The following is a 115343-nucleotide window of genomic DNA, read 5'->3' on the forward strand; positions in this document are numbered from 1 at the left end:
TATTATGAATTTCTAGTTAGCACCTATTAAGACTTCAAAATTAAAAAATATTTTTAAAACAAGTCAATCAACAAGTGCCCACACAGATTGTCTGATATATTGTTAAAGAGCAAAAAAGAACGACGCACTGGTTTTTCTTAAGATTCACAACAGCGCGTCGTTGTGTGGGGCGTATTATAGGCATTTCAGATGCCTTTGCAAGATCTTTTTGTAAAAAAATGTAAATTTTTTATTAGTTGAAGATCTTTTAATCAAATCGTCTAAAAAAACACTATTTTTATGGTGTTTTATTCTACGAATTCAGACTTTCTGCAAATGCCTTTACTTTTCCCCAATCGGTATATTCAATTTCTTTGGTCGAATCTGTTTCACCACCTGTAATTTTCATAATTAATTGGATCATGACACGATCAATCCATTTATAACGAGGATATAGCAACGCACCTGCAAACACGCCTACTTTTGCCGGAGTCCATTTTATGCGTTGAAGGAACTTACGAACATAAACATTTCCCTCTGGCGTATCTTTTCCTTCTTTTCTCGCGGTTAAACCTACACCAAAAAAGACCGCACTTTTTGCATTCAACAATTCGTGATGGCGTTCTACAAAACGATATACCTGTTTATTAAAGTGACCATAACGAACAGATGCCCCAATAATCACATGATCAAAAACTTGAAGATCCTGTTCCTCCATTAACGGTGAAACCACCACTTCTCCTTCAAGATACTGAGCCATAAATTCAGCAATCTTTTTAGTTTGTCCATCACGGCTTGAATATAAAATTAATGTTTTCATTATGCCTTCCAAAACGCTGGTGTGAAGAGCGCCAATAATGTGAAAATTTCTAAACGACCGCATACCATCGCAATGGTGAGTATCCATTTAGCACTATCTGGCATCGCCGTCATATTACTGCTTACTGAACCTAATCCTGGTCCAAGGTTATTAATACTTGCCAACACTGCATTAAATGCATCAAAAGGTTCGACACCACAGGCAATCACACTTAATAAACAAATAGTGAATACCAATAGATACGCAGAGAAAAAGGCCCAAATACTTCCAATCACACGTTCATCAAGGACATTTTGACCCCATTTAATTGGATACACTAAATTTGGGTGTACAAATCGTTTCAGTTCTCTTGCACCTTGAAGATATAGCACTAAAATCCGCGCAACACGCAAACCGCCACCGACTGAGCCTGCACAGCCCCCAATAAAAGAAGCAATAATTAATAGCATCGGCACAAAAGAAGGCCACTCAGCAAAATTCGATGTGGAGTAGCCTGTTGTGGTTGAAATCGATACAGCTTGGAATACGACTTGCTCAAAATCTTGCCATGAGGAATCAAAATATTGATGGCTTATCATCACCAATGTACAAACCACGATAAGCAAAATTTGAATACTCATAAAGAAGCGGAATTCTGGATCTTTTGTATAAATCTTCAAAATATTTTCTCGTCCTAAGGTCGAAAATGCTCTGAAGTGCAATGCGAAGTTACAAGCCGAAATCCACAGGAAAATGACGGTGATAAAATTAATCGCCGAACTATTAAAATAGCCGATACTGGCATCATGAGTAGAAAAACCACCAATAGATACTGTTGAAAAACTATGCGTAATCGCATCGAACGGTGTCATGCCCGCTAGCCAATAAGCCAAAGCACAAGACATGGTTAGAAAGAAATAAACAAACCACAGTGCTTTTGCCGTTTCTGCTATCCGAGGTTGAATTTTCTGATCTTTCATTGGACCTGACATTTCTGCACGGTATAACTGCATTCCGCCAATACCTAATAAAGGAATAATCGCAATCGCAAGTACGATGATCCCCATCCCGCCTAACCATTGTAGGAATTGACGATAAAACAGAATGGCTTTCGGTAAATTATCTAATCCTGTCATGACGGTGGCACCCGTGGTTGTTAGCCCGGAAAACGCCTCAAACACGGCGGAAGCCACTGTTAAATGAGGTGAATCAAATAATAGCAATGGCAAGGTTGCTAAACCGCCCAAAACGAACCAAAATGCCACCACAATTAAGAAACCATCACGAGATCGCAATTCTTGTTTGTGGTGATGACAAGGCCACCAAAGCAACATGCCCACGGTTAAGCTCAATGCAAAAGCTTGCATAAAGGCTTTACCGCCGCCATCGCCATAAATAAGCGCCACAAAGGCTGGAATCAGCATCGTGCCGGAAAAGCACATAATTAAAATGCCGATAATCCGAATAATGGATAAAATATGCACAATATCTCGCTTAATTCATTTCTTCTAATTTCAACGTTCCTGCCGAACGCTCAATTAATGCTTGTTCAAAAGGTTTAATTTGATCTTCACTAATGCCTAACTGCAATGTAATCTGCACTTGAAAATCTTGCTGATAAATTTCAATTTGATGTTGTTCGCATAAAATTTGGATCCAATTTAATTGTGCATAATCACAATGAACTTGGAATAACTGACGTTCTACTTTTCGTTCAGTTTCTAATAATTTTAAAGCTTGCTGAACACCATTTCCATAAGCACGAACTAAACCGCCAGTGCCTAATAAAATGCCGCCATAATAACGAACAACAACGGCACTGATTTCACCAACTTGGCTACCTTGCAAAGCCGATAGCATCGGTTTCCCTGCCGTGCCAGCTGGTTCACCGTCATCGGAAAAGCCTAATTGTTGAGAATCCGTTGGCTTGCCTGCCACTGTTGCCCAACAATGATGGCGGGCATTAGGGTGCTGCGCTTTAATTTCTGCCCAAAAAGCTTTGGCTTGTTCAAGTCCTTCCGTATGTTGCAAATACGTGATAAATCGACTTTTCTTAATTTCTTCTTCAAAAACGACCGCACTTTTGGGGATAAGGTATTCAGCCATGGAATCATTATTCAAGTAAATTTGTTGCGTAGTTTATCATTGATAGCGGATTTATCGAAATTTCCCCATAATTATTGTATGATGTAGCTCAATTTCAATAAAATTAATAAAAAACCATGACTGAAATTACTGTCGATAAAACCCTTGATACCGTTGGTTTACGTTGTCCTGAACCTGTGATGCTCGTGAGAAAAAACATTCGCCACATGAATGAAGGTGAAGTATTGCTTATTTTAGCGGACGATCCTGCCACGACTCGCGATATTCCCAGCTTCTGCCAATTTATGGAACATACCCTTTTAGCGAGTGAAACCCAAGACACACCTTTCAAATACTGGGTGAAAAAAGGTCAATAAAAATGCGGTCAATACTGACCGCACTTTTGTTATTCTGCCGTATTACTCGAAACAGGGTAATACTGTTTCTGAAGAAATTCAGGCTTCAATAACGCAGAGGCATTCCACCACTCAATCACCAGCTCCTGTGGTCCTTCTGCATAAGACGCAATTTCATACACGTTATATACAAAATGAATTCCATCATGATCTAAATAGAAATTATCGGTCACCTCAAAAGCATCTTTTGATGTAAATGCTTCCTCATCTTTTACCTCGCCATATCGAGTGTAACGTTCCCAAAACAACTCTTTTAATTTAGCTTGCTGGTTTGGTTTAAAAACATCATCAAATGAAAGTAGTTTTTTCGTTTCTAAATCAACATTAAGATAATGGTAGCCACCAACTCCATGAGCGCCACCACTGTAGCTGTAATAATTTATTAAAAATACAGCAAGCTTACCTCTTTGGTGACTAAATGCTAAATCTAAGGTTTCATCAATCCCCATTATTGGAGATTCCAACATTTCTTTTTTAGCTTCATCATATGCTTTTTGGTAATCCTCAATAAGCTGCTCGCGGCTTCTTGGTTTACCATCAGCATTTTTTGAAATTTGCGCTAAAAGTAGTGTATCTAACCACTCAATATTCGTTTTTAGTGTAGAAATACTGTAATGAAGTTTACCTTCAGTAGGGACATATTCATCTTCTTTGGCCGATTTAGGGTATTTGATGGTTTCCTCTTTATCAAAAATCACATCATCTTGAGCAATAATTGCCGGAATAACCTTCTCAGCCTTCTCTTTTTCAGCTTTTAATTGCGTATTTTCTGCCGTCAGTTGCGCAATTGTCTGTGTTTGTTGCTCAATCGTTGCTTTCGCTTCTTTATCTTCGCAACCTGTTACCGTAAAAAGTGCGGTTAAAATTAAGGCTGAAATGAATGTCTTTTTCATGTATTACCTATAAATCAAATGTGTCTTTATCACGTAGAATATGATCATTGCCTTTGCGGCGTAAAAAGCCGGTACGATCAAAATATTCCATCAGTTGCACTGTCAGTTTTCGACCAAAATTAAGCTTATCACGTAATTCATTTACGGCAACTTTACCTTCTTCGCCTGCCATTTCCTTAATTAAGCGAGCATAAGCATAAATGCTCTCTGTCAGGAAAAAACGATCTTTTACGATTGGCGTGAGATAGCCTAACTTACCCGCTTTATACATAAAATTACGCATTACACTTTCATCTTGCGCCAATGCCGTTGCCATATCACGCACCCAAATGGCTTGTCCATGCGCCTTTTCAAATTCTGCTAACACCGCTTTCCATAATGTTTGCTCTTCAGCTGAAAATTGGATTTTGTGTGAAGGCAAATGTAACCAACCACGAGTTTGCTGCAATTGGCCTTCATCAAGCATTTCTTCAATAAAATGATAAATCAGATTTTCTGGTTGGTTTAAAGTCGCAATACGGTATAAACGGGCTTTACTCAAACCAAGCTGATCATTATGTTGCTCATGATAGGTAGCAAGTGCGGTCAAAATTTGCTGCGTTTTTTCACGTTGATAATCACGATTAAAACACCAATTTTGGAAACGAATATCACCGTTTTCAGCCAACGCTTCTGCCAGTTGATTTTCAGTTAGCTGCTCACTCCACATTAGCGCTTGAGCTGAAACCGCCTCTTTTTGTAGGGTTAATCCGATGCGTTGTGTGGCGGTTTGAGCCTGATTAAGTTTAGCCAAGAACGCTAAACGAGCCTCTGTACGCTTATAACGTTTTGGTGAATGAATTTCGAGTACCTTGGCGCCACCAATTAATACTTTTGCATCACCACTACGTAAAATTAATTTATCCCCGAAAGCCAAAAATAATGGTTGTTCTAAAATAACTTCCGCCAAAGTGCGGTCATTTTTCATTGCATTTTTGCTTTCAAGCAAGGTAAGCTTACCTGTTGTGCGACTTGCAGCATGATAAATGTGCACAGGCTGACTATCTTTCAAATTCACTTCAGGCATAATTTCAATGGTAATACGATCAGTTGGATCAAGTGGTTCTGAGGCTAGCAACCAATCGCCACGCTGCATTGGAATACGATCTAAATCAGCGTTTAAATTGAGCGCTAAGCGTTGACCAGCCAAGCCTTTCTCACTCGGTGTATTTTGAGCATGGATATTTTTAACACGAACCTTTTGTCCTGTTGAAAGGAAAAGTTCATCATCAATAGATACTGAGCCTGCAAATGCTGTGCCTGTTACTACTGTCCCAGCCCCTTTCACACTAAAGACACGGTCGATAGCATAACGAAACGGTTTATTTATTTCGGCTAATTCCAGTAAATTGGCTAAATAATCACGTAACGCATCAATTCCTAAGCCTGTTTGTGCCGATGTAATAAAATAATGAGATTCAGCTAAGAATGGATAATCTGTCTGAATTTGTGTTTTTAGTGCCTCGATTTGCTCATTTGTTGCTCGGTCAGCCTTGGTAATCACTACCATGATTTCAGTAAATTGAAGCTGATGCAAAATCGCTAAGTGTTCTTTAGTTTGTGCGGCAATCCCTTCATCGGCTGCAACAATAAGCATGGCATAATGCACACCACCAAGCCCGGCCAACATGTTGGCGAGAAACTTTTCATGGCCAGGTACATCAATAAACCCAAGCACTTTCTCTTTTAAAGGCAAATAGGCATAGCCTAAATCAATGGTCATGCCACGTTTTTTTTCTTCCGGCAAATGGGCGGTATTCGTACCTGTCAGTGCTTTTAAAAGGGCTGTTTTACCATGATCGACGTGCCCTGATGTTACTATGATCATAATTTTTCCACCGTATCTAATAATGCCTTAAAGTCAGCCACGCTACGTAAATCTAACCAAATCTTTCCTTTCTCAACACGAGCGATAATTGGTTGTTCTAACGCTTTGAATATTGTTAAAAGTGCGGTCAATTTTGCCTCTGTTTTTTCAGCTATCGTTACCGCAATAGAAGGAATCGTCGCCATCGGTTGAGAGCCACTCCCAATCTGAGCAAAGCTTTCTTCAATTTCAACGTTGTAATCTTTTAAACGATTTGCTAAACAGGCTTTAAGTTGTTCGGCTTTTTCTTTTAATACATCTATTGACTGGGTGAGCAAATGCAAAGTTGGCAATGTATCAGTAAGTTTTTCAGGTTGGAGATAAAGGCGTAATGTTGCCTCAAGCCCGGCTAAAATCACTTTATCGCAACGCAATACGCGCTTTAATGGGTGAGCTTGTAACTGAGCAATCCACTCTTTTTTACCGACGATAATACCTGCTTGTGTTCCACCCAATAATTTATCGCCGGAGAATGACACTAAGTTTACGCCCTGTCCGACTTTTTCTTGTACCGTTGGCTCATTCGGTAAATGATATTGGCTTAAATCAATCAATGCCCCACTCCCCAGATCCGTAATCACTGGAATATCAAATTCTCGTCCTAGCTCAACCAACTCTTGTTCTGAAACCGAAGCGGTAAATCCACTAATATGATAATTACTGCAATGTACCTTCATTAAGAAAGCGGTGTTTTCGTTGATTGCTTGACGATAATCTTTTAAATGTGTGCGGTTGGTTGTCCCAACCTCAACAAGTTTACAGCTTGCTTGAGCCATAATGTCTGGAATGCGAAATGCTCCGCCAATTTCAATTAATTCCCCGCGAGAAATAATCACTTCTTTATCTTTTGCAAAGGTTGCTAACATCAAGAGTACGGCTGCCGCATTATTATTCACAATACATGCTGCTTCTGCACCTGTGAGTTGTGCAAGTAGTTCACTAATATAATTATCCCGATGACTACGTTTGCCTTCTTCCAAATCATATTCCAGTGCAACATTACCTTTCATCGCATGAAGTGCCGCTTGTTGTGCACTTTCAGCCCATAATGCTCGCCCTAAATTTGTATGTAATACCGTGCCCGTTAAATTATGAACTGATTTAATTTGTACATGATTTTGTTGAGTCAATCGTTCTTGTAAATAATGCAATGTACTTAGGTGATCGGCAAAAAAGTGCGGTAAATTTTGATGCTGTTTAATAAACTCGCGCCCTTCAGACAATAATTGGCGCAATTCACGCACGACAGCTGAATGACCAAATTCAGTTAAAAGCATTTCACCTTCTGGTGTTTTTAAAAATTTATCTACCGAAGGAAGTTGTTGAAAAAGTGCGGTCATTTTTAATTCCTATTTCAAAATGGCGTTGAATTGCGAACTAATTTACGCTAAAGTAACCGCAATTTCAATAACGGAAGGTCGTCATCTCCGGTGAGGTGGCAGGACTTCAAATCCTGTTGGGGACGCCAGCGTTCCCGGGTGGGTTCAACTCCCATGACCTTCCGCCACTCTTTTCTTCCAAAGAATATTTCTCTCTCTCTAACATTCACATGTTTAATTTGAACTTTCATTATAATTTCACTGAATTTTAGGCAAATAAAAAGGCGTATCTTTCGATACGCCTTCTTAATCTAACTTGTTACAGTTAATACATCAATTATTTGATGATTTTCGCAACAACGCCAGCACCTACTGTACGGCCACCTTCACGGATTGCGAAACGTAAACCTTGGTCCATCGCGATTGGGTGGATTAAGCTTACTGTCATTTTGATGTTATCACCAGGCATTACCATTTCCACGCCTTCTGGTAATTCGATTGTACCAGTTACGTCAGTTGTACGGAAATAGAATTGTGGACGGTAACCTTTGAAGAATGGAGTGTGACGACCACCTTCATCTTTTGATAATACGTAAACTTCTGATTCGAAATCAGTGTGTGGAGTGATTGAACCTGGTTTCGCTAATACTTGACCACGTTCGATTTCTTCACGTTTTGTACCACGTAATAATGCACCGATGTTTTCACCTGCACGACCTTCGTCAAGTAATTTACGGAACATTTCAACACCAGTTACTGTTGTTTTCGCTGTTGGTTTGATACCAACGATTTCAACTTCATCACCAGTACGGATGATACCACGCTCAACACGACCTGTTACTACTGTACCACGACCTGAAATTGAGAATACGTCTTCGATTGGAAGAAGGAACGGTTGGTCAATCGCACGCTCTGGTTCAGGAATGTAAGTATCTAAGTGGTTTGCTAACTCAAGAATTTTTTCTTCCCATTCTGCAACGCCGTTTAATGCTTGTAATGCAGAACCACGTACGATTGGTGTATCGTCACCTGGGAAATCATATTGAGAAAGAAGTTCACGAACTTCCATTTCTACTAATTCTAATAACTCTTCGTCATCTACCATGTCGCATTTGTTTAAGAATACGATGATGTAAGGTACACCTACTTGGCGACCTAATAAGATGTGCTCACGAGTTTGTGGCATAGGACCATCTGTTGCTGCTACTACTAAGATAGCACCGTCCATTTGCGCCGCACCGGTAATCATGTTTTTAACATAGTCCGCGTGTCCTGGGCAGTCAACGTGTGCGTAGTGACGAGTTGGAGTATCGTATTCAACGTGTGAGGTGTTGATGGTGATACCACGCGCTTTTTCTTCTGGCGCGTTATCGATTTGGTCGAATGCACGAGCTGCACCACCGTAGTGTTTTGCTAATACGGTTGTGATTGCTGCTGTTAAAGTTGTTTTACCGTGGTCAACGTGGCCGATTGTACCCACGTTTACGTGCGGTTTTGTACGTTCAAATTTTTCTTTAGACATTTGTTTAGTTTCCTAGAAAATGCTCTATAAGCCATTCGACTTATAGAGCGGATTGTTACAAAAAATTATTTTTTACGCGCTTCAATTACTGCAGCAGCAACACTTGTTGGCGCTTCAGCATATTTTAACGGTTCCATTGAGTATGATGCACGACCTTGAGTTTGTGAACGTAAGTCTGTTGCATAACCGAACATTTCAGAAAGTGGAACTTCTGCATCAATTTTAACAACGAATTCGTTCGCTTCTTGACCGTTAACCATAGCACGACGACGGCTTAAGTCACCGATTACATCACCCACATATTCAGGTGGAGTTTCTACTTCAACTTTCATGATTGGCTCAAGTAGAACTGGGTTTGCTTTAGCGAACGCTGCTTTAAATGCTAGAGAAGCCGCTAATTTAAACGCTAATTCTGATGAGTCAACATCATGGTATGAACCGAAGTGTAAACGTACACCAATATCTACTACCGGATAACCCGCTAATGGACCAGATTTAAGCTGTTCTTGGATACCTTTATCAACTGCAGGAATGTATTCACCAGGGATTACACCACCTTTGATTTCGTTTACAAATTCGTAACCAGGACCTTCTGGATCTAATGGGTATAAGTCAATTACAACATGACCATATTGACCGCGACCACCAGATTGTTTTGCGTGTTTACCTTCCACATCGTTAACACGAGTGCGGATAGTTTCACGGTAAGATACTTGTGGTTTACCGATATTAGCTTCCACTTTGAACTCACGTTTCATACGGTCAACGATGATGTCTAAGTGTAACTCACCCATACCAGAAATAATGGTTTCGCCAGATTCTTCATCAGTGTGAACACGGAATGAAGGGTCTTCTTGAGCAAGACGACCTAATGCAAGACCCATTTTTTCTTGGTCAGCTTTAGTTTTAGGTTCTACTGCTACAGAGATTACCGGCTCTGGGAATTCCATACGCTCAAGGATGATTGGTGCATCGATAGCACATAATGTATCACCCGTAGTTACATCTTTTAAGCCGATTGCTGCAGCGATATCGCCCGCACGAACTTCTTTGATTTCTTCACGTTTGTTAGCGTGCATCTGTACGATACGACCAAAACGTTCACGTTTTTGACGTACAGAGTTTAATACTGTATCACCAGAGTTAATTACACCTGAGTACACACGGAAGAAGGTTAAGTTACCTACGAATGGGTCAGTTGCAATTTTGAATGCTAATGAAGAGAACGGCTCATCATCGCTTGCGTGACGTTCACCTTCAGTTTCATCTGGGTTGATACCTTTGATTGCTGGAATATCAGTTGGTGCTGGTAAGTATTCAACAACTGCATCAAGCATTGCTTGAACACCTTTGTTTTTGAATGCAGAACCACAAGTTACCAAGATGATTTCGTTTGCTAATACGCGTTGACGAAGACCTGCTTTGATTTCTTCTTCGCTTAACTCTTCACCACCAAGATATTTTTCCATTAATTCTTCAGTTGCTTCAGCTGCTGCATCAACAAGGTTTTGACGCCATTCTTCACACGCTGCTTGCATATCTGCTGGAATATCTTCATAAGTGAAGGTCATACCTTGGTCAGCTTCGTTCCAGTTGATCGCTTTCATTTTGATCAAATCAACAACACCAGTGAAACTTTCTTCTGCACCGATTGGAAGTTGAAGAGGAACAGCATTCGCACCTAAACGAGTTTTAAGTTGTTCAACAACACGTAAGAAGTTAGCACCAGTACGGTCCATTTTGTTTACGAACGCAATACGTGGAACTTGATATTTGTTAGCTTGACGCCATACAGTTTCAGACTGAGGTTGAACACCACCAACCGCACAGTAAACCATTACCGCACCATCAAGAACACGCATAGAACGTTCTACTTCAACAGTAAAGTCTACGTGTCCCGGAGTATCGATAACGTTGATACGGTGTTGTGGGAACTGTTGTGACATACCAGACCAGAATGCGGTAGTTGCTGCAGAGGTAATGGTAATACCACGCTCTTGTTCTTGTTCCATCCAGTCCATTGTTGCTGCACCATCGTGTACTTCACCAATTTTGTGACTTACACCAGTGTAGAATAAGATACGTTCAGTGGTAGTAGTTTTACCAGCATCAATGTGCGCACTAATACCGATATTACGATATCTTTCAATAGGGGTTGTACGAGCCATTATTATAACCTTGTTAAGTTTAATATCTGTTTATATAAGGGTAAGGCTTCATCGAGGATGAAGCCCTTAAATTTTAAAAGCGTATTACCAACGGAAGTGAGCAAATGCTTTATTAGCTTCAGCCATACGGTGAACGTCTTCACGTTTTTTCACAGCTGCACCTTTGTTATCTGATGCATCAGATAATTCATTTGCAAGACGTAAAGCCATTGATTTATCACCGCGTTTACGTGCAGCTTCAACGATCCAACGCATACCTAATGCGTTACGACGAACTGGACGTACTTCAACTGGCACTTGGTAAGTAGAACCACCAACACGACGAGATTTAACCTCAACGGTTGGGCGAACGTTTTCAAGTGCAATTTCAAATGCTTCTAAAGGTTCTTTACCTGTGCGTTCTGCAAGTTTGTCTAACGCACCGTAAACGATGGTTTCAGCAACGGATTTTTTACCGTCTACCATTAATACATTAATAAATTTTGCAAGTAACTCTGAACCGAACTTCGGATCTGGAAGAATCTTGCGTGGTTCAACACTACGACGACGTGGCATTGCGAATTTCTCCGTATATTTAATCTTCAGGATATCCAAAACTCTATAAAAATTAACCGCACTTTAAAGTGAGCTAATGTGATACTGGAGTTTCTGATTTAAATTTTTACTAATTTAGACGTTTGGCCTTACTTAACGGAGTTCCATTAAGCTTTAGGACGTTTAACGCCGTATTTAGAACGACCTTGTTTACGATCTTTAACGCCTGCACAGTCTAATGCGCCGCGTACAGTGTGGTAACGAACACCTGGTAAGTCTTTAACACGACCACCACGGATAAGCACAACACTGTGCTCTTGAAGGTTGTGACCTTCGCCGCCGATGTAAGAAGTTACTTCAAAGCCATTAGTTAAACGAATACGACATACTTTACGTAATGCTGAGTTCGGTTTTTTAGGTGTAGTTGTGTATACACGAGTGCACACACCACGTTTCTGCGGGCAAGCCTCTAATGCAGGAACGTTACTTTTTACAACCTTTTTCACACGCGGTTTGCGTACTAGCTGGTTGATAGTTGCCATTAAAAAAGCTCCAGTTTAAATGTTATTCATAATAGAATGTTTGTTACAAAATCTATCTCTCCATCCAATAGACAGAAGAAATAGACGCTAAATTCTAAAGAGTTCCCTTGGGAATGTCAAGTATCGCATTCTTTGTACTTGACACCCATCCCCTATAACTGACAGTCTAGAAAAAGACTTTCCTTCTTTTCATAAATGATCTTTACTTTTGGTGGTGGCTTATCATTTTCATCAATAACTAGAAAATCTGCCAAATCTATTAATTGGTTACTATTTACTTATTTTTTAGATGCCGCTGAGCTACTAAAGTATTCCCATAGTTTATTCGCATCCGTACTAATTTTTTCAAAACCAACTGGTAGTTCATAAGTTTGAGTTTGTGGATTAAATAAAATTACTACCTTACCTTTCTTGTTACCTATGCTCTTTATATCCCATTCTTCTGACCCACTCTGAGCCTTATCATTAAGCTGATATTTCACAAGCTTATAATTCAATTCAATCGGATAAAATGCCTCTGTTGGCTTTAGGCTTGAATTGATTTTAGGCTCGCATTCAACACCAAGAGGCCCAAAACGCCACTCTTCATAATGACACCCAGCCACCATTTTCATTTTATTATCTACTAGATAAACCCAACTAATATCACCTTTCTCACCGCCACTCCCACCATCACGGCTGTTTAATTGAAAACCCAGTGTATCCTTTCCTAGCTTAACGACCGCTGCCTTACCAAGAAACTCTATATTTTTATTTTTAAATAATGGTTGTTGATCAAAGTTTTCTGAATTTATATATTCCTGATTTTCTAAAACCCATTTATCTAATGACTTTTTGAAAATGTATAAATACAGTTCCTCATTATACCCTGCAGTTCCATAATTCAGTGCAAAATAACGCTTTTCTCCTTCACTGGTTTGAATATCTTTTAAATCATAATCAATAAAAAAACTATCATCTTCCCAAGATTTACTCCATTTATCGTATACAGCTCTCGGATAAACTTTTTTGAGAATATGTTTGCCAAATTCTTCATTACTTAAATTAGTCGAAATTTGATTAAATTGACTACTCGAACTGGTGGAATTTGCTATAGATGCTTGTACTTCAGTACAAGTTAGGAAACAGCTAAACATAGAGATAAATAGTATTTTTTTCATAATAGAATCCTTATAATTATTGATCTAAGTGTAGTGAATTCTGACTTAGCTTAAGAGATCTTCTACAATTATATGATTTTAAAATAATTTATTCCATCCCATCTTTACATTTCATACATTATCTTCAAGATATTTAATTCATTTAGTTTTACCTCTCTTTTCCAAATCAATTGCCTGCCTGAAGCCAGGGTTTTATAATTTCAAGCAGAATTATTTTGTTGGCAATCATTATGTTACGTTCATTCATTTTTCATTTACGTTATTTCTATCACAAAAAACTTCGACAAACGCATCGTATCTCTCATAAAACACTCGAATTCGTATGTTTACTGATTGGTGCGACATTTGTTGCCCTTTTTTCCTTTGGATTTGCCAAGCTAGCCGATATCGGACTTGAATTTAATGCCTATTGGTCTGCCAAATACCCTCTCGCTGTTTGGATTGTTTTACCGCTTGGTCTTGCTTTTCTCACCTGGTTTACCGCTAAATACACGCCTTATGTTGGTGGTAGCGGTATTCCACAAGTGATTGCCTCCATTAATCTTCCTTACAATGGCTATAAAACGAAACTGGTTAAATTTCGCCAAACCATTTGGAAAATTCCGCTTACTTTTTTTGCAATGGTTATCGGTGCGTCTGTTGGGCGTGAAGGTCCTTCTGTTCAAGTCGGTGCTGCTGTTATGCTGAGTTGGGGAAATTTCTGTCGTAAATATAACTTTGCTTTCCGTGGATTAAGTACGAATGAACTCGTCGCAACCGGTGCGGCAGGTGGTCTTGCTGCCGCATTTAATGCCCCTTTGGCTGGGGTGATTTTTGCCATTGAAGAATTGGGTCGAGGCGTGATGTTACGCTGGGAACGCCGCGTATTACTTGGGGTATTAGCAGCGGGTTTTATTTTGGTAGCGATTCAAGGCAATAGCCCTTACTTTCCAGCCTATAAAGGCGCGACCACTATTCCTTATTTATATCTTTGGCTTGCCATTTGTGGTGTCGTCTGTGGTGTACTAGGCGGTATATTTGGGCGACTCCTTGCAAAAGGATTAGCAGGACTGTCTCCACTCAAATGGCGTGATTGGATCCGCAAACATCCCATTTACGTTGCCTTATTACTCGGTTTAGTACTTGCCGCGATGGGAACCTACAGCGAAGGGCAAACTTATGGAACAGGTTATAATGTGGTCGCAAGAGCATTGGAAGGACAACTTGTTTCGCCTGAAGTGGGGATACTAAAACTCTTCGCAACAGTTACGACGTATTGGAATGGTATCGCGGGCGGAATCTTTACGCCATCCCTCACTACCGGTGCAGGTATCGGCACCATGTTATGGGAAATCAGCAATGGCATGGTTGATCAACGTTTCCTCGTCATTTTATGTATGGCGGCCTTTTTAGCCGGTGGAACACAATCCCCTGTAACAGCAAGCGTAGTAGTGATGGAAATGACGGGGGCTCAACCTGTGCTGATTTGGCTCTTGATTTCCAGTATCATTGCCTCCATAATTTCGCGCCAATTTAGTCCAAAACCTTTTTACCACTTTGCGGCTGGACGTTTCCGTCAACGAATGCAGGAACAACAAGCAGAAGATCTGCGCCGTAACGAGATTCAAGAGAAATAATATATGTCAGAAAACCAACCGCACTTTTATCGTGGACGCTTTTCCGTTGCGCCAATGTTAGATTGGACGACACGCCATTGCCGCTATTTTCATCGTCAATTTAGTAAAAATGCGTTGCTTTATACCGAAATGGTTACGGCTCCTGCCATTATTCATGCCAAATACGATCATTTAGATTTTGATTTGCAAGAAAACACGGTTGCCCTACAACTCGGCGGAAGCGATCCCGCACAGCTTAAACATTGTGCTAAATTAGCCGAAGAAAGAGGCTATCATGAAATTAATCTGAATGTGGGCTGTCCTTCCGATCGCGTGCAAAATGGCATGTTTGGTGCGTGTTTGATGGCAAAAGCAGATTTAGTAGCTGAATGTATTGCTGAAATGCGAAATGTCGTGAATATTCCTGTCACTGTGAAAACGCGTATTGGCATTGATGATTTGGATAGCTATGAATTTCTCTGCGACTTTATCGAAAAAGTCCATCATGCAGGCTGCCAAGAATTTATTGTTCATGCCCGAAAAGCCTGGCTTTCAGGATTAAGCCCAAAAGAGAATCGAGAAATTCCCCCTTTGGATTATGATCGTGTTTATCAATTGAAGAAAGACTTCCCACAATTAACCATTGCTATTAATGGCGGCATTAAAACCATCGAAGAAATGAAACATCATTTACAATTTGTTGATGGCGTGATGGTTGGGCGTGAGGCCTATCAGAATCCGTCGTTATTGGGCTATGTTGATCAAATGCTTTTTGATGCTAATGCGGATATCGTCACACCAAGACAAGCGGTGGAAGCCATGTTCCCTTATATTGAAAAACAACTGAGCCAAGGCGTTTATTTAAATCATATCGTTCGACATATGCTCGGTGCATTCCAAAACTGCAAAGGGGCAAGACAATGGCGACGCTATCTAAGTGAAAATGCCTTTAAACAAGGCGCGGGCATTGAAGTGGTTGAAACGGCATTAAGCTTTGTGGAAACCCATTAAATCTATAAAATGTAAAGTGCGGTCAGAATTTAACAGATTTTCTGACCGCACTTTTTTTTCTGAGTATTTAATTAGCAATGATGTTTTTGACGATACGCCACTAAATCTTCAATTGTTAACACTACATAACCAAATTTTTTCGCAAATTCGATAATTTCTGGTGCGCGAGCCATAGTGCCATCATCATTCATAATTTCACAAATCACCCCTGCCGGTTTAAAACCACTTAAACGCGCTAAATCAACTGAGGCTTCAGTATGACCGCGACGCGTTAAAACACCACCTTCTGCCGCACGTAATGGGAAAACATGTCCTGGACGGTGAAGATCTGTCGGTTTCGCCTGATCTGCAATTGCCGCTTTGATTGTGGTAACACGATCTTGTGCCGATACACCTGTTGACACACCTTCTGCCGCTTCAATCGTCACAGTAAACGCGGTTTTATTCACGCTATTGTTATGCTCAACCATTGGTGGCAAATCAAGCTGTTTGCATTGTTCATCGGTGATACATAAACACACAATACCGCTGCCATAACGGATAAGTTTTGCCATTTGTTCTGGCGTAATGGTTTCTGCAGGGAAAATTAAATCGCCTTCATTTTCGCGATCTTCATCATCCAATACTAATACGCCATTGCCTTGTTTGAATGCGTTCAATGCGTTAATTACCCGTTCTTCACCGGTCGCACCAAATGCAGATAAAATTGACTGATTCATCGTAATTTCCTTTGTTGTTACGTTAAAATTAACCAGAATCAGGGCTGAGAAATGCAAATAAATAGGACGGAATTGGGAACCCAATCCGTTTTATTCTCTTTCATCCAGACTATACTGTCGGCTTTGGAATTTCACCAAATCTGCTAACCTTAAAAGTACAACGCGAAACAATTTTGTAAAAACTTAATCAAAATTGACCGCACTTTTAAGTGCTCGTGGGCTGTCACCACCGGTAGGGAATTTCACCCTGCCCTGAGAATGCAGGCTGTAGTATAACGCAAAATGTCGCGGTAAAAAATCATTCAATGAAAAATGTTTTTATTTGCACAAAGATTGCATAAAATAGGGCTACACTGTCACTATGCGGTGGCGATTTAGCGAAGGATACATTATGTCGAACAAACACGATAAAAAAATGGGTGTGATTTTTGGAAAATTCTACCCTGTTCACACCGGCCATATTAATATGATTTATGAAGCATTCAGTAAAGTGGATGAGCTTCACGTGATTGTCTGTAGCGATACCGAACGCGATTTAAAGCTGTTTTATGATAGTAAAATGAAGCGTATGCCGACGGTACAAGATCGTCTTCGCTGGATGCAGCAAATCTTTAAATATCAAAAAAATCAAATTTTCATTCATCATTTAGTTGAGGATGGCATTCCAAGTTATCCGAATGGTTGGCAAGCTTGGAGTGAAGCGGTAAAAAATCTCTTTGAAGAAAAACAATTTACCCCGACGATGGTTTTTAGTAGTGAACCACAAGACAAAGCACCATACGAAAAATACTTGGGTCTCGAAGTTTCTTTAGTGGATCCTGACCGATCTTTCTTTAACGTATCTGCAACGAAAATTCGTACTACTCCTTTCCAATATTGGAAATTCATTCCGAAAGAAGTCCGTCCGTTCTTTGCGAAAACCATTGCCATTTTGGGTGGCGAAAGTAGCGGTAAAAGCGTGTTAGTCAGCAAACTAGCTGCCGTATTTAACACCACTTCCGCCTGGGAATATGGTCGTGAATATGTCTTCGAAAAATTAGGTGGCGATGAGCAAGCCATGCAATATTCTGACTATCCACAAATGGCATTAGGTCATCAACGCTATATTGATTATGCGGTGCGTCATGCCCATAAAGTAGCGATTATTGATACCGATTTTATTACCACGCAGGCTTTTTGTATTCAATACGAAGGCAAAGCGCATCCTTTCCTCGATTCCATGATCAAAGAATACCCATTTGATGTAACAATCTTATTGAAAAACAACACAAAATGGGTGGATGATGGCTTACGTAGTCTAGGCAGCCAAAAACAACGTCAACAATTCCAACAGTTATTGAAGAAATTGTTAGATAAATACAAAGTGCCTTACATTGAAATTGAATCGCCAAGTTATTTGGATCGTTATAACCAGGTCAAATCTGTTGTGGAAAAAGTGTTAAATGATGAAGAACTTGAAGGTTTACCACATACTAAACGCATATTAACCACCGAGAAATAAAATGCTTTTATTCGCAGGCGATCCACACGGAAGTTATGAACATCTTTATCCTTTCGTGCAAGAAAATGATAACGTTGCCCTGATTATTTTGGGCGACTTGCAACTTTCTTCGCCTGATGAATTAGATAAACTCGCACAACATTGTGATATTTGGTTTATTCACGGCAACCACGATAGCAAAACCGTCGCCGCATTTGATTCGATTTGGGGCACTCATTGGAAATCGCGTAATTTGCATAATCGTGTTATTGAAATTCAAGGACAACGCATTGCAGGCTTAGGAGGAGTATTCCGTGGGCAAATCTGGATGCCACCCAATAAGCCAATGTATTTTGATCCCATCCACTATTGCCAATATAGTCCACAAGAAAAAATTTGGCGTGGCGGTGTACCATTGCGTCATCGCACGTCTATTTTCCCTTCTGATATCGAAGCCATTGAAAATGAACAAGCCGATATTTTAATTTGCCATGAAGCACCTAAACCCCATCCCATGGGATTTCGTGTGATTAATCAACTCGCAGAAAAATTAGGGGTAAGACACGTTTTCCATGGTCATCACCACGATAATGTCGAGTACAAGACAAATTTCCCTTATAAAATCACGAATGTCGGTTTTAGAAGTGTTACTGATGCACACGGAAATTATTTATTAAAAATGATTGATGATAGAGAAAAATAACTGAGTTAGTTGTTAATTGTTTTTAATAAAAAGAAAAGTTTGAAGAGAGAAGATGGCGCACCCGAAAGGATTCGAACCTTTGACCGCTCGGTTCGTAGCCGAGTACTCTATCCAGCTGAGCTACGGGTGCGTAGTGATGTTTTATTATTCGTAACCATTTTAACTGATAGAGCCGATTTAAAATGGCGCACCCGAGAGGATTCGAACCTCTGACCGCTCGGTTCGTAGCCGAGTACTCTATCCAGCTGAGCTACGGGTGCAGAATAAATAAAACTAACAACAAATGGCGGTGAGAGAGGGATTCGAACCCTCGATGGAGTTTTTGACCCCATACTCCCTTAGCAGGGGAGCGCCTTCAGCCTACTCGGCCATCTCACCACATTCGGTGTGTGGGCGGTATAATACGTTTTTTTGAAAATATGTCAAATCATTTTTTGAAAAAGCGATGTTGGTTGCTTGATTTATCTACATTTTGCATAAATAAAGTGCGGTTGAAAAAACAAATATATTTCTCACCGCACTTTAATTTTTATCATCTCTAGCCTTTTAAAATTGCCCGCAGACGATCAAGCTGACTAGACGTTTGTTGTTGCTTCTGCTCTGCCGTTAATTTTGGCTTATCTTTTTCCCATTGCACATCATCTTGTGGCAACTCAGCCAAGAAACGACTAGGTTCTGGGCGAATTAACTCGCCAAACTGACGCCGTTCACGACAAAGAGAAAAAGTCAGCGTTTGTTGTGCTCGCGTAATGCCCACATAAGCTAGACGGCGTTCTTCTTCCACATTGTCTTCATCAATACTGGTTTGATGCGGCAAAATCCCCTCTTCCATACCAATTAAATACACATGGGGAAACTCTAAACCTTTAGAGGCATGCAGCGTCATCAATTGCACTTGATCGCTCTCGTCATCGTCTTCGCCACGTTCCATCATGTCGCGCAAGGTTAAACGAGTGACCACTTGATTTAAATTCATTGGTTCATTCACTTCATCGCCTTTGAGCATATCCTCTACCCAGCTAAATAAGGTTGCCACGTTTTTACTTTGCATTTCGGCAGCTTTCGGGCTGGTGGCATACTCATACAAATATTCTTCGTAATGCAATGAAGAAAGTAAAGAACGCACAGCCGTTTCAGGATCGGAACGTAAACTTTGATCGTTTAACTCCACAATCCAACGACCAAATTTTTGCAAAGCATCATAGGCTTTCGGTGTAACACGTTGCATGAGTTCAAACTCAAAAATCGCCTCAAATAAGCTGATATGTTTTTCCTGTGCCAACTCGCCTAGTTTTTGCAATGTTGCGGTACCAATTTCCCTTCTCGGTGTATTCACAATACGCAAGAAAGCCGCATCATCGTCTTGATTTACCACTAAACGCAGGTAAGCCATCATGTCCTTAATTTCAGCACGAGAGAAAAAAGACGTGCCACCAGAAATTTTGTACGGAATGCGGTTTTGCATCAGCACTTTTTCCAATAGACGAGATTGATGATTACCGCGATATAAAATCGCATAATCCTTAAATTTGGTTTTACGGCTAAAACGATGAGCAATTAATTCTGCCACAATCCGTTCGGCTTCATGCTCTTCATTTTTCGCTTCAATGACTTGCAGTTTTTCACCTTCGCCCAAGTTAGAAAACAGTTTTTTATCGAACACGTGCTCGTTGTTATCAATTAAAATGTTAGCACAATGCAAAATACGATGAGTGGAACGGTAATTTTGTTCTAATTTGATGACTTGCAAACGCGGAAAATCATCACGTAAGCGCACCATATTTTGCGGTCGAGCACCTCGCCAAGAATAAATGGATTGGTCGTCATCTCCTACCACCGTAAAGCAAGCTCTCTCACCAACGAGTAGTTTGATGAGTTCATATTGGCTAGTATTGGTATCTTGATATTCATCCACCAACAAATAACGGATTTTCTCCTGCCATTTTGACCGCACTTCTTCGTTCTGTTTGAAAAGCAAGGTCGGTAACATAATCAAATCATCAAAATCCAACGCATTATAAGCACGAATTTGCGCCGCATAACGCTCATAACATTTAGCAAAGGTTTGATATTTAGCATCTTTCGCTAAGGCATAAGCCTGTTTTGGCGAAACCAAATCATTCTTCCAATTGGAAATAACGGAAATTAATTCACGCAGTAAGTCTTTATCTTCCTGCAGCATATCTGCCGTCAGCTCTTTGAGTAAGGCAAGTTGATCGTGCTCATCAAACAAGGTCATATTGGATTTAAAGCCTAACGCTTTATATTCCCGTTTGATAATGTCGAAACCTAAGGTATGGAAAGTGGAAACAATCAATCCTTTGGATTTTTCTTTACCAATCGAATGGGCTACACGCTCTTTCATTTCACGAGCGGCTTTGTTGGTAAAAGTTACGGCGGCGATCTGTTTAGGTAAATAACCGCAATGTTCAATCAAATGAGCAATCTTATTGATGATCACGCGAGTTTTGCCTGAGCCTGCGCCAGCTAGCACCAAACAAGGTCCGCTGACATATTCGACAGCCTGTTGTTGTTGAGGATTGAGTTTCATATCTTAATGCAAATTAATTTGACCACGCATAAGGCAATAATGCGGTATCTAATAAAAATGACAGTGGCAAATCTAAAATAGGTAAGCCCCATTTTTGTGCCATCTCTAAATCATAAGCCGCACCCGCGTAAGGCGTGTATTTCTCCGATGGGTCAATTAATTTCACCACCGTACCACAACCCGTTAACACTAAAAATGCGGTTAAAATTAGAAGTGTTTTTTTCATTCACGACGTGCTTGTAAAGCTAAATAGACGGCTTCCGGCACCAGTTCTTTTACATTGCCATGATGCAAATAAATTTCTCGTACAATCGTGGAAGACACAAACGCCCATTTTTCTGTTGGGGGGAAGAACAAACTATCCACACCATCAGTTAATAAACGGTTTAACGCGGCCAGTTGTAATTCATATTCGAAGTCAGTCGTTGTACGCACGCCACGAATAATGGCGGTAATCTTTTTCGTTTTGATTTCATTCGCGAGTAAATCAGAGAAGCCAAATACTTCCACATTGGACAAATGAGCGACCGATTGACGCACGAGCTCAACGCGTTCTTCCAATGAGAACAATGGCTTTTTGCTCGGACTATTCGCCACCGCGACAAAAACTTTCGGAAAAATGACCGCACTTCGCGCAATGATATCTAAATGCCCGTTGGTAATCGGGTCGAACGTGCCGGGGTAAATTACGCTTGTCATTTATGGTTCTCCGAAATATTGGTTAAATAAGGATGAAGCAAATCTAAAAGTCGCTGTAATGCACCACGATTTTCAATTAACACCTCATAGCCTGCATTGCCTAAACGATGACGCGCTTCTTTTGAATTCAATAACTTATCAATAATATCTGCCAATGCTTTTTCTGTTGAGTTGATTTGCAATACACCTTGTACTTCTAGCAACGAAGTAAAGACTTCAGGGAAATTGAAAGTATACTTTCCGCTCACAACGGGTAATTTAAAGGCTAGAGGCTCTAGAGGATTATGTCCCCCATGTTTGACCAAACTTCCACCGACAAATGCAATATCAGAAATACCATACATCAACATCAATTCACCCATGGTATCGCCTAGAATCACTTGAGTATTATCTGAAGGAATCTCACCCGTTGAACGGCGGATAAAGTTAAAGTGGGCTTTTTCAATTAAATCAGCCACAGGATTAAAACGCTCAGGATGACGAGGTACAAGCAATAACAGCAAGTTTGGATGTTTTTTCAGTAGCAAATGATGCGCTTGTAAAATAAGCTCTTCTTCCCCTTCATGGGTACTCGCCGCAATCCAAATCTGACGATCTTTCGCCCAGCTTTCATGAAGTGTTGCAATGTCTTTGAGTAATTCGTCACTGACCACAAGATCATATTTAATATTGCCGGTTAATTGAAGGCGTTCTTTTTCATAACCTAACTCTAAATAACGCTTTCCGCTAATACTATCTTGCGGTGCAATCAAGCTGATTTGAGAAAACATTCGTTGTAGATGTTGTTTAACTTTGCCATAACGTCTCGCTGAACGCGCAGAAAGACGAGCATTCGCCACAATGAAAGGAATATTTCGATGAGCCAAACAATCAATCAAATTTGGCCAAAGCTCCGTTTCAATCACGATGAATACTTTAGGTTGAATAAAATCAATAAAACGATTGATGACACAAGGTAAATCGTAAGGCAAATAACAATGCGTCACACTTTCCCCGAATGCGGCTTTTACGCGTTCAGAGCCTGTTGGTGTAACCGTTGTAAACGTGATTGGTAAATGTGGATATTCCTTCTGAATACGTTTTACTAGCGGTGTGGCTGCAATCACTTCACCGACTGATGCAGCATGAATGACGATCCCATCTTGCACGGGCTTAGCAAGAGTCGCATAAATACCATATCGCTCGCCTAAACGCTTACGATAATTCGGCGCCTTGAGACTTCGTAGCAACATGAAGAACAAGACAAAAGGCTGAATCAGATACATCAGGCAGGTATAAAAAAAACGCCACATAAAATAAATTCGGTTATACTTACAAAAATTTCGGCTAGTATAGCAAAAAAAGGATCAAAATATGCCAACAATTAGCGTTGCCATGATTGTCAAAAATGAAGCGGCAGATCTCGCTCAATGTCTCGATACGGTAAAAGATTGGGTAGATGAAATCATTATCGTCGATTCAGGCAGTACTGATAATACCCAAGAAATCGCAGAACAATATGGTGCAAAATTTTATTCGCATCCTGATTGGCCAGGCTTTGGCAAACAACGCCAACGTGCACAACAATATGTCACCTGTGATTATGTTTTATGGTTAGATGCCGATGAACGCGTCACTCCGAAACTTCGTGAATCCATTCAACAAGCAGTTCAACAAGATACGCCAAATACGGTTTATGATATTCCTCGTGTGAGTGAAGTGTTTGGGCGTGAGATTCGTCATTCTGGTTGGTATCCGGATTATGTGGTGCGTTTATATCGCACAAATTATGCGGGATATAACGATTCTCTGGTACATGAAAAAGTAGTTTATCCTGAAAACACGAAAGTACAGAAATTAACTGGCGATCTAGAGCATTTCACCTATAAAAGCATCCATCACTATTTGGTGAAATCTGCAGGCTACGCCAAAGCTTGGGCAGACCAACGCCAAACCAAAGGGAAAAAAGCGACGTTATGGCAAGGTATTAGCCATGCGATTGGTTGCTTTGTCAAAATGTACATTTTAAAAGCCGGTTTCTTAGATGGGAAACAAGGTTTTCTGCTTGCAGTACTTTCTGCCCACTCCACCTTTGTGAAATATGCTGATTTGTGGGAACGCAATCAACATTAATCAAAAACAAAAAGTGCGGTTAATTTTAATCGCACTTTTTTTATCTCTTTTAGGACAAGAAAATTAGTTTTTCGCTGCTGCCGCTGCTTTCACGATTACTGCAAACGCAGGCGCTTTAAGTGAAGCTCCGCCCACTAACGCACCATCGATATCTGGTTGAGTGAATAATTCTGCTGCGTTAGCATCATTTACTGAACCACCGTATTGAATGATCACTTGATCTGCTACAGCTTGTGATTTTGCTGCGATGTGGCCACGGATAAATGCGTGAACAGCTTGAGCTTGTGCTGGAGTTGCTGATTTCCCCGTGCCGATTGCCCAAATTGGTTCATAAGCAATCACGGCACCATTAAATGCTTCTACACCTAATGCGTTGATCACTGCATCAATTTGACGCGCACATACTTCTTCCGTTTTGCCAGCTTCGTTTTCAGCTTCAGTTTCACCGATACATAATACTGGCACTAAACCTGCTTCTTTTAATGCACCAAATTTTTTCGCTACGAATTCGTCGCTTTCTTTATGGTAAGTACGACGCTCAGAGTGACCGATAATGATGTATTTTGCACCAAAATCTTTTAACATTTCAGTTGAAATATCGCCGGTGAAAGCACCTTTAACATTCACATCAACGTTTTGTGCACCTAAAGCAATTTGGCTGCCTGCAAGTGCCGCTTCAGCTGTACCTAAGTACATAACAGGTGGGGCAATTGCCACATCACAACCTGTTACACCTTGTAATTCAGCTTTTAATCCTTCGATTAATTCTTTGGTAAAGGCTTTGGAACCGTTTAATTTCCAGTTACCCATCACTAAAGGACGACGTGCCATTTTTTGTTTCTCCATATTGAATAAATAAAAAGTATGTTTACTATACCAAACTTTGAACAGATTTCTTTGTGCAAAATCACATTTTGAAAATTTTTTTGGGGAAATGATGATTATTTTGTGCTAAAAAGCTACAATCTACTGTACGGAACCGATAAAAAATAACCAATTTTATAAATAAACGGAAAATAGGTCTGGTAACAATGAAAATTTTCAAAGCCGAACAATGGAATATAGAAGTGCTTGCTCCACTCTTTGAAGCCTATCGACTTGCCAACGGAATGAGTGAAAATCCTGACCGCACTTTAACCTTTCTAACAAATCGTATGCGTTTTAATGAAAGCATGTTTTTTATTGCTGTAAACGAAAATGCACAAGCGATTGGCTTTGTTCAACTTTATCCTCGCTTATCTTCTTTACAACTACAACGCTATTGGCAATTAACTGATATTTTTGTCAAAGAAGATAAACATCAAGCCGAGATTTATGCAGCGCTTATTTCTAAAGCAAAAGAGTTTGTCCGTTATACACAATCTAACCGTTTAGTAGCGGAATTAAGCCAAGCTCAACAGAGTATTTTAGAACGCGAAGGATTTAAGCTAAACACGAAAAAAAGTTTGTTTGAATTAACTCTCTAATGCATACGCTCCTCAATCAATATTGGGATTACTTGCGAATTGAACGCCAAGTAAGCCCACATACCCTCACTAATTATCAACATCAACTGGATGCCATTTTAGCGATTCTCGCTGAAAAAGGTATTCAGCACTGGCAGCAAGTAAATCCAAGCGTGGTTCGCCTTATTTTGGCGGAAAGCCGTAAGCAAGGTTTAAAAGAAAAGAGCTTGGCATTACGTTTATCAGCTCTTCGTCAGTTTTTCAGCTATCTTGTGCAACAAGGGCAAATGAAAGTGAATCCGGCAACGGGTATTTCAGCGCCGAAACAAGGCAAACATTTACCAAAAAATATTGATGCTGAACAGGTCCAAAAATTGCTTTCAAATGACAGCAAAGATCCGATTGATTTGCGTGATCGCGCCATGATGGAATTGATGTATAGCTCGGGGCTTCGCTTATCTGAATTGCAAGGCTTAAACCTCAATAGCATTAACACTCGAGTACGAGAAGTCAGAGTGATTGGTAAAGGGAACAAAGAACGTATTGTGCCTTTTGGACGCTATGCTTCTCATGCAATTCAGCAATGGTTGAAAGTACGCCCTTTATTTAATCCAAAGGATGACGCCCTTTTTGTGAGCCAACAGGGAAATCGCCTTACTCATCGCTCTATTCAAAAACGAATGGAAACCTGGGGCATCCGACAAGGATTAAACAGCCATCTCAATCCGCATAAACTGCGTCACTCTTTTGCTACTCACATGCTGGAAGCGAGTTCAGATTTGCGTGCTGTTCAAGAGCTTTTAGGACACAGCAATTTGTCCACCACGCAAATTTATACGCATTTAAATTTCCAACATCTTGCTGAAGTGTATGATCAAGCCCATCCTCGAGCAAAACGAAAAAAATAAACAAAGTGCGGTCAAAAATCGTCGTCTTTTTAACCGTACTTCTAAACAAAAAGGCTACCTTTTGGTAGCCTTTATTCATTCAACTATAAGCTAAATGCTTGAATATAAGGAAGTTTACCTTTCTTCAGCATGTCTTCAATACCGCTTTGGTGATCATTTTCACCTAAACCACGTAATTCGAAGGTGACACCAACACTGTTGTCATAAACCACTTGATCGTTACGTTGATTTTGGCGACTCGTCACATAACGTCTTGCGCCAACGCCTAAAGACCAACAGCACGAGTTATATTGCACGCCCACATATTGCTCAACCGGTTTTTTCAATGCAATATCTTGATAGTATTTTCCAACAAGCGCCCAGTTATCCGACACTTCCCATGCAGCCACAACACCAACCTGTTTAATGTCTTGTTGATAACGGTTTGCGGAAGCACCCAAGTTTTGGTTGATGTACTCTTTGCTCGCATAACGATAATTTAACTGAATCAGATTATTCTTCATCGGGTTAAATTCCAAACTACTATTCGCCAATGAGGCTTTATCTAGCAATGTATCGTATTGGTAGCTACCGCGCCAATTCCATTTATCGTTAATTTTCCAGTTAGACTCCAAGGCCCAAGAAGAAGAGGATTTTGGCGTACGATTATTTGGATTATCATCAATTTTTGATGCCGTTAAATAATAAATTTGTCCTGCTGAGAAATTGAAACGCTCATCGGCATTTCTATCATAAAAACGAGTTGTTCCCCCAACTGTCACTTGGTTTGCTGATGAAATACGGTCTAAACCACTATAACGACGATCTCGGAACAAAGAATAATAATCTTGTTGAACTAGCGCAGAATCATAACCAAAACCAAGGTAATTATTTACACGTTTTGAACCAATATTACTTTGATCTTTGTATGGTCGATACAGATATTGAACATGAGGTTCAAGCGTTTGTGTATAACCATCAAATAAAGTTTTATTACTCGCTAAAACCGTTTGTAAATCTACTTTTAATTGTGGCAATACACGATTTACCGATTTTTGTACGTCTTCTGCTGCAGAAGATGAACCTTTTTTCTGGTTATAATGGGTCGCGTAAAGTTTAGTCTCAATATTCAAGCTACCATATTTATTTGACATTGCTGTAGACAAGCTTGGTTCAACATGAAAACGCCATGCTTTTGGCATCAAAGCACTATCATTATCAAAGCGTACTGCTTGCGAAAATAATTTAAAATCTACCCAACCGTTCGCCAAATCATTTTTGTAATAATTGAAGTCAATTTGTGGCATCGCACGATAAGGCCCGATATCGACTTCATCAAAAATCTGGAACTGACGTGCGGAAATGGCGATATTATAGTTAGGTTGATAATATGCAATACGAGCATACTGGTTCGCATAACCATCAGTACTGTTACCATAATCTGAATCAAAATCAGTAAAATAACGTTTATCACTTACCTTAGTATAATCAACATTTAAACGCCAATTTTCAAGAAAAGAGGAATTATGGTTCCAATAGAATAAATGACGCTTACGGTTATCACTGATGTATTCATCGTAGCGATCACGTCCTAAATATTCGCCAGCAAGTTTACCTTCACCAACGGGTGTTAAATAACGAAACTCACCATTTAATTGCCAACCACGACGAGACATATATTTTGGTGCAAATGTGGCATCGTAATTTGGTGCAATATTCCAATAAATTGGTTGTTTATACCAATAGCCATCACGGCTAGAATGACCAACTGTTGGCATTAATAAACCTGAACGACGGCGATCACCAATCGGTAATTGCAGATAAGGGGTATAGAATACTGGCACACCTAATACTTTAAAACGTGCATGCCAAAATTCAGCATATTCTTCTTTAATGTGCTGACGAATCTCAGAGGCGTCTACCGCCCAAGCATTATCATCGGGTAAACAAGAGGTAAATGTCGCATTTTTCATTAAACGGTAATTATCACCTAACTCAATTTCTTGTGCTTTACCGCGGCCTTGACGTCCTACAAGTTGGTAGTCTGCATCGGTTACGTTACCGTTTTTGCTATCTAAATTAAAACTCGCATCATTACCTAATAGATTAATTTGATTATCTTTGTAATCAAATCCGCCTCGCAAATAAGCCCATCGTTGAGTTTGGTTGCCCTCACCTGTTTGTTTGACTTCAACTGAATTCCCTACCAAATGGCGGTTTCCTTGTTTCAAATCCACATTGCCTTGATAAATCGCCTGAGTTGGCTGATTAATCTCTGCTTTATCTGCTTCAATATAAACCGGTAAATTATTAACATCACCTTTCACGACTTCCCCAGTAAAGTGAGGCACGCCGAGTAAGCATTGAGCATGCAGATCGGCCAAACTTTGTTGACTATAAAATGCGGTCAGAATTGAGATTGAAATTAAGGTATATTTTTTATTCATAATTCAGTTCTTATTCAGATGAAACTAGGGGGATTATACTGGAATATCATTTACAACAACAGCCATTTATATGGTCGTTAACTAACCCCATAGATTGCATAAAGGCATAACATGTGGTTTCCCCAACAAAGACAAAACCACGTTTCTTCAACGCTTTTGACATTGCTTTTGAGATTTCAGTTCTAGCGGGCACCACAGAAATATCGGGGACATCATTAATAATCGGTTGATGATTCACAAACGACCACACAAAATCACTGAAATTTTCACCGCACTTTTCCATGGCTAGATAGGCTTTGGCATTTTTCACAATGGCTTCCAGTTTTGCCCGATGGCGAATAAGCCCGGTATTTTCCATGCAACGATCAATATCCTGTTCGGTCATTTGCTCGATTTTGGCTGGGTCAAATTGATGGAAGGCTGCTCGATAGGCTTCGCGTTTTTTCAATACGGTGATCCAGGAAAGCCCCGCTTGTTGCCCTTCTAAACAAATTTTTTCAAATAGCTTTTGGCTATCAAATTGTGGCTTGCCCCATTCCTTGTCATGGTAGTCGATATAAATTGGAAGTTCACCCACCCAAGGGCATCTTGTACTCATGCCATATCCTTTTTGAGTTGTTCATAGATTGCGACAAAATCGGGCATTACCCCACGCCATAAACAAAATGAATGGGCGGCTTGCGCCACCAACATACCAAAACCATCGCTGACATTATTCAGACCTAAGGATTTACAGTAGGCAATAAAAGGCGTATCGCTGCCTTTGGCATATTGCATGTCATAACAGGCGTGGACCTCTGATAAGATTGAGGCATCAACAGCGGCGGTATGTCCGCTTAATCCAGCCGAAGTTGCATTGATCACTAAATCGTAGGTTTGCGCGGGAATCGCACCCATCGCGACAGCTTCAATTGTGCCGTAAGGCTTGAACTTATCTGCCAGTTGTTGTGCTTTTTCTAGGGTGCGGTTAGCCAAGACAATCTGCTGCTGTGCTTCCAATAAAGGCAGTAATACTCCTTTGGTTGCTCCGCCAGCACCTAAAATTAAAATGCGTTGTTGTGGCTGAATCCAACCTAAGCGTTGTAAATCTGTCACTAAACCAATGCCATCGGTATTGTCCGCATAAAGTTTGCCGTTAGATAATTTTTTTAGTGTATTACAGGCTTCTGCCAGTTTCGCCCGTTCGCTATGTTCGTCAGCGAGCGCATAGGCGCGTTCTTTAAATGGTGCAGTGATATTGCAACCTTGTGCTCCTTCAGAAAAAAAGGCCTGCAATTGCTGCTCAAAATCCTCAAGATCACCTAATTTGGCAACATATTCCATCGTTTGCTGGGTTAGCTTGGCAAATAAGCGATGAATCAACGGGGATTTACTTTGGGCAATCGGATTGCCCCAAACGGCATAGTGCTGCATATCTTATCCTTGTCTGAATAGTTGGTTTGTGAGCAAATCGCGAATTTCCGATGGATTTTGTGCTTGGCCGACTGCTTCATCAAGCACGGGAAAATCTGCCCCAAATTGGGAACGCACAGCATCTGCGTTGCGGCAAGGTGATAAACCAGTTAAATTCGCACTGGTCGAGGTGAGGGCAAAGCCTGTTTTTTCGCATAAGGCTTTGACGGCAGGATGAGTACATAAACGCACCGCAATGCTATTAAATTGCCCCGTCAGAAAATGTGGGACTTCTGCCTTTGCCGGCACCACCCAGGTGATTGGATGTTCATATTGTGCCTGTAAGCGTGCAAGCTGTTCGTCAGACAAATGGGAAAAATCAACAAAAGGCTGCAAAAAATGCAAGCTCGGCGCGACTAAAATAAGGCCTTTTTCAATCGGACGTTGTTTTAAATCAAGCAATTTTCTGACCGCACTTTCACTTAGTGGATTACAGCCCAAACCGAATACCGCCTCAGTAGGATAGGCAACGACTTCGTCTTGCATTAAACGGGTGGCAATTTGTTGTACATTCATTTTTCGTTCTCAAAAATATGTCGACAGCCTTTATTCGCACACTGCCACACTTGCTGTTCGGCATTTTCACTTTTTAATAGCGCAAGTGGAAAATGGCATTGTGGACAAGGCATGGCATAGGGTTTTGCCGGCAAGGAAAATTTACAATGGGGAAAGTTATCGCAACCATAAAAGATTTTCCCTTGTCGTCCGCGACGGGCAACCAAATGTCCTTTATGGCATTCCGGGCAGTCTATAGATTGTTCTTCATCCTGTTGCTCATGCACCACAAAATCACAATCGGGATAATGACTACAACCGATGAACATGCCAAAGGCACCTTGTTTGAGTTGGAGTGGATTGCCACATTGCGGGCAGGTCTCATCAAGCTCTTTCAACACCTTATGTTCCACCTTATGCAAGGGGCGCAAATAATCACAGGCGGGATATGCGGTACAACCTAAAAACAGTCCCTTTTTACCCTGTTTCATTTGCAGAGGCGCGCCGCATTGTGGGCAATATTCTTCGTGTTTTGTGTGTTGGAAAAGACTTTGACTCATACGCTGTCCCTATGCTTGTAGCATTACTTCCAATTCTTCTTGGACCGCTAACCAATCCATTTCGACTTCTTCCAATGCTTTCTTCACCTCTACTTGCAGTGCCAAAAGTGCGGTCAATTTTTCTTTATTTTCTGCACTGTATAGTTCGGAATCTGCCAATTGGTTTTCAATCTCCGCAAGTTTGGAGGCATGCTTATTCATTTTTTCCTCCAATTGAGAGATTTGTTTACGAAGAGGTGCAGTTTGTTGGCGAAGTTCGGCCTCACGACGTTTTTGTTCCTTGCGATTTTGCATGGAATTTTCATTGTCGTCATTTTTCTCCGAGGATTTATTTTCTGGTGCACTGTTTTGTTCGTTAAGCCATTTTTGATAATCCTCTAAGTCGCCTTTGAATTCTTCCACTTTTTTATCGTGTACCAAATAGAATTCTTCCACGGTATTACGTAGTAAGTGACGATCATGGGAAACCACCACCAAAGAGCCCTCATAATCCACCAGCGCTTCGGTCAATGCCTGACGCATATCCAAATCCAAATGGTTAGTTGGTTCATCGAGCAGCAATAAGTTTGGTCGTTGCCAAACAATCAGTGCAAGCACCAAACGAGCTTTTTCTCCACCGGAAAAGGCTTTCACCTCTTGGTTAACTTTGTCACCATGGAACGCAAAACTCCCAAGATAATCCCGTACCTGTTGCTCCGTTTGCTCTGGTGCGAGTTTCTGCATGTGCCAGAGAGCGGATTCGTCTGCACGTAGCGTATCAAGCTGATGTTGCGCAAAATAGCCAAGTTGCACGCCTTTAGCTAATTGTACTGTACCAGAAAGGGCGGTGAGCTCACCGGCTAACAATTTGATTAAGGTTGATTTTCCTGCACCATTTTTCCCGAGCAAACCAATGCGTGAACCCGGTACTAAATTCAGCTTAATTTTACTTAAAATTTCTACCACACTTTCGCCGCTGCCATAACCTGCGCTCGCCTGCTCAATCATCACTAAAGGATTCGGCAAGGATAGTGGTGGACGGAATTCAAAAGTAAAAGGATTATCCACATAAGCCGGTGCAATCAGTTCCATGCGCTCTAAGGCTTTCATACGGCTTTGTGCTTGTTTAGCTTTGGTCGCTTTGGCTTTAAAGCGGTCGATATATTTTTGTAAATGAGAGATTTTTTGTTGTTGCTGACGATACATCGCTGTTTGTTGTGCTAATTTGGTTGCCCGCTGCACTTCAAAGGAAGAATAATCGCCCGTGTATTCATTGAGCTTCTGATTTTCGATATGGAGGATTTTTGTCACAATCGGATCGAGAAAATCACGGTCGTGGGAAATTAATACCAAGGTGCCTTGATATTGCACTAACCAACGTTCTAACCAAATAACCGCATCCAAATCCAAATGGTTGGTCGGCTCATCCAGCAATAATAAATCCGATGGACAAAGCAATGCTTGCGCCAAATTCAAGCGCATACGCCAACCACCAGAGAAGGATTTCACCGGTTGAGCGATTTCTTCTTGGTTAAAACCTAAACCATGCAATAAGGAAGCTGCGCGAGATTGAATTGTCCAAGCATCCAAGGTTTCTAATTGCCCGTGAATGCGCGCAATCGCATGGCCATCATTACGTTCATTGGCTTCATTAAGTTCCTGCTGCAAACGGCAATATTCGCGATCCCCTTGAATCACATAATCAATGGCGGGAATATCCAATGCTGGCGTTTCTTGATTCACCCAAGATACCCGCCAGTTGGATGGGTAAGTGACTTCGCCGCCCTCTGGCGTTAATTCTTTTTTTAATAGGGCAAAAAGAGACGACTTACCGCAACCATTCTTCCCCACCAAGCCGACTTTTTGTTTCGGATTGATGGTTGCCGTGGCATTTTCGAGCAATTCGGTTTGCCCGCGCTTTAGGGAAATATTATTAAATACAATCATTTTTTCGAATACATCTGAATTTGTGCCTATTTTGCAATATTTTTCCTTTTATCGGAACTGTCTATTCCAATTTTATCGATGTTTCTGCCAGAAAAAAACGTGTATAATGACGCTCAACAAATCAATCATGAGGAAATAAAATGAAGCTCTCTATTCTCAATCTCGCCCCTGTCCGAGAAGGACAAACTTATTTGCAAGCCGTTGAGTCTATGGTAAGTCTTGCAAAACATGCTGAGAACATTGGCATTGAACGCTATTGGATTGCTGAGCATCATAATATGAAAAATTTGGTGAGTTCAGCGACTGCACTTTTAATTCAACATACGCTAGCCAACACGAAAACTTTGCGCGTGGGATCGGGTGGAGTGATGTTACCGAATCATTCGCCGTATGTAGTCGCTGAGCAATATGGCACACTGGAGACGCTTTATCCAAACCGTGTTGAACTCGGTTTAGGCCGTGCACCAGGAACTGATATGCAAACGGCTGCAGCACTTCGTCGTGGACGAAACAGTCTGGATTTCCCTGCGGAAATTGCAGAACTTCGCGGTTACTTTAAAGATTCCAACCCTGTTTCGGCTTATCCTTCCGCTGGCTTGAATATACCGTTTTACATTTTAGGATCTAGCACCGAAAGTGCGTATCTTGCGGCAGAGCTTGGCTTGCCTTATGCCTTTGCTTCACACTTTGCGCCACGCATGATGGAAATGGCGGTGGAGATTTACCGCAAAAACTTCAAACCTTCTACCTATCTTGCTGAACCTTATGTCATCTTAGGTGTGAACGCGATTGTTGCTGAAACCGATAAAGAAGCGAAACAACTGGCGACAACACAAACACTATTTTTCTTAAGTATAGTGACTAATGCGCAACAAAATTTACAACCGCCTATGGCTTCAGAAGAAGATGTTTGGAAAACTCAAATGCACGCCCAAAAGAAACCACACTTTGGCCCAGTCGATTTCGAGGAAATCCCGATTTACAACCAAGAGCGTGCAGTAGTGGAACAAATGACTGCTTGTTCGCTTATCGGTAGTCCTGAAAGCGTGGATTTTCAACTCAAGCAATTACGTGAACGGGTACATTTTGATGAAATTATGGCAGTGAGCTATATTTTTGATGAACAAAAGCAAGCCCAATCTTACACGATGTTGAAAGCGATTGTGGATAAACAATAGCGAGACAAAAAGAAAAGTGCGGTGAATTTCACCGCACTTTAAATCAAAAAATATTAATAAGCCGTTTCTATTGGTAAACCGGCTTTCTCCCAGCCATCAAACCCACCAATGACGCTAAATACATTTTCATAGCCTTGCTCAACAAGGAAAGTTGCCACGTTTCGGCTGCTCACGCCATGATAACAACTCACGATAATCGGGGAGTCAAAGTCCACCTGTTCTTCAAATTGTAAAAAGCTTTGGTTGGTTAAATGAAAAGCCCCTTTCGCATGAGAATAGGTGAAACGTTGTGGATCCCGAATGTCTGCAAGCATGGCACCATTTTGCACCATTTCCCACGCTTGCTCTGGGCTAATTTCTTTAAACGACATGATTTTTTCCCTTTGCGCGTTGTTTATACACGCCATCAAAAATAATCAGGCTCATCGCCAATACTAAACAAATGAATAACGGATAGCTGTCCGTATCCATTTCCTCTCCAATTAAAAATGAAATAATCACCATCAAAATGGTTTCAACATAACCTAAAAGGCCAAGCAAATTCATCGGCAGCATATTGCTAGCAATAACATAAGCAATCAATGCTGAACCACTAATGAGCCCCAGCAATACCAATAATCCCCAAATATTAGGATTCAATTCCTGCACGGTGGCAAAATCGGTTTGAAGGGCAAAGTAAATGCTAACTGGCAATAATGCGATCATTTCTAAGCAAAAAGCACCGAGATCGGTATTTTTCAGGGCTTTTCGTATCGAGAAGTAAGTGGTATACCCCACACAGATAACAATAGCTTCCCAAGATAATTCGCCTTTCAAAACGATGTTAGAAATCACCCCTACTGCCGCAATTAATACGGCAATGAATTTCAATGTTGAAATCCTTTCTTTAAAAATGAGTCGCCCCGCAGCCACCATCACAATTGGTAACAATAAATAACCGAAAGAGACACTTAAGGAGCTACCATTATTGGGTGCCCACAAAAAGAGCCACATTTGATAACCCATTAATGCACCACAAATAATATAGGAAAGAGCAAATAGCGGTTGTTTTTTGATGCGTTTTAAATGCTCTGCCAATACCTGTTTTTGTTTAAACATGATGACGGAAAGGGCAACGAAAGGGAATGTAAATAGCATTCGGTAGCCGAAAATATCCGTGCCACTGAGCGGTTTCAGTAGCGTGGAAAAATAATACATATAGCCAAATAAAAGCGAGGCTAAAAGTGAAATAAGTATGCCTCTTAACATAATAAATCCTTAGGTTAATTCTGCTTATTATTTTAGTCTAACATCTCCCAAAATGCACGAATTAGGGGATTCGCTAAATTTCTTTTTTGCACACAAACGCCTAAATCAAATGCCTCGACTGGATTGTCTAAATTTAAACGAGACACGTCTTTTGACATCGGGTTATTATCAATCACCACATCAGGCAACATCGCTAATCCAAAACCGAGCGCTACCATTGGTACGATACCTTCGTGCCCCGCTACTGTGGCATAAATTTTTGGATGTTTAATGTGTTTGCTACGTAACCATTGTTCAATACGCTGCCGCGCCATTCCATCCAATGGCAAAATAAAAGGCATTTGCTGCCAATTGATGGGCTCTTCTTGCAATAATTGTGTGGCTAAACAAGCGACTCGAGGGGCAATTAATGAAAGGGAAATATCATCAATCTTATAAAACTCTAATCCTGTCGGCAGATTATTCGGTTTTCCCGCCAAAGCAAGATCCACCTGTTCCGATTGAATGAATTGCACCGCAGAAGCGGGGTCACCAGTAGTCAATTGAATTTCAACCTTTGGATAATGAGAACGAAATTTGGCTAACACCTGCGGCAAGTGGCTATATGAAGCCGTTACCGAACAAAATAAGCGTAACTCTCCGCTTAATTCCGCTGAATTATCCCGCAATTGGCGCTTAAACTGTTGCCAGTTTTGCCATTCTGCTTTCGCAAATTGCAGAAATCTCTCACCTTGTTCGGTTAAACGAACTTGGCGATTATCACGAATAAATAAAGATTGTTCTAATTCCTCTTCCATTCGTTGAATCTGGCGTGAAAGCGTAGACGGCGACATATGATTTTGCGTAGCGGTTTTAGCAAAATTTTGTGTGTCCGCAAGATGAAGAAATATTTGAAGGTCTTGAAAGTTCATATGTATCACTAAAATGCAAATATCGTTGCAAAAAATGCAACACTAAGTGTCAATAATATCACTTTACGCAATAATTAAAAATCTTATAATCCATGACACAACAAAAAACTATATTCAAACACAACCTCATACAAACATTAATCAACATCATATTAAGGATGAAAAATGGCTAACTATTTCAACACATTAAATTTACGCGAAAAATTAGATCAATTAGGTCGTTGTCGTTTTATGGATCGCAGCGAATTTGCTGACGGTTGCAACTACTTAAAAGGCAAAAAAATCGTTATCGTAGGTTGTGGTGCGCAAGGTTTAAACCAAGGTTTAAATATGCGTGACTCTGGCTTAGACATTTCTTATGCATTACGCCCTGAAGCGATTGCGGAAAAACGTGCTTCATTCCAACGTGCAACTGAAAATGGTTTTAAAGTGGGCACTTACCAAGAGTTAATCCCAACTGCAGACTTAGTGATTAACTTAACGCCAGACAAACAACACTCTAAAGTGGTGGCTGATGTGATGCCATTAATGAAAAAAGATTCTGCATTCGGTTACTCACACGGTTTCAACATCGTTGAAGTGGGTGAGCAAATCCGTGAAGACATCACTGTAGTCATGACTGCACCAAAATGTCCAGGTACTGAAGTACGTGAAGAATACAAACGTGGTTTCGGTGTACCAACATTAATCGCGGTTCACCCTGCAAATGACCCTCGTGGCGAAGGTATGGCAATTGCAAAAGCATGGGCAGCTGCAACCGGTGGTGACCGTGCAGGCGTATTAGAATCTTCGTTCGTCGCAGAAGTAAAATCTGACTTAATGGGTGAACAAACCATTCTTTGCGGTATGTTACAAGCAGGTTCAATCGTATGTTACGATAAACTTGTTGCTGACGGTAAAGATCCAGCATACGCAGGCAAACTTATCCAATACGGTTGGGAAACTATTACTGAAGCCTTAAAACAAGGCGGTATCACATTAATGATGGATCGCTTATCAAACAGCGCAAAATTACGTGCATTTGAACTTGCTGAACAAATCAAAGAAAGTCTTGGTTTCTTATATTACAAACACATGGATGACATCATCAGCGGTCACTTCTCAGCAACTATGATGGCTGACTGGGCAAATGGCGACAAAGATTTATTAGCATGGCGTGAAGCAACTGGCAAAACTGCCTTTGAAAACGCACCAAAAGCAGACGGCATCAAAATTTCTGAACAAGAATACTTTGATAACGGCGTATTAATGGTAGCAATGGTGAAAGCGGGTGTTGAATTAGCCTTTGATGCAATGGTAGCAAGCGGTATCTATGAAGAGTCAGCTTACTATGAATCACTTCACGAATTACCGTTAATCGCTAACACTATCGCGCGTAAACGTTTATACGAAATGAACGTGGTAATTTCTGATACTGCAGAATACGGTAACTACTTATTCTCTAACGTAGCGACCCCTATTCTTGCTAAAGAAATTATTCCAACCTTACAAAAAGGTGACTTAGGCGAGCCAACACCAGCGGTCGCTATCGACAACATCACCTTACGCGATGTAAACGATGCAATCCGTAACCACCCGGTTGAATTAATCGGTCAAGAGTTACGTGGCTACATGACAGATATGAAACGTATCGCTGTTGCAGGTTAATCATTAAATCGGTAAAATTCAAGCCAGCTTATTCAATAAGTTGGCTTTTTTATAATCCAAAGGAATTCATATGAAAAACAATAAAATTTTTAACCGCACTTTTAAAGTGAGTTTGGTGGCTATGGCGTTAGGATTAGTTAATTCGGCATGGGCCATTGATTATAAACTATATGAAGGTACCGTATATAAGAATCCGGAAAGAACTGACTCTGAAGTAAAAAATATGAATTTTAATTCAGATTATGGATATGATTTAACAAATAAAAAGAATCTTGCAACTGTATCTTTTCGAATGAAAAATGGTTTAAATAATAAGGATTATCCAACAGAATCACTAATTTTCCTTTATCCTCAATTTTCTAAGGGGCCTAGTTCATTAGAAATCAAACCTAATAGCACTTTCACATTATCGAAGGCTTTTCCTGAAAGTTCTGTTTTTGAATTGAGAGATGCAAATCTCAAATTCCACACCGGTAATATCAATTTATTTAAGGGGCTTTCAACAGTTAATGAAGAGGGCGAGTCAGTTTCAGGAAATTCAGCATTTGAACTTCAAAGTAATAGCACCATTGATATTGATTCAGTGAGTATTGTTAGTTTAGCTGAAGAGAGCATCGGGTACCAACTATTTGATAAATCTACAGCAAATATTACTAACTCCTCTATTTTTCTAGGGGGAGATAACAGCACTGCTGTAGATGCCGAAAACTCAGCATTAAATATCAAAAATTTAAATATCACGCTACAGCCAGCAGGTAGCGATAAATCAACTACTATTGCATACATATCTGAGAATACTACATTAAATATTGAGGACAGCTTGCTCACAATTGAAGCGAAAGGTCAAAGTAAAGGTTTAGGTTTTGTACTTGATGGTGGTATGACCAACATTACAAATTCCAACATTGAAAATAACACTGGAGATGTTGTTATTTTTACTAATAAACAAGATTCTCGAGATACAACAAATAATTACAGCTCAACAACAGTTAATCTAAAAAATACTAAAATCCCCGATGCAAAAGTATTGGTTGGATTAAACATGCCCGATCTAGCTGATACGGACTTATCTGAAGGAGAGAAAACTAGCTCACCTAGATTTGTGTTAAATGCAGATAACTCACAGTTAAATGGTGCAGTAAAGCAATATGACGGTACAAATAAAACGCCTGTTACATTAAATCTAACTAACAATACTACATGGGATTTAGTGGATAATTCAGAAGTAACAGACTTGCATTTAAATAACTCAGCGGTTTCTTTAACTAATACAAACGCTCCTTATGCAACATTAACTATCACGGGTAATCTCACTGGCTCAGGTATCTTCAACCTCAACACCAATATCGCTGAAAACAAAAGCGATAAAATCGTTGTTAAAGGTACTGCCGAAGGTAATCATAAAATTGGGGTAACTAACCAAGGTGCAAACGTTGCTAACGGCAAAGTGACACTTGTAGAAACCAATGGTGGTAATGCGGCGTTTAGCTTAACTAACCCGAATAATCGTGTAGATTTAGGGGCTTACCAATATTTTCTAACCAAAGAGGGAAATAATTGGGTATTAGCTAACTCTAAAAATGTAGTTACTCCAACTCCACCTGTTGCACCAGTTACACCAAGCAAACCAGTAGTGACCCCAAGCAAACCTGCGGTAACGCCTAGCACTCCAGTAGTAACCCCAAGTAATCCAGTAGTACCACCTGCAGTTCTACCAAGCACACCATTACTTTCAGACTTAGCGAATGCACAAGTTTCTCTTCGCCAAGCACAATTGCTTTTAGTGGAAGATGATTTAAATGGCATTCATCAACGTCTAGGTGAAGTGAAAAACGGTGAAAAAGGTAATGTATGGGTTCGTAATGTGAATTCTCGCCAAAAATTAGCCGCACTTTCGACAGGTGAGAGTGAAACTTCTGGCTTTAAACAAAACGTACATAGCTTACAAGTGGGCGCTGATGCTGCTGTAACAGATAACCTCCGTGTTGGTGGATTTGTTGGTCGTAGCCAAGCTAACGTTGATTTCAATGGTTATTACGGTGATGGCAAAGTAAGAGGCAACAGCGTGGGCTTATATGCAGCTTACCTTGCAGATAACGGTATTTATGTAGATAACATCGTGAAATACAGCCGTTTACACGCTAACTCAAATTACACTGAAAAACGCCATTACAACGCTTATACTATTTCGAGTGAATTAGGCAAACGCTTTAGCCTTGTGAACGATTGGACAATTACCCCGCAAGCACAATTAGCGTGGACACATATTTCATCACAAGAGAATGAAGATAGCTTATCTTCTGTGTATTCTCGAATTGGTTTACGTGTAGCCAAAGGCTTTGCATTAAGTAATGGTTGGAATTTACAACCTTATGCAGAAGTCAATGCGATTACTAGCAAAAACCGTAGCAGCAAAATTCATTACACAAACAGCGCACTTGATGTTGCAAGCAGCCGCGGACGTTTTGAAAGTGCGGTCGGCTTAAATGCTGGATTTGCAAATCATCGTTTTGGTTTAGAAGTAAGCCGTGCTGACGGTAAAAACTTCGATAAACCTTATGCAATTCAAGCAGTTTATCGCTATCAGTGGTAATATAAGAGGGCGGGTTAAAATCCGCCCTTTTTTTCTTTTTTACTCAATAAATAATATGTCAAAACCTTTCCCTTCTCACTCATTTACAACCAAACGAACGGCAAAATCCACTCGTTCATTTAAGCCTAAAGCGAAGCCACTTACATTAGAACAAACAATCGTTGTTTTATTTAACAAACCTTTTGATGTGCTGACACAATTCACCGATGAAAATGGCCGAGCTACATTAAAAGATTTTATTACCATTCCTAATGTGTATGCGGCAGGACGATTGGATCGTGATAGCGAAGGGTTACTGATTTTAACGAATAATGGTGAAGTGCAACATCGTTTGGCTGATCCTAAGTTTAAAACAGAAAAAACGTATTTTGTGCAAGTGGAAGGCATTCCTGAAGAGGCTGACTTAGACAAGTTTCGTCAAGGCGTTGAATTGAAAGATGGGATGACGAAGCCAGCAAAAGTGCGGTTGATTTCAGAACCAGATTTTCTTTGGCCTCGCAAGCCACCTATTCGTGAACGTCAAAGTATTCCAACGAGCTGGTTAGAAATTAAAATTAGTGAAGGGCGTAATCGACAAGTACGTAGAATGACGGCACATATCGGCTTTCCGACATTGCGTCTCATCCGTTATCAAATGAGCCATTTAACACTTGATGGATTGGGTAATGGTGAATATCGCTGTTTGAATGAAGAAGAAATGCGTGCGTTATTCAAACAACTTCATTTGAACAACGCACATTAAGATTAGAAACGTTGAGCGGGTTGTGCGTTTTCAACTTGCACGAAGAAACCTTTATCATTCAAGATAATGCTGTAATCCGTAACATATTTAACGCCGTTGGTTTCCACTATCGCATTACAGCTGCGAATGCCTTGTTGTGGATAAGATTGCGTTTCACGGGCTTGCGTGATTTGTTTCACTGTCATTTGGGTGTTAGTCGCAGCACCTTGTTTTTTGAAGGCATCAGATAATACCGCAAAAACTTTTGAATCATTACATCTTGGTACGACGACGGATTTTGTCACCATACTCGCTGTTTTTTGTGCGACAGCATCGACTTTCTTTTCAGTCACTTTTTCAACAGCTTTTGGTTCCGCTTTCTTCACTTCGGTTTTAACCGCAGGTGTTTTTTTAGCAATCGCTTTTTCAGGTTTAGCTGATTCTTTAACTGCACTTTGCTTGCTTTTCGCTACCGTCTTTTTGTCTTTTACTGCAGTTTGCTTAGTTTTTTCTACTGGCTTTTTGCTTTTTGTTGGCTCTTCTTTAGCAGCTTTATTTGTCGTTTTATTTTTTATTTTTTCTTTTTTCGTTACCGCTTTTTTCGCTTCGACAATTTTAGCTGGCTTTTTCGCTTCTGCTTTTTTTGCATCGGCTTGCTTTTTCGCTGTTTTAGCTACGACTTTAGGTGTAGTGGCTTTCTTGGCTTCCACTTTTTTAACTGCCGTTTTCACTGACTTGGTTTGAGTTGATTTTGCCGTATGATTTGGCGATGCTGCAAAGGCCAAAACAGGTAACAAGGCAAAAATCACCGCGAGTAATTTTTTCATCCGTTATTCTCCTTAAACAAAAAGTGCGGTCAAAATTAACCGCACTTTGAAATCATTTATAAATTAAAGATAGTAGTGTTCTACGTAGTTTAATTTATCGTCAAGTTTTAACACTAACGGTTGACCGGTTGGGATTTCAAAATCCATGATTTCCGCATCAGAAATACCGATGATGTGTTTTGCTAATGCACGAAGTGAGTTGCCGTGCGCAACCACTAAAACACGTTTACCAGAAAGCATTGCTGGTGCAATTTGATCTTCCCAGAATGGTAATGCACGTTCTAAGGTTAATTTTAAGTTTTCTGCGTTTGGTACAACATCAGATGGGATGTTTGCATAACGACGGTCGTTATGTGCAGAGTTTGGATCTTTCGGGTCTAAATCTGGAGGAGAAATGTCATAAGAACGACGCCAGATATGAACTTGTTCGTCACCGTATTGTTCTGCGGTTGCTTTTTTATCTAAGCCTTGTAATGCACCGTAGTGACGCTCATTTAAACGCCAGTTTTTCACTTGAGGAATCCATAATTGGTGAGATTCTTCTAACACGATGTTACAGGTTTTGATTGCACGAGTTAAAACAGAAGTGAAGGCAATATCAAATTCATAGCCTTTCTCGAACAATTTTTTACCCGCTGCTTTTGCTTCTTCTACGCCGCGCTCGGTTAAATTCACATCACGCCAACCGGTGAATAAATTTTTTGCGTTCCACTCACTGAAACCGTGACGAATGAATACTAATTCCATAAGGATCTCCTAAGTATTAATAAAAAATGAATGGCTCTGTTATAGCAAAAAATCGTTATGTTTAAAAGTAAAAAGGCGGCATTTACTGATCTTTCGCAAAAAAACGTCTGTAAACTTTTAGCCACTTAAAAATAATGCTAGTATTTAAGCTTTATTCGTCTCTTAATTTCTCTCAAGTTTAGATGTATGCAGCAAAGCAATTGTAGAAAAAAAATCTTATCAAAACTGACCGCACTTTTTGCTTGTGGTCTGCTTGGCTTTTCATCTTTCGCGCAAGGCAACGATCTCAACCAGATTCAAAAACAAATTAAACAACAAGAATCGAAGATCGCCGAGCAAAAACGCGCACAAGCTAAACTCCAAGCCAGTCTTAAAGATCAAGAAAGCAAAATTAATAGCGTTGTCGGTGAATTACGTGAAACAGAATTAAGCTTAAAAGAAATTCGCAAGCAAATGGCGGAAACCGAAAAGCAAATCAAACAATTAGAAAAGCAAGAGCGTGTGCAAAAAGCGAAGCTCGCAAAGCAAGTAGATGCCATCTATCGTTCAGGTGTAAATCCTTCTACCTTGGAAAGAATGCTTTCAGAAGATGCCCAAAAAGCGGAACGCATGAAAGTGTATTATCAGCACTTAAATCAAGTTCGCATTGATATGATTAACAATCTGAAAGCGACACAAGAGAGTTTAGCGAAACAGCGCGAGGCGATTTCAGGGCAACAAAAAAATCATCGCGATCAACTTTCTACACAAAAGAAACAGCAGCAAGAATTACAAAAAGCACAGCAAGAACGCCAATCTACGTTAAATGAACTCAACAAAAACTTAACGAAAGATCAGAATAAGCTGGAAACGTTGAAAGCGAATGAAAATGCCCTTCGCCAAGAAATTCAACGTGCAGAACAAGCCGCTCGCCAACAAGAACAACGTGAGCGTGAAGCCCTTGCGCAGAAAAAACAAGCAGAAGAAAAACGGACCTCAAAACCTTATCAACCAACCGATCAAGAGCGTAAGTTGATTAATAGTACCAGTGGTTTAGGTACGGCAGCTCGTCAATACAGTCGTCCTGTTTCCGGTCCGACATTGCATTCCTTTGGCTCAATCCAAGCAGGCGAAGTGCGCTGGAAAGGTATGGTTATTGGCGCACCAACGGGTACAGCGGTAAAAGCCATTGCAAGTGGTCGTGTCATTCTAGCGGGTCATCTTAATGGCTATGGTTATATGGTGATTGTGAAGCACGGTGACAGCGACTTGAGTTTGTATGGTTTCAACCAAGCGGTATTTGTGAAACAAGGTCAGCTCGTGTCTGCAGGACAAACCATCGCACAAGTGGGTAATACGGGTGAGCTCTCAAAACCGGCGCTTTACTTTGGAATTAGCCGTAAAGGAGTGCCTGTGAATCCGGCTGGGTGGATTAAATAATGGCAAGGTTCTTTCAAAGTGCGGTCAAAAATACGATTATTTTTTCAACCGCACTTTTCTCTGCATTTACTTTTGCACAAGGCAAGTTAGCCATTGTGATTGATGACATTGGCTATCATCCGAAAGAAGATGCAGAAATTTTAGCGATGCCAAAAGAAATCTCTGTCGCCATCATTCCTGCTGCACCCTATGCCAAAATTCGCAATCAGCAAGCGAAAGCGCAAAATCACGATATTCTTATTCATATGCCGATGCAACCGGTCAGCAATATTAAAATTGAGGAAGGTGGTTTGACTTTAGGCTTGTCCGAAGCGCAAGTGAATGAGCGAGTAAAAAAAGCTAAATCTATTGTGCCAAACGCTATAGGAATGAATAATCATATGGGCAGTGCAGCCACGGCCGATGCCACATTAATGACTTATTTAATGACCGCACTTCGCGAGCAGCATTTATTTTTTTTAGATAGCCGTACTATCGGAAAATCAGTTGCGGGAAAAATAGCAAAAGAACAAGGCATACGTGTATTAGATCGCCATGTGTTTTTAGATGACAGTGATAATTTGGCGGATGTTCAACGCCAATTTCAAAATGCAATCCAATATGCACGTAAACATGGCACGGCTATTGCTATTGGACACCCTCGTCCAAATACCGTAGCCGTATTAAAATCGGGAATAAAAAATTTACCCGATGATATTCAATTGGTGGGTATGGGAAGCTTGTGGCGAAATGAAAAAATCTTGCCACCTAAACCATTTATCTTAATTTTTAATGATATTCCTGCGCCAACTTCAGTTGCACCGTTTGAGCCAATCCCTTTATTACGGGGCGTGCCGAGGTAACAAAAAGAGCGGTTAAAAAAACCGCTCTTTTTTATCGTTTGAAATTTGCCTATCGACCATTTCGTTCAAAGAACAAGACAGTTGCGGCAACGCGTGAGTGAACGTTAAGTTTACGAAGTAAGTTACGAATGTGCACTTTAACCGTTTCTTCAGAAATGAAAAGTTGGCCCGCAATTTGTTTATTAGATAAACCTGTTGCGATTAAACGTAATACATCCATTTCACGATCGGTGAGTGAATCCATTGGATCAACAGTATGTTTGCGTTCTAAAAGAAGATTTTTAATCGAATCACTTAAAATCACTTCACCTTGTGCAATACGTTTAATTTGCTCAAGTAGCACATCTGGCTCAGTATCTTTCAATAAATAGCCATCAGCACCCGCATCGATGAGAGTGAAAATATCATTTTTCGCATCAGACACGGTTAAGATCAAAATTCGCGCATCAACACCTTCTGCACGCAAGCCTTTAAGAGTATCTAAACCTGAAAGACCTTTCATATTAAGATCTAAAATGATTAAATCGGGCGATTCTTGAATCGCAATGGAAATGCCTTCTGTACCGCTTCCTACATCAGCGACAACTTCAAAATTCTCTTCTAATTCAACTAATTGTTTGATACCACGACGCATTAATGGATGATCGTCGATAATTAATACTTTTAACTTTTCTTGCATAATTTTCTCCAAGAGATAAGCGGACACCATTCTATTACCTGAAGGCAAAACATCCACTGCCTTAGATTACTTCTCAATAGATTTTTGACCGAGGGATTCTATCGGGATTTTGCCCATCTTCCAATGCATATTTGCAGATAAACTTGATTTATCTCAAACAATGCTTGTTTTGATGTCGCTATTCGCAAGTCCTTTTGCTTTTAAATTTGAACGGCATAATACGCATGCCGCTTTCAGTTGAGTGCAATTGATAAAATTGCGGGTAATTAAAATTCCGTTGCACCATTTTATATGGATTTTCACAATCATTTGAGCCAAGCGATTGATAAATACGATTTATTTCGCGTACTTTATCATCTTTCGAACCTTCACATTGACGATAAATTTCGAGACGGTTCTTCTCATCTAACAAATAGACGTTAAAGCTATTATCGGCATTATCTTCAAAGAAGAATTGTAAAAAACCTTCACTGGCAAACAAATCAATTTCAGGTGGATACCGACGTGCTTCTGGGATAATCTCTTTCTCTTCCAACTGGGTTGGTAAAACGTCTTCAAAATTGTCCGCACTTTCTTTTCCGCCTTCAATAGGTTGCAAGCTGATCCCTTTTTCTTCAAAAAAGAATTGCCAGTTTTTCCCCGCTACCCGCAGACGAGAATGAGTTGTTGGGCGGCTATCCCCTAATTGAATACTGATACAACGATTTACAAGTACGCTCACTAAGTTTCGCAATGTGCGGTTGTAGTGTTTACTGTAACAGAAAACCTGTATAGAACGAGGCTGATTCACACCTTGATCAATTTTATTAGAAAGCACTTTTAAGGCAAGCAAAATCGCATTCTGCCCTTCAAAATGTAAGGTTCGAATTTCATTCCACACATTACGGTAAGTGAAATCAATGCTTCCTACCAAACTCTGTTCTAACTGACCAAAACTGAATAAATCACTTGGCGAAATATTTGATTTAAGCTCTTCGACTTGCGCTGTTGGGTCATTCACCAAATTCACCGCAATAAACAAATCACGGATTTCGCACTGCGAAGAAAGTGCCTCATTTGTCGGAACTTGGCTATTTGTATGCGGAAAAAATAACCGCAAATCAGCCACAAAATTACGTAAAGTAAGTTGGTCGATATTTTGGCTAATTAAGTGCAAATGGGTTTCAGCCGTCAACAAGCGATTAAAATAAGCCCACGCAACCACTTTATTTAAACTTTCGCCGTATTCAATCACACGTTCTTTCGAGAACATAATGTGGTGTGGCGGCTGATTTACCATATACCAACCATCTTTAAAGCGCTTATTGCCGTGAACTTCGATGAACGTGAGGTGTTCTTCTGTTAAGTTATAGGAAATTTGTGAGTTTAGTAACGTAATTTTACCCGGTAATTCTTCAAAGGCAGTATAAAGTTTGCGAGAAAGTACCGTAATATCTTGTGGAATCACACTAGAATTAATTTTATGTTTGCGTGCAAAATCCACCAGATTTCGATAACTCATCATCAAGAAATTCACCAAATTATTGTGACTTTCTTTCACCCGTTTGATTTTCCAATTTGGGCGCTGATCCAACTCTTCAATGCGCTCTTTTGACCAGCCCCATTCTTGAGCCATCATTTTCATATAAGAAATACGCCAGTTTGATGCGTGATATAACGCAAAGTCTTCTGTGGCTTTCACATAAAAACAAGAACGTACGAAATCAAGACGCTTAAATTCTGAATGTGCGGTCAAATATTGACTAATTCTCTCTAAAATCGCGATATAAGGGTCAAAATGATGTGCAGCGGTACTACGACCGGAAAGTAAATCTTCTTTAAATTGACGAGCAATTAAATGGGTATTTGGATATTCTTGGGCATAGGTTTCCAACAACAAGATTTTCATCACCGATTTATAAGGTGAATCAATACCTTTATAAAGTTGCCATAAGCTTGCACCAAAATATTCACTGGCTGAGAATTGCCCTAATCCACCGAAATCCACCCAATCATTTAAATTAAGCTCACCAGCCGCGACTAAACGAGCAACTTCGGCCTCATATTGTTTTTCATCTTCCACCCACAAGTGGAGCCACAATAATGGCTTGCCAGCAAGACGTACAGCGGAGCGATAAAATTCTTCCAACAGCAACATATATTGAGCTGAACCACTGTTTTCTTTAGTTAGTGGATCGGAATAACGTTCGTTACGGAAACGTTGTTGTGTCATCAAATAGAAATGCATTTCCACATGATATGTGGATGCCCATTGGCTAATTTTCTTCGTTTTTTCCGCTAAGCGCTGCTGTTCTTGTTCAGATAAATCATCTTGATGGCAGATCCAAATATCCAAATCCGAAGCTGAGTTTTGGCTAATAGAGCCAAAACTGCCCATCACATAAATACCTAAGATCGGTGAAAAAACAGCAGCAGAATTGACCGCACTTTGCACGTCTTCAATGAGCTCAGGATGTTCTTTTGAGAGAAAATTTTGCTGATAATTGGAAAGGATAAAATCGGCAATGCCTGCCGGGGCATCTTCCACATAACCCGGCAGAGTTGGATGATTAAGATGCAACAACAGCGGCACCAAAGAGACGATGTGTCGGAATGCATCACCTGAGCCCAATAATGCTCGATCAAAACGACGCTTGTCTAATGTTTCAATACATTTTCGGGCTTGAGTGAAATCGTATTTCAAGGCTTCCTACCTATGACCAAATAATTGACGTTAATGTACCACTTACCTAGTCGGAAATCAAAAATTTAAATGATCTGACTTTTTGCCCTAAAAATGGTAGCATAGAACATATTTCTATTTAAAATCAGCGGTATTTATGGCAGCACTTAAAACCTTAAAAATTGCGACCCGTCAAAGCCCTTTAGCACTTTGGCAGGCAAATTTTGTGAAAGATCAATTAGAAAAATTTCACCCGACACTTTCTGTTGAATTAGTTCCGATGGTGACAAAAGGTGATGTAATCTTAGATTCCCCTCTGGCTAAAATTGGTGGAAAAGGCTTATTTGTTAAAGAGTTAGAAAACGCTTTACTTGAAAAACGTGCTGATATTGCCGTCCATTCAATGAAAGATGTGCCGATGGAATTTCCAGAAGGTTTAGGATTAAGTGTGATCTGTAAACGTGAGGATCCACGCGATGCTTTCGTGTCTAATACATACTGTTCATTAGATGAATTGCCACAAGGTGCTATTGTTGGAACATCAAGCTTGCGTCGTCAATGCCAATTAAAACAATTACGCCCTGATCTTGATATCCGCTCCTTACGTGGCAATGTAGGAACCCGATTAAGTAAATTAGACAATGGCGAATACGATGCCATTATTTTAGCCTCAGCTGGCTTAATTCGTTTAGGGCTAGCGAAACGTATTGCCTCATTTATTGAAGTAGAACAGTCGTTACCGGCTGCCGGACAAGGCGCGGTAGGCATTGAGTGCCGTGTTGATGATGAAGAAGTAAAAGCATTACTTGCTCCACTTTCAGATGCCACCACGACGACTTGTGTTTTGGCTGAGCGTGCAATGAATACTCGCTTACAAGGTGGCTGCCAAGTGCCAATCGGTGGCTATGCCATTGAGCAAAATGGCGAAATTTTCTTGCGTGCACTCGTCGGCGAAACTGATGGCTCTGCGATTATTCGCGCGGAAGGTAAAAGTGCGGTTGAAAATGCCGAAGCATTAGGCGTGACCATTGCTGAACAACTTCTAGCACAAGGCGCAGATAAGATTCTGGCGAAGATTTACTCAGCATAGGTAATCACCATGGCCGTACTAGTCACTCGCCCCGATGAACGAGGAAAAAACCTAGTTGACCAGCTGAATCAAGCCGGTATGGTTGCCTTGCATTTGCCTTTGCTTTCTATTGAGGCAGGTGCTGAGTTGACACAATTACCGACAAAACTTAATCAGCTAAAAAGTGGTGATTATGTGTTTTTGGTTTCAAAAAGTGCGGTCGATTTTGCGGATAAAACCCTGAAAGATATTGGCTTTAGCTGGCGTCAAGATTTACAATACTTTACAGTTGGACATAGAACGGCACAGCATTTTTCCTGTCAAACTGAATGTACTGTTCGTTATCCAATAACGTCGGAAAATACTGAAGGTGTATTAAATTTACCGCAAATGGCAGAATTAACAGATAAAAACTTGTTAATTTTACGTGGAAACGGTGGACGAGAATTACTGCGTGAACAGGCTACACTACGCGGTGCAACTGTTGAGACAGTCGAATGTTACCAACGCACGCCGATTAGTTATAATAACGAAGAGCAAACCAGTATTTGTATTCGTTCTGGTGTGCAAACCCTTGTGGTCACAAGCCTTGAAATTTTGCAGGCATTAATCGAATTTGTGCCTGAAAATGAACAAAATTGGCTAAAAAATTGCTGTTTAGTCACGGTAAGTCAACGCATTGCGGATGTCGCAGCACAACAAGGTTGGCATAATGTGGTGGTTTCCGCCGGTGCGGACAATCAAAGTTTACTTAATACCTTACTTAATAAAGTAACTCCCCTTTCTCACTAAGGAAAAAATATGGCGAAAGAGAAATTAACCCCTGAAACGACAGATGAAATCCAAGAAACAGATGCAGTGGAAATTCAAACTGAAGATCGCGAGCCTGTTGCGCCACGTACACAAACCGTTGTGAAGAAAAGTGGTACTGGATTAAGTTTATTGGCTATTCTCATTGCACTTGGCGTGGGTGGTGCAGGTTATTATTTTGGCCAACAAAAAGTGGATGAATTCCAACAAAAATTGACCGCACTTGAAGCTCAAATCAATAATAAAACGGTGGTTTCAGCACCTGCTCAAGAAGTAAAATTTGATACTACACAGCTTGCTCAATTAGAGTCTGCGAATAAAGCAACGCAAAACAAAATTGCGCAAGTAGAAGAGCTAATCAATGCCAAATCACATGAGTTAGTTGGCTTACAATCACAAATCAATAAAGTGAGCGCTCAAGCTAATGCTCAACAACCTACTGATTGGTTATTCTCAGAAGCGGATTTCTTGCTCAACAATGCATTACGCAAATTAGTGTTAGATAATGATGTGGACACAGCAGTTTCACTCTTAAAACTCGCTGATGAAACCCTTGCTAAAGTGAATAACTCACAATCTGCAGCTATTCGTAGTGCTATCAATCAAGATCTGAAACAACTTCTCTCCGTAGCTGGCGTGGATCAAAATTCGGTCATGCAAAAATTATCGCAATTAGCTAATACGGTTGATGAGTTACCTGTGTTAGATGTGAATTTCGGTGATGATCAAAATGCAACAAAATTATCAGATTCTCTGTCTGACTGGGCAGAAAATGCAGAAAAAAGTGCGACCTCATTCTTGAATCACTTTATCCGTATTTCGCCGAAACATGGTGCGGATCGCAAAGAATTATTAGCGCCAAACCAAGATATCTATTTGCGTGAAAACATTCGTTTACGCTTACAATTAGCGATTATGGCAGTGCCTCGTCAGCAAAATGAGCTTTATAAACAATCTTTAGAAGCCGTTGCATCTTGGATTCGTAGCTATTTTGATACCAATGCTGAAGTGACTCAAAGTTTCTTAAAATCAGTGGATGAATTATCTGAAGTATCCATCTATGTGGATGTGCCAAGCCAATTACAAAGCTTAAGCATGCTTGATAAGTACTTAAATCGTACACCTTTAGATGTGCAGAAAGTGGAAATTGAAGCAGAAAAAGCGGTTGATAATTCACCAAGAAAAGAAGAAGTAAAACCAGCACCTGAAGCGAAAGCGGAAGAGCCAAAAGCTGAAGAAAAACCCGCTGAAGCACCAGCACAACCGGCAACTGAACCCCAACAATAAGGATAGATAATGTTTAGAGTTCTCTTTTTAATGATCGCCTTACTTGCCGGATTGATTGCAGGGCCTTACCTCTCCGGTCAGCAAGGTTATGTCAGAGTTGAAACGGCAAACACCATATATGAAATGTCACTCACCACATTAGTGATTCTCTTTGTAGTCACGCTTGCTGTGATTTATTCGTTAGAGTGGTTGGTGACCCGTTTCTTCCGTTTAAGTAGCAATACCTATAACTGGTTTTCTCTCCGTAAACGTGTGAAAGCACAACGTCAAACCCTTGAAGGCTTGATGAAAATGAATGAAGGCGATTATGCCAAAGCAGAAAAACTGATTGGTAAAAATGCGAAACATTCTGCAGAGCCAGTATTAAATCTGATTAAAGCGGCTGAAGCTGCACAGCAACGCGGTGATGAATTCAGCGCAAACCGTTATTTAATTGAAGCGACTGAACTTGCAGGTTCAGATAACCTGGTCGTCGAAATTGCTCGCACCCGTATTTTATTACAACAAAATAAATTACCGGCAGCGCGTAGTTCCGTCGATAGTTTGCTTGAAATGTCAGATCGCAACAAAGAAGTATTGAAACTTGCTGCTGAAATTTATAGCCGTTCCAAAGCTTATCAAGCTTTAGATGAAATCTTAGATTTAATCGAAGGTTCTGGCTTATTCTCAGCAGAAGAATTTAAAGCGCTTCAACAAGAAACAGAAAATGGCTTGTTAGATGAAAAAATGAATGAAGAAGGTGTTGAGGGCTTACTGGCATGGTGGGATGCTCAACCGCGTCGTCGTCGCAATGACTTAGAGTTAAAAACAGCTTTAATTCAGCGTTTAATTGATTGCAACGATCATGAATCGGCTTATGAATTTACGCTTGAAATCATGAAAAAATTGGGTGATAACACCCCAATTAGTCCTGAGCTTTGCACGCAAATTACTCGTTTACAGGCAGAAGATAACAGCAAACTGCTTAAGTTAGTGGAAAAACGTGCAAAACGTGCCGATGAAAGCCAACGTTGTTGTCTCAATCGTGCATTAGGCTACCTTTATGTGCGTAACAATGATTTTGCTAAAGCCGCAGAAGCATTTAAAGAAGTCACAGCTTGCCCAACTCAGCTTCAACCAAATGATGTCATGATGGCATCTTATGTGTTCGAACAAGCTGGCGACAAAGAAGCTGCGGAAAAAATTCGTCAGGACAGTTTAAAATCAGCCATGTCAATTCAAGACAAACCCGCTGAAACACAAACTGAAGTAAAAACAGACGAAGAACCAACCGCACTTATCGCAAAACGTGATTAAAATAAACAAAGACGGGGCTGAATAAAGCCCCGTCTTTTTTTATTATTTAACACTCACCGATCTCATTTAAAACACATCTCTTATTACATTTCATTATAAATAATGCATTTCCATTCTTTTCTCACCGTTTCAAAATTTTTTACTATATCGTCACGCAAACGATTAAATTATAAAAAATGAATTGGGATTATATTTTAAGTGTCACCCCACGTTTTATTCATGCCACGCTGATGACCCTTCATCTCGCCTTTTGGGGCATTTTATTGTCGCTGGTGATTGGTGTGATTTGTGCGGTGATTACCACCTACAAAGTCAAATCATTAACTTGGCTAGTAAAAGGCTATATCGAGCTTTCTCGTAATACGCCTTTATTAATTCAAGTGTTTTTTCTCTATTTTGGGCTTTCTAAAATTGGTCTGAAATTAGATGGGTTTACTTGCGGTATTATCGGCCTAGCATTTTTAGGTGGAAGCTATATGGCAGAAGCTATTCGTGGCGGTCTGGAAGCGGTATCAAAAGGGCAAATTGAGTCAGCCTTAAGTATTGGTCTAACCCCTTTTCAAGCTTTTCGCTATGTGATTTTTCCACAAGCCTTTGCGATTGCAACACCTGCAATCGGCGCAAATTGCTTATTCTTAATGAAAGAAACCTCGGTGATCAGTGCTGTCGCAGTTGCAGAACTCATGTTTGTCGCAAAAGAAGTCATCGGGCTCGATTACAAAACTAATGAAGCCTTATTTTTATTAGTGGTGTTTTATTTGATCATTCTATTACCGATGTCTCTGTTCATCAGTTATTTAGAACGCCGTACTCGGAGAGCAAAATATGGGGCTTGAGTTATTATTCCAAGGCAGCAACATTGAACGCTTGCTCAACGGTTTATGGGTGACGGCTGAAATTGCGTTTGTTTCCGTCTTCTTCGCCTGTATTTTAGGTGTGATTTTTGGCGTAATCATGACGAGCAAAAATCCCATGATCAAAGCCATTTGCCGCTTTTATTTAGAATTTGTACGCATCATTCCATTATTAGCGTTACTTTTTCTCGCTTATTTCGGTTTGGCAAAATGGTTTGATATTCACTTAGATGGCATCTCTGTATGTATTTTGGTGTTTATTTTCTGGGGAACGGCAGAAATGGGCGATTTAGTGCGTGGTGCATTGACTTCCATTGAAAAACATCAAGTGGAATCAGCCTACGCTTTAGGCTTAACGCCGTTTCAAACCTTTGTGTATATTTTACTTCCGCAAAGTTTAAAACGTGTGACACCAAGTGCCATTAACCTCTTTACCCGCATGGTAAAAACCAGTTCCTTGGCAATGTTAATCGGTGTAGTCGAAGTAATTAAAGTCGGTCAACAAATTATTGAGCATTCATTATTTAGTAATCAATCGGCGGCGCTTTGGATTTATGGTGTCATTTTCGGTTTATATTTTGTGATTTGTTACCCGCTATCCTTATTTTCCCGTTATTTAGAAACCCGTTGGGAAAGTTAATTTTTATTAGGAAAACACATGGCGTTATTAGAAATTAAAAACCTCGTCAAAAATTACGGTGATGTAGAAGCACTCAAAGGCATTAATCTTTCTATAGAGAAAGGCGAAGTTGTCGTGATTTTAGGTCCGTCAGGTTGTGGTAAAAGTACTTTTTTACGCTGCCTAAATGGACTAGAAGAAATAAAGAGCGGTCAGATTTTGCTGCAAAATGCAGGAGAGTTAGGTAAAGACATTCCTTGGGTCAAAGCGCGTCAACGCATTGGGATGGTATTCCAAAGTTATGAACTCTTCGCTCATTTATCAGTGATTGACAATATTTTACTCGGCCCTTTAAAAGTACAAAAACGCGATCGTGCAGAAGCTGAAAAACAAGCCGATGAGTTACTTAAACGCGTAGGTTTATATGACCGAAAAAATGCCTATCCACGTGAACTATCCGGTGGACAAAAACAGCGAATTGCCATTGTACGTTCACTTTGCATGAACCCTGAAATTATTCTGTTCGATGAAGTGACCGCAGCCCTTGACCCTGAAATGGTACGTGAAGTACTTGATGTGATCTTAGGTCTTGCCAAAGATGGCATGACGATGCTCATCGTTACCCATGAAATGAATTTTGCCCGTCAAGTGGCTAATCGCATCGTGTTTATGGATAAAGGGCAAATTATTGAACAAGCAAAACCGGAAGATTTCTTCACGAATCCAACCACGGATCGTGCGAAAACATTCTTAAATATCTTAAATTATGAACCGAGAGGGACAAACTATGAAGAAAACATTTAAAACATTGACCGCACTTTTCGCTACTGCCACCTTAGCATTTGGCTTAACCGCATGTAATGATAAAGAACCCGCTAAAGACGGGGCAAAAACAGTTTCAAGCCTTGAGCAAATACAAAAAGATGGCAAAGTGCGCATTGGTGTATTTAGCGATAAACCACCATTTGGTTATGTAGATGCGCAAGGCAAAAGCCAAGGCTTTGATGTTGAAATTGGTAAAGCGATCGGTAAAGATTTATTAGGTGATGAAAACAAAGTGGAATTTGTTTTAGTGGATGCCGCAAACCGTGCTGAATACTTACTTTCTAAGAAAGTTGATATTATTCTCGCCAACTTTACTGTAACCCCAGCACGTAAAGAAGTGGTAGATTTTGCGAATCCATACATGAAAGTAGCACTCGGTGTCGTCTCAAAAGATGGTTCTGTGATTACTGACCTTGAACAATTAAAAGGCAAAACTTTAATCGTAGATAAAGGTACTACTGCTGATATTTTCTTCACCAAAAACTATCCAGATGTGAAGTTATTAAAATTCGAACAAAATACAGAAACCTTTGAAGCCTTACGTGATGGTCGTGGTGATGCATTATCTAATGACAATACCTTCTTATTCGCTTGGGCAAAACAAAATCCAGGTTATACCGTAGGCGTAAAAAACTTTGGTGATCAAGATGTTATTGCACCAGCTGTTCGCAAAGATGCACCTGAATTGTTAAATTGGTTAAACAACGAAATCCAAACCTTAGGCAAAGATGGTCGTTTAAAACAAGCTTACGAAAAAACCTTATTGCCAGTTTATGGTGATACTGTCAGCGAAAGCGATATCGTGGTTGAATATAAATAATTCTCCCACATTCACTTCTCCTTTAGTCCAACTCAAGGAGAAGTGAAAACTTACTAAGTTTTGACCGCACTTCCAATTTTAAATGCGAAATATGTTTTTTCTAGATATATGCCTATTTTACCCTTCAACAGCATTTCTTGTATTATCACTTTATAACATCTAAATTTGATAATGATTCTTATTTATGGCAATATTCTGATGTTTTATTCAGACAGGAGTTTATATGCAAAAAAAATCAACAATTCGTTTAATTTTGGCCGTTCTATTACTGACTTTTGGTATCACTACTCAAGCAGAAATAAAAACAATCAAAGATGTATTAGGACGAGAAGTTAACGTTGATGTGCCCGTAAAAAATGCCGTGTTAGGCTTTTACTATCCTGATTACATTGCTGTTACGGGTGTTGAAAATTTTAAATATGTTAAAGGTATCTCACGTGAATTTTGGGAAAAATTTAATCCAGGAAGTTGGGCATTGTTTTCTGAAAAAATGCCTGAACTCAAAAATATTGCTGATATTGGTAATGTAAATACAGGAACTTTCTCAACCGAAAAAACCTTGGCATTAAAACCTGATGTATTGATTCTTGCAGAATGGCAATATCAAACTATTGGTTCCGAACTACCAAAGTTAGAACAAGCTGGCGTTCCAATTATTGTTGTCGATTTTAATGCTCAAAGTGTAGAACGACACACCCAAAGCGCAAAGATTTTTGGGCAACTTGCAGGTACCGAAGAACGAGCAAATAAAATTGCAGATGAATATGCTCAAGGCATTACTGATATTCAAAAACGTGTAAAAGAGGCTAACCTACCTAAACCTAAAATCTATGTAGAATTTGGCAATAAAGGTCCTAGTGAATATAGCTTTACCTTTGGTAAAAATATGTGGGGTGCTATTGCTGAAACTGTTGGCGGGGATAACGTAAGCGCGCCTTTTGTCGAAAATTGGGGACCAATTAATCCAGAACAACTTCTTGCCGCACAACCTGAAGTGATTATGATTTCTGGCACAGAAATGGGGCATGAAACTAACGATGAAATGATGGCGATGGGAATAAACATCAATGAACAGGATGCACAAAAACGCCTAAAAGGTTTCTTAACCCGTGCAGGGTGGCAAGATTTACCTGCAGTTAAAAACCACCGTGTTTACGGTATTTATCATACGGCTTCTCGCTCACTAAGTGATCTAGCAGCCGCTCAATTTATGGCAAAAGCACTTTACCCAAAACTTTTTGAAGACATAGACCCACAAAAAACCTTTATGGATTTCCATAAAAACTATTTGCCTATCATACCTAGTGGTACGTTTTTTATTAAATTGAAAGATTAAACAATTCATAAGGTGAGCGATGCTCACCTTTTTTATATTCTCACTGCCTTTCATAAGTGAAAACTCCTTTATTTTTGACCGCTCTTTGGAAGATGCGGTGTAAATCTCGCCTTTAATGGCATTCTTTCCTGAATACGTTCCCGATTAATCTGTAACGCCGCCTCTGTGGCTTCATAGTCCAACCATAAACTTGGATCATCGGGTAACGTTTCATTCCAAATATACTGCACGTTAAAGCCTCGCGCTTTACATTCCGTATGTAATGCATCATACCGTTTCTTTAAAAATGCCAATTTATTAAAGAAAAAACGCACATGCCCTTCCCCTAATTTATATTCTGCAGGCTGTCCTTTTAAGTGATATTTACCTTTTGCTACGGCATTAGGAATACGGGTTAATTCACGATGTTCAGCTAAAAGATGCTGATCACAAAGCTCCTCAGGCGGAACAAGATTAATTCGAGTCATAAACGATACCAAAGAAAAAGAAACATAGTACGGGGCATGAATGTATTTGTCTATCTCATAATAAATACGACTCAAAAGATGAATTCTTTTTCTTTGATTTTCACATACATCAATCCTTGCTAAACTGATTAAAAATATCGCTATTGAAGGAATCTCTTATGTCTGTCAAAACATTTGAAAAATTGACCGCACTTTTAGATAAGCATCAAGCACGCTATCGCGTGGTTGAACACCCCACCGCAGGAAAATCAGAGGAAGTGGCTAAAATCCGTGGCACAGAATTAGGACAAGGGGCAAAAGCCTTGGTATGCAAAGTAAAAGGGAATGGCGTAAAACAAGCGGTATTGGTTATATTGCCGGCCGATCAACAATCTGATTTAAGTAAAGTAGCGGCCTATTTGGGCGGCACTAAAGCTTCCCTTGCCAGCCCTGCAGAAGTAGACACCCTAACTGACTGTGTATTTGGTGCAATTCCGCCTTTTAGCTTTCATCCTGATTTATTATTAATTGCTGATCCTAGCTTACTTTCTCGTTATGATGAATTGGCATTTAATGCAGGTACGTTAGAACGCTCCATTATTCTTAACACGCAAGATTATGCCTCAATCGTTCAGCCCACATTAGTGGATGTAATAAAAACCGAATAGGGAAAAGATTGGTTGTCTTTCATTTGATTGATACAATACTTCCGTTTTTCTATTAACTGGACATCTCATGAAAAAATATCTTAAAGCATTTATTCTTTTACCGTTGATTATTCAAATTATCGGCACTATTGGTCTAATGTTCGCAAACAATGATGCCGATGGATTTCAGTCTTCAGCGGTTACCGTCTTTATCGTGGCTGCGGTACCGACTTTTCTCATTACACTTTGGGCAGCATTTCACCGTTATGCGAGTTATCACGTAAAAGCTATCGCATTAATTTCGGTACTAATTGGATTTTGTTATACCGTCGTAGCGGGAATCGTTTATGCAACGCTAGTAAATAACATGGGATTTGGCGAATGGTTACGTGCTGGAGGATTAGAAATTACCTGCTTAATGGCTGCAGGTTTGGCGCTTTATTCTGTTATGGTATTACCGCTATTGTTACCGAAAGAACGCCCGCTATAAGGCGATTTGAGGCGAATATTGAGCAGTTAAATCCACCAAATCTGCTAATGAAATTGACCGCACTTTATTGTTTGGCAAAAGTGCGGTTAAATTTCGGGCTAAAACATCCTGTTCCAACACAAAACATTGCCCTTTGCATTGAGTAAACATTTCTCCGTACTTTACCGCTAGCAACACACCGTCTTGCCATAAAACCACCGCATCATTTTCCGTGATGTCAGTCAAATAACGTTGAAGGTCTGTCTCAGAATAATGAGCTTGGGAAAAGGTATAAAACATAATATTCCTTAAAACGTAAACACTTTTTCTGCTTGGCTAAGTTTATTAATCAGCGAAGTGCGGTCAATTTTTTCAGCAGAAATAATGAGTTGTTCTGTTTGCAAATTGTATTGGTCGAGCGAATCGGCGCAGACAAAGCGCTGTTCAATATCGTATAAATCTAATAATTTAAAGGTGCGGATAAAATCTTTTTGTAACAATAACTCAGGATTTTGCCCATCGAGTAAATTCAACACACCATCATCAATAAAAAAGACACCTATTTCCTCTTTATCACAAAATGCTGTCGCAGCAAGCAAAGCATCTAAACCTTCACGAGAAATCGCGTTTCCATGCGGTGCAGTGCGAAATAAGAATGCCAGCTTCATAATGTCACCACCCGATCTGCTTTTAATGCCATAGCCATAAACTCGCCTAAGCCTGTAATATCAAAACCTTCTGCCAGATTCGTTTTATCAGTCTCTTTTGCTGTAAGCGCATCCACTACGCCACGACGTTGTGAAGCGGCTACACATAAATGCAAAGGAATATGATGTTGCGCTGAAAAGGCTTGCCAAGCTTGCGTCAGATTAAACTCATCATTGGCAGGATAAACCAAGCCATTGCCATTACTCACACCGTCTTGGAAAAAGAAAATTTGGCTAATGGCATGCCCTTTTTCAAGTAAAGCCTGGGCAAATTGATAGGCAAGAAAAGCCCCTTGTTTTCCATAAACAGGACTTTTCACGGCGAGAACATAGTTCATTACTCTTGCTCTTGTTTGATTTGACGAATATACAAATACACGGTGTGGCGAGAAATCGCGAGGCGATCAGCCACTAAATTGATAGCATCTTTAATATCAAAAATGCCTTTTTCGTAAAGTGAAATCACAATCTGACGGTTCTTATTATTGTTTGAGACTGAGCGATCTGCATTCACTTCTTCAATGGTTTTTTCTACCGTTTGAGCCACCAATTCTTCCACTGAACTTGCAAAATTGACGGAAGAGGTTTCATTTTGTTCCTGCGTTGGCATAAAGGCCTGCATAAATTGAGAAACCGGCACATCCAAATTAATATTGATACAAAGTAAACCAATAATACGTTGCTTACTATTTCGAATGGCGATAGTCACAGACTTCATCAATACATTGCCTTTCGCACGCGTAAAATAAGGCTTAGACACACTTTCACTTTGCATATTACGCAAAGATTTCAAGGCTAAATCCGTAATTGGTGAACCCACTTGGCGATTAGTATTATGCCCGTTGGCGATACAAATGGCGGAATGTTCAATGTCTTCCAAAGAGTGTAAGACGATTTCACAATGTTTGCCAATCAACGCACTCACGCCATCAACTACTGCTTTATAGGAAATCAGAATAGTACGATCTTCATCGGTGAAAGGTTGTCTATCGGTTAGTATCATTTTTCAAATCTGGTAGGGAAAATGACCGCACTTTGGACAAAGTGCGGTTAAATTAAGGATTATTTTTTAGGGTTAACGTCTAATACTTCAACGTCGAAGTAAAGTGTTGCATCAGGTGGAATGGCATCGCCTGCACCTTGTTTGCCATAAGCTAATTCAGGTGGAATCACTAATTCGATTTTACCGCCTTTCTTCACTAACTGAAGGCCTTCAGTCCAACCTTTGATCACTTGGTTTAATTTAAACTCAACCGGTTGACCACGTTCAACAGAGCTATCAAATACTTTACCATCTGGTAATTTACCGGTGTAATGTACTTTCACAGTATCCGTTGCTTTAATCGCATCACCTTTACCTGCTTCAGTGATTTTGTAAAGTAAGCCATCTTTAGTGCTTTTCACGCCGTCTTTTTTCGCAAATTCAGCGCGGTATTTATCGCCTTCTTCTTTTGCAGCTTTCGCTTGTTGTTCTACTTTTGCTTTCGCTGCAGACACTAATTGCTCTTGAATACCATCTAAGGTTTGTTGAATTTTTTCGTCTTTACGAACATCAACTTTACCTTCTAATGCATCTTTTAAGCCATCTAAAATACGCGCATTGTCGTATTGAATCACTTCTTTTTGAGCATCCACTAAATCTTTTACTTGGTTACCCATTAATGCACCTACAGCATAAGACGCATCACTTGCGCTTGGCGCTGCTTTATCTTCTGCAAAAACAGAACCTGAAACAACCGCACTTACCATAAGCGCAGCAAGAGAAAGCTTTTGAATTTTCAACATTTTGCTTGATCCTTTATAATAGAAACGGAATAGCGAATAGGTTAAATCGGATTGACCAAATTCACAACATTTTTTTAAAAATTAGAGAAATTTTATGCAAAATCAACAAATTTTAGAAGATCGCATTGCTGAACTTGAAATGAAAATTGCGTTTCAAGAACAACTTTTAGACGAGCTAAACCAAGCATTAGTTCAACAACAGTTTGATATGGATAAAATTCAACTTCAACTCCGCTATCTCGCCGGCAAATTAAAAGATATGCAACCTTCTAATATTGCCAGCCAAGCGGAAGAAACACCGCCTCCGCATTATTAAAATGTAATAAAACCATATTTTATCTAAATGCGTGATCTTCATCACAAATTCATAAAAAATATTTTTATTTTATTGAAAAAATAACCAAGTGTTTTATGGTTACCTCTATAGTTGTATAGCCAAATAGAGGATGTAAAAATGGCAAAGTTAGAAATAAAAAATATTACAAAAAAATTTGGTGACTTTTACGCAGCAAATAATATTACTTTTACCGCTGAAGAAGGCGAGTTTGTCACCTTATTAGGACCAAGTGGCTGTGGTAAAACCTCCTTATTAAAATTAATCGCTGGATTTCATGTGGCTGATGAAGGTGAAATCCTTATTGGAGGAAAAAATGTTAACCATGTTCCTCCAGAAAAACGCAATACAGCCATGTGTTTCCAATCTTATGCCCTTTTCCCTCACCTCAACGTTTCTCACAATATTTGCTATGGTTTAAAGCAACGTAAAATTGATATTGAAGAACAAAAACAGCGTTTAGATCTCGCATTGAAGCAAATGGATTTAGAATTTCATAAATTGAAATTACCTAATGAGCTTTCTGGAGGTCAACAACAGCGTGTCGCATTAGCCAGAGCCATGGTAACTCGTCCAGATGTGATTTTATTTGATGAGCCACTTTCTAACTTAGATGCCAAATTACGCGAAAGTGTACGTTTTGAAATTAAGCAACTCTCAAAACAATATAATTTAACTAGTATTTATGTGACTCACGATCAGGCTGAAGCCCTAACTATGTCAGATAAAATCATCGTGTTAAATAAGGGCTCTATTGAGCAAATTGGCTCTCCTCAAGATATTTATCATCATCCTAAAAACCGCTTTGTGGCAGATTTTATTGGCATTGCCAATATCACGGAAGCTAATGTGAAAAACATTGGTGATAACCTGTATGCGGTGAGTTCTATTTTTGGCGATTTCACCGTATTTTCTGAGAAAAAACCGGAATCTGAACGAATTTATATTTGCTTTCGACCGGAAGACATTGAATTGTTACCAAACGCACAAACGGAAGCGGAAAACCAAATTACAGTAGATATCATCAACACCGCTTTTATGGGCAATATCACAGAAGTGCAAGGAATCATTAAACGTAATGATGAAGAGAAAAAATTACGTCTGCAACTAACAAAATGCCCGAATTTGAGCGATAAACTCACCTTTACGGTTCCCCGCCATGCGATTAAATTCTTGGAGTCCGTAAAATGAAAAGTCTCAAAAATGATGTAAAAGCATGGTTATTACTATGCAGCGGTTTAGGTACGATCCTATTTTTAATGGGGTCCACATTCTACATTGTCGTCTCTCAAAGCCTTGGTTTATACAGTATGGGCGGGGAAGAAAGTCAATTTAGTTTGGAATATTGGCAAGCCGTATTAAATAGTCCTGTATTCCAAAATTCGTATATTTATTCCGTAAAAGTGTCTTTATTAGGGGCCATTTTATCCATCATCGTGGCTTATCCCATTGCTATGTGGTTGCGTAAAAAATTGCCTGCCAAGGTAACGATCATCACCATCTTGCGGGCACCTATGTTGGTACCTGGATTGGTTGCCGCCTTTTTGTTCGTCAATATGATTTCTTACCACGGCATTCTTAATGAGGTATTTGTTTATTTAGGCATTTGGGACGAACCGAAAACCTTACAAAATGATGAATTTGGTTGGGGGGTAGTGATTTTACAAATGTGGAAAAACATTCCCTTTGCTTTAATTCTTATTGGTGGCGCAGTCAATTCACTGAAAACTGATTTATTAGATGCGGCAGCTAATTTAGGTTCGAGTCCTTGGCAACGTTTTCGTTATGTGATCTTCCCACTAACCTTAGGTGCGGTACAAGTTTCTTTTATTTTAATATTTATCGGCGCACTCGGTGATTTCGCCTTTTATAGTATTGCTGGTCCTCGTAGTACCTATTCTTTAGCACGTTTAATGCAAATGTCTGCCTATGAATTTGAAGAATGGAATCAAAGTGCGGTCATGGCATTAACGATTATGCTGACCTCTGCCTTCTTCACCATCCTCGTGTCATTATTGATTAAACCATTAGCCGTCAAACGTGGAGAAGTCAAATGAATAGTTCCGCACAAATCACAACGAAAAATGGTCGATTAATCGCACGTATTTCCTTAATTTTCTTTATTCTTGCTAATTTTATTTGGTTATTCTTACCCTTTTTAATGGCAGGTTTATGGTCATTGGTAGATCCCGCTAAACCGTGGAGTTATCCAGATATTTTCCCTCAATCATTATCTTTTGAGCGTTGGAAAATTGTATGGGAAACCACCTCTTTACCTGAAGCAATGTTTAATAGCTATACCATTGCGCCTACGGTTTCTCTGATCACTATTTTACTCTCTCTCCCAACAGCTTATGCATTTGGACGTATGGAGTTTAGAGGTAAAAAATTAGCCGAATTATTGACACTGATTCCATTGGTTATTCCAGGCATGATTATTGCCCTATTCTTTAGCCGCATGTTATTGGATTTAAATATTAATAATCCATTCATCGGCATTGTTATTGGGCATGTTGTACTCACGTTACCTTATGCTATTCGGATTTTATCCGCGGGCTTTTCTTCTGTACCACAAGACCTCATTGATGCTAGCCGTGACTTAGGTGCATCTAAATTTACCGTTTTCAAAGATGTGTATATGCCGATGTTAAAACCCAGTTTTTTAGCATCAATTATTTTCTGTTTAGTGAAAAGTATTGAAGAGTTTGCTATCGCTTTCGTTATCGGCTCACCGGACTTTATTACCGTGCCAACCATTTTATATTCTTTCCTCGGTTATTCTTTTATTCGTCCGAATGCAGCCGTTGTATCGATTATTTTGTTGGTACCAAACATTATTTTGATGATGATTATCGAAAAATTGTTGAAAGGGAATTATCTCTCTCAATCCACAGGAAAAGCATAATTTTCACAAGGAGCATCTTATGCAAAAAAATATCCGTAAACTTCTATCCATTGGTCTTACCGCTGCCGCCTTGGCTGTCAGCACTTTCGCCTCGGCTTCCACAGACTTAAGTGGTAAATCTTGGAGTGAAATCGAAGAACTCGCTAAAAAAGAAGGAAAATTGACAGTTAGCGTTTGGTATTTGCAGCCGCAATTCCGTAATTTTGTCAAAGAGTTTGAAAATCAATACGGTATTAAAGTCAAAGTACCTGAAGGCACCTTGGACGGTAATATCAATAAACTGATTGCTGAAAAAAATCTAGAAACCGGCAAAATGGATGTGGTTGTGTTAAATGCTGACCGTTTAGGCAACGTAGCGAAAAATGACATTCTTGTAAAACTCAATAACTTACCAAATTTCGATAAATTAAATCACCACTTACAAGGTGTTGAATTAGGCGATATGGCTGTAGGTTACTGGGGTAATCAAACCGGTCTAGCTTATGATCCTATGCGAATTAAAGAAGAGGAATTGCCACAATCTTGGGCAGACATGGAAAGCTATATTGATAAAAATCCAAAAAAATTCGGCTATTCAGATCCAAATGGTGGTAGCTCTGGTAATGCCTTCATTCAACGAGCTTTAGTGTACATCAATGGTGATTATGATTATCGTACTGATAAAATCGATGAAGCACAGATTGCTAATTGGAAAAAAACCTGGGATTGGTTCAGCAGTAAAAAAGATGCGCTAATCCGTACGGCTTCGAATGCTGATAGTTTAACCCGTTTAAACGACGGTGAGTTAGTAATTGTCTCCGCATGGCAAGACCACTTGTTCAGTTTGCAAAAACAAGGTGCAATTACTGATCGTTTAAAATTCTATGTACCAAAATTTGGGATGCCTGGCGGTGGTAATGTTGTAACCGTAGCAAAAAATGCGCCGAACCCAGCCGCATCACTTGTTTTCGTGCATTGGATTACTTCGCCTGAAGTACAACAGAAATTAAGCCAAGAATTCGGTGTTCGTCCACTCAATAGTGAATCTGGCTTGAAAGATACTATTTTCTTTTCAACACCATGGCGTAAAGCCGAAATGGAAGCCTTCACAAAAGAGGTTATTTCGAGATAAACAATAAACCGCACTTTAACGTGCGGTTTACTTTTATAGGCTAATAAAGTGCGGTCAATTTTAACCACATTTACAACCACACAAAATAAGTCATGCTGCCGATGATGGCGATACAGAATAGATTTAAAATCAAACCGACTTTGGCCATATCAAGTTGTTTCACATTGCCTGTTGCAAATACAATAGCATTTGGCGGTGTAGCGATTGGTAGCATAAATGCACAACTTGCCCCACAAGCGATAATTGCGGCTAAAGCGATAGGCGGTAAATTCATGGATTGTGCCACTGAAATCACAATTGGCATAATCAATGCTGCACTGGCAGTATTCGATGTGAATTCTGTTAAGAAAATAATAAATGCGGTTATCACAAAGCAAAGTACCCAAAGCGGTTTGGTTTGTACAAACTGAACGATGCTATCCGCCATAATTTTACTGGCGCCAGAATCTTTCATCACAATACTGAGTGTTAAACCACCACCAAATAAAACGAGTACCCCCCATTCAACACGTTCTTGAATTTCTTTCCAACTTGCCACACCTGAAACACAAATAAAGATCACAACGCATAGCGCAATCACCGTATCAAAGTTTTCGATTTTTTTCGGCAATTCAAGAAGAGAGCTAATCCATGGATTTAGAAGAGAACTGAAAAGTAACATAATCGCCATACCGATGAAGATCAGTAAAGTAATGATATTTTTTCGATTAAAGCTGACTTTCTCAAGTGACGGATTAAATTCCACAGAAAAGTCTGGACGTAAAATTACCCATAAAGAAAAAATCATTGAAGGTACAAGCAATACCATCACTGGGAAACCATAACCTAGCCATTCCGTGAAAGTCACTGGAATTTGAGATGCCAAAATCGCATTCGGCGCACTTCCCACTAAGGTACCAATACCACCAATACTTGCACTAAATGCCATGCCTAATAATACGAAGGCATACAACCGATGGTTTTTCTCTGCATTGATACCTTTTAACATCCCCATAGTGAGCGGTAACATCATGGCTGCCACAGCGGTGTTGTTAATCCACATGGAAAGGAATGTGGTTGCAGTAAACAGATAGGTGATAGAAAGTTTTAAGTTTCCTTTGGCCAAACGGATAATGTAATTCGCAATAATCTTATCTAGATTCTGAATTTGTAACACCGCAGCCACCACAAATCCCCCAAAGAACATATAAATAATTGGCGTGGAGAATGGGGCAAGGGCTTTTTGCGTATTAATCAAGCCTAATCCTATGGCCACAACGGGCACCATAAGGGATGTCACGGTAATATTAAAGGCTTCCGTTAACCATAAAATGCCAATGAAAATCAGCAAGGCTAATCCGCGATTCTCTTGAGCAGAAAATGGCAATATTTTGATTAACACCAACATGAAGACAAAGTCTAGGGCAAGAATGATGAGACTTTTATATTTAGAGAGAAAGGTTTGTTGAGTTTGCATATAAATCTCCTACAAAACGATAGGGGAGATTATTAATTAGCATTTAACCGAAAAAATTGAAACATATTTTTAACAAATTTGTGACACGCTTCAAACTATTTTTGTATAAACAACAAACCGCACCTAAAAGTGCGGTCTGTTTTGCTTTCGTTTTTTATTGTTGCATACGAGCTTGAATACGTTCTGGCAATCTTAATCCAACGAGAGCAACAAGGACAATTGTCCAGAATAAGGTGACATACACAAGGGCTGAACCAAGTCCCACTCTTTCGCTAAGTGCAGCGGCAATCACAGGAGACACCCCACCACCGATCGCAGCGAAGTTATAGATGAAACCAATACCTGTGCTTCGCATTTCAGCTGGGAAGAAAGTCGCCATATATTTTGGCACTAAACCGGCAATCCCTAAGTTTGTTGCAAGTAAGAAGAAGAGCAACGCACCAAGTGCTAATACATTATTTTCTGGCAAATAGAATACTGGGAAGAGGAAGAAAAGTGATAACAATAAGCTATATACAAAGGTTTTCTTCTCACCCAATTTATCACCGATAAAGCCTGCAATTAAGGTACCGATGAGGATACCAAAGCCCGCCCAGAACATCAGTGATTTCACATTTTCAGCATAGCCATTTTCTTTGAGATAAAGTGGAAGTAAGCCCACTACCGGCCAGTTTACGGAGAAAATTGAATAACAAACTAAGAAAATAATTAAGGTGATTGGTAATTGTTTTTTAGTGAATAGGTCAGTAAGTGGAACTTTATTCACTTTACCTGCCGCTTTCGCTTGTGCCCATTCTTCACTTTCAGGTGCATGGCGACGAACGTAGAGCACTAAAGCGACTGGTGCTAAACCAATGAAGAAAGCCATACGCCAACCATAAGTTTGAGACACCCAAGGAATTACTTGAGAAGCAAGAATATTACCAATGGAGAAGCCACTCACTAAGAATGCACTGGCTTTTGTACGTAAATGTTGTGGCCAGCTTTCAATGGCATAAGAGGAAGAACAAGCATATTCACCCGCCATCCCCATACCGATAATCATACGGAAGATGAAAAGCCAAATATAACTGGTGGATAAGCCGCACAAGAATGTGCCAACGGAATACGTGATAATGGAAACAATCATCGCCAAACGACGGCCATATTTATCGGCAAAACTACCAAAAATTGCCCCTCCTAATGGACGCGCGACGAACGCTGCAAGTAATAATGTGGATGTTTCCGTTGTGCTCATGGCAAATTCCTTTTGAATATCCAAAAGCACATAAGTGATCAGCATATAATCGAAGCCATCAAAAACATAACCTAACCAAGCCGCAAATAACGCTTTTTTTTGCGTAGGACTGACTTCTTTATACCATGGTAATGATGTTGCCATAACAACCTCCCTTCCTTGTATTTGAGAATTTTGTGGTATAGATCACAGAATTTAAAATCACTGCTAATTTCTGCTTGCATAAATAAAGATAAGACGTATGATGTCTTATGTCAATCAAAGAGAATGAGAGCTGGATCACAAATTCAGAAAATAGATTAGAAAATGAGAACAGAAATGAAAAAAACAAGTAAAAAAGAAGCAAGTCTCGTTTTGCAGGATAAAATCAAATCGCTCATCATTAAACAAAATCTCAAATCTGGCGATTTGATGCCAACAGAAAATGAACTGATTGAACAGCTTGGTGTGAGCCGCTCCAGTTTACGTGAAGCTATTAAATCTTTAGAGGCGCTACACATTTTAGACATTCGCCACGGGGTTGGTACCTTTGTGAGTGAATCCTCTCTTGTGCCAATGATTCGCGGATTAAGCTTTCACACTCAACTGAATTTGCATAATGATCATAATCAGCTGATTAATATTTTGGATATTCGGGAAATTTTGGAATACGGTTTTGCCCCGATGGTTTTAGGAAAAATTAGCCAAGAACAGACCGCACTTTTGCAAAAATCAGTAGCAAATATGGAAAAAAATGCACGAGAACAAAAGTTTTCGCCTAAAGATGAATACCACATTCATTTAAAACTTTATGAGCCATTAAATAACCCATTACTGATTCAATATTTAGATGCGTTTTGGCAAATTTATCAACAAGTAGAAAAAGGCTTACCCCCACCAATACTTTCTCCTGAAAAATTAGCCATGCAACACCGTGAATTAATTGATGCCGTGGAAGCGCATGATTTGGTACGCATGCAACGCGCGATCTTGCAATATTTCCAAAGTATTCGCCAACGCTTACAACAAGGAGGGCATGATGCAAACTAATGGATTAAACGTTGCCTTAATCGGCTGCGGCTTTTTTGGCGTTCAGTTGGCTTCTGCATTTGACAAAGCCCAAGCAAACTTAATTGCGGTGACCGATATTAACCCTTCTCTTGCACAAAAACTCGCCGACCAATACGGCAGTAAAGCCTTTTTTAGTGTAGAAGAAATGTTGGCAGAAACCAAACCTGATTTAGTGGTTATCGCCACCCCAAACTATGCCCATTATTCCCCAGCTATCTTAGCGTTAAATGCTGGCTGTCATGTCTTTATTGAAACGCCTTTTACCTTAAGCGCTTCTCAAGGCCAACATTTACGTCGCCTTGCAGAAGAAAAAGGTAAAGTCATTTTTGTGGGCCATTTAGAACGTACGTTACCTGGCATGTTGAAAGTCAAAGCAGCTTTAGAACAAGGAAAATTAGGCCGCATTACCGTAGCTCGAGCCATGCGTCAGCGTTGGATTGAAAATCTACCAAACAAAGAATGGTGGAAATTAGATGCCAATCTTACGGGCGGCGAGCTTTTCCACCTCATTCACGAACTGGATTTACTCTGTTGGTTATTAGGCGATATTGAGGCTGTTTTTGCTCAAGCGGCTAATCAAGCACATCACGATACGCCAGACAGCCGTGATGTGTTGCAGTTGCTATTACGTTTTAAAAATGGCGTATTAGGTTCGCTCGAAATGGGCACTGCTTATCGATTACACCAATGGGGCATTCAAATTCATGGTGAAAATGGTGTGATTGAAGTCAATTTCTTTACCTCAAGTGTCACATTTAATTATCTAGATGGAAAAATAGAACACGTTGATTTATTTGATGAATTTGAGGCTGATTTATCTTTACGCGAAAGTGCAAAAGGCACTCAGCAATATAATGTCACCCACGCACCTTGCCAACTTTGGTTAAGCCGAGCGGCTGAAATCGAAGTACAAAGCGTGGTGGAGCACTTAACACAAGGAAAAACCAGCCCATTAAGTCTATGTTTAACTGAAGCCATCGAAGTTGCAGAAGCAGCGAAGCAATCCATGGTAACGGAAAAACAAATCTCAGTGAAAAAATAAGGAGTTTATTATGATGCGATATGGTGTTGTTGGCGTTGGCTATTTTGGTGCGGATTTAGCCCGTTTCATGAATGAATTTGATGATGCACAGATTACAATGGTATACGATCCTGAAAATGGCGAAACCATTGCTCAAGAATTACAATGCGTAGCGGCAAAATCTCTTGAAGAATTAGTCACTTCCCCTGATGTGGATTGCGTGATTGTTGCCACCCCAAACTACTTACACAAAGAACCAGTCATCCTTGCCGCAAAAAACAAAAAACACGTTTTCTGTGAAAAACCAATCGCCTTAAGTTATCAAGACTGTGACGACATGGTACGTGCTTGCGAAGAAAATGGCGTCACCTTTATGGCTGGCCATGTGATGAACTTCTTTAACGGTGTTCACCATGCCAAAGAATTAATCAATCAAGGCGTGATCGGTAAAGTGCTTTATTGTCACACTGCACGTAACGGCTGGGAAGAACAACAACCGACTATCTCATGGAAAAAAATCCGTGAAAAATCTGGCGGCCACTTATATCACCATATTCACGAATTAGACTGCGTACAATTCATTATGGGGGGCATGCCAAAAACTGTTACCATGGCAGCCGCCAATGTTGCACACAAAGGCGAAAACTTTGGTGATGAAGACGATATGATTTTTGTCACCATGGAATACGATGATAATCGCTTCGCTGTTCTAGAATGGGGTTCGGCTTTCCGTTGGGGTGAACATTATGTATTAATTCAAGGGGAAAAAGGCGCGATCAAACTTGATATGTACAATACCAAAGGCACCCTTCGTGTGGATGGAAAAGACACCTATTTCCTCATTCACGAAACCCAAGAAGAAGATGATGACCGTACCCGTATTTACAACAGCACAGAAATGGACGGTGCGATTCAATACGGTAAACCAGGCAAACGCACACCGCTCTGGTTGAGTTCTATCATGAAAAAAGAAATGCGTTATTTAAATGATATTCTCCATGGTATGGAACCAACTGAGGAATTTGTAAAATTACTCACTGGTGAAGCAGCACGTGCCGCTATCGCCACTGCTGATGCGTGTACCCGTTCTCGTTACGAAAACCGCAAAGTTGATTTATCAGAAATCATCGGTAAATAAAAATAATGTAAAAATTAACCGCACTTTGGTTGAGGAATCAACGTGCGGTTTTTTTAATGTGTTTTTTCTTTCTTGCTCAAGGGCACAATATCGTGATGGTTTTATTAGACCCAAGGTTGCATAAAAATTATCTATGGTGGATCATAAGAAGCAGAATTGAGTAGTGAATGAGCCGGTTGTATGCTTGTTATATCAATTAACTAATATTAATATAATTAACAACCTCAAAATAATCGATAGCTATGAATAAACAATTAACACCCGCAGCCTTATTTGCTCTTAAAGAAGCACTTATCCATATTTACTGGTATAAAAAAGATCTAAAATCATTTTTACTTAAAAGTTTACCTAAGAATATAAACATCAGTAAAATTGATTGGGATGCTCTAACCAAAAGAGATATATGCATATTAATCATTGATAAATTATTTGAATTAAATAATACAGAAATTCTCTTACAATTAGCTAACGATATTTGCCAATTTAGAAACTTTGACCACTTAAAGCATCTTGAGGATGGAGATAATAAAGCATCTAAAGCCTTAAGTACTGTAAAACAGTTAAAAGAATTTATAATTCCATATCAAGAAAATCAACGAGCTGAAGAAGAAAGACAAAAAAGAATAAAACTTGCAGAAGAGAGACTTCATTTATTTAAAAGCTATCAAGAGGAACTAGCTAGCTTAAGACAAGAGTTTTATTCTTTAGTAACGAGTCAAGACAATCAACAAAGAGGATTTAAATTAGAAAACTTGATGAACAAACTATTTATCTTAAATGATTTAGATCCTAAGGCTTCATTTAAAATTATGGGACAACAAATAGATGGCGCATTCACATTGGATGGAACAGAGTTTCTTTTTGAAGCCAAATGGACAAAGTCATTAATTAATAGTTCAGATTTAGCTGTTTTTAAAGAAAAAATAAAAACTAAATTGGAAAATACATTAGGGCTATTTCTATCTATTGATGGATTTTCAGAAGAAGGTGTTAATGCCTTTCAATCATCAGATAAAGTCATGATTCTTATGGATGGTTCAGATCTCTTAGCTATTTTAGAGGAAAGAATTTCTTTCACAGAATTAGTTTCTCGAAAAAAACAAATCGCCTCAAGAGAAGGTAAAATTTATGTCCCATTTTCTCAAATGAGATGAAAACTACTCAATCTAACACCAGAGTAAACTATCAAAACCTCAAAAAGAGACTCGAAATCCTACCGCACTTTTTGTAAGTGCGGTTGTTTTTTTGAATGTTTTTAAGAAACTTAAGGCGATAACCGCTCTCTTTCCCATTTCCCCTCATTGTATAAATAACAAATTCTGTCATGTAAGCGGCTTGGGCGACCTTGCCAGAACTCTATGCGATCAGGAATCACAAGATAACCGCCCCAATGTGGTGGACGAGGTACGTTTAATGGGTGTTTTGCTGCAATCAGAGCAGCTTTCGCTAATAAAGATTTGTGGCTAGAAATGACCGCACTTTGCTCGCTGGCCCAAGCGCCAATTCGGCTGGTGTAAGGGCGCGTTGCAAAATATTCATCTGATTGTTCGGGCGAGATTTTTTCGGCTTTGCCCTCAATGCGAACAGAACGTTCTAATTCTGGCCAAAAGAATGTCAGGGCGACGAAAGGATTATGTTCTATGGCGCGACCTTTTCGACTGTGATAATTCGTGAAAAATACAAAGCCTTGTTCGTTCACTTCTTTCAACAGCACCATTCGACTTGTTGGGCGGCCGTCTTCATTGACTGTCGCAACATTAACACCTGTCGGCTCATTGACTTTGGCTGTAATTGCTTCATTGAGCCATTTTTCAAATTGTTTTATCGGATTTGGATCGCAATCATGCTGAGAAAGCGCCTGTTTGCAATAATCCTCTCGAATATCATGTAAGTCCATTTTCTTTCTCCTTTTGCTTGAAAACAAAAAGCCCTTGCAACTGCAAGGGCTAGTATAGTCCGTTAATTATTTACCATCAACACTCACACCATAAAATGCATCGTAGCCAAATGGGCTTTGTACGTAGCCTTTTACGCGAGGGCTGAGTGGTGCGAAACCAACAGAATGCGCAACTGGAATCCATGGTGCTTGTTCATGGAAAATCACTTGTGCTTGTTTATAAAGTGCTGCACGTTCTTCTTTATTAGTTAAGCCAATCGCTTTATCTAATAAGGCATCAAATTCTGCATTTTTGAAACGCGCAAAGTTTGAGTTGCCAGCGTTAGCACTCGCAAGTAACGGAGAAAGGAAGTTATCCGGATCACCGTTATCGCCTGACCAACCGAAGATACCTGCCGTTAATTCGCCTGCTTTAGCACGTTTTTGATAGTCAGCCCATTCAAATGTGACTGGATTTGCTTTTACGCCAACTTTCGCCCAGTCTGCCATCACTAGTTCAGCCATACGTTTTGGATTTGGGTTAGACGCACGCACTACTGGTTGAATCCAGAAGTCCGTTTCAAAACCGTTTGGATAACCTGCTTCCGCTAAAAGCTGTTTCGCTTTCTCTGGATCATACGGATAATCTTGGATTTCGTCGTTATAACTCCAAATTGTTGGTGGCAATGGATTTTTCGCTGCAGTGCCTGCACCTTGATAAACCGCGTCAATAATCGCTTTTTTATCCACCGCATAGTTCAATGCTTGACGCACTTTCACGTTATCAAACGGTGCTTTTTCCGTATTGAATGCGATATATGCCACGTTCAAACCTTTTTGTTCCAAAAGCTGTACTTTCGGATCAGTTTTCATTTTGGCTAAATCCGCCACGTTTGGGAATAAAATTAAATCACAAGAACCCGCTTGTAACTTCGCATAACGCGTCGTCGCATCTGGTACAATGCTGATCACTAAACGATCAAGCGGTGTACGACCTTTCCAATAGGTTTCATTTGCTACATATTGTGCCGCTTGATCAGTTTTATAATCCACAAAAATAAACGGACCTGTACCTACCGGTTTGTTATCGATCGTTTCTGGTTTACCCGCTTTCAACATCGCATCAGCATATTCAGCTGAGTAAATAGAGATAAAGTCCATACCCAAGCTTGCTAAGAAAGTCGCATCTTTTTTATTCAAGGTGATACGAACGGTGTTGTCATCCACTTTCTCAACTGATTTTAATAAATCTGGGAATTTCATCGCTTTGAAATACGGATAAGTCCCTTTTGATACGTTGTGGTAAGGGTGGTTAGGATCTAACTGACGTTGGAAAGAAAAGATCACATCATCCGCATTAAAATCACGTGTTGGCGTAAATTCTTTTGTCGTATGGAATTTCACCCCTTTACGCAAATGGAACGTGTAAGTTAAACCATCGTCACTGATCTCCCAACTTTCAGCCAAGGCTGGCTCAAGGTCAGTAGAACCTTTTTTAAATTCAACCAAACGGTTATACACTTGTTGTGAACTCGCATTGTAAGATGTACCTTCCATTACTAATGCTGGGCTAAAGCTAAGTGGTGCTTTCGCTGTACAGTATACAAATGTGTTATTACCTGAAGGTTTTGCTGTTTCTGCTTTCGCATTTTCTTTTGCCGCAGAACCAGATTGATCACAAGCTGCTAAAAACAAACTTGCTGCAATAAGAGTTAAGGTCGCTTTTAATTTCATAAGTTTTCCTTCTTTAATCGGGCGAAACACCCAAACATGAATATAAAATTTCACCTAAGATATAAGCAAATCAAACTTTTACGAAATAAGAAAAAGATCTTTCTTATAACAAATTAGACTAAGGCATTCAATATCAGCGTTTTTTCCGCAAATGATCCCCATCTGTTTTGTGCAAATAGCTCAATATCCAAACTAATGCGATAGCAAAAATGGAAGTCGTCAGAAACGTATAACTGAAAGCATGTTGTAATGCACCGTCGTCGTTACCCATAAATTGACGATATAACGTCAAAATAATAGATGCTACAGCGATACCAAATCCGATACCCACTTGTTGCACAATGCTCAACACCGTTGAGCCTACACCGCTTTGAGCCTGTGATAGATCGCCAACGGTAAGTGTGTTAATTGAGGTAAAAATCATCGACATACAGGCACCATACCACATCAGATTACATATAATCCACGTCGTTGATGATGAGGTATCAAGCCATGACATGGAAACCGTTGAACCTGCCATTAAAAGTGACGATAAAATTAACGTGGTTTTATAACCTAAGATATTTAAGATATGCCCAATAAAACGTTTAAATACGACAGACATTAGCGCAATGGGTGCAAGCAACCAACCTGACTCTTCAGCTGAATAGCCAAAAGAAAGTTGGAACATTAATGGCAATAAGAACGGCACAGCCGAACCGGAAAGACGGATAAAGATATTGGCTGCAATGCCTAATCGAAATGTTCTTGTATTGAAAAGAGATAAAGGCAAAATGGCACGTTCATTACCTTTTGCATAAAAATAATAAGCCATCAATAATGCCATACCAATCGCTAGTGCACTGTATGTGGTTATGCGATCACTATGACTTTCACCGAGTAAATCAAGCCCAAGCGTTAAACCCACTAAACCAAATGCAAAGAGTAAAAAGCCCGTCCAGTCTAACTTAGACGCATTACCCTTATGATTTCCCATCACTTTAGCCGCCGCCCAGAAGCCTAACATGCCAATAGGAATATTGATTAAGAAAATCCAATGCCATGACGTATGCACCACAAGCCAACCACCTAAAATCGGGCCAAGAATCGGACCAATCAATCCCGCTGTTGCCATTAAATTCCAGGCATTAATTAATTGATTTTTCGGTACGGTTTGAATAATCGCAAGACGGGCAACGGGCATCATAAATGCCCCGCCAATACCTTGGAGAATCCGTGCAAGCACAAGGGTCTCAAGAGAAGTGGCCATCGCACAAGCGACGGAACCTAATACAAAGGTAAAAACAGCAGAGCGGAAAACAGTGAGCGTACCAAATTTCGCTGCCGCCCAAGCCGTTAAAGGAATAAATAAGGCTACGGCAAGAGAATAGGCGATAATCGCCATTTGCATTTCAAAGACAGGGGTTTGCAGATCTGTTGCAATAGTGGGTAAGGCAGTATTTAAAATAGTCGCATCCAGGCTTTGCATAAACAAAGCCATGGAAGCCACCCAAGCCAGCCCTTTATAATGCTGACGTTCTATTACTGCGTCTTTTTCCACCATTGATAAATAAACTCAGCGATTTGTTCAATGTGATTAATATCTAATAAAGTGCGGTCAGTTTCAAGCGAATAATCTGTTGCTAAAGCCAACACGTTTTCATCTAATTCCGGCAACGGTTTTGTCATCTCTTGTCGATGCAATAGAATCTTTGGAATAGGTTCTTGTTTAAATCCTTCCACCAAAACTAAATCCGTTAAATGACGATCAAATTGTTGGCTTAAATAGGCTAATGAAACCGGCTCTTGAGGGGTTTCTGTCATCAATGCCCAACGATTATCACAAGCCATGATAACTTGCGCAGAACCTGCCTCTTTCATGCGCCAACTGTCTTTTCCTTCTTTATCCACATGAGCATTGTGATGGCTATGTTTAATGACTGAAACACGTAAACCTTTTTTAATTAATTGAGGAAGCAATTTTTCCAGCAATGTGGTTTTGCCACTACCGCTGTAACCCGTGATGCCAAGAAGGGGAAGGGGATTATTCATTGTAAAAACCTTAAGAAAAATGACCGCACTTGATAAAACAAAACCCCGCAGGACGGGGTTTAGCTATCTAAATCCATTAGGTGAAGAGAGTATAGCAAGGGGAAACAAAATAGCAACTTTCTCACTGCTACTGAATTATTTTAGGAATGTTACACCTTGCACAATTCGTTTCGCTGCGGCAATTGGAAGCTGTCCGATAAAGGTTATTTCTTTATCGCCCATGACTTCACTGTAAATCGTGTAAGCCCCTTGTTTCCACGTGTTTTCTTTTGCAGAGGTGCTATCCGCTTTATTGATATAAAGTGTAAAAGTGAAAAGACCATCACTAAATAACGCATTTTCAATCACTTCACCATCTATCACATCTTGATTCTGGCGAATTAAATCAAACCCTTGCGGTAACCAATCAGTTTTCCAATTGATTGAAAGGGATGACTCTTGTTTTCCTTCATTTAAAAGTGGCGGCACTGACACCTTATTAAGGTAATCTGTTAAACCACGTAGACGATCATCGATATATAACGTCACGACACGGAACTGATCAAGTAACTTGCCTTCTCGATCAAGCATATCACCACGCAATAACAAACCATTTTCTTCATCTAAGAAAACAAGGTATTGATAGCGAAAATCGTCTTTTGGCACAATACGAATGGTATCAACGAATCGGCCTGCAATTCGGTCTTTTCCAAGCTTAATAAAATCATAATTCTGACTCAGCTTGCTAAAATCAGTACGAATCACTGCAGGAAGTGCATCCACAATCTCACCACTGTTAATCGTGAAAGCACCTGAACCCGGCTGGAAATAGCTGACTAAATTACCGCGCTGGATGATTTCTTGCTGTTCACCATCTAATGTCACCAACTGCGCATACACTTTTTGCCCTTGCTTAATATGACGATAACGGAATGAGTCCATATTTGTTGGCGTAGTTTGCACAAAAGCAAGCTCATAGTTTAAATCTCGCATGGCTTGCGACATTTTATTTAATGACTGGATTGGCTCTTCTGCAAATGCCGTAAAAGGCAATAAGAATAAGCCTAAAAGTGCGGTTAATTTGAGAGACGTTTTTTTCATAAATAAATTGGTTTATCCAGAAAAAAATTCACCACGCCTAAGGTGGTGAATTATCGATTAATTGTAGTAATTATTTCGCTTGGTTGCTACCCACATTTAAGCTATCTGCATGCATACGACGCTGTAATTCATAGTTTTGCAACATCGTGCCAATTCGGCGATTTTTTTGCTCAACCTGCTCCGAAGTGGCTACATCTTTGGTCGGAGCGTTGTAACTCACTTCTTGAACAGAATTGTTAAATGGTAAGGTTTGTAAAACTGGGTTTTCAGGTGTAACCGAGGTGCTTTTTGCATTGAATGATTGCACACCCACTACTGCCACCAAACACACACCTGCAGCCACGGCAATTTGTGTCATTGGTGCAAAGAATGCTTTTAATTTTTGCACAAATGGTAAGCTGTCTGCTTCTTCTGGTGTTGGTTGAGAAACAGTAATCTCTACGTGTTTCACTTCTTCTAATTCAATTAAGTCTGCCATTTTCGCCGTAAAGTCAGCACCTAATAACACTGGTGACTCTTTACGCATAACTGATCTTACTGCGTGATATGCAGCCCAAGATTCTTGTGAATCTTTATCCTGACAAAGTTGTTCCGTCAACTCGGCACTGACTTCTTCTCCATCCATATAGGCTGAAAGTAACTCTTTTTGCATTTTATAAACTCCGACTTTATTTTAACGTTGCATAAGCGGTTGTATTTTGTTCTCAATCACTTCCCGAGCACGGAAAATGCGAGAACGTACAGTGCCTACTGGGCAATCCATTATTTCTGCGATTTCTTCGTAGCTTAACCCTTCAAGCTCACGCAGGGTAATCGCGGTTCTTAAATCTTCTGGCAAACTGTGAATGGTATCAAATACCACTTTTTCTAATTCGCTAGATAACATTTCATTTTCAGGGGTATCTACATCACGTAGATGGGTTCCCACATCGTAGCTTTCGGCATCTTCAGCCAAAATATCTTCGCTCGGTGGACGGCGCCCCTGTGCCGTTAAGTAATTCTTTGCCGTATTAACGGCAATTCGATATAGCCAAGTGTAGAATGCACTATCGCCCCGAAAGGATTCAATGGAACGATAGGCCTTAATAAAGGATTCTTGTACAACATCTGGAATGTCGTTATGAGAAATGTAGCGGGTTAAAAGTCCGGCTACTTTATTTTGATAACGAGAAACCAATAAATTAAAGGCTTTTTTATCGCCTTGCTGCACTCTTTCTACCAAAGCCTGATCTGTTAGCTGTTCAGCCATATATCTCCTATGCTACGTCTAACACGCCTTCATATATTCAAGACAGCAAGCTATTGTTGCTTTATCAGACAGAGTTAAAATTGAAAAGTTCCTTATGTATAAAAAATTTCAAAAAAATTAACGGACATTCGTTTTCTGCACATCTTGGATATATTCAACCATCGCTTGTACTTCAGCATCGTCTGATTGACTGCCATTAAAAAACCACGAAAAAAGTTGTAAATCCGTGGCGGCAAGTAAACGAATAAAAATATCTTTTTTGTCGTCAGTCAGTTGGTCAAAATGCGCTTTATAAAAAGGCATGATGATTTTATCCAGCTCAAGCATGCCTCGACGACAATCCCATTCAATACGGAGTTTATTGTATTTATCCATAATTTCTCCCTAAATCATTGTAATTATACCTGATAAATGAAAAGTGCGGTTAAAAATTACCGCACTTTTTTAATCAAATAATTGGCTATTCTGTCGCCTTTGGTTTAATCACCGCGTAAACCACACCGGTTAATAATGCCCCTGTTGCAATTGCACCTAGGTAGAGTAATGGTTCAGAGACAAACGGAATCACAAATAAACCACCATGTGGTGCTTGCAGAGAAATATTTAATGCCATCGAAATAGCACCCGCAGTTGCACCACCAATCACCGAGCTAATAATCACACGTAATGGATCGGCTGCTACAAACGGCAATGCCCCTTCAGAGATAAAGCACAAGCCTAAGACAAAAGAAGCTTTACCTGCATCACGTTGATTACGGGTAAATTTACTGCGTGCAATCCAAGTTGCAATCGCCATCCCAATTGGTGCACCATACCAGCTGCCATAGCAGCGGCCATTGGGGTGTGAACTTGAGAGGCCAACATTCCCACAGAGAACGTATAAGCTGCTTTGTTTACTGGACCGCCCATATCAATACACATCATAGCACCGATAATCCCACCCAATACCATCGCATTGACTTCACCCATGGATTTTAACCAATCGCTTAAGGTGGTCATAATTTGTGAAACCGGAGGGTTAATCACATAAATCATGGCAAGACCAACAATCAAGGTACCAAAGAGCGGGAGAATTAGAATCGGTTTTAAGGAAGTTAAACTTGCCGGCAATTTAATGGTTGCATTTAATCCTTTCACCACATAACCCGCTAAGAAACCGGCGATAATACCACCTAAAATCCCGGCACCTGCCGTGGTGGCTAGCATACCGCCAATAAGACCTACCGCAAGCCCTGGACGGTCTGCGATAGAAAAGGCCACATAGCCGGCAAATACTGCAATCATTAGATGGAATGCTGCGCCACCGCCAATATCCATTAAGGCTTTTGGAATACCATGGAAAATCGTTTCATCTTTGAAGGCTTCGATACCAAACATAAAGGAAATCGCGATTAATAAGCCACCAGCAACCACCAACGGCAACATGTGCGATACACCCGTCATCAAATGTTTATAGACGCCTTTTTTCTCGCTACTTTCTTCTGATTTAGCAGAAGATTTTGCTGCGTCACCTTCGTAAATTTTCGCTTCTTTAAATGCCTTATCGAATTCTTGTGCCGTTTTCTTTAAAGCCAAACCAGTCGAAGTACGATACATCGGTTTACCTTGGAATTTATCTAACGGCACATCAATATCGGCCGCAACAAAGACTAAATCTGCCGCAGCGACTTCTTCAGGAGTAATTTCATTACCTGCGCCCACTTGGCCACGCGTTTCTACTTTGACCTGCCAACCTTGTTTTTTAGCATAGGTTTCAATGGCTTCAGCTGACATAAAGGTATGCGCAACACCCGTTGGGCAAGCCGTCACAGCAACAATATTTTTCACACCAGAAACACCGCTAAATCCAACCGCACTTTGAGCTGGTTGAACATAGTCCACTGCTTGATTGAGTGCATTCGTAAGCGTTATTTCAGGTGAAGCAATCACCGTGTCTTCATTAGCTAAAAAGACTTTTTTACCCACAAGATCAGCTGAGTTTGGCAAACTAGATCCGAAAACAATCACTAAATCCGCCTCTTTGGCTTGTTCAACCACAGTATGATTGGCTTTTTTCGCTACCTCGCTCAATGCTTGGCGAAGTAAATAGGCTTTTGCCGCACCAATTTGCGGAGATTGAGTTAAAAACAAATTCATTACATTATCCTTCAATCACTGAAATTTTGACATTTGCCAGAATTGGCTCAAGCAAGGCGATATCACTCACACCCACATTGCTTTGTGAAACGGCAAAAGCAGAAACAGCACTTGCAAATGCTAAAGTTTCCGCTTGAGATAAGCCTTTTTCGATACCATAAATTAAGCCAGCTACCATAGAATCGCCTGCGCCTACAGTGCTCACCACATTTTCACATTTAGGTGGTTGAGCTTGAATCACAGCTTGATCACTCAGCCATAAAGAACCGTTCGCTCCCATCGAAATAATGACGTTAGCAATGCCTTCGGCTTTAAGTTTTTTGGCTGCCACAATAATTTCATCAAGAGAATTTAACGGATGACCAATCCACGCTTCCAATTCGCGATGATTTGGTTTCACCAACCAAGGATGCGCTTTCAAACCCGCCGTGAGTGCGGCATTACTGCTATCTAATACGACTTTCACACCGGCTTGATGCAACTGATTAAGCCAATCCGCAAACAATTCAGGACTCACACCACGCGGTAAACTGCCACAGACTGCAACGATGTCAAAGTTTTGGCAGTACGCTAATGAATCTGCTGTAAATTGCTGCCAAGCTTCTGGGGTGATTTGATAGCCTAAGAAATTTAAATCTGTTACATTCGCTTCGGTTTCTGTAATTTTTACATTAATACGGGTTTTGCCTGCAACACGATGGAATTTGTCTTCCAATCCCTGTTTTTTAAATAAGGTTTCAAAATCACCGACGTTATCTTCCCCTAAGAAGCCACCAACGACCACCTCTACGCCCAAATCTTTTAATACCTTAGCGACATTGATGCCTTTGCCTGCAGGGAAAATACCGAGCGTTTCAACAGTATTCACTTCGCCGATTTCAATACGAGGCAAACGCCCAACTAAATCGTAAGCGGCATTTAAGGTAATTGTTGCTACTTTTGCCATCACTTACCCCCGACCTTCGCCTAAACCACTTTCAATGACTGCACCAATACCGTCAATCGCTTGTTGAGCTTCTTCACCGCTCGCGACGAAACGTAAGCGATGACCTTTCACGACACCAAGCGCCACAATTTTCATCAAACTTTTTGCACTGACTAATTGGGTGTCACGATCTAAGTTTTGTACCGCAACAGACGCATTATATTTTTTCACTTCATTAACAAGCACCGCACTTGGACGGGCATGTAAACCGTGTTCATTACGAATCATAAATACGGCTTCAATGGCATCTGCTGGTAAACCTGTTTTTTCTTCGTGAATTTGTGGTGCGTGATCACTGCTTACTTCAATGGTATCTGGTTCAGCTGGTGGCACAGCTGATACGCTTTCACCAAGTCCACTTGCAATAATCTTACCTAAGGCTTCAATGGCTTGTTTCGCATCATCCCCTTCTGCAACAAAACGTAAGCGATGACCTTGAGTCACACCCAATGCCACGATTTTCATTAAGCTTTTTGCACTAACCGGAGCGGTTTCTCGAGTAAGATTTTGTACGGTAATCTTGGAGGCGAATTTTTTCACCTCATTAACAAGCACTGCACTTGGGCGAGCATGTAAGCCATGTTCATTACGAATAGTAAAGGTACCAATCACTGCACCTGTCGCGATTTGGTCTTCAGATTGAGTAGCTGCTGCAACTGGCACTTTACCACCATTAAGTGCGGTCAAAATTTGCTGCGTATTACCACTTAATAAAATATTTTGGACTTCATCATCCAATAAACGCGCTAATGTCTCATTGATTTGATCGTTAACTGCCGAAATCGTCAACACGCCTTTCACCGCTTTACCATTATGATTAAAAATGGTTTTCGCACGACTGAATGCTAAGGCATTTTTCACATTACCTGATACGGCATCGGTTACCCATAACCCTTTACCAAGCGGCAGAGCAGAATTGGATACCACTTCAGAAACAAAGCTATTTTCAACCGCACTTTGCTGTTGTAATTTACCTGCATTGATGGCGGTAAGGGTGAGCAAACTTTGCGTTTCAATATCTAAACTTAATGTTTCTTCAGTCATGCTAAAAGAATCGCTTTCACCTAATAAAATCGCACGGAATTTTTCAACATCGGTTAATGTCGCTAACTGTGCCGCGGTGTCTTCATCACCTAAAACATGCGTTAATTGACGAAGTAAAGCAAGATGCTCATCAGAACGGGCAGCAATACCAATCACAACATAAGCAATATTACCTTTTCCCCACTCAATACCTTGTGGAAATTGGAAAACTTGCACACCAGTTTTTTTCACCATCGAACGGGTTTCTAATGTACCGTGTGGAATCGCAATCCCATTGCCTAAAAAAGTGGAGGTTTGTTGTTCACGTCCAAGCATGCCTTGTAAATAGCCTTGTTCAACATTACCAGCTTGCTCCAACGCACTTGCAGCCATTTCAATAGCTTGCAGCTTATTTGTTGCCGTAGCATTTAAATGAATGTTGCTTTCCGAAAGTTCTAACATTCTTGCTCCTTCACATTGATGATTTAAAAAAAGAAAAGCTGCTGATGAGGTCTCTCATCAACAGCTCAAATTGATTATTGGCCGGTACAGGCTTTGAGTAGCATTTCGCTACCTTGGGAAATGTAGGCGTCATTTTCACCGCGCTCTTTGCCTTTTTGCAAATCACGCATTGCATCGTAGATCCCTTGCGTCACACTTGGCGAATCCACTTTTTGCCAACAATTTGCACTTAAACGGCTGAAGTTAGTTTGTAATGCTTCTGCATGTAACACACCGCTATAGTAAGCATACACATCAGAATCATGACCACCTGTGTAGAGTTTATCTTGAATTTGCTTGATTGGTACAACAATACGACCGAGATACCAGTCATTCGCACCACTTGCAAAATTATCCACAAAGAAATTTTTTGTTACACGATCTTTATAGGTTGCCACAGTGGCTTCATAAGCGGCGGCATAAGATTTTTGGTCGATTTTATCTTTATCTAAATCAATGACCTTTTTGTCTTTACCCATAAACGGAATATAAGAGGTCATATCTGAAATCGAAGAACAACCCGCAAGCATTACTGCAACAAAGAATATCGAGATTTTTTTAAACATTAAATTTTCCTTATTTATAGGCGGTTAAAACCGCTGTTAATTATACTTAGAATGGGGAGTTAAGCAAGGTAACACCTAGTACTACGCTGATTCTTTGCTCACTCCGCTGTCTTTGACAATCGAAACTAAAATTTGATCAATTTTGAAGTTTTCGGTATCAATGACTTCAAATTTATATTTATCGTATACGACAAAATCGGTTTTTTTCGGAATTTTGCGTAACATATACATCATAAAGCCACTAATAGTCTCGTAATTTTCTGAATCAGGGAAAGATTCAATATCCAAAACGCGCATCACATCTTCAAGTGGCGTTGCCCCATCAATCAACCAAGAGTTTTCATCGCGGCTAACGATTTGCTCTTCTTCGTTAGAAACCAATTCTCCCATCACAATACTCATCACATCGTTCAAGGTAATTAAGCCCATTACAAGCGCATATTCATTGACGATAATCGCAAAATCTTCCCCCGTAGATTTAAACAACTCCAATACTTCGTATAACGACAGCGTATCTGGGATAAATAACGCTTTGCGTAATAAACGGCTATCTGTTAAATCTACTACTTCTTGTTGAAGATAAAGCGTCAACAAAGTATGGGATTCCACATAACCTAAAATCTTGTCCAAACCATTATCACAGATCACTAATTTAGAATGAGAGTCAGCCGATAAGGTATTCAACACTTCCTGACGAGTAAAAGTGCGGTCTAAAAACACGATGTTTTCACGAGTCGTCATGGTTGAAGACACGGTACGCTCTTGCATTTCAAAGATGTTTTCAATCAAATAATGTTCTTGTGTTTTTAGTACGCCCGCTTCGGCACCAGCCTCCACAATCGCCACAATGTCTTCTGGAGTCATATTATCTTCGCGCTTAGTGGATATCCCCATTAAATGGAAGAAGATATTAGAAAGACCATCAAAAAACCATACAATAGGTTTTAAGAAGAAAATGAAGACTTGCATAATGCCAATAGTCCGTAACGCCACACCTTCAGGATTAATCAATGCGAGACGTTTCGGAATTAAATCGGCTAATAAAACAAATGTTGTGGTTACCATGAAAAAAGCAATCCAAGAGGAGGCTGGCTCAACCCATTCTGCCATAGTGTATTCATGTAAAAAACTCTGTAAGTGAAGACTAATGGTTGCTTCACCAATCACACCACCGAGTACGGCAACCATATTAAGTCCAATTTGTACTACAGTAATGAAACGCCCTGGCTGTTCCTGTAATTTTAAAACTTTCTCCGCTTTGATATTGCCTTCATTGGCCAACGTTTGTAGTTTAATGCGTCTTGCACCCGCGAGAGAAATCTCAGCTGATGACAAGATTGCACTGACAATAATTAATACGATTAAAATAAAAATCGCTGCAGATAAACTCATAATGTTCTCTTTATTGGCTTTAAAGTGCGGTCAATTTACCGCTGGTTTTTAAGCTAGAAATGTTATTATTAAATTGTGAGGGCGTTCTATGACGCCCCATATTTGAGAAACGCTAATTTTCGCTGTCGAACCAGCCACGTACAAATTGGATAGAAAGGAAAAGAGTAATTAATAAGAAAGCATAGAATACCCAAGATAAAATCGGATGGCTTGGTGTCACATCGCCACTGATTTCTTTCACTGCAACGGCATTGCGATATTCATCGAACATCGTCATCCGCCAACCGTAATACTTGATTTGCACTAATTTGTTTTCATTACCCAAGGCTTGAACTTGAGCCTGTAAGTTCGCTGAACCAAATTTAAAGTAGAATGGAAAACCCCAACGGGTATCTTCATTACGATACACCATGATTTTGCCATCATCATTTTGTGTATTGATAAAATACACATCGCGCGTTGGACCATCAGCCGGATTCGATTTTGTAATCGGGCCATCTTTATCCACACGTTTCACTTCCACACCGGTTACTCGCGTTACATCATAGTGTGGGAAAACGTAGTCTACCACCGCGAACATAAAGCCGTGGAAAACAAAGACTACTAAAAATAAAAAGTACTTAAAAAACTTACGCATAAAACTCCCTCATTTAAATCGATGATTTATTGTACATTAATTTTAAATAAACGCTCGAAGTTTTGTGTACTAATTTGTGCAAATTCTTCCATAGACAACCCTTTTAACGCTGCCACATACTCACACACTTCACGTGTATAGGCAGGTTGGTTCTCTTTACCACGATAAGGTACAGGTGCTAAATAAGGCGAATCCGTTTCAACTAACAAACGATCTGCCGGCACATAACGAATAGCTTCACGAATACTTTCCGCATTTTTAAAGGTTATAATGCCTGAACAAGAAATATAAAACCCTAAATCAAGTGCCTTTTTCGCAAAATCCAAGGTTTCCGTAAAACAATGAATTAATCCACCACACTTTTCTGCCTGGTGCTCACGCAACATGGCAATGGTATCTTCTGGCGCTGAACGAGTATGAATAATCACGGGTTTATCCACTTCATTAGCAATTCTGATTTGATCCGCAAAAACCGTTTGCTGCAATGCCTTATTATCTGCACTGTAATAATAATCCAAACCAATTTCGCCAATTGCGAGCACTTTTTTATCTTGGGATAAACGTAATAAACGATCGGCATCGTAAGGTTCTTCTTCAAGATCTAGTGGATGTACACCGCAAGCCAAAGACACATTCGGAAATTTTGCTAACTCAGGGTAAGCTTTTTCAAAACGGCTTAATGTTACGCCAATCGCCAATAAATGCTTCACATCTCGTGCTTGGGCTTTGGCCACAACATCAGCAATATCTTTGTGTAAATTTTCATAATCCAATGCATCTAAATGGCAATGGGAATCTACGATAAACATAATTTATTTAGTCCTTAAATACGTCGGTAATTAACTTTGTCAAACCATCTAGTAACATTAATTCCGTGTTAACGCCGTTGATAGTGAGTAAATCCGAGCGCACTTTTTGCATAATTTTATTTGCGGTTAATAACCCAAGCGCTGTTTGCTCGTCTGCAAATTGAGTTACACCTGTTTTAAGATCAAGTGTTTGCCAGCCATTTTGTATTTCGAGTTTGTATTTAATGGCATCACTTAAAAACGCTAAAATCCAATCCACTTGCTGTATGGTGCGTTCTTTTTCAAAGAAAGGCAAAATTTCCAAAGGTGAACGACGACGATAAAACAGCCAAAATTGACGTAGGAAATTTTTTCTCTGTTCAATTAATCCTTGCCGGAGTGTTTCTAATGCTAACAGTGGACGACCCAAATTCATCGCAAGTGCGGTCAATAATTCAGATGTTTCTGCCTGAAATTGAGAAGAAAGCCAAGTTAAGGCTTCTGCTTCCGTTGGCAAAGGCACATTCCACACTTGGCAACGGCTGTAAATAGTCGCTAACAACGAAGAGGAAGGCTCTGTTTGCAATAAGAAATACGTGTTCGGACGCGGCTCTTCCAAAGTTTTGAGCAATGCATTAGCTGCCGCTTCCGTAAGACGTTCTGCATCTTGAATATATACTAATTTATTGCCATTTTGTTGCGCGTGTTGGCTGACAACATCATTAATCGCCCGCACCTGATCAACACCAATGTCTTTGCCTTCTTGAGAGGCTAAAACATGAAAATCAGGGTGGCTGTGCGCTGCCATTAAGTGACAAGCATGGCAATGGCCACAAGGTGCATTATCCGGTGTTTGACACATAATGCGTTTTGTTAAAGCCTCAAACAAACCTTCAGCACCGAGACCTTGATCAGCTTTAATCAATAATGCATGATGCCCCAAACCTTCGCTAAAAGTTTGGCTAATTTTGTGATAAGTAGGCACTAACCAAGGATAAAGTTCGCTCATTTTGTTTGTGAAACCCACCAATTTTTGACCGCACTTTGAATGTCTGCTTGTACTTGTTCCAAAGGCTGACCTGCATTAACAATGGCGGCTTTCGGGTTGTTCTGCACCAATTCCAAATAACGTTGTCGGGTACGATGGAAGAAATCGAGTCCTTGTTGTTCAATGCGGTCTAATTCACCACGACCTCTAGCACGAGCAAGCCCTTCTGCAGGATCAATGTCTAAATACAGTACAAAATCAGGCTCAAAATCGCCTAATACCATATTTTTTAAATTCGCCATAAGTGTTTGGTCAAACTGACGCCCACCGCCTTGATAAGCCTGTGAAGACATATCATGTCGATCGCCAAGCACAATTTTACCTTCTGCCAATGCTGGCTTAATCACATTTTCTACCAATTGAATTCGTGCCGCATAAAGCATCAATAATTCCGCTTTATCCGTAACAAGTTCTTCTGTTTCATGTTTAATTAAATGGCGCAATTTTTCTGCTAATGGTGTACCACCCGGCTCACGAGTAAATACGATATCATTTACACCAAGGGATTTTAATGTATCCACCACCGTTTGCATGGCGGTACTTTTACCTGCACCTTCCAAGCCTTCAATCACGATAAATTTGCCTTGCATTAGTTGGCTCCTTTTTGTTGGCTACGATACCAACGTAAATATTCTTGCACTGCTTTATTATGCTCGTTCAGATTACGAGTAAATTTATGACCGCCACTTCCATCGGCAACAAAATAATAAAAGTCCGTTTTTGCTGGATGAGCCACGGCCTGCAAAGCACTCTCACTCACCATCGCAATTGGTGTTGGTGGTAGCCCCTCAATCATATAGGTATTGTAAGGGGTCATCGTTTCCAAATCTTTTTTACGAATATTGCCGGTATAACGCTCACCCATTCCATAAATCACGGTTGGGTCAGTTTGTAGTTTCATATTGGCTTTTAAACGATTAATAAATACGGAAGCGACTTGTGGGCGCTCCGCCGCAATACCCGTTTCTTTCTCCACAACAGAAGCCAAAATCAGCATCTGATATGGATCCGTTAATGGGAGATTTTCATCACGTTCATTCCACGCTTTATCTAAGGCTTTTTGTAAACGAGTAGTTGAACGCTTTAATAATTCAAGATCAGTCGAGTTAGGCGTGTAATTATAGGTATCTGGATACAACCAGCCATCCATGTTATTCCATTCGTAAACGGCTTTTGCAACGGCTGGAATATCCAATAACGCCATAATTTCTTTATCACTTTTACCTTGCAAGGTTTGTTTTAAGTGCGGTGCATTTTCAAGGTTTTTACGCCATTCCTTGAACGTTTTACCCTCAATAAACTTCACACTAAATTGCGCTTCCTTGCCAGAATTAATCATATCCAATAAATCTTGCAACGTTTTCACGCCCGTTAAAGAATAAGTCCCCGCTTTCACTTTGTTGAGCTGAGGTTGTAATTTCAATAACCAAGGCAATAAATCGGCATGTTCAAGAATTTTTTCTTGCTCTAATAAAGCGGCGAGTTTACTGCCAGTAGTGCCTCGCTCAATTGTCAGCAATTGATCTTGCGTGACATTCACCGGCGTATGAACAAACTCAGTTAATTTTTGATAACCCCAAAAACCAACACCGCCAAGAATTAGCAAAAGAATCAGTAAAAAGACAAAAAATTTTTTCATGCGTCACTCATTTTATAAAAACGACAAAAGGGGCAAAATGCCCCCTTATTCTAACGTTTTCTGTTATTTATCGAAATATTGAATATCAGCATTTTTACGTAATGCTTTCACCCAGTCTTTGGTTGCTTCTTGTAATTGGCTATTCACGATTTGTTCGTAAGCTTTTTGACGATAAGCATCTTCTGTTTTATCGCCATCACGACTGCCGGTTACTTCGAGAATATGCCAACCAAATTCAGATTTAAATGGTGCAGAAATAGTACCTTGTGGTGTAGTTTCAACCATTTTTGCAAATGGGCCCACATAAGCTTCTGGGAAGGCATAGCCTAAACTGCCGCCATTCGCACCTGATAAATAATCTTTAGAATATTTTAAGGCTGCATCTGCAAAAGTCATTTTTCCTGAAACAATATCACCACGAATACGCTCTAATTCAGCTTTCGCTTGTGCATCGTTCAGTAATGGGTTTAGTTTTAATAAAATATGACGAACTTCATACTCTTTGCCCATCACTTTTTGCGCGGTACCTTTTGCTTTTGCTTCATCGAGCATTTGTTTACCCAATGCATCCACTTGCTCGCGAGTCACATCCACGCTGTTTTGAATAGCATGGTTACGCACGCCCGCCATTAACATTTGGCGAGAAATTTGTTGTTTAAATGCATTTAAGGAAATGCCTTGATAATCCAATGCATCTAAGAATTGACCATAAGTTAAACCATTTTTCGCCGCAATATCTTCTACGATACGGTTTACTTCCGCTTGGTTTACTTTTACACCGGATTCTTTGATCGCTTTCTCTGTCAGCATATCATCAATAATCTTATCTAATGCGGCTCGTTGGCTACCTTTCTTGCCCATTACGGCATTCACTTGGCTTTGTAAAATTGGTGTACCATTTACGGTCGCCACAACGCGTTCTTCTGCTTGTACTTGAGAAAACGTAAACAGACCGATCATGGCAAACAAAAGAGATTTTAACATTGATTTTTTCATTTTAGTTGTCTTAAAAAATAATAGGATAATGCTCGTTAGATTATCAATTTTATCAAAGGTTCACAATAGGCTGATCGTTATTTAGGCAATAATGCCACTTCATAACAACCATCATATTTTAATGTACGTACCTGAACTTGTTCATCACGGGAGGTCGGCACATTTTTACCTACATAGTCTGCCCGAATCGGCAATTCACGATGTCCACGATCCACTAAAATCACCAACTCAATTTTAGCTGCACGACCAAAATCCGTTAACGCATCCATCGCGGCACGAATGGTTCTTCCGGTGAATAGAACATCATCGATCAAAATGACTTCTTTACCCTGAATATTCATATAACTTGAGGCACCGCTATACACAGGGGTTGGATTTTCAGGTTCAACATACTCTAAGTCATCGCGGTAAAATGTGATATCCAATTCCATCATTGGAAGACTTACTCCATTCAACTCTTCAATGCGATGTTGAATCAATTCGGCAATTTCAGCACCACGACGTTTTACCCCAACTAAAATTACATTATCGAAATCTTGGTGCTTTTCAATAATTTCATGGGAAATACGTGAAATGGTGCGTAAAAATCTGTTTGCATCAATAATAATTTTTTCCATTTTATCTCTCGCTTTGTTTACATAGACTAAGTGCGGTTGAAAAAACACTGATTTTTTGACCGCACTTTTACTGGAATATTAACCGAATTCTAGCTCTACCGCATTTTCGCCGAGCAAATTCACCAATTCTGTTAGAATCTCATCCGTTGGTGTAATCGACCATTGAATCCCTAAACGCAATAACGCACGACCTTTTGCGCTTTGATAATATACGTTAATTGGTAAAGTACCGCCACTAACCGGTTCTAACATTTCTTTCAATTTCTTAATAAAACTTGGGCTAATCTGCTCCTCAGACAAACTGATAGCCAAAGATTTTGCATAACGGGAACGCGCCTCATCTAAGGTCATTAAATCCCGTACCGACATTTTTAATCCACCAGAAAAATCGTCAAAACTCACCTGACCAGATACCACTACAACCGTATCTTTTTGTAGTTTTTCGCCGAATTGGTCTAAGCTTTCGCCGAATAGAGTTAGGTCTAAACGCCCTGATCGGTCATCAATGGTTGCGATACCGATGCGATTGCCTTTTTTCGTTGTTGCAAAACGCGTTGCCACCAACAAACCAGCTGCAGTGCTAATTTGCCCACGGCGGTTTGGCGTGAGATCTTTTAATCGCGTAGAACTGTAATGAGAAAGCTCTTTTAAATAACGACTTACCGGATGGCTGCTTAAATACAAACCAAGGGTTTCACGCTCACCATCTAGAATTTGTTTTTCTGTGTAAGGTGGCGTATGGGCGTAAGCATTTTCCACTTCTTCGTGTGTTTCTGTCAGCACACCGAACATATCGGTTTGCCCCATGGCCTCATCTTTTGCATGCTGATCAGAGGCTTTGAGTGCATCTTCTAGATTCTTAGATAACGCCGCACGATGTGGCCCTAACTTATCAAACGCGCCCGACATAATCAGACTTTCAAAGGTACGACGGTTAATTTTCTTCAAATCAACGCGAGCACATAAATCAAACAAATCCCTGAAAATCCCACCTTCATTACGAGCGGTAATCAGTGCATCAATCGGACCTTCACCCACCCCTTTAATGGCGCCGATACCATAAACAATCTCACCATTTTCATTCACACTGAAATGATGTTTTCCTACATTGATATCTGGTGGGGTAACTTTTAAGCCCATACGCAAACATTCATCGTACAAGCCGACGATTTTATCGGTATTATCCATTTCCGAGGTCATTACCGCTGCCATAAACTCAGCAGGGAAATGGGTTTTCAGCCAAAGGGTTTGGTAAGATACCAATGCGTAAGCAGCAGAGTGTGATTTATTGAAACCATAGCCGGCAAATTTTTCCACTAAGTCGAAAATCTTCATGGAAAGCTCGCCATCAACACCATTTTTCTCAGCACCTTCTTTAAATACTGAGCGCTGTTTCGCCATTTCTTCCGGCTTTTTCTTACCCATCGCACGACGTAATAAGTCCGCACCACCAAGAGTATAACCCGCTAACACCTGAGCAATCTGCATGACTTGCTCTTGGTACAAAATAATACCGTAAGTTGGCTCTAAAATCGGTTTAAGGCTTTCATGTTGGTAGTTTGCATCAGGATAAGACACTTCCTCACGACCATGTTTACGGTCAATAAAGTTATCCACCATACCTGATTGTAATGGACCTGGTCGGAATAATGCCACCAACGCGATAATATCTTCAAAACAGTCTGGTTGAAGGCGTTTAATCAAATCTTTCATCCCGCGAGATTCCAACTGGAATACGGCGGTCGTTTCAGATCGCTTCAGCAACTCAAAAGATTCGGGATCATCTAATGGAATAGCAGCAATATCAACTGGCGGTTTGCCTTCACGAGTAAGGCGGGCATTAATCATATCTAGTGCCCATTTGATAATAGTGAGTGTACGCAAACCTAAGAAGTCAAACTTCACTAAACCTGCATATTCCACATCATTTTTATCGAAGTGAGTAACCGGATGAAGTCCTTCGTTGTCACAATAAAGTGGAGCAAAGTCTGTAATCAAAGAAGGCGAAATCACCACGCCACCCGCGTGTTTACCCGCATTTCGTGTAACACCTTCCAGCTTACGCGCCATATCAATTAGGGCTTTAACTTCTTCATCTGAATCATATGCTACTTGTAACTGTGGTTCAGCCTCAAAAGCCTTGGCTAAAGTCATGCCGGGATCAGGGGGAATCATTTTCGAAATACGATCCACGAAGCCATAAGGATGGCCTAATACGCGACCTACATCTCGAATTACCGCTTTGGCCGCCATGGTACCAAAGGTAATAATTTGTGATACCGCACCACGACCATAGGTTTCTGCGACATGATCGATAACACGATCCCGTCCATCCATACAGAAATCCACGTCGAAATCGGGCATAGAAACACGCTCTGGATTGAGGAAACGCTCAAAAAGAAGATCGAATTCAAGGGGATCTAAATCGGTAATTTTTAGTGCATAAGCCACCAATGAACCAGCACCAGAGCCACGTCCTGGTCCTACCGGAATATCATTGTCTTTTGACCACTGGATAAACTCCATGACGATTAAGAAGTAACCCGGGAAACCCATTTGGTTGATCACATCAAGTTCAACTTGAAGGCGCTCATCATATTCTGGTCGTCTTTCTGCCCGCACTTTTTCATCAGGGAATAAAAACGCCAAACGCTCTTCTAAACCCTCTTTAGATTTCATCACCAAATAATCTTCCGTACTCAGTTCGCCAGTTGGAAATTGAGGGAGGAAATATTGCCCTAAACGCAAAGTCACATTACAGCGTTGCGCTATTAATACCGTATTTTCAAGTGCTGAAGGAATGTCCGCAAATAAGTCGCACATCTCTTCTTCTGAGCGGAAATATTGTTGCTCGGTATAACGTTTTGGACGTTTCGGATCGTCAAGGGTATAGCCATCATGAATAGCAACTCGAATTTCGTGTGCCTCAAAATCATCAGGTGCGAGAAAGACAACATCGTTGGTTGCAACAATCGGTAAATCATGTTCCTCAGCCAATTTTAATGCGGCTTGAATATAACGCTCTTCATCCGGACGACCTGTTCGAGAAAGCGAAAGGTAAAAATGGTCAGGGAAAAATTCTTGATAAAAACTGACCGCACTTTCTGCTTCAGAGAGATTTTCTTTAAGGAGTTTTTTCGCGATATCGCCTTGTGTGCCACCCGATAAAATAATCACACCTTCACGGTGTTCAATCAACCACTCTTGGTCGATATAAGGTAGGTCCACATAGCCACGTTGATAGGCTTTTGAAAGCAGTAAGGTGATGTTTTTATAGCCTTCGTTGTTCTTAGCTAGTAGAGTGAGGGTAAATAATTCCTCACCGCATAGCTCACTTTTAACATGAACATCTGCACCAATAATCGGTTTAATCCCCGAAGAAAGGGTTTCTCCATAAAAACGCACCACACCACAAAAATTAGTAAAATCTGTTAATGCCAATGCAACCATATTATTTGCAGCACACGCCTTGACCAATGGTTTTACTTTCACGATACCATCAATCATTGAAAAATCGGTGTGTGTACGAAGGTGTACAAAACGCGGTTGAGTTGACATTAATAATCCTTATGTTGATAGTTAAAACAGATAACTTAGGCTTTTTTAATATCTATTCTAGCTAAGCCTTCTTTAAAAGCGAATCCATAACGTCTTGGTATTGATGCTTCAAATCGACCATTCTCTACGATAGTTTCATAGCTGCAAACTTTAAATTCAGGCACACGAATAAAGGAATAATCGACATTCACCATAGGCGATATTTTTGAATATAACGTCCATCTGACTTTGCTTCCTTCTTCAAAAGAGGTTTTCGCATCAAAACTGCTTGCCCCTTCGCAATGCGCAATTTGGTAATGAGGGTAAAACTCCCCAGGGAAAGGTTTTGCATTACAGAAGTTAAATACTCTATCATGCGAAAATACATCTTGGCGAATATAACCCCACAAGTCTTCAGCAAGGAAATCCTGATCGGCAAAATGGCGAGAGTCATATCCCTTATCAACAAAACATTGAATTCTTGCTTCCATATCTGGCACCGCACCAGCTTTAGCCCCCCACATCCCCGCTAAAATAAGTGCGGTATGGGAGCCAGAATCACGCATTGTATGGAATGAATGACCACTTTCAATCCATTCGGCCACGGCTTCTGCTTCTCGGTGAGAAACTACTGAGTCAGCATCACGGAAGATCACATACTCAGCTTCGGGATCATTAATTGCAAGAAAACGCCACATTGCACCAGGCCATTTATTCACAGGTGAAGTGACATAAACTACTTCCGCACCATTATTTTTTAATCGTTGAATCGCTTCAGGAGAAACTGAATCATCTACATAAAAACGGCATACCCAACCTGGGAATAACATCGGAGAAACTTGCGTATTTAATACAGCCGGCTCAATATATTTGGAGTTATTACCAAATAAAGAAAATGCGATAATTCGCTTACCATTTTTAGGCGCAGACGCAGGAACCATTTCCTGTGTTGGAACGGGAATAGCTTTATCTTTCAACTCAAGGGCTAAACTACCATAAAAACCTGAGCGCTCCCAATCATCTAGTGCACCATAAGCATGTGCCAATAAATCTAAAGCCGGAATATATTGCGCATCTATTTTTAATGTTTTTAATTCTGCCTCAATTGCCTCTTCCCATTTTAATTGTTGCAAATAAACATAAGCAATTTTATGAGAGTATTCGGGATTATTAGGATCAAGTAAGCAAAGCGTTTCAGCCAGCTTGACTGCTTCATCATATTCTTTATTTTCAAGTGAGGAAACGTAAGATCGCTCTAGCGCTTTTTGTGCGTCCATATTATTCATAATCAAAATAAATTGGTCATAATTATTACGCCGGAACTATAAAAGCACCGGCGTAACAAAATTTTATATTTAGGTTTTATTATTTTCTTGCTAATGGTGGCACAAAAGTTAAACCTAAATCCCAAGGTTGTTCAATCCAAGTATTTTGTGGAATATCAATCACGTAATCATCCACTAACTCAGCACCTGCTGGTTTTGCGAATACTGTGACAAATTTTGCTTTCGGATACATTTCACGAATTGCACGAGCAGTGTTGCCGGTATCTACCAAATCGTCTACCACGATCATACCTTCACCATCACCATCTGCTCGGTGTAATACTTTTAATGCACCTTGTTCATCGTGATCGTAACTCGCAATACACACGGTTTCCACGAAACGAATATTTAATTCGCGAGCAAGTACCGCTGCTGGGAATAAACCACCACGACTTACTGCGATGATACCTTTCCACTGAGTGGCAGGAAGTAAACGTTCCGCTAATTTGCGGGCATGCATTTGGAACATATCCCAAGTCACAACATATTTTTCGCTCATAACAAATACCTTAAACTTTGTCGCTAAATAAAAAAATTGCGGAATTTTAACCTGAAATGGCGTTTTATGCTATGATTTCCGCAAAAATTTTAATGAAAAAAGGAGTTCCTTATGTCAGAAATTACCACATTACAACCGCAATTACTTTGGAAATGGTTTGATCAAATTTGTACGATTCCGCATCCTTCACATCATGAAGATGCACTCGCCACTTTTATTGTCAACTGGGCGAAAGAAAAACAATTCTTTGCAGAACGTGATGAGGCCGGCAATGTATTAATTCGTAAACCGGCTACAGCCGGAATGGAAAACAGCCAACCTGTTGTCTTACAGGCACATTTAGATATGGTGCCACAAGCCAATGAAGGCAATCCGCATAATTTTACCCAAGACCCTATTCGCCCTTATATCGACGGTGATTGGGTAAAAGCAAAAGGTACGACACTTGGCGCGGATAACGGTATTGGTTTAGCCTCTACCTTAGCGGTATTAGAAAGTACCGATATTGCACATCCACCACTTGAAGTGTTACTTACCATGACTGAAGAAACCGGCATGGATGGTGCCGTACATCTTCGTCGTAACTGGTTAAAATCAGAAATCTTAATTAATACCGATACCGAAGAAATTGGTGAAATCTATATTGGTTGTGCTGGTGGGGTGAATGCTAATGTTGAACTACCTGTTCACCGTGAAAGCAATTCATTCAGCCATAGTTTGCAAATTAACTTAAAAGGTTTACGAGGCGGTCACTCTGGTTGTGATATTCACACCACACGTGCGAATGCAATTAAAGTATTAGCACGCTTATTAGCAAAACTTACACAAAATCAACCGCACTTTGCCCTTGCAGAAATTCGTGGTGGCTCAATTCGTAATGCGATTCCACGTGAAGCCGCTGCAACCATTTGCTTCAATCATGATGTAGAAAGCGTAAAAAGTGCGGTTAAAAATTTTGAAGTTTTATTGAAAGAAGAGCTCGCTATTGCTGAACCTAACTTAACCTTAACCGCTGAGCAAGTTGAAAATCCACAACAAACTTTCACGCTTGAAACCACCAAAAAAGTGATTAATTTACTGAATGTGTTACCAAACGGTGTTATTCGTAACAGTGATGTCATCAAAAATGTCGTGGAAAGCTCATTGAGCATTGGTGTATTAAAAACTCTTGAAGACAAAATCAAAGGTACGATTCTTATTCGCTCGCTTATTGAAAGTGGTAAAGAGTATGTAGAAGAAACCTTAACTTCACTCGCTGAACTCACTGGTGCAACGGTTGAATTCTCAGGTTCTTACCCTGGTTGGAAACCGGTAAACGACACGGCAATTTTAGCCTTAATGAAAAAACATTATGCAGAAGTGCTTGGCAAAGAGCCGGTTATTAAAGTGATTCATGCAGGGCTTGAATGTGGCTTATTGAAAGAACATTATCCAAATATTGATATGATTTCTGTGGGGCCAACTATTCGCAATGCGCATTCGCCAGATGAAAAAGTCCAAATTTCAACAGTACAAACGTACTGGGAATTACTCACTAAAGTCTTAGCGGATATTAAATAATCTACAAATAAAAAGGGCTAAATATTACATTTAGCCCTTTATTTTTTATCTTTTATAAACTACGTAATGCTTCGATACGTTTTTCAAGCGGAGGATGGCTCATAAAGAGTTCGCTACGTTTGCCGTTAATCATAAAAGCATTAAGTGAACCTTCCATCTCTTGCGGCTCATGAATTTGTTGTAAACGTTGTAATGCCGCAATCATTTTTTCTTTACCAACAAGTTGTGCAGAACCTGCATCTGCGCGATATTCGCGATAGCGTGAGAACCACATCGCGATAATGCTCGCTAAAATACCAAACAAGATTTCTAACACCATTGAGACTAAGAAGTAAATACCTGAACTACGGCTTTCTTCATCACCATTACGGGAGCTCGCCACCACATTAGCAATTACGCGAGATAAGAAAATCACGAAGGTATTCAATACGCCCTGCAATAAAGTCATGGTCACCATATCACCGTTCGCGATGTGTGAGACCTCATGAGCCAATACTGCTTCAGCTTCCTCTTCCGTCATGGAGTTTAATAAGCCTGTACTAATCGCCACTAAAGAATTGTTTTTAGTCGCACCCGTAGCAAAAGCATTCGCATCATTAGAATGGTAGATCGCCACATCTGGCATTGGGATACCAGCTTGCTGTGCTTGACGACGTACCGTTTCAACCAACCAACGTTCCGCTTGATTACGTGGTTCGGTAATCACTTCTGCCCCCACAGAGCGCAATGCCATGGTTTTTGATAAAAATAATGAAATCAACGATCCGGCAAAACCGAAAAGCATCGCCATAATTAAAATGCCACCTGTACTATTTCCTGCAATACCGGTCACATTTAAAATAATCCCTAACACAAGCATCACAGCAAAGTTAGTGGCTAAAAATAAAAGGATTCGCATCATAATAAAGTTCCTCAATAAAATAGAAAGTAAACACTGCAATAATGGAGAATTTTTTACAAAATTCAAGGTTAAACAAATAATTTATTGTAAATCTTCTAAGGTATTAAAATTTACAAATCGTCCTTCTTGTTCGTCAAATTGGACAGCAACCGCGCCATTTTTGTTCATAAATTGTAATAAACGACGTTCGCCTTCATTTAAATAAGCACGTAACTTCTCTTTAAGCTGAACGGACATCAAACAAAATGTCGGGTGTTCACGCTCTTTATCTTTTGCATAAGCCATTAAAGTGCGGTCATTTTTAACCGCGCTTTTTAGTTTTTCTAATAAGTTTTGTGGAAAATACGGACTATCACAAGGCACAAAAAGTACAAAATCCGTTTTAGCTTGTTCGAGTGCTGTCAGCATACCGCTCAACGGGCCCTGAAAATCAGGCAATTCATCTGAAAATACGGGAAAACCCCATTGTGCATATTCCGTATGGTGGCGATTAGCATTAATTGAAATATCAATCACTTGAGGTTGTAAGCGTTCAATTACATGGCTAATTAATGGTTTATTTTGTAAAAGCTGCAAGCCTTTATCCGCCCCATTCATTCTCCGTGCTTTTCCACCCGCTAAAATAACCGCACTTATTGTGTATTCCATATTTTCTTATTGCCTTATTTGAAGTATGATCTAGCCTTATTTTTCTCCATTTAAAAGGAAATAGCAATGAAATGTAAGCGTTTAAATGAAGTATTGGAACTTTTACAACCTTATTGGTCTAAAGACCCAGATCTGAGCTTGTTACAAATTTTGCAAAAAATTGCTGATGAAGCAGGTTTTGATAAACCCGTAGCAGAATTATCTGATGAAGTGATTATTTATCATTTAAAAATGCACGGTACAGATAAACTTGAGCCAATTCCTGGCATCAAAAAAGATTATGAAGAAGATTTTAAAACCGCATTGTTAAAAGCGCGCGGAATTATTAAATAAGGAAAACAAATGAAAAAAGTTTTATTTTTACTCGGTGCTTTATTTTCATTTAACGCATTCGCAGCTAATCTAGAAGAAGGTAAACAATACGTTCAAGTGGGTCAAACCGCTTCTGCACAGCCTGAAGTGATTGAATTTTTCTCTTTCTACTGCCCGCATTGCTATGCCTTTGAAATGGAATACCACATTCCAAAACAAGTTGCAGAAAGCTTACCAAAAGGCACTGAATTTAAACAATATCACGTTAACTTCTTAGGTCGTCAATCTGAAAACCTCACTCGTGCATGGGCATTAGCGATGGCACTTGGTGCAGAAAGCAAAGTGAAAGCGCCTTTATTTGAAGCCGCACAACAAGATAAATTAAGCTCAATGGACGATATTCGTAAAATCTTCATTGATAACGGTGTGACTGCTGAACAATTTGATAACAATATCAATAGCTTTGTTGTAAACGGTTTAGTAAATAAACAAGTGAATGCGGCTGAGCAGTTTAAAGTACATGGCGTACCTGATTTCTATGTAAATGGCAAATATCGTGTGAACCCTGAAGGCTTAAATTACGATGATTTCGTCAAAGATTATGTAGAAACCGTGAAAGGTTTATTGCAAAAATAAAAAAAAATTGGTTTAATGCCTGCCGTTTTTAAATATAAAGAAGAGAGATGATTATGGCTGCTAGTTTCAGTGTTACTCGTCGTTTTTTTGACGACAAAAACTACCCACGCGGATTTTCCCGTCACGGTGATTATACAATCAAAGAATCCCAAGTATTAGAGCAATATGGTCAAGCGTTTAAAGCATTAGATTCAGGCGAGCGCAAGCCAGCGACAAAAGAAGAAAAAGAATTTGTTGCATTTTGCCGTGGTGAACGTGCACCAGAAACTTTCTTCGAAAAAACCTGGAATAAATATCGTACTCGCATTAACACAACAAAACGTGTTTACACCTTATCTGGTGATGTGAGCGAAGCGGCTTCTGGCGGCGAAGATTATTCTGGCGAATAATACATTTTAAAAGGCAGGCAGAAGCTTGCCTTTTGCTTTTTTACTCAATCCCCATGCTTGCCAAGGGCTGTGGGGTATTTATCATTCAAACGTAAACATCAATGCAACTACCCATTTCCCAATATACCGAACTCCTGCAAAAAAAGACTGAAAAACTGACCGCACTTTTGCAGCCCTTTAACGCCCCAGAAATAGCCGTGTTTGATTCGCCGACTAGCCATTATCGGATGCGTGCAGAATTTCGTATTTGGCATGATAAAGGCGATTTTTATCACATCATGTTTGATCAAACCACCTTGCAACGTTATCGAGTGGATGAGTTCCCGATTGCCAGCGAGCTGATCAATCGCATGATGAAAGCCTTATTGCCGTTGTTAAAAACGCAGGAAGTGTTACATAAAAAACTGTTTCAAATTGATTATTTGAGCACACTCAGCAATAAGATCATTGTGAGCCTACTTTACCACAAGCAACTCACGGAAGAATGGCAAAGCGCTGCAGCAAACCTAAAAGGTGAATTACAACAACTTGGTTTTGATGTGCAGCTGATTGGTCGTGCGAGTAAACAAAAAATCTGTTTAGAGCAGGATTTTGTCGATGAAGTGTTACCGGTGAAAGGGCGCAATTATGTTTATCGCCAAGTGGAAAACAGTTTCACTCAACCTAATGCAGCGGTAAATTGCAAGATGTTGGAATGGGCGATTGATTGCACTCAAGGTTCTCAAGGCGATTTATTAGAGCTGTATTGTGGTAACGGCAATTTCTCTATCACCCTTGCACAAAACTTCCGTAAAGTGCTTGCTACTGAAATTGCCAAGCCATCCGTGGCTGCCGCACAATTTAATATTGCGGAAAATGGTATAGATAATCTGCAAATTATCCGTATGTCGGCAGAAGAATTTACCCAAGCAATGAATGGTGTACGTGAGTTTAATCGCTTAAAAGGCATTGATTTAAAAGCCTATCAATGCAATACGATTTTTGTTGATCCACCACGAGCAGGGCTTGACCCTGACACGGTAAAACTGGTGCAAAATTACGATCGTATTTTGTATATTTCCTGCAACCCACATACCCTTTGTGAGAATTTGCAAACCCTAAGCCAAACCCACCGCATTGAAAAAGCGGCGCTGTTTGATCAATTCCCTTACACAGATCATATGGAAAGCGGCGTATGGCTGGTGAAAAAATAAAAATTCAACTGCTTGCCGAAGCCGGAACATTGTCAGAATTGACCGCACTTTGCGCCCCTCTTGGTATCGAGCATTGTACTGAAAGCCCACTTGCATTGGTGCAAACTGAAACTCACCTAGCCCTACGCAAACTGGATGAACCCAAGTTGGGCGATGTGTTTGTAGATTTCGTAGCTGGTGCGATGGCGCATCGTCGTAAATTTGGTGGTGGACGTGGCGAAGCTATTGCCAAAGCTGTAGGTATTAAGGGTGCAGAATTGCCGAGCGTGATTGATGCCACAGCAGGACTTGGTCGAGATGCGTTTGTTTTAGCTTCTATCGGTTGCCAAGTGCGTTTAGTGGAGCGTCATCCGGTAGTATATTTACTATTGCAGGATGGCCTCAACCGCGCTTATCAGGATGCAGAAATAGGTGAAATGATGCAACAAAATATGCGCTTACTAAATGTTCATCATATTGCCGAACTTAATCCACAAATCGATAGTGCCGATGTGGTGTATTTAGATCCAATGTATCCGCACAAGCAAAAATCCGCCCTAGTCAAAAAAGAAATGCGTGTATTCCAACATTTGGTTGGTGCCGATTTGGATGCCGATGAACTCTTGACACCTGCGTTACAATTAGCCCGTAAACGTGTGGTGGTAAAACGTCCTGACTATGCGGAATTTTTAGCGCAAAAAGCGCCCCATGTTAGTCGTGAAACCAAAAATCACCGCTTTGATATTTATATGGGAGAAGCAAAATGCTAAAAGAAAGTGCCGTTGTGATGAGCTATGATGCGGAAACAGGCCTTGCTAAAGTGAAATGTCAATCACAAAGCGCCTGTGGAGCTTGTTCGGCTAGAGAAGCCTGTGGAACAGCTTCCCTGTCTGAACTCAATGGAAAACGAGGCGAACATATCTTCCCGCTCGAAACCATCACGCCACTCCGTGCAGGTCAAATGGTAGAAATCGGTCTAGAAGAAAAATCCATGTTATTTTCTGCATTGTTAATGTATATCGTGCCGCTTTTCACGCTATTGGTTGCAACATTGCTTTCTAGCTATATCAGTGCAAATGAGCTCATCCGTGCGATTTTAATCTTTATGTTGACCGCTCTTTCCTTTGTGATGGTTAAACGATATACCCACAAACTCGGCCAACAAACGGAATTTCAGCCTGTTTTGTTGAGAGTGTTGTCCTAAATAAAAAGAGCGGTTGAAAACAATTAAATTTTCAACCGCTCTTTTATACTTTAAGCTTATTACTACTCGAAAGAGCCTACATGAAGATGTAGGCTTTTCTTTTTTAATTAAGCTTGAGATTTTTTAAGGTCAAATTTGTAAGAAACAAAACCATACAATGTCCAACCGATAAAGGTCACAATTGAACCGTATAGCATCGCTTGTTCACCCGCAGCATAAAGCGCATAGATACTATAGACTGAACCAATAAAGGCAACAAGAACAGTTTTTTTGTATTTTTGGTAAGGAACGTTTTCAGTTTTCAACAATACGGGAAGTGCAGCCATTGAGAGCAAGTATGGAATAACGTTTGTTACTACCGCTAGGTCAACCAGCACATTGAATTGTTTATTTAATGATGGGCTGATTGTCATTAATGATAGTAATGTTTGTAACGCAGTGATGGTTACCATACCAACGATAGGTGCATCTTTGCTAGTAACTTTTTTGAAGAATGCTGGGAAATAACCTTCTTCCGCTGAAGATTTAAATACTTGAGCAATAGTGAACTGCCAACCTAATAATGAACCGAAACAAGACATCACCATTAAGCCCATGATAACTTTACCGATTGTTTCATCAAACATATGAGCAAAGGCTAAACCGAACGGTGCAGTTGAGTTAGCAAGTTCAAGGTTAGGAACAATACCTGCGATAACGTTAGTAGAAACGATATAAATTACCGCTGCACCTAAAGTACCACCAAGTACCGCGATTGGTACGTTTTTCTCTGGATTTTCAACCGCATCAGAATTCGCACAAGCAGACTCTAACCCTAAGAATGCCCATAATGTCATTGAAATAGATACACCGATCGCTTCAAAAGTAGGCACATTGTGTGGGTTCCAAGAGTTTACATACATTGAACCATCAAACCATTTCCAACCAATGATTGAAATACCTACCACAGGAATAATTACACCCCAAATGGTGAATGAACTGATGTTACCCGTAATTCTTGCACCACCGAAGTTAAGAATAGTCGCAAGCCAAAGAGTGAAGATCGTCCATAATGCAATAGAAAGTGGAGAAAGGGTTGCACCAAGGAACTCAGAACCATAACCTACAGCAGAAATCGCAATCGCAGTATTCGCAATAACTAATGACACACCATAAGTATAGTTTGCCATGAAGTTACCAGCTTTACCGAAAGAGTATTCCGCATAACCGCCCATACCACCAGATTTTTTACTGAACATACCGCATTGTGCGAATGCGTAAGCTAAGGCTGTTGAACCAACGGCTGTTACAAGCCAAGAAACGATGGAAATAGTCCCAATTTCGGCTAATTTGGTCGGTAACATAATGATACCGGAACCCATCATATTAACCATGGTAAGAATGGTGAGTTGTACCACACCAATTTTATTACTTTTAGCACTCATAATTTATACTCCTACAAGTGCGGTCAAAAAATCAGATGTTTTTAACCGCACTTTTTTTGTTTGTGCTGAGAGGGTTATGAGGAAAAACCTCATAACCTCACTTCATTAATAGTCAGTTAAAACATAGCCATATGCACGAGTACGTCCATCAGGGTCTTTTTGTAAGTAAACCCCTTGGATTTCAGGTGCAAAGCCAGGTAATGTGTTGATACCTTCTTCTAATGCAAGGAAGTATTTTTGTGCAGTTGGACTCCATCTTTCTCCTGGAACCACACATAACACACCTGGAGGATAAGGTAACGCACCTTCCGCAGCTACACGACCAACAATGTCTGTTAATGGAACAAGTTCAACTTTGTTACGAACGAATTCAATATTCGCATCGTGTGGATTTAACGCATATTCCGGTAATGTTGCTTTGCGGAATAGGTCTTTTTGAAGTTGTTTTACATTGCGGCTTACATAAAGATCATGCATTTCTTGGCATAATTGACGGATGGTATAGCCTTTGTAACGGTCTTCATTGTTTTTATACACAGTTGGCAATACATCTTTTAATAAAGAGTCTTGTTTAATGTGTTTTTCAAACAAGGCGATTTGAGCAACCAAAGTTTGCATTTTGGTAAGAGTTTCTGCCGGAGTGAGCAAGAATAAGATTGAGTTCAAGTCACATTTTTCCGGAATAATACCGTTTTCACGTAAGTAGTTTGCAAGAATAGTTGCTGGTACACCAAATTTTTCATATTCACCGGTTTCTAAGCTGATACCTGGAGTGGTAAGCAAGAATTTACATGGGTCAACGAAGTATTGTTCATCAGCATAGCCTTCAAATTTATGCCATGTATCTGTTGGGTGGAATTTGAAGAATTCGAGATTAGTTGCAATTTCTTCTGTGTCATAATCTTGCCATTTTTTACCTTTAATTGTGGTTGGAATAAATGGACGAATTAATTCACAGTGATTTAATACTAATTTACGTGCTTCGATACCTACTTTCACACATTCATGCCATAAACGACGACCTGCTTCACTACCTTGAATTTTCGCATTCACATCTAATGCCGCAAATAATGGATAGAACGGACTGGTTGACGCATGTAACATAAAGGCGTTATTGAAACGTTTGTGGTTTACATAACGATCTTGACCTTTAATGTGTTTATCTTTTTTGTGAATTTGTGAAGTTTGTGAGAAACCTGCTTGTTGTTTATGAACAGATTGAGTCACTAAAATACCTGGGTCATTTTCATTTAATTCAAGCAATAATGGAGAACAGTCTTTCATCATTGGAATGAATTGTTCATAACCTACCCATGCAGAGTCGAATAAGATGTAGTCACAAAGATGACCAATTTTATCTACCACTTGACGAGCGTTATAAATTGTACCGTCATAAGTACCTAATTGAATAACCGCTAAACGGAATGGACGTTTTTGGTTTAATTTTTCAGGTGCAACTTCTTTGATTAATGATTTCAAATAATCTTCTTCGAAGCAGTGACTGTCGATACCACCAATGAAACCAAATGGATTACGCGCAGTTTCTAAGTAAATTGGGGTTGCACCCGCTTGAATTAATGCACCATGGTGGTTTGATTTATGGTTATTACGGTCAAATAATACTAAATCGCCCGGAGCAAGTACTGCGTTTAACGCAACTTTGTTTGAAGAAGATGTACCATTTAATACGAAGTAAGTTTTATCTGCATTGAATACTTGAGCCGCATATTTTTGTGCATCACAAGCTGCACCTTCGTGAATTAACAAGTCACCTAATTTCACGTCAGCATTACAAATATCTGAACGGAAAATGTTTTCACCATAGAAGTCATAAAGGAAACGACCTGCTGGATGTTTACGGTAGTATTGACCACCTTGGTGTCCTGGGCAGTCAAAAGCAATATTACCCATTTCTACATATTCACTTAACATTTTGAAGAATGGAGGCAACATTTTATCTTCATAAAATTTCGCTGCGGTTTCGATTTGACGACTATAAAGCTTAATGTCATAACCATTTAAATCTTGAATATGATAAATGGCATCATAGAATTTCGGATCAACTTGTTCTTCTTCAGTTTGAACAACAAATACTGGAATACCAAAGTTTGTTGCCTGAATACGTTCAAGGTATTCACCGGCATCTCCTGAAGTCAACACAATAGCGGCAACATCAGTAAAGTCTGTTTTGTCAATTTCAACTAATTCTCTATTTGTAGAGAAATATTGTTCAACTTTTGGACTATATGCAATTTTTAAGTTTGGCATAATAAACTCCTTTCATTTATTTTTTTGACGTAAAGTTACCCTGCGCTATTAATTTTAATAACGCACTAGATTTATTTAGAATAAAACAACCCGCTCTAGTTTTTATATAAAAAAACTAAAGTAAGAATTTTTTATTTTAAATTAAATAAGATTAAGTTAATTTCACAAAATATTTCTTGCCTGCTCTAGACAATACAAAAATATTCAGAAATTAATCTGTGGAGGCTCTCTAAACAGAGAGAACAACTCTGTTTAGAGAGCCGTGTTGGATGGTTTGTTTTGAGAAGCAAATACTGAATATGAGAAGCAAGAACGATGCGATGGCATCATAATATGGCGTGTACGACGGATATGCGCCATCAAAGAACGACCTTTTATCGGATTAAACCGTAAAAGTCTCAATACTTTCGTATGGACGTATCTGTGTATATATGTACGAAGTAGCATAGAAAAATTCCCTCTTTCTATCTAAACTAACCTTTGTTGGGTATATTCTCTGCTTGTGTAAATATCATGTCAATAATATTTTTCAAAAAATGTGATCATTATCAAAAAATAAATTGAATTTTTCATATAAAAATAAAACTACAAAAAGTATGGAAATAAATTATTCTTAAATAGATGATTAATAAATGTACTCATTTATCGAGATCTTTCCTAAGCTAAACTCGCTACCATGACTGCTTTAATCGTATGCATACGGTTTTCTGCTTGCTCAAATGCAATATTCATCGGCGATTCAAACACCTCTTCAGTCACTTCAATGCCGTTTGCTAATTCAGGATACTTTTCAGCAATTTGGCGACCCACTTTCGTTTCACTATTATGGAATGCAGGTAAACAGTGCATGAATTTTACTTTCGGATTACACGTACGCTTCATGAGCTCTGGTGTTACTTGATAAGGAAGCAATAACTTAATGCGTTCTCCCCAGGCTTCTAATGGCTCGCCCATTGAAACCCAAACATCAGTATGCACAAAATCGGCACCTTTTACCGCTTTATCAATATCTTCAGTTACGGTAAGGCGCGCACCACTTTCTTTGGCAAAACCTTTACACATTTCAATAAAACTGGCTTCTGGTAATAGGGCTTTAGGGCCACAAATTCGCACATCCATCCCGAGTTTTGATCCAATTAGTAAAAGAGAATTCCCCATGTTATTGCGTGCGTCACCAATATACACATAACTTATTTGATGAAGTGGCTTGTCACAGTGCTCAATCATCGTGAGAACATCCGCGAGCATTTGTGTAGGATGAAACTCATCCGTTAAACCATTAAACACCGGCACTCCAGCATAATCCGCAAGTTCTTGCACAGTACTTTGTTTAAAACCTCGATACTCAATCGCATCATACATTCGCCCGAGAACTCTCGCAGTATCTTTCATGCTTTCTTTATGTCCAATCTGAGAGGAATTTGGATCAATGTAAGTCACTTGTGCACCTTGATCATGAGCCGCTACTTCAAAGGCACAACGAGTACGCGTTGATGTCTTTTCAAAAATAAGTGCGATATTTTTACCTTTAAGCTGAGGTTGCTCTGTTCCTGCATATTTAGCACGTTTCAAATCACGTGATAAATCTAACAAATAATTAATTTCGCGTTCTGAATGATGAACAAGACTTAATAGGTGTCTATTTTTAAGATTAAAAGCCATAGCGATCTCCTTATCGGATGCCATCAATAAATGCAGGCTACCTTACTATGAATGACTTAATTTCTAGTGGATTGGATAGCCTATTTTTGTCCCAAATGCGGAGTTTTGCAACAAAATTCAATCCTTTATTTTGTGATGCTCATCACACTTCATCCCAGAACTTTATATTGCGCTTTCTTTATATATAAAAGAGATTTAAAATCCCGTCGATTCTCACACAACAGGAGCACATATGATCAACAGAAGAGATTTCATCCAACTTGGCGCAAGCAGTATTTTAGCGTTAAGTGCGAGCCGTTTTGCTTTTGCGAAAAGCGACACACAAGTCGATTTACGTATCGTAGCAACGACCGATATTCACAGTTTTTTGACTGACTTCGATTACTACAAAGATGCACCTACTGAGAAATTCGGTTTTACCCGTGCAGCAAGCTTGATTCGTCAAGCACGTAAAGAGGTGAAAAACAGCGTTTTAGTTGATAACGGTGACTTAATCCAAGGTAACCCAATTGCTGACTATCAAGCAGCGAAAGGTTATAAAGAAGGCAAACCAAACCCTGCTGTAGATTGCTTAAATGCAATGCACTATGAAGTGGGCACATTAGGTAACCACGAGTTTAACTATGGCTTAGACTATTTAGCCGATGCGATTAAACAAGCTAAATTCCCTATCGTCAATGCTAACGTAGTGAAAGTCGGTACTGAAGAGCCCTATTTCACCCCTTATGTGATTCAAACCAAAGAAGTGGTGGATAGCCAAGGTAAAAAGCACAAACTAAACATCGGTTATATCGGTTTTGTGCCACCACAAATTATGGTGTGGGATAAAGCAAATTTACAAGGCAAAGTTGAAACGCGCGATATCGTGAAAACCGCACAAAAATATGTGCCAGAAATGAAACAAAAAGGTGCAGATATTATCGTTGCTCTTGCGCACACAGGCCCATCTGACGAACCATATCAAGAAGGTGCAGAAAACTCAGCATTCTACCTTGCTGATGTACCACACATTGATGCTATTGTTTTCGGTCACTCTCACCGTTTATTCCCGAATAAAGAGTTCGCCAAATCACCAAATGCAGATATTGCTAAAGGTACCGTGAAAGGTGTTCCTGAAAGTATGGCAGGCTACTGGGCAAATAACATCAGTGTAATCGACTTAACTCTTGCTCAACACAACGGCAAATGGTTAGTGGCTGATGGTAAAGCAGCACTTCGTCCAATTTACGATGCAGAAAACAAAAAAGCGACCACAGAAAGTGATGCAGAATTGACCGCACTTTTAAAGCCTGTGCATGAAGCAACCCGTGAATTTGTGGCACAGCCAATCGGTAAAGCGACAGATAACATGTATAGCTACTTAGCCCTAGTGCAAGATGACCCAACCATTCAAATTGTGAACCAAGCACAAAAAGCTTACGTTGAAAAAGTAGCACCAAGTGTTGCAGCAATGGCAGGCTTACCAATTTTAAGTGCAGGCGCACCATTTAAAGCAGGCGGACGTAAAAATGACCCAACGGGCTATACTGAAGTTAACAAAGGTGAATTAACCTTCCGTAACGCAGCAGACTTATACCTCTATCCAAATACCTTAGTTGTGGTGAAAGCAACCGGTGAAGAATTGAAAGAATGGTTGGAATGTAGCGCAGGTATGTTTAAACAAATCGACCCTACAAGTGACAAACCACAATCGTTACTTGATTGGGACGGTTTCCGTACTTATAACTACGATGTGATTGACGGCGTAAATTATGAATTCGACCTGACTCAACCACCGCGTTATGACGGCGAATGTAAATTGATTAACCCGAACTCACACCGTGTAGTGAATTTAACTTACCAAGGTAAACCGGTTGATCCAAAAGCAGAATTCTTAATTGCGACTAACAACTATCGTGCTTACGGTAATAAATTCCCTGGCACTGGCGATGCGCACATTGTTTATGCTTCTCCAGATGAAAACCGCCAAATTCTTGCGGATTACATCAAAGCAGAAAGCGAAAAAAATGGTCATGTAAACCCAAGTGCGGATAAAAACTGGCGCTTTGCACCGATTAAAGGTAACGATAAATTAGATGTGCGTTTTGAAACTTCGCCAAGCGAACAAGCAGCGAAATTTATTCAAGACAATGCCCAATACCCAATGAAGAAAGTCGGCACCGATGAAGTGGGATTTGCGGTATATCAAATCGATTTATCGAAATAACAAAAAAGGGCGTGCTCAGCACGCCCTACTTATTTCAAAGTGCGGTCAATTTTGACCTTATTTTTCTTCTTTTGGAAGTCTGATTAAGGAAAAGATCAAGCCGCCCCAAATCACAAAAAGCGCCACAATCATCATTGTAATTGCAATACTTGTCATCTTTATTCTCCTTTTTCTTCAAGCTTGAAGTTGTCTTCATTTTTCCATTTTAAACGAGAAAGAATGAACGAAACCACCACTAGCGAAATTGCCATCCCCCAACCAAAGATATTTACAAACCAGCTTGGATAGCCTTCATAACCTTCTGTAAATACCTTCGCACCTTCACTCAATAACATAAAGGCAAGAATACCCGTGGTGATTACAATGCATAAACGCCATAGGAAACCGACTTTGAATGAAGAGCTTTGATTTAAGTGGTTGCCTAATAAGCCTAATTTTTCATTTGCTACAATCACAATTAATGAAACAAATGCCACTGCTACAATACCGAAGTAGTTCACGAATTTATCTAATACATCAAGCATTGGTAAGCCGGTTGTCGTACCAAATAAAATGACTGATACCACCATCATTGGTAAACCAACAACAAAGGTCGCTTTTGCTCGACGTAAACGGAGTTTATCTTGAATCGCTGAAATGATTACTTCAATAACAGAAATAAATGAGGTTAACGCCGCAAAGGTTAATGAACCGAAGAATAATACCCCTAATACTTCACCGAATGGTGCTTTGTTAATAATAGTTGGGAATGCAAAGAAGGCTAAACCAATACCACCTTTTGCCACTTCGCTCACTTCTACACCTTGCGCGGTTGCAATGAAACCTAATGCCGCAAATACACCGATACCAGCAAGCACTTCAAAACTTGAGTTCGCAAAACCAACAACTAAACCGCTACCTGTTAAATCTGAATCTTTTTTCAAGTACGATGCATACGTAATCATAATCCCGAAACAGATGGAAAGAGAGAAGAAGATTTGACCGTAAGCTGCAATCCACACGCTCGGATTAGAGAGTTTTGACCAGTCTGGTGTAAATAGTGCGTTTAAGCCTTTTTCTGCACCTGGTAAGAATAAAGAATAAACTACCAACGCCACAAACATCACCACTAAAACAGGCATTAAGATATCTGAAGATTTAGAAATCCCTTTTTGAATACCTAAAGAAAGTACGCCTAACGCCACTAACCATACAGCAATTAATGGTCCAGTTACCATGCCGACAAACTCAAAGCTCACACCATTGCTGATACCGCCCATTTTTAAGAATTCATGTAGGAAGAAATCAATCGGTTGGTCGCCCCAAGCAGAATTAAGTGAGAAATAGGTATAGCTTGCCGCCCAACCTAATACTACCGCGTAGTAAAGACCGATGATGACGTTCACCATTACTTGCCACCAACCAAACACTTCAAAGTGTGGGTTAAAGCGACGATAAGAAAGCGGTGCACCACCACGATGGCGATGACCGATTGCGTAATCTAAGAAAAGCAATGGAATACCAGCGGTTAAAAGTGCAATAAGGTAAGGGATAATAAATGCACCACCACCGTTTTCATAAGTGGTATAAGGGAAACGCCAGATGTTTCCTAAGCCAACAGCGGATCCAATCGCCGCCATAATAAATGCCTTCCGACCAGAAAAGGTCTCACGCTTTGCGTTTGACTGCGTCATATTAAGTTCCTTTTGAATGAAGAAAGGTTTCAATATAATGAATTCTAAAACCTAGTCAAGAATTTGATCTAAAGTGCGGTTAAAAATAATGAATTTTTTATAAATATCACTGTCTAAAGGCCGAATTTAATCTCTATTAACAACCAAAAGGAAACATTTATGGATCTCAACAGCATTTTAAATCAAGTTTTAGATGTGGCTAAAAACTCTGCAAGCAAACTTGAAACCGGCAACCAAACAATCGACTCTCTCACCAAAGTAGGGGGCGGTGCTGCGTTAGGCGGTATTTTATCAATGATTTTAGGCCGCAGCGGTGGTGCAAGCTTAGCTAAATTAGGTTCACTTGCCGTTTTAGGTAACCTTGCTTACCAAGCGTACCAAAACTATCAAAAATCCCAACAAAGCAGCCAACCAAACATTTCAGAAAATGCGTTTGATGTATTAAATTCATCAAGCCATGTTGATGCGGGTGAATTGATTTTACGTACTATGATTGCTGCAGCGGCTGCAGATGGTGAAATCACTGAAGATGAAAAACAAACTATCGCAAATGAAGCGGGTAACAACCCTGAATTAGCGCAATGGCTTGAACAAGAAATCCAAAATCCAATTTCTATCAATGAAATTGCACGTCTTGTAGGTAACGATACTGCACTTGCAAGTAATGTGTACTTAGCAGCTCGCTTAGTAAGCAAAGATTTATCTCGCAAAGAAATCATTTTCTTAGCAGATTTAGCGCAAGCGTTAGGTTTAGATGATGCGCTTGTTGAACAATTAGAAAAACAAGCAGGCTTCTAATTTTGTGTAGAAAACACTACGTTTTCTGACCGCACTTCTTATCAAAAAACACGATAATCTTAGTTATCGTGTTTTTTTCATTTGTTTTTTCGCGAAAACCTAACCAAAGGCGAAAAATTCCGCTACAATGCTGAACTTCAATATTCATAAAATTATTTAATAATCATAAAAACGGGAAGCAACATGACAGGCGCACAACTCATTATCGAATGTTTAAAAGCGCACGGTGTAACCGATCTTTTCGGCTACCCAGGCGGGGCAATCATGCCAACCTATGATGCCATCTATGACTCAGGTCTTGACCATCTCCTTTGTCGTAATGAACAAGGTGCTGCAATAGCCGCGATTGGTTATGCGCGCTCTACGGGTAAAGTCGGCGTTTGTGTAGCAACCTCTGGTCCGGGTGCAACCAATTTAATTACCGGTTTAGGCGATGCCTTTGCTGATTCTGTGCCAATCGTGGCATTTACTGGCCAAGTGGCTGCCCCTCTTATCGGTACCGATGCTTTCCAAGAAGCCGATGTTTTAGGTTTATCTCTTGCTTGCACCAAGCACAGCTACATTGTGCAATCCATCGAAGAACTCCCCGAAATTATTGCCTCTGCTTTCCAAATTGCACAAAGTGGCAGACCTGGTCCAGTTCTCATTGATGTGCCTCGTAACATCCAAGTGAGTGATGTACCTGAACATATAAAACCTATTGTCAAACCAGTCGTAAAACCAACCGCAC

Annotated in this window: 112 protein-coding genes, 4 tRNA genes, 1 pseudogene and 1 riboswitch (1 of these 118 running past the window's edge); of the genes and pseudogenes, 45 read left to right on the forward strand and 72 right to left on the reverse strand. The window is 40.0% G+C overall.

Translation table 11 applies throughout. The annotated features are described in order from the left end of the window. Nucleotides 1–292: 292 nt before the first annotated feature. From hemG to O3746_RS05820, 3 genes are read right to left on the reverse strand one after another with little or no spacing between them, the layout of a single operon-like run. The gene (gene hemG, locus O3746_RS05810) at nt 293–799 is read right to left on the reverse strand and encodes a menaquinone-dependent protoporphyrinogen IX dehydrogenase (RefSeq protein ID WP_295674542.1); all 507 of its coding nucleotides are present in this window, start codon (nt 797–799) and stop codon (nt 293–295) included. Then, nucleotides 799–2262, reverse strand: a complete 1464-nt coding sequence (locus O3746_RS05815; protein WP_295674543.1) for a TrkH family potassium uptake protein — start codon at nt 2260–2262, stop codon at nt 799–801. The genes hemG and O3746_RS05815 overlap by 1 nt, the downstream gene beginning before the upstream one ends. Before the next feature lie 10 nt (nt 2263–2272). Next, entirely contained in the window at nt 2273–2884 is a 612-nt protein-coding gene (locus O3746_RS05820) for a YigZ family protein (protein WP_197542520.1), read from the reverse strand. 116 nt (nt 2885–3000) lie between these two features. On the opposite strand from O3746_RS05820, the gene tusA reads away from it, so the two are divergent. Beyond that, nucleotides 3001–3240, forward strand: a complete 240-nt coding sequence (tusA, locus tag O3746_RS05825; RefSeq protein WP_005697464.1) for a sulfurtransferase TusA — start codon at nt 3001–3003, stop codon at nt 3238–3240. Nucleotides 3241–3269: 29 nt separating this feature from the next. Here tusA and O3746_RS05830 read toward each other — a convergent pair whose 3' ends face one another. The 3 genes from O3746_RS05830 to selA are packed head-to-tail and all read right to left on the reverse strand — an operon-like array spanning nt 3270 to nt 7418. Beyond that, nucleotides 3270–4172 (reverse strand): RsiV family protein, encoded by a 903-nt coding sequence (locus O3746_RS05830; protein WP_295674546.1) that lies wholly within the window; start codon nt 4170–4172, stop codon nt 3270–3272. Nucleotides 4173–4179: 7 nt separating this feature from the next. Next, nucleotides 4180–6039 (reverse strand): selenocysteine-specific translation elongation factor, encoded by a 1860-nt coding sequence (gene selB / locus O3746_RS05835; RefSeq protein WP_371448086.1) that lies wholly within the window; start codon nt 6037–6039, stop codon nt 4180–4182. Further along, nucleotides 6036–7418: an L-seryl-tRNA(Sec) selenium transferase gene (gene selA, locus O3746_RS05840; protein WP_371448088.1), complete on the reverse strand. Its 1383-nt coding sequence runs from the start codon at nt 7416–7418 to the stop codon at nt 6036–6038. Before selA ends, selB begins: the two co-directional genes overlap by 4 nt. A 72-nt stretch (nt 7419–7490) precedes the next feature. On the opposite strand from selA, the gene O3746_RS05845 reads away from it, so the two are divergent. Beyond that, a tRNA-Sec gene (locus tag O3746_RS05845) sits at nt 7491–7585 on the forward strand. 149 nt (nt 7586–7734) lie between these two features. On the opposite strand, the gene tuf is transcribed toward O3746_RS05845, so the two are convergent. The 5 genes from tuf to O3746_RS05870 form a co-directional block, all read right to left on the reverse strand. Beyond that, the gene (tuf, locus tag O3746_RS05850) at nt 7735–8919 is read right to left on the reverse strand and encodes an elongation factor Tu (protein ID WP_005635637.1); all 1185 of its coding nucleotides are present in this window, start codon (nt 8917–8919) and stop codon (nt 7735–7737) included. A 65-nt stretch (nt 8920–8984) separates the two neighbouring features. Continuing rightward, nucleotides 8985–11087 carry an elongation factor G gene (gene fusA / locus O3746_RS05855; RefSeq protein WP_014064361.1) on the reverse strand — a complete coding sequence of 701 codons (2103 nt, stop codon included), beginning with the start codon at nt 11085–11087 and terminating at the stop codon, nt 8985–8987. Between the two features lie 84 nt (nt 11088–11171). After that, entirely contained in the window at nt 11172–11642 is a 471-nt protein-coding gene (gene rpsG, locus O3746_RS05860; protein WP_005699184.1) for a 30S ribosomal protein S7, read from the reverse strand. A 146-nt stretch (nt 11643–11788) separates the two neighbouring features. Beyond that, on the reverse strand, nt 11789–12163 hold the full coding sequence (gene rpsL / locus O3746_RS05865; RefSeq protein ID WP_005543325.1) for a 30S ribosomal protein S12: 375 nt from the start codon (nt 12161–12163) through the stop codon (nt 11789–11791). Between the two features lie 278 nt (nt 12164–12441). Next, nucleotides 12442–13323: a hypothetical protein gene (locus tag O3746_RS05870; protein WP_197560890.1), complete on the reverse strand. Its 882-nt coding sequence runs from the start codon at nt 13321–13323 to the stop codon at nt 12442–12444. Between the two features lie 230 nt (nt 13324–13553). Here O3746_RS05870 and O3746_RS05875 point away from each other — a divergent pair, with 230 nt between their 5' ends. Both O3746_RS05875 and dusA read left to right on the forward strand, forming a co-directional pair. Continuing rightward, a complete protein-coding gene (locus O3746_RS05875; protein ID WP_197560889.1) occupies nt 13554–14939 on the forward strand; it encodes a chloride channel protein in 1386 nt (461 codons plus the stop codon). A gap of 3 nt (nt 14940–14942) precedes the next feature. Next, nucleotides 14943–15929, forward strand: a complete 987-nt coding sequence (gene dusA / locus O3746_RS05880) for a tRNA dihydrouridine(20/20a) synthase DusA (RefSeq protein WP_197560888.1) — start codon at nt 14943–14945, stop codon at nt 15927–15929. A gap of 71 nt (nt 15930–16000) precedes the next feature. On the opposite strand, the gene ribB is transcribed toward dusA, so the two are convergent. Then, nucleotides 16001–16648 carry a 3,4-dihydroxy-2-butanone-4-phosphate synthase gene (gene ribB / locus O3746_RS05885; RefSeq protein ID WP_197560887.1) on the reverse strand — a complete coding sequence of 216 codons (648 nt, stop codon included), beginning with the start codon at nt 16646–16648 and terminating at the stop codon, nt 16001–16003. Between the two features lie 88 nt (nt 16649–16736). Next, a riboswitch (FMN riboswitch) is annotated at nt 16737–16912 on the reverse strand. Between the two features lie 127 nt (nt 16913–17039). Between ribB and nadR the strand changes: the two genes are divergently transcribed. After that, a complete protein-coding gene (gene nadR / locus O3746_RS05890) occupies nt 17040–18149 on the forward strand; it encodes a multifunctional transcriptional regulator/nicotinamide-nucleotide adenylyltransferase/ribosylnicotinamide kinase NadR (RefSeq protein WP_197560886.1) in 1110 nt (369 codons plus the stop codon). A gap of 1 nt (nt 18150) precedes the next feature. Beyond that, complete coding sequence (locus O3746_RS05895; protein WP_197560885.1) at nt 18151–18831, forward strand: metallophosphoesterase; 681 nt, start codon at nt 18151–18153, stop codon at nt 18829–18831. A gap of 53 nt (nt 18832–18884) precedes the next feature. Here the strand turns inward: O3746_RS05895 and O3746_RS05900 are convergent. The 7 genes from O3746_RS05900 to waaA form a co-directional block, all read right to left on the reverse strand. Then, a tRNA-Arg gene (locus O3746_RS05900) sits at nt 18885–18961 on the reverse strand. Nucleotides 18962–19014: 53 nt separating this feature from the next. Further along, nucleotides 19015–19091: transfer RNA gene (locus O3746_RS05905), tRNA-Arg, on the reverse strand. Between the two features lie 24 nt (nt 19092–19115). Next, a tRNA-Ser gene (locus O3746_RS05910) sits at nt 19116–19209 on the reverse strand. A gap of 160 nt (nt 19210–19369) precedes the next feature. After that, nucleotides 19370–21382 (reverse strand): DNA helicase Rep, encoded by a 2013-nt coding sequence (gene rep / locus O3746_RS05915; protein WP_049369940.1) that lies wholly within the window; start codon nt 21380–21382, stop codon nt 19370–19372. Between the two features lie 13 nt (nt 21383–21395). Beyond that, nucleotides 21396–21608 carry a YceK/YidQ family lipoprotein gene (locus O3746_RS05920; RefSeq protein WP_049369941.1) on the reverse strand — a complete coding sequence of 71 codons (213 nt, stop codon included), beginning with the start codon at nt 21606–21608 and terminating at the stop codon, nt 21396–21398. Then, a complete protein-coding gene (gene coaD, locus O3746_RS05925; RefSeq protein WP_049369942.1) occupies nt 21605–22081 on the reverse strand; it encodes a pantetheine-phosphate adenylyltransferase in 477 nt (158 codons plus the stop codon). The genes O3746_RS05920 and coaD overlap by 4 nt, the downstream gene beginning before the upstream one ends. After that, nucleotides 22078–23373: a lipid IV(A) 3-deoxy-D-manno-octulosonic acid transferase gene (gene waaA, locus O3746_RS05930; RefSeq protein WP_197560883.1), complete on the reverse strand. Its 1296-nt coding sequence runs from the start codon at nt 23371–23373 to the stop codon at nt 22078–22080. Before waaA ends, coaD begins: the two co-directional genes overlap by 4 nt. Nucleotides 23374–23434: 61 nt before the next feature. Here waaA and O3746_RS05935 point away from each other — a divergent pair, with 61 nt between their 5' ends. Then, entirely contained in the window at nt 23435–24193 is a 759-nt protein-coding gene (locus O3746_RS05935; RefSeq protein WP_070868227.1) for a glycosyltransferase family 2 protein, read from the forward strand. A gap of 63 nt (nt 24194–24256) precedes the next feature. Here O3746_RS05935 and tpiA read toward each other — a convergent pair whose 3' ends face one another. Next, complete coding sequence (gene tpiA / locus O3746_RS05940; RefSeq protein WP_049365182.1) at nt 24257–25024, reverse strand: triose-phosphate isomerase; 768 nt, start codon at nt 25022–25024, stop codon at nt 24257–24259. Nucleotides 25025–25224: 200 nt separating this feature from the next. On the opposite strand from tpiA, the gene O3746_RS05945 reads away from it, so the two are divergent. Next, on the forward strand, nt 25225–25659 hold the full coding sequence (locus O3746_RS05945) for a GNAT family N-acetyltransferase (protein ID WP_070868226.1): 435 nt from the start codon (nt 25225–25227) through the stop codon (nt 25657–25659). Continuing rightward, nucleotides 25659–26546 carry a tyrosine recombinase XerC gene (gene xerC / locus O3746_RS05950; RefSeq protein ID WP_014064388.1) on the forward strand — a complete coding sequence of 296 codons (888 nt, stop codon included), beginning with the start codon at nt 25659–25661 and terminating at the stop codon, nt 26544–26546. The genes O3746_RS05945 and xerC overlap by 1 nt, the downstream gene beginning before the upstream one ends. Nucleotides 26547–26629: 83 nt before the next feature. On the opposite strand, the gene lptD is transcribed toward xerC, so the two are convergent. The 6 genes from lptD to O3746_RS05980 are packed head-to-tail and all read right to left on the reverse strand — an operon-like array spanning nt 26630 to nt 33405. Beyond that, complete coding sequence (gene lptD / locus O3746_RS05955) at nt 26630–28972, reverse strand: LPS assembly protein LptD (protein WP_371448099.1); 2343 nt, start codon at nt 28970–28972, stop codon at nt 26630–26632. 46 nt (nt 28973–29018) lie between these two features. After that, the gene (locus O3746_RS05960; protein ID WP_005699086.1) at nt 29019–29570 is read right to left on the reverse strand and encodes a DNA-3-methyladenine glycosylase I; all 552 of its coding nucleotides are present in this window, start codon (nt 29568–29570) and stop codon (nt 29019–29021) included. Then, on the reverse strand, nt 29567–30385 hold the full coding sequence (aroE, locus tag O3746_RS05965; RefSeq protein ID WP_005699098.1) for a shikimate dehydrogenase: 819 nt from the start codon (nt 30383–30385) through the stop codon (nt 29567–29569). Before aroE ends, O3746_RS05960 begins: the two co-directional genes overlap by 4 nt. A gap of 3 nt (nt 30386–30388) precedes the next feature. Continuing rightward, nucleotides 30389–30940, reverse strand: a complete 552-nt coding sequence (locus tag O3746_RS05970) for a Sua5/YciO/YrdC/YwlC family protein (protein ID WP_005699170.1) — start codon at nt 30938–30940, stop codon at nt 30389–30391. Then, nucleotides 30937–31479 carry a type I DNA topoisomerase gene (locus O3746_RS05975; protein ID WP_049366632.1) on the reverse strand — a complete coding sequence of 181 codons (543 nt, stop codon included), beginning with the start codon at nt 31477–31479 and terminating at the stop codon, nt 30937–30939. Before O3746_RS05975 ends, O3746_RS05970 begins: the two co-directional genes overlap by 4 nt. A 9-nt stretch (nt 31480–31488) precedes the next feature. Continuing rightward, nucleotides 31489–33405, reverse strand: a complete 1917-nt coding sequence (locus O3746_RS05980; protein ID WP_371448104.1) for an ABC transporter ATP-binding protein — start codon at nt 33403–33405, stop codon at nt 31489–31491. A 140-nt stretch (nt 33406–33545) separates the two neighbouring features. On the opposite strand from O3746_RS05980, the gene O3746_RS05985 reads away from it, so the two are divergent. Then, nucleotides 33546–34583, forward strand: coding sequence for an LLM class flavin-dependent oxidoreductase (locus O3746_RS05985; protein ID WP_371448106.1), 1038 nt, complete (start codon nt 33546–33548; stop codon nt 34581–34583). Nucleotides 34584–34636: 53 nt separating this feature from the next. Here the strand turns inward: O3746_RS05985 and glpE are convergent, their stop codons facing one another. From glpE to ilvY, 3 genes are read right to left on the reverse strand one after another with little or no spacing between them, the layout of a single operon-like run. After that, nucleotides 34637–34954 (reverse strand): thiosulfate sulfurtransferase GlpE, encoded by a 318-nt coding sequence (gene glpE / locus O3746_RS05990; protein ID WP_111328703.1) that lies wholly within the window; start codon nt 34952–34954, stop codon nt 34637–34639. After that, nucleotides 34944–35831, reverse strand: coding sequence for an EamA family transporter RarD (rarD, locus tag O3746_RS05995; protein ID WP_115911664.1), 888 nt, complete (start codon nt 35829–35831; stop codon nt 34944–34946). Before rarD ends, glpE begins: the two co-directional genes overlap by 11 nt. Nucleotides 35832–35863: 32 nt before the next feature. Further along, on the reverse strand, nt 35864–36742 hold the full coding sequence (gene ilvY, locus O3746_RS06000) for an HTH-type transcriptional activator IlvY (RefSeq protein WP_049366637.1): 879 nt from the start codon (nt 36740–36742) through the stop codon (nt 35864–35866). A 165-nt stretch (nt 36743–36907) separates the two neighbouring features. Between ilvY and ilvC the strand changes: the two genes are divergently transcribed. The 3 genes from ilvC (at nt 36908) to O3746_RS06015 (ending at nt 41724) form a co-directional block, all read left to right on the forward strand. Then, entirely contained in the window at nt 36908–38389 is a 1482-nt protein-coding gene (ilvC, locus tag O3746_RS06005; protein WP_049373691.1) for a ketol-acid reductoisomerase, read from the forward strand. Nucleotides 38390–38459: 70 nt separating this feature from the next. Then, entirely contained in the window at nt 38460–40982 is a 2523-nt protein-coding gene (locus tag O3746_RS06010) for an autotransporter outer membrane beta-barrel domain-containing protein (protein WP_049384669.1), read from the forward strand. Nucleotides 40983–41037: 55 nt separating this feature from the next. Continuing rightward, nucleotides 41038–41724 carry an rRNA large subunit pseudouridine synthase E gene (locus O3746_RS06015; RefSeq protein WP_049384670.1) on the forward strand — a complete coding sequence of 229 codons (687 nt, stop codon included), beginning with the start codon at nt 41038–41040 and terminating at the stop codon, nt 41722–41724. Nucleotides 41725–41726: 2 nt separating this feature from the next. Here the strand turns inward: O3746_RS06015 and O3746_RS06020 are convergent, their stop codons facing one another. Both O3746_RS06020 and O3746_RS06025 read right to left on the reverse strand, forming a co-directional pair. After that, the gene (locus O3746_RS06020) at nt 41727–42530 is read right to left on the reverse strand and encodes a hypothetical protein (RefSeq protein ID WP_371448111.1); all 804 of its coding nucleotides are present in this window, start codon (nt 42528–42530) and stop codon (nt 41727–41729) included. Nucleotides 42531–42593: 63 nt separating this feature from the next. Beyond that, entirely contained in the window at nt 42594–43277 is a 684-nt protein-coding gene (locus O3746_RS06025; protein WP_005694847.1) for a 2,3-diphosphoglycerate-dependent phosphoglycerate mutase, read from the reverse strand. Between the two features lie 186 nt (nt 43278–43463). Here O3746_RS06025 and envC point away from each other — a divergent pair, with 186 nt between their 5' ends. Together envC and O3746_RS06035 are read left to right on the forward strand one after the other, a co-directional pair. Continuing rightward, nucleotides 43464–44696: a murein hydrolase activator EnvC gene (envC, locus tag O3746_RS06030; RefSeq protein ID WP_371448113.1), complete on the forward strand. Its 1233-nt coding sequence runs from the start codon at nt 43464–43466 to the stop codon at nt 44694–44696. Beyond that, nucleotides 44696–45538: a divergent polysaccharide deacetylase family protein gene (locus tag O3746_RS06035; RefSeq protein WP_290991551.1), complete on the forward strand. Its 843-nt coding sequence runs from the start codon at nt 44696–44698 to the stop codon at nt 45536–45538. The genes envC and O3746_RS06035 overlap by 1 nt, the downstream gene beginning before the upstream one ends. A 49-nt stretch (nt 45539–45587) precedes the next feature. On the opposite strand, the gene O3746_RS06040 is transcribed toward O3746_RS06035, so the two are convergent. Both O3746_RS06040 and O3746_RS06045 read right to left on the reverse strand, forming a co-directional pair. Further along, nucleotides 45588–46217, reverse strand: a complete 630-nt coding sequence (locus tag O3746_RS06040; RefSeq protein ID WP_005694852.1) for a response regulator — start codon at nt 46215–46217, stop codon at nt 45588–45590. 178 nt (nt 46218–46395) lie between these two features. After that, nucleotides 46396–48900, reverse strand: a complete 2505-nt coding sequence (locus O3746_RS06045) for a class I adenylate cyclase (protein WP_371448116.1) — start codon at nt 48898–48900, stop codon at nt 46396–46398. A gap of 136 nt (nt 48901–49036) precedes the next feature. On the opposite strand from O3746_RS06045, the gene hemC reads away from it, so the two are divergent. The 9 genes from hemC to O3746_RS06090 all read left to right on the forward strand — a co-directional run bounded on the left by hemC (nt 49037) and on the right by O3746_RS06090 (nt 57795). Next, a complete protein-coding gene (gene hemC / locus O3746_RS06050) occupies nt 49037–49969 on the forward strand; it encodes a hydroxymethylbilane synthase (RefSeq protein ID WP_371448118.1) in 933 nt (310 codons plus the stop codon). Nucleotides 49970–49978: 9 nt separating this feature from the next. After that, complete coding sequence (locus O3746_RS06055; protein WP_070775202.1) at nt 49979–50740, forward strand: uroporphyrinogen-III synthase; 762 nt, start codon at nt 49979–49981, stop codon at nt 50738–50740. A 9-nt stretch (nt 50741–50749) separates the two neighbouring features. After that, entirely contained in the window at nt 50750–52045 is a 1296-nt protein-coding gene (locus tag O3746_RS06060; RefSeq protein ID WP_070775201.1) for a uroporphyrinogen-III C-methyltransferase, read from the forward strand. A gap of 9 nt (nt 52046–52054) precedes the next feature. Then, nucleotides 52055–53341, forward strand: a complete 1287-nt coding sequence (locus O3746_RS06065) for a heme biosynthesis protein HemY (RefSeq protein ID WP_371448121.1) — start codon at nt 52055–52057, stop codon at nt 53339–53341. Nucleotides 53342–53517: 176 nt separating this feature from the next. Continuing rightward, complete coding sequence (locus tag O3746_RS06070) at nt 53518–54177, forward strand: amino acid ABC transporter permease (protein ID WP_070591079.1); 660 nt, start codon at nt 53518–53520, stop codon at nt 54175–54177. Then, nucleotides 54167–54835, forward strand: coding sequence for an amino acid ABC transporter permease (locus O3746_RS06075; RefSeq protein WP_371448123.1), 669 nt, complete (start codon nt 54167–54169; stop codon nt 54833–54835). Before O3746_RS06070 ends, O3746_RS06075 begins: the two co-directional genes overlap by 11 nt. An 18-nt stretch (nt 54836–54853) precedes the next feature. Continuing rightward, complete coding sequence (locus tag O3746_RS06080; RefSeq protein WP_005699182.1) at nt 54854–55618, forward strand: amino acid ABC transporter ATP-binding protein; 765 nt, start codon at nt 54854–54856, stop codon at nt 55616–55618. Then, the gene (locus O3746_RS06085; protein WP_014064400.1) at nt 55602–56459 is read left to right on the forward strand and encodes a cysteine ABC transporter substrate-binding protein; all 858 of its coding nucleotides are present in this window, start codon (nt 55602–55604) and stop codon (nt 56457–56459) included. The genes O3746_RS06080 and O3746_RS06085 overlap by 17 nt, the downstream gene beginning before the upstream one ends. A gap of 223 nt (nt 56460–56682) precedes the next feature. Next, the gene (locus tag O3746_RS06090; protein ID WP_049356856.1) at nt 56683–57795 is read left to right on the forward strand and encodes an ABC transporter substrate-binding protein; all 1113 of its coding nucleotides are present in this window, start codon (nt 56683–56685) and stop codon (nt 57793–57795) included. A gap of 68 nt (nt 57796–57863) precedes the next feature. Here O3746_RS06090 and O3746_RS06095 read toward each other — a convergent pair whose 3' ends face one another. After that, the gene (locus O3746_RS06095; protein WP_371448127.1) at nt 57864–58262 is read right to left on the reverse strand and encodes a pyrimidine dimer DNA glycosylase/endonuclease V; all 399 of its coding nucleotides are present in this window, start codon (nt 58260–58262) and stop codon (nt 57864–57866) included. Nucleotides 58263–58420: 158 nt separating this feature from the next. Between O3746_RS06095 and O3746_RS06100 the strand changes: the two genes are divergently transcribed. Continuing rightward, the gene (locus O3746_RS06100) at nt 58421–58909 is read left to right on the forward strand and encodes a YbaK/prolyl-tRNA synthetase associated domain-containing protein (protein WP_049384684.1); all 489 of its coding nucleotides are present in this window, start codon (nt 58421–58423) and stop codon (nt 58907–58909) included. 67 nt (nt 58910–58976) lie between these two features. Further along, nucleotides 58977–59378 carry a hypothetical protein gene (locus O3746_RS06105; RefSeq protein ID WP_314976982.1) on the forward strand — a complete coding sequence of 134 codons (402 nt, stop codon included), beginning with the start codon at nt 58977–58979 and terminating at the stop codon, nt 59376–59378. Here the strand turns inward: O3746_RS06105 and tusB are convergent. From tusB to fkpA, 5 genes are read right to left on the reverse strand one after another with little or no spacing between them, the layout of a single operon-like run. Continuing rightward, complete coding sequence (tusB, locus tag O3746_RS06110; protein WP_049384686.1) at nt 59373–59657, reverse strand: sulfurtransferase complex subunit TusB; 285 nt, start codon at nt 59655–59657, stop codon at nt 59373–59375. The two genes, O3746_RS06105 and tusB, sit on opposite strands and share 6 nt — an antisense overlap. An 8-nt stretch (nt 59658–59665) precedes the next feature. Then, nucleotides 59666–60025 (reverse strand): sulfurtransferase complex subunit TusC, encoded by a 360-nt coding sequence (tusC, locus tag O3746_RS06115; protein ID WP_049384687.1) that lies wholly within the window; start codon nt 60023–60025, stop codon nt 59666–59668. Beyond that, nucleotides 60022–60402 (reverse strand): sulfurtransferase complex subunit TusD, encoded by a 381-nt coding sequence (gene tusD / locus O3746_RS06120; RefSeq protein ID WP_049384688.1) that lies wholly within the window; start codon nt 60400–60402, stop codon nt 60022–60024. Before tusD ends, tusC begins: the two co-directional genes overlap by 4 nt. Next, nucleotides 60402–61067 (reverse strand): transcriptional regulator, encoded by a 666-nt coding sequence (locus O3746_RS06125; RefSeq protein ID WP_080970335.1) that lies wholly within the window; start codon nt 61065–61067, stop codon nt 60402–60404. Before O3746_RS06125 ends, tusD begins: the two co-directional genes overlap by 1 nt. Before the next feature lie 59 nt (nt 61068–61126). Beyond that, the gene (gene fkpA / locus O3746_RS06130; RefSeq protein ID WP_371448131.1) at nt 61127–61849 is read right to left on the reverse strand and encodes an FKBP-type peptidyl-prolyl cis-trans isomerase; all 723 of its coding nucleotides are present in this window, start codon (nt 61847–61849) and stop codon (nt 61127–61129) included. Between the two features lie 94 nt (nt 61850–61943). Between fkpA and O3746_RS06135 the strand changes: the two genes are divergently transcribed. The 5 genes from O3746_RS06135 (at nt 61944) to O3746_RS06155 (ending at nt 66199) form a co-directional block, all read left to right on the forward strand. Beyond that, complete coding sequence (locus O3746_RS06135) at nt 61944–62165, forward strand: SlyX family protein (protein ID WP_005699194.1); 222 nt, start codon at nt 61944–61946, stop codon at nt 62163–62165. Nucleotides 62166–62303: 138 nt separating this feature from the next. After that, on the forward strand, nt 62304–63374 hold the full coding sequence (locus O3746_RS06140; protein ID WP_049365145.1) for an ABC transporter ATP-binding protein: 1071 nt from the start codon (nt 62304–62306) through the stop codon (nt 63372–63374). Continuing rightward, nucleotides 63371–64240, forward strand: a complete 870-nt coding sequence (locus tag O3746_RS06145; protein WP_014064417.1) for an ABC transporter permease — start codon at nt 63371–63373, stop codon at nt 64238–64240. Before O3746_RS06140 ends, O3746_RS06145 begins: the two co-directional genes overlap by 4 nt. Further along, the gene (locus O3746_RS06150) at nt 64237–65088 is read left to right on the forward strand and encodes an ABC transporter permease (RefSeq protein WP_005694881.1); all 852 of its coding nucleotides are present in this window, start codon (nt 64237–64239) and stop codon (nt 65086–65088) included. The genes O3746_RS06145 and O3746_RS06150 overlap by 4 nt, the downstream gene beginning before the upstream one ends. Before the next feature lie 19 nt (nt 65089–65107). Continuing rightward, nucleotides 65108–66199 (forward strand): extracellular solute-binding protein, encoded by a 1092-nt coding sequence (locus O3746_RS06155; RefSeq protein WP_197543916.1) that lies wholly within the window; start codon nt 65108–65110, stop codon nt 66197–66199. Between the two features lie 70 nt (nt 66200–66269). Here the strand turns inward: O3746_RS06155 and O3746_RS06160 are convergent, their stop codons facing one another. Together O3746_RS06160 and O3746_RS06165 are read right to left on the reverse strand one after the other, a co-directional pair. Further along, a complete protein-coding gene (locus O3746_RS06160; protein ID WP_295649674.1) occupies nt 66270–67655 on the reverse strand; it encodes a DASS family sodium-coupled anion symporter in 1386 nt (461 codons plus the stop codon). Nucleotides 67656–67809: 154 nt separating this feature from the next. Next, nucleotides 67810–69036: an MFS transporter gene (locus O3746_RS06165; RefSeq protein WP_049365141.1), complete on the reverse strand. Its 1227-nt coding sequence runs from the start codon at nt 69034–69036 to the stop codon at nt 67810–67812. 174 nt (nt 69037–69210) lie between these two features. Between O3746_RS06165 and O3746_RS06170 the strand changes: the two genes are divergently transcribed. The 4 genes from O3746_RS06170 (at nt 69211) to O3746_RS06185 (ending at nt 73255) form a co-directional block, all read left to right on the forward strand. Beyond that, nucleotides 69211–69921: a FadR/GntR family transcriptional regulator gene (locus O3746_RS06170; RefSeq protein WP_049373731.1), complete on the forward strand. Its 711-nt coding sequence runs from the start codon at nt 69211–69213 to the stop codon at nt 69919–69921. Then, nucleotides 69911–70984: a Gfo/Idh/MocA family protein gene (locus tag O3746_RS06175; protein WP_049384693.1), complete on the forward strand. Its 1074-nt coding sequence runs from the start codon at nt 69911–69913 to the stop codon at nt 70982–70984. Before O3746_RS06170 ends, O3746_RS06175 begins: the two co-directional genes overlap by 11 nt. A 10-nt stretch (nt 70985–70994) precedes the next feature. Then, nucleotides 70995–72101: a Gfo/Idh/MocA family protein gene (locus O3746_RS06180; RefSeq protein ID WP_049373733.1), complete on the forward strand. Its 1107-nt coding sequence runs from the start codon at nt 70995–70997 to the stop codon at nt 72099–72101. A gap of 242 nt (nt 72102–72343) precedes the next feature. Further along, nucleotides 72344–73255, forward strand: coding sequence for a hypothetical protein (locus O3746_RS06185; RefSeq protein ID WP_371448138.1), 912 nt, complete (start codon nt 72344–72346; stop codon nt 73253–73255). A gap of 110 nt (nt 73256–73365) precedes the next feature. On the opposite strand, the gene pdxH is transcribed toward O3746_RS06185, so the two are convergent. The 23 genes and pseudogenes from pdxH to gpt form a co-directional block, all read right to left on the reverse strand. Beyond that, nucleotides 73366–73998: a pyridoxamine 5'-phosphate oxidase gene (gene pdxH / locus O3746_RS06190; RefSeq protein WP_049384696.1), complete on the reverse strand. Its 633-nt coding sequence runs from the start codon at nt 73996–73998 to the stop codon at nt 73366–73368. 66 nt (nt 73999–74064) lie between these two features. Then, on the reverse strand, nt 74065–75711 hold the full coding sequence (locus tag O3746_RS06195; RefSeq protein WP_371448140.1) for an ABC transporter substrate-binding protein: 1647 nt from the start codon (nt 75709–75711) through the stop codon (nt 74065–74067). A 133-nt stretch (nt 75712–75844) separates the two neighbouring features. Continuing rightward, the gene (locus O3746_RS06200; RefSeq protein WP_371448142.1) at nt 75845–77254 is read right to left on the reverse strand and encodes an MDR family MFS transporter; all 1410 of its coding nucleotides are present in this window, start codon (nt 77252–77254) and stop codon (nt 75845–75847) included. Then, the gene (gene mobB / locus O3746_RS06205) at nt 77233–77742 is read right to left on the reverse strand and encodes a molybdopterin-guanine dinucleotide biosynthesis protein MobB (RefSeq protein ID WP_302129712.1); all 510 of its coding nucleotides are present in this window, start codon (nt 77740–77742) and stop codon (nt 77233–77235) included. The genes O3746_RS06200 and mobB overlap by 22 nt, the downstream gene beginning before the upstream one ends. A 135-nt stretch (nt 77743–77877) precedes the next feature. Beyond that, nucleotides 77878–78822 (reverse strand): sigma-E factor regulatory protein RseB, encoded by a 945-nt coding sequence (gene rseB / locus O3746_RS06210; RefSeq protein WP_371448145.1) that lies wholly within the window; start codon nt 78820–78822, stop codon nt 77878–77880. A 70-nt stretch (nt 78823–78892) separates the two neighbouring features. Then, complete coding sequence (locus tag O3746_RS06215; RefSeq protein WP_126469940.1) at nt 78893–79474, reverse strand: sigma-E factor negative regulatory protein; 582 nt, start codon at nt 79472–79474, stop codon at nt 78893–78895. 21 nt (nt 79475–79495) lie between these two features. After that, nucleotides 79496–80071, reverse strand: coding sequence for an RNA polymerase sigma factor RpoE (gene rpoE, locus O3746_RS06220; protein WP_014064431.1), 576 nt, complete (start codon nt 80069–80071; stop codon nt 79496–79498). A gap of 117 nt (nt 80072–80188) precedes the next feature. Continuing rightward, nucleotides 80189–80446, reverse strand: coding sequence for a succinate dehydrogenase assembly factor 2 (locus O3746_RS06225; protein WP_014064432.1), 258 nt, complete (start codon nt 80444–80446; stop codon nt 80189–80191). A gap of 85 nt (nt 80447–80531) precedes the next feature. Further along, nucleotides 80532–82207 (reverse strand): annotated as a pseudogene (locus O3746_RS06230) (fructose-specific PTS transporter subunit EIIC). A 4-nt stretch (nt 82208–82211) separates the two neighbouring features. Then, a complete protein-coding gene (gene fruK, locus O3746_RS06235) occupies nt 82212–83153 on the reverse strand; it encodes a 1-phosphofructokinase (protein ID WP_371448148.1) in 942 nt (313 codons plus the stop codon). A gap of 3 nt (nt 83154–83156) precedes the next feature. After that, nucleotides 83157–84677, reverse strand: coding sequence for a fused PTS fructose transporter subunit IIA/HPr protein (gene fruB / locus O3746_RS06240; protein ID WP_371448150.1), 1521 nt, complete (start codon nt 84675–84677; stop codon nt 83157–83159). A gap of 74 nt (nt 84678–84751) precedes the next feature. Next, the gene (locus O3746_RS06245) at nt 84752–85282 is read right to left on the reverse strand and encodes a hypothetical protein (protein WP_049369994.1); all 531 of its coding nucleotides are present in this window, start codon (nt 85280–85282) and stop codon (nt 84752–84754) included. Nucleotides 85283–85363: 81 nt separating this feature from the next. Beyond that, nucleotides 85364–86674, reverse strand: coding sequence for a hemolysin family protein (locus O3746_RS06250; protein WP_049369995.1), 1311 nt, complete (start codon nt 86672–86674; stop codon nt 85364–85366). 112 nt (nt 86675–86786) lie between these two features. Continuing rightward, nucleotides 86787–87311, reverse strand: coding sequence for a DUF1523 family protein (locus O3746_RS06255; protein ID WP_049369996.1), 525 nt, complete (start codon nt 87309–87311; stop codon nt 86787–86789). A gap of 26 nt (nt 87312–87337) precedes the next feature. Further along, nucleotides 87338–88120 carry a YchF/TatD family DNA exonuclease gene (locus tag O3746_RS06260; RefSeq protein ID WP_049369997.1) on the reverse strand — a complete coding sequence of 261 codons (783 nt, stop codon included), beginning with the start codon at nt 88118–88120 and terminating at the stop codon, nt 87338–87340. Between the two features lie 7 nt (nt 88121–88127). Further along, a complete protein-coding gene (locus O3746_RS06265; protein WP_049369998.1) occupies nt 88128–89108 on the reverse strand; it encodes a DNA polymerase III subunit delta' in 981 nt (326 codons plus the stop codon). Further along, on the reverse strand, nt 89105–89737 hold the full coding sequence (gene tmk / locus O3746_RS06270) for a dTMP kinase (RefSeq protein ID WP_049369999.1): 633 nt from the start codon (nt 89735–89737) through the stop codon (nt 89105–89107). The genes O3746_RS06265 and tmk overlap by 4 nt, the downstream gene beginning before the upstream one ends. Beyond that, nucleotides 89737–90786: an endolytic transglycosylase MltG gene (gene mltG / locus O3746_RS06275; RefSeq protein WP_054420116.1), complete on the reverse strand. Its 1050-nt coding sequence runs from the start codon at nt 90784–90786 to the stop codon at nt 89737–89739. The genes tmk and mltG overlap by 1 nt, the downstream gene beginning before the upstream one ends. A gap of 63 nt (nt 90787–90849) precedes the next feature. Beyond that, nucleotides 90850–91782 carry a peptidylprolyl isomerase gene (locus O3746_RS06280; protein ID WP_054420115.1) on the reverse strand — a complete coding sequence of 311 codons (933 nt, stop codon included), beginning with the start codon at nt 91780–91782 and terminating at the stop codon, nt 90850–90852. 77 nt (nt 91783–91859) lie between these two features. Continuing rightward, nucleotides 91860–92399 (reverse strand): bifunctional pyr operon transcriptional regulator/uracil phosphoribosyltransferase PyrR, encoded by a 540-nt coding sequence (pyrR, locus tag O3746_RS06285; RefSeq protein WP_054420114.1) that lies wholly within the window; start codon nt 92397–92399, stop codon nt 91860–91862. A gap of 78 nt (nt 92400–92477) precedes the next feature. Continuing rightward, complete coding sequence (dnaE, locus tag O3746_RS06290; RefSeq protein WP_371448156.1) at nt 92478–95957, reverse strand: DNA polymerase III subunit alpha; 3480 nt, start codon at nt 95955–95957, stop codon at nt 92478–92480. Nucleotides 95958–95992: 35 nt separating this feature from the next. After that, on the reverse strand, nt 95993–97213 hold the full coding sequence (locus O3746_RS06295; protein ID WP_232088525.1) for a lipopolysaccharide assembly protein LapB: 1221 nt from the start codon (nt 97211–97213) through the stop codon (nt 95993–95995). A gap of 88 nt (nt 97214–97301) precedes the next feature. Then, entirely contained in the window at nt 97302–97760 is a 459-nt protein-coding gene (gene gpt / locus O3746_RS06300) for a xanthine phosphoribosyltransferase (RefSeq protein ID WP_049364228.1), read from the reverse strand. Nucleotides 97761–97871: 111 nt separating this feature from the next. Here gpt and O3746_RS06305 point away from each other — a divergent pair, with 111 nt between their 5' ends. Next, on the forward strand, nt 97872–99320 hold the full coding sequence (locus tag O3746_RS06305) for an aminoacyl-histidine dipeptidase (RefSeq protein WP_290991432.1): 1449 nt from the start codon (nt 97872–97874) through the stop codon (nt 99318–99320). A gap of 52 nt (nt 99321–99372) precedes the next feature. Here the strand turns inward: O3746_RS06305 and htpX are convergent, their stop codons facing one another. Both htpX and mobA read right to left on the reverse strand, forming a co-directional pair. Further along, nucleotides 99373–100224, reverse strand: a complete 852-nt coding sequence (gene htpX, locus O3746_RS06310) for a protease HtpX (RefSeq protein ID WP_178162576.1) — start codon at nt 100222–100224, stop codon at nt 99373–99375. A 78-nt stretch (nt 100225–100302) separates the two neighbouring features. After that, on the reverse strand, nt 100303–100869 hold the full coding sequence (gene mobA, locus O3746_RS06315) for a molybdenum cofactor guanylyltransferase MobA (protein WP_070590992.1): 567 nt from the start codon (nt 100867–100869) through the stop codon (nt 100303–100305). Nucleotides 100870–100935: 66 nt separating this feature from the next. On the opposite strand from mobA, the gene O3746_RS06320 reads away from it, so the two are divergent. From O3746_RS06320 to O3746_RS06345, 6 genes are all read left to right on the forward strand, one after another. Beyond that, nucleotides 100936–101202, forward strand: coding sequence for a YihD family protein (locus tag O3746_RS06320; protein ID WP_005694923.1), 267 nt, complete (start codon nt 100936–100938; stop codon nt 101200–101202). A 9-nt stretch (nt 101203–101211) separates the two neighbouring features. Next, nucleotides 101212–101817 carry a DsbA family protein gene (locus O3746_RS06325; RefSeq protein ID WP_371448160.1) on the forward strand — a complete coding sequence of 202 codons (606 nt, stop codon included), beginning with the start codon at nt 101212–101214 and terminating at the stop codon, nt 101815–101817. Between the two features lie 53 nt (nt 101818–101870). Next, on the forward strand, nt 101871–102206 hold the full coding sequence (locus O3746_RS06330; RefSeq protein WP_032804166.1) for a DUF413 domain-containing protein: 336 nt from the start codon (nt 101871–101873) through the stop codon (nt 102204–102206). A 101-nt stretch (nt 102207–102307) separates the two neighbouring features. Beyond that, complete coding sequence (gene trmA, locus O3746_RS06335; protein ID WP_371448163.1) at nt 102308–103399, forward strand: tRNA (uridine(54)-C5)-methyltransferase TrmA; 1092 nt, start codon at nt 102308–102310, stop codon at nt 103397–103399. After that, nucleotides 103381–104148, forward strand: coding sequence for a class I SAM-dependent methyltransferase (locus O3746_RS06340; RefSeq protein WP_290914371.1), 768 nt, complete (start codon nt 103381–103383; stop codon nt 104146–104148). Before trmA ends, O3746_RS06340 begins: the two co-directional genes overlap by 19 nt. Continuing rightward, a complete protein-coding gene (locus tag O3746_RS06345) occupies nt 104142–104582 on the forward strand; it encodes a SoxR reducing system RseC family protein (RefSeq protein ID WP_180964876.1) in 441 nt (146 codons plus the stop codon). Before O3746_RS06340 ends, O3746_RS06345 begins: the two co-directional genes overlap by 7 nt. A gap of 107 nt (nt 104583–104689) precedes the next feature. Here O3746_RS06345 and potE read toward each other — a convergent pair whose 3' ends face one another. The 4 genes from potE to O3746_RS06365 form a co-directional block, all read right to left on the reverse strand. Further along, nucleotides 104690–106006 carry a putrescine-ornithine antiporter gene (potE, locus tag O3746_RS06350; protein ID WP_049384716.1) on the reverse strand — a complete coding sequence of 439 codons (1317 nt, stop codon included), beginning with the start codon at nt 106004–106006 and terminating at the stop codon, nt 104690–104692. Between the two features lie 105 nt (nt 106007–106111). Beyond that, nucleotides 106112–108274 carry an ornithine decarboxylase SpeF gene (gene speF / locus O3746_RS06355; RefSeq protein WP_295672735.1) on the reverse strand — a complete coding sequence of 721 codons (2163 nt, stop codon included), beginning with the start codon at nt 108272–108274 and terminating at the stop codon, nt 106112–106114. Between the two features lie 252 nt (nt 108275–108526). Next, complete coding sequence (gene speFL, locus O3746_RS06360) at nt 108527–108721, reverse strand: leader peptide SpeFL (RefSeq protein WP_197534114.1); 195 nt, start codon at nt 108719–108721, stop codon at nt 108527–108529. A gap of 210 nt (nt 108722–108931) precedes the next feature. After that, the gene (locus O3746_RS06365) at nt 108932–109936 is read right to left on the reverse strand and encodes an ornithine carbamoyltransferase (protein WP_302481976.1); all 1005 of its coding nucleotides are present in this window, start codon (nt 109934–109936) and stop codon (nt 108932–108934) included. Between the two features lie 232 nt (nt 109937–110168). Here O3746_RS06365 and cpdB point away from each other — a divergent pair, with 232 nt between their 5' ends. Further along, nucleotides 110169–112142, forward strand: a complete 1974-nt coding sequence (gene cpdB / locus O3746_RS06370; RefSeq protein WP_302481977.1) for a 2',3'-cyclic-nucleotide 2'-phosphodiesterase — start codon at nt 110169–110171, stop codon at nt 112140–112142. Between the two features lie 57 nt (nt 112143–112199). Here the strand turns inward: cpdB and O3746_RS06375 are convergent, their stop codons facing one another. Continuing rightward, on the reverse strand, nt 112200–112298 hold the full coding sequence (locus O3746_RS06375; protein ID WP_032827301.1) for a methionine/alanine import family NSS transporter small subunit: 99 nt from the start codon (nt 112296–112298) through the stop codon (nt 112200–112202). A gap of 2 nt (nt 112299–112300) precedes the next feature. Continuing rightward, entirely contained in the window at nt 112301–113815 is a 1515-nt protein-coding gene (locus O3746_RS06380; RefSeq protein WP_371448169.1) for a sodium-dependent transporter, read from the reverse strand. A 159-nt stretch (nt 113816–113974) separates the two neighbouring features. Here O3746_RS06380 and O3746_RS06385 point away from each other — a divergent pair, with 159 nt between their 5' ends. Both O3746_RS06385 and ilvG read left to right on the forward strand, forming a co-directional pair. Further along, the gene (locus O3746_RS06385) at nt 113975–114613 is read left to right on the forward strand and encodes a tellurite resistance TerB family protein (protein WP_204698108.1); all 639 of its coding nucleotides are present in this window, start codon (nt 113975–113977) and stop codon (nt 114611–114613) included. Nucleotides 114614–114796: 183 nt separating this feature from the next. Then, a protein-coding gene (ilvG, locus tag O3746_RS06390; RefSeq protein WP_371448171.1) for an acetolactate synthase 2 catalytic subunit crosses the window boundary here: on the forward strand, nt 114797–115343 show its start. The gene runs 1109 nt beyond the window's last position; the window shows 547 of its 1656 coding nt (coding positions 1–547); the start codon lies at nt 114797–114799; its stop codon lies beyond the right edge, outside the window.

The organism is Haemophilus sp. 27098_8_127 (assembly GCF_041433495.1).
GTDB lineage: Bacteria > Pseudomonadota > Gammaproteobacteria > Enterobacterales > Pasteurellaceae > Haemophilus_D.

What these genes read in the sequence shown, in the direction of transcription:
- fruK (WP_371448148.1), bottom strand. Translation starts at nt 83,153, where the DNA reads ATGGCAAAAGTAGCAACAATTACCTTAAATGCCGCTTACGATTTAGTT.
- O3746_RS06010 (WP_049384669.1), top strand. Translation starts at nt 38,460, where the DNA reads ATGAAAAACAATAAAATTTTTAACCGCACTTTTAAAGTGAGTTTGGTG.
- O3746_RS06260 (WP_049369997.1), bottom strand. Translation starts at nt 88,120, where the DNA reads ATGTTTATCGTAGATTCCCATTGCCATTTAGATGCATTGGATTATGAA.
- fruB (WP_371448150.1), bottom strand. Translation starts at nt 84,677, where the DNA reads ATGTTAGAACTTTCGGAAAGCAACATTCATTTAAATGCTACGGCAACA.
- O3746_RS05975 (WP_049366632.1), bottom strand. Translation starts at nt 31,479, where the DNA reads ATGAGTCAAAGTCTTTTCCAACACACAAAACACGAAGAATATTGCCCA.
- potE (WP_049384716.1), bottom strand. Translation starts at nt 106,006, where the DNA reads ATGAGTGCTAAAAGTAATAAAATTGGTGTGGTACAACTCACCATTCTT.
- nadR (WP_197560886.1), top strand. Translation starts at nt 17,040, where the DNA reads ATGTCGAACAAACACGATAAAAAAATGGGTGTGATTTTTGGAAAATTC.
- O3746_RS06055 (WP_070775202.1), top strand. Translation starts at nt 49,979, where the DNA reads ATGGCCGTACTAGTCACTCGCCCCGATGAACGAGGAAAAAACCTAGTT.
- dnaE (WP_371448156.1), bottom strand. Translation starts at nt 95,957, where the DNA reads ATGTCAACTCAACCGCGTTTTGTACACCTTCGTACACACACCGATTTT.
- O3746_RS06155 (WP_197543916.1), top strand. Translation starts at nt 65,108, where the DNA reads ATGCAAAAAAATATCCGTAAACTTCTATCCATTGGTCTTACCGCTGCC.
- lptD (WP_371448099.1), bottom strand. Translation starts at nt 28,972, where the DNA reads ATGAATAAAAAATATACCTTAATTTCAATCTCAATTCTGACCGCATTT.
- tusB (WP_049384686.1), bottom strand. Translation starts at nt 59,657, where the DNA reads ATGTTTTATACCTTTTCCCAAGCTCATTATTCTGAGACAGACCTTCAA.
- O3746_RS06015 (WP_049384670.1), top strand. Translation starts at nt 41,038, where the DNA reads ATGTCAAAACCTTTCCCTTCTCACTCATTTACAACCAAACGAACGGCA.
- ribB (WP_197560887.1), bottom strand. Translation starts at nt 16,648, where the DNA reads ATGAATCAGTCAATTTTATCTGCATTTGGTGCGACCGGTGAAGAACGG.
- tusC (WP_049384687.1), bottom strand. Translation starts at nt 60,025, where the DNA reads ATGAAGCTGGCATTCTTATTTCGCACTGCACCGCATGGAAACGCGATT.
- mltG (WP_054420116.1), bottom strand. Translation starts at nt 90,786, where the DNA reads ATGAAAAAATTTTTTGTCTTTTTACTGATTCTTTTGCTAATTCTTGGC.
- O3746_RS06090 (WP_049356856.1), top strand. Translation starts at nt 56,683, where the DNA reads ATGCAAAAAAAATCAACAATTCGTTTAATTTTGGCCGTTCTATTACTG.
- O3746_RS06095 (WP_371448127.1), bottom strand. Translation starts at nt 58,262, where the DNA reads ATGACTCGAATTAATCTTGTTCCGCCTGAGGAGCTTTGTGATCAGCAT.
- O3746_RS05920 (WP_049369941.1), bottom strand. Translation starts at nt 21,608, where the DNA reads ATGAAAAAAACACTTCTAATTTTAACCGCATTTTTAGTGTTAACGGGT.
- O3746_RS06175 (WP_049384693.1), top strand. Translation starts at nt 69,911, where the DNA reads ATGCAAACTAATGGATTAAACGTTGCCTTAATCGGCTGCGGCTTTTTT.
- pdxH (WP_049384696.1), bottom strand. Translation starts at nt 73,998, where the DNA reads ATGGACTTACATGATATTCGAGAGGATTATTGCAAACAGGCGCTTTCT.
- hemG (WP_295674542.1), bottom strand. Translation starts at nt 799, where the DNA reads ATGAAAACATTAATTTTATATTCAAGCCGTGATGGACAAACTAAAAAG.
- O3746_RS06075 (WP_371448123.1), top strand. Translation starts at nt 54,167, where the DNA reads ATGGGGCTTGAGTTATTATTCCAAGGCAGCAACATTGAACGCTTGCTC.
- fusA (WP_014064361.1), bottom strand. Translation starts at nt 11,087, where the DNA reads ATGGCTCGTACAACCCCTATTGAAAGATATCGTAATATCGGTATTAGT.
- ilvY (WP_049366637.1), bottom strand. Translation starts at nt 36,742, where the DNA reads ATGAACTTTCAAGACCTTCAAATATTTCTTCATCTTGCGGACACACAA.
- O3746_RS05960 (WP_005699086.1), bottom strand. Translation starts at nt 29,570, where the DNA reads ATGAGTACAAGATGCCCTTGGGTGGGTGAACTTCCAATTTATATCGAC.
- ilvC (WP_049373691.1), top strand. Translation starts at nt 36,908, where the DNA reads ATGGCTAACTATTTCAACACATTAAATTTACGCGAAAAATTAGATCAA.
- O3746_RS06165 (WP_049365141.1), bottom strand. Translation starts at nt 69,036, where the DNA reads ATGGCAACATCATTACCATGGTATAAAGAAGTCAGTCCTACGCAAAAA.
- O3746_RS06215 (WP_126469940.1), bottom strand. Translation starts at nt 79,474, where the DNA reads ATGCAAAAAGAGTTACTTTCAGCCTATATGGATGGAGAAGAAGTCAGT.
- O3746_RS06265 (WP_049369998.1), bottom strand. Translation starts at nt 89,108, where the DNA reads ATGAGCGAACTTTATCCTTGGTTAGTGCCTACTTATCACAAAATTAGC.
- O3746_RS05970 (WP_005699170.1), bottom strand. Translation starts at nt 30,940, where the DNA reads ATGAATGTACAACAAATTGCCACCCGTTTAATGCAAGACGAAGTCGTT.
- O3746_RS06305 (WP_290991432.1), top strand. Translation starts at nt 97,872, where the DNA reads ATGTCAGAAATTACCACATTACAACCGCAATTACTTTGGAAATGGTTT.
- O3746_RS06185 (WP_371448138.1), top strand. Translation starts at nt 72,344, where the DNA reads ATGAATAAACAATTAACACCCGCAGCCTTATTTGCTCTTAAAGAAGCA.
- O3746_RS06080 (WP_005699182.1), top strand. Translation starts at nt 54,854, where the DNA reads ATGGCGTTATTAGAAATTAAAAACCTCGTCAAAAATTACGGTGATGTA.
- fkpA (WP_371448131.1), bottom strand. Translation starts at nt 61,849, where the DNA reads ATGTTGAAAATTCAAAAGCTTTCTCTTGCTGCGCTTATGGTAAGTGCG.
- O3746_RS06070 (WP_070591079.1), top strand. Translation starts at nt 53,518, where the DNA reads ATGAATTGGGATTATATTTTAAGTGTCACCCCACGTTTTATTCATGCC.
- O3746_RS06035 (WP_290991551.1), top strand. Translation starts at nt 44,696, where the DNA reads ATGGCAAGGTTCTTTCAAAGTGCGGTCAAAAATACGATTATTTTTTCA.
- aroE (WP_005699098.1), bottom strand. Translation starts at nt 30,385, where the DNA reads ATGCAGCACTATGCCGTTTGGGGCAATCCGATTGCCCAAAGTAAATCC.
- O3746_RS06065 (WP_371448121.1), top strand. Translation starts at nt 52,055, where the DNA reads ATGTTTAGAGTTCTCTTTTTAATGATCGCCTTACTTGCCGGATTGATT.
- tuf (WP_005635637.1), bottom strand. Translation starts at nt 8,919, where the DNA reads ATGTCTAAAGAAAAATTTGAACGTACAAAACCGCACGTAAACGTGGGT.
- xerC (WP_014064388.1), top strand. Translation starts at nt 25,659, where the DNA reads ATGCATACGCTCCTCAATCAATATTGGGATTACTTGCGAATTGAACGC.
- gpt (WP_049364228.1), bottom strand. Translation starts at nt 97,760, where the DNA reads ATGAGCGAAAAATATGTTGTGACTTGGGATATGTTCCAAATGCATGCC.
- O3746_RS06320 (WP_005694923.1), top strand. Translation starts at nt 100,936, where the DNA reads ATGAAATGTAAGCGTTTAAATGAAGTATTGGAACTTTTACAACCTTAT.
- envC (WP_371448113.1), top strand. Translation starts at nt 43,464, where the DNA reads ATGCAGCAAAGCAATTGTAGAAAAAAAATCTTATCAAAACTGACCGCA.
- O3746_RS06145 (WP_014064417.1), top strand. Translation starts at nt 63,371, where the DNA reads ATGAAAAGTCTCAAAAATGATGTAAAAGCATGGTTATTACTATGCAGC.
- speFL (WP_197534114.1), bottom strand. Translation starts at nt 108,721, where the DNA reads ATGCTACTTCGTACATATATACACAGATACGTCCATACGAAAGTATTG.
- O3746_RS06340 (WP_290914371.1), top strand. Translation starts at nt 103,381, where the DNA reads ATGGCTGGTGAAAAAATAAAAATTCAACTGCTTGCCGAAGCCGGAACA.
- O3746_RS05820 (WP_197542520.1), bottom strand. Translation starts at nt 2,884, where the DNA reads ATGGCTGAATACCTTATCCCCAAAAGTGCGGTCGTTTTTGAAGAAGAA.
- O3746_RS06160 (WP_295649674.1), bottom strand. Translation starts at nt 67,655, where the DNA reads ATGCAAACTCAACAAACCTTTCTCTCTAAATATAAAAGTCTCATCATT.
- O3746_RS05870 (WP_197560890.1), bottom strand. Translation starts at nt 13,323, where the DNA reads ATGAAAAAAATACTATTTATCTCTATGTTTAGCTGTTTCCTAACTTGT.
- O3746_RS06135 (WP_005699194.1), top strand. Translation starts at nt 61,944, where the DNA reads ATGCAAAATCAACAAATTTTAGAAGATCGCATTGCTGAACTTGAAATG.
- glpE (WP_111328703.1), bottom strand. Translation starts at nt 34,954, where the DNA reads ATGTCGTTTAAAGAAATTAGCCCAGAGCAAGCGTGGGAAATGGTGCAA.
- O3746_RS06365 (WP_302481976.1), bottom strand. Translation starts at nt 109,936, where the DNA reads ATGGCTTTTAATCTTAAAAATAGACACCTATTAAGTCTTGTTCATCAT.
- O3746_RS06170 (WP_049373731.1), top strand. Translation starts at nt 69,211, where the DNA reads ATGAAAAAAACAAGTAAAAAAGAAGCAAGTCTCGTTTTGCAGGATAAA.
- O3746_RS06060 (WP_070775201.1), top strand. Translation starts at nt 50,750, where the DNA reads ATGGCGAAAGAGAAATTAACCCCTGAAACGACAGATGAAATCCAAGAA.
- rpoE (WP_014064431.1), bottom strand. Translation starts at nt 80,071, where the DNA reads ATGGCTGAACAGCTAACAGATCAGGCTTTGGTAGAAAGAGTGCAGCAA.
- cpdB (WP_302481977.1), top strand. Translation starts at nt 110,169, where the DNA reads ATGATCAACAGAAGAGATTTCATCCAACTTGGCGCAAGCAGTATTTTA.
- tpiA (WP_049365182.1), bottom strand. Translation starts at nt 25,024, where the DNA reads ATGGCACGTCGTCCTTTAGTGATGGGTAACTGGAAATTAAACGGTTCC.
- O3746_RS06200 (WP_371448142.1), bottom strand. Translation starts at nt 77,254, where the DNA reads ATGGTGGAAAAAGACGCAGTAATAGAACGTCAGCATTATAAAGGGCTG.
- O3746_RS05895 (WP_197560885.1), top strand. Translation starts at nt 18,151, where the DNA reads ATGCTTTTATTCGCAGGCGATCCACACGGAAGTTATGAACATCTTTAT.
- rpsG (WP_005699184.1), bottom strand. Translation starts at nt 11,642, where the DNA reads ATGCCACGTCGTCGTAGTGTTGAACCACGCAAGATTCTTCCAGATCCG.
- coaD (WP_049369942.1), bottom strand. Translation starts at nt 22,081, where the DNA reads ATGACAAGCGTAATTTACCCCGGCACGTTCGACCCGATTACCAACGGG.
- O3746_RS05980 (WP_371448104.1), bottom strand. Translation starts at nt 33,405, where the DNA reads ATGATTGTATTTAATAATATTTCCCTAAAGCGCGGGCAAACCGAATTG.
- O3746_RS06125 (WP_080970335.1), bottom strand. Translation starts at nt 61,067, where the DNA reads ATGATACTAACCGATAGACAACCTTTCACCGATGAAGATCGTACTATT.
- trmA (WP_371448163.1), top strand. Translation starts at nt 102,308, where the DNA reads ATGCAACTACCCATTTCCCAATATACCGAACTCCTGCAAAAAAAGACT.
- O3746_RS06280 (WP_054420115.1), bottom strand. Translation starts at nt 91,782, where the DNA reads ATGAAAAAATCAATGTTAAAATCTCTTTTGTTTGCCATGATCGGTCTG.
- O3746_RS06245 (WP_049369994.1), bottom strand. Translation starts at nt 85,282, where the DNA reads ATGTTTAAAAAAATCTCGATATTCTTTGTTGCAGTAATGCTTGCGGGT.
- O3746_RS06195 (WP_371448140.1), bottom strand. Translation starts at nt 75,711, where the DNA reads ATGAAATTAAAAGCGACCTTAACTCTTATTGCAGCAAGTTTGTTTTTA.
- rarD (WP_115911664.1), bottom strand. Translation starts at nt 35,831, where the DNA reads ATGTTAAGAGGCATACTTATTTCACTTTTAGCCTCGCTTTTATTTGGC.
- mobB (WP_302129712.1), bottom strand. Translation starts at nt 77,742, where the DNA reads ATGAATAATCCCCTTCCCCTTCTTGGCATCACGGGTTACAGCGGTAGT.
- rpsL (WP_005543325.1), bottom strand. Translation starts at nt 12,163, where the DNA reads ATGGCAACTATCAACCAGCTAGTACGCAAACCGCGTGTGAAAAAGGTT.
- mobA (WP_070590992.1), bottom strand. Translation starts at nt 100,869, where the DNA reads ATGGAATACACAATAAGTGCGGTTATTTTAGCGGGTGGAAAAGCACGG.
- waaA (WP_197560883.1), bottom strand. Translation starts at nt 23,373, where the DNA reads ATGTGGCGTTTTTTTTATACCTGCCTGATGTATCTGATTCAGCCTTTT.
- O3746_RS05985 (WP_371448106.1), top strand. Translation starts at nt 33,546, where the DNA reads ATGAAGCTCTCTATTCTCAATCTCGCCCCTGTCCGAGAAGGACAAACT.
- selA (WP_371448088.1), bottom strand. Translation starts at nt 7,418, where the DNA reads ATGACCGCACTTTTTCAACAACTTCCTTCGGTAGATAAATTTTTAAAA.
- O3746_RS06105 (WP_314976982.1), top strand. Translation starts at nt 58,977, where the DNA reads ATGAAAAAATATCTTAAAGCATTTATTCTTTTACCGTTGATTATTCAA.
- O3746_RS06180 (WP_049373733.1), top strand. Translation starts at nt 70,995, where the DNA reads ATGATGCGATATGGTGTTGTTGGCGTTGGCTATTTTGGTGCGGATTTA.
- pyrR (WP_054420114.1), bottom strand. Translation starts at nt 92,399, where the DNA reads ATGGAAAAAATTATTATTGATGCAAACAGATTTTTACGCACCATTTCA.
- tusA (WP_005697464.1), top strand. Translation starts at nt 3,001, where the DNA reads ATGACTGAAATTACTGTCGATAAAACCCTTGATACCGTTGGTTTACGT.
- O3746_RS06385 (WP_204698108.1), top strand. Translation starts at nt 113,975, where the DNA reads ATGGATCTCAACAGCATTTTAAATCAAGTTTTAGATGTGGCTAAAAAC.
- tusD (WP_049384688.1), bottom strand. Translation starts at nt 60,402, where the DNA reads ATGAACTATGTTCTCGCCGTGAAAAGTCCTGTTTATGGAAAACAAGGG.
- O3746_RS06325 (WP_371448160.1), top strand. Translation starts at nt 101,212, where the DNA reads ATGAAAAAAGTTTTATTTTTACTCGGTGCTTTATTTTCATTTAACGCA.
- O3746_RS06085 (WP_014064400.1), top strand. Translation starts at nt 55,602, where the DNA reads ATGAAGAAAACATTTAAAACATTGACCGCACTTTTCGCTACTGCCACC.
- rep (WP_049369940.1), bottom strand. Translation starts at nt 21,382, where the DNA reads ATGAAACTCAATCCTCAACAACAACAGGCTGTCGAATATGTCAGCGGA.
- O3746_RS05830 (WP_295674546.1), bottom strand. Translation starts at nt 4,172, where the DNA reads ATGAAAAAGACATTCATTTCAGCCTTAATTTTAACCGCACTTTTTACG.
- O3746_RS05935 (WP_070868227.1), top strand. Translation starts at nt 23,435, where the DNA reads ATGCCAACAATTAGCGTTGCCATGATTGTCAAAAATGAAGCGGCAGAT.
- O3746_RS06140 (WP_049365145.1), top strand. Translation starts at nt 62,304, where the DNA reads ATGGCAAAGTTAGAAATAAAAAATATTACAAAAAAATTTGGTGACTTT.
- hemC (WP_371448118.1), top strand. Translation starts at nt 49,037, where the DNA reads ATGGCAGCACTTAAAACCTTAAAAATTGCGACCCGTCAAAGCCCTTTA.
- O3746_RS06330 (WP_032804166.1), top strand. Translation starts at nt 101,871, where the DNA reads ATGGCTGCTAGTTTCAGTGTTACTCGTCGTTTTTTTGACGACAAAAAC.
- O3746_RS05875 (WP_197560889.1), top strand. Translation starts at nt 13,554, where the DNA reads ATGTTACGTTCATTCATTTTTCATTTACGTTATTTCTATCACAAAAAA.
- dusA (WP_197560888.1), top strand. Translation starts at nt 14,943, where the DNA reads ATGTCAGAAAACCAACCGCACTTTTATCGTGGACGCTTTTCCGTTGCG.
- O3746_RS06255 (WP_049369996.1), bottom strand. Translation starts at nt 87,311, where the DNA reads ATGCGTAAGTTTTTTAAGTACTTTTTATTTTTAGTAGTCTTTGTTTTC.
- selB (WP_371448086.1), bottom strand. Translation starts at nt 6,039, where the DNA reads ATGATCATAGTAACATCAGGGCACGTCGATCATGGTAAAACAGCCCTT.
- rseB (WP_371448145.1), bottom strand. Translation starts at nt 78,822, where the DNA reads ATGAAAAAAACGTCTCTCAAATTAACCGCACTTTTAGGCTTATTCTTA.
- O3746_RS06100 (WP_049384684.1), top strand. Translation starts at nt 58,421, where the DNA reads ATGTCTGTCAAAACATTTGAAAAATTGACCGCACTTTTAGATAAGCAT.
- O3746_RS06250 (WP_049369995.1), bottom strand. Translation starts at nt 86,674, where the DNA reads ATGAGTTTATCTGCAGCGATTTTTATTTTAATCGTATTAATTATTGTC.
- O3746_RS06345 (WP_180964876.1), top strand. Translation starts at nt 104,142, where the DNA reads ATGCTAAAAGAAAGTGCCGTTGTGATGAGCTATGATGCGGAAACAGGC.
- O3746_RS06040 (WP_005694852.1), bottom strand. Translation starts at nt 46,217, where the DNA reads ATGCAAGAAAAGTTAAAAGTATTAATTATCGACGATCATCCATTAATG.
- O3746_RS06025 (WP_005694847.1), bottom strand. Translation starts at nt 43,277, where the DNA reads ATGGAATTAGTATTCATTCGTCACGGTTTCAGTGAGTGGAACGCAAAA.
- O3746_RS05945 (WP_070868226.1), top strand. Translation starts at nt 25,225, where the DNA reads ATGAAAATTTTCAAAGCCGAACAATGGAATATAGAAGTGCTTGCTCCA.
- O3746_RS06295 (WP_232088525.1), bottom strand. Translation starts at nt 97,213, where the DNA reads ATGGACGCACAAAAAGCGCTAGAGCGATCTTACGTTTCCTCACTTGAA.
- O3746_RS06375 (WP_032827301.1), bottom strand. Translation starts at nt 112,298, where the DNA reads ATGACAAGTATTGCAATTACAATGATGATTGTGGCGCTTTTTGTGATT.
- O3746_RS06150 (WP_005694881.1), top strand. Translation starts at nt 64,237, where the DNA reads ATGAATAGTTCCGCACAAATCACAACGAAAAATGGTCGATTAATCGCA.
- O3746_RS06225 (WP_014064432.1), bottom strand. Translation starts at nt 80,446, where the DNA reads ATGGATAAATACAATAAACTCCGTATTGAATGGGATTGTCGTCGAGGC.
- speF (WP_295672735.1), bottom strand. Translation starts at nt 108,274, where the DNA reads ATGCCAAACTTAAAAATTGCATATAGTCCAAAAGTTGAACAATATTTC.
- O3746_RS06020 (WP_371448111.1), bottom strand. Translation starts at nt 42,530, where the DNA reads ATGAAAAAATTACTCGCGGTGATTTTTGCCTTGTTACCTGTTTTGGCC.
- tmk (WP_049369999.1), bottom strand. Translation starts at nt 89,737, where the DNA reads ATGCAAGGCAAATTTATCGTGATTGAAGGCTTGGAAGGTGCAGGTAAA.
- O3746_RS06380 (WP_371448169.1), bottom strand. Translation starts at nt 113,815, where the DNA reads ATGACGCAGTCAAACGCAAAGCGTGAGACCTTTTCTGGTCGGAAGGCA.